Source organism: Micromonospora sp. NPDC002717 (assembly GCF_040295705.1).
GTDB lineage: Bacteria > Actinomycetota > Actinomycetes > Mycobacteriales > Micromonosporaceae > Micromonospora.
Genome location: NZ_JBEOVW010000001.1, coordinates 618,433 through 733,775 on the forward strand (window position 1 = coordinate 618,433; position 115,343 = coordinate 733,775).

Below are 115,343 nucleotides of genomic sequence, written 5' to 3' on the forward strand. Positions count from 1 at the left end.
AACGGCCCGCCGACGATGTCGCCGAGGACGTACGCCAGGTAGGCGCCGCCGAAGAAGAGCACCAGGCCGATGAGCAGCCAACTGACCCGTTCGGTGGCGATGTAGAGCGTCACCACGAACATGCCGAAGTAGAGCAGCGACGTGCCGAGGTCCTTCTCGAAGACGAGGACCAGGAGGCTGATCAGCCAGACCACGACCACCGGGCCGAGGTCCCGCCCGCGCGGGAAGTCGATGCCGAGGAACCGGCGGCTGGCCAGCGAGAGCACCTCGCGCTTGCGCACCAGGTAGTAGGCGAAGAAGACCAGCAGCGCCAGCTTGGCGAACTCGCCGGGCTGGATGGAGTAGGTGCCGATCCTGATCCACAGCTTGGCGCCGTTGATCTCGGAGAACCGGCTGGGCAGCACCGCCGGGATCATCACCAGCACGATGCCGGCCAGCCCCAGGGTGTAGGCGTAGCGTGAGACCGACCGGTGGTCGCGCATGATGGCCAGCAGCCCGGCGGCGAGGATCACCGAGAGAAGCGTCCAGGCCAGTTGCCGGCCACCGTCGCCAGCGAAGACGGCCAGGTCCGCCCGCTCCGCGGGGGCGGCGTTGCCCAGGTCGAGCCGGCGCAGGAAGCCCACCCCGATGCCGTTGAGCAGCGCGACCGCCGGCAGCAGGGCGGGGTCGGCGAAGGGCGCCAGGAACCGGATCACCAGGTGCAGGCCGAGGAAGACCGCGGTGAGCGCGGCGGCCGGCATCCAGAAGTCGGCGGTGACGGTGTCGAGCACCTTCGCCTCGACCATCGCCCCGTACGCGGCCACCAGCACCATGGCCAGCAGCAGCAGCGACAGCTCGGCGTTACGCCGGGACCGGGCCAGGCGCACGCCGGGCTGCTCGCCCGTGGTGGCGGGCGAGGGTGCCGGGGTGGCCGCTGCGGTCACGGATCGTCCTCGGATTCGAAGCCGACACTCACTCCGGCGACCGGCAGGTGGCCGGGTCGAGCGTCGGCGAGACGGTGTCGGAGGGCAGGGCGTCGGGTGTGGTGGTCGGCGAGGCCGACGTGGTCGGACGGCCGCTGGCGGCCGGGCTCGCGCTGGCCGACGGCGCCGGGGTCGCCGGGCCGGCGGTCGGCGTCGGTGTCGTGGTGACAGCCGCCGCGCTCGGGCTGGGCGGGCAGATCGGCTTCAGGTTCGGGTTCGTCGGGCTGTCGCTGGTCAGCTCGGCCAGCCGACGCTCGGCGTCCGGCTCGCTCTTGGCCGGAATGCCCTGCTTCACCTGCTCCTGGGCGGCCAGGGTCAGGTCGTCCAGGTCGGCCGGGCTGGTGGAGTGCACGGTGGAGAGGTCCATCCCGGCGATCTCGCCCTGGATGCCCCGGAACACCGCGACCTGGCCCTCCTCCGTCGCCCCGACGTAGTACTGCCGCTGGGTGTAGCTCCAGCCGCCGAAGACGGCCCCGCCGAGCAGCACCAGCAGCGCCAGCGTCGTCGCGACGGCGCGCACCGGCCGGCGCTTCGGGCGTTCCGGCTCGTCGTCGTCGCCGGCCGCGGGCTCCTCGGGGGCGGGGGGCCGGGGGGCGGAGAGCGCCGACGCGCGGGCGGCCGGGGTGGAGACGTCGGCGGAGGTCGCCATGCCCCGGTCCCGGGCCGCGGCGCCGCCGACGATCGGGCTCGCCTCGACGATGTCCTGGTCGGTGGCGTCCGCGATGATCACCGTGATGTTGTCCGGCCCGCCGCCGCGCAGGGCGAGCTGCACCAACCGCTCCACGCACTGCTGGGGGTCGGCGTACTCGCGCATGGTCTCGGCGATCGTGTCGGCGCTGACCACGCCCGAGAGGCCGTCGCTGCAGATCAGGTAGCGGTCGCCCGGCAGCACCTGGCGGACGCTGTATTCCGGGTCGATGTCGCGGCCGTCGAGCGCGCGGGTGAGCAGCGACCGCTGCGGGTGGCTGCTCGCCTCCTCGGCGCTGATCCGGCCCTCGTCGACGAGCATCTGGACGTACGTGTCGTCCTTGGTGATCTGCGCGAACTCGCCGTTGCGCAGGAGGTAGGCCCGCGAGTCGCCGATGTGGACCATGCCCAGCTTGCTGCCGGAGAAGAGGGTGGCGGTGAGCGTGGTGCCCATCCCCTCCAGCTGGGGGTTGGCGTCCACGGTGTCGCGGAGCTGCTGGTTGGCGGTGCCCACGGCCGAACGCAGCGCGTCGACGAGGGCGTCACCCGGGACGTCCTCGTCGAGCGGCGCCATGGCACCGATGACGATGTTGCTGGCGACGTCACCGGCGGCCATGCCGCCCATGCCGTCGGCGACGGCGAGTAGCCGCGGTCCGGCGTAGACGGAATCCTGGTTACCGTCTCGGATCAGACCGCGGTCGCTGTGGGCCGCATAGCGCAGGGTCAGAGTCATGGCCGTAATTCGAGAGAAGTGCGGCCGATCCGGATCGGCACGCCGAGGGGGACGGGGGTTGGTCCGGTGACCTTAGCGCGATCCAGGTAGGTGCCGTTAGTCGAGCCGAGATCCTCGACGAACCACTGCCCGTCGCGCGGCACCAGCCGGGCGTGCCGCGCCGAGGCGTAGTCGTCGGTGATGACGAGGGTGGAGTCCTCGGCCCGGCCGATGGTGATCTGCGCTTCACCAAGGGTGATCCGCGTGCCCGCCAGTTGACCGGCGGTGACCACGAGCTGGTGTGCCGCCCTGCCCCGCTTCGCCTTCGCCGGTTTCGCCGCCTGCCCGAGCGAGGCCCCGACCGCCCGCGGGGCGGCCACCAGCCGGCCCGACCGGGCCCCCGCGAACAGGTCCCGGCGGATCACGCCGACCACCGTGAACACGAAGATCCACAGCAGGATGAGGAACCCGAACCGGGCGACGGTGATGACGAGTTCCGGCAAGGCGGATCAGCCGTCCACGCGGAAGGTCAGCGTCGTGGTGCCGAGCTGGATCATGTCGCCGGGGTTGAGCGCGACGGCGGAGACCCGCTGGCCGTTGACCATCGTGCCGTTGGTCGACCCCAGGTCGGTCAGCACGACCTGGCCGCCGTCGAAGTCCAGCCGGGCGTGTCGCCGCGAGATGCCGACGTCGGGCAGGCGCAGGTTGGCCTGGTCGCCGCGGCCGATCACGGTCGAGCCCATCTGGAGGGGATAGGTGCGCCCGTCGCCGGAGACCAGCCGCACGTTGCGGCTGCCGCCGTGGCCGGGCGGGGGGCCGTAGCCGCCGCCCTGGTCGTACGCCGGGTAGGCGGGCGGGCCGGCGTCGTAGCCGGGCGCGGAGACCGGGGCGACCTCGCCGCCGGTGTAGACCTCGGCGGTGACCCGGAACATGCCCGTGTCCAGCCCCTCGCCGCGTTCGATCTCGACGATCACGTCGCCGTAGACCGTCCAGGCCTGCTCGCCGATGAACTCCGCCTGCGACTGGGCCAGCTCCTGGGCCAGCGCGGCAGCGTACGGCGCCAGCCGACTGTGGTCGTAGGGCGAGAGATCGATCACGTAGCGGTTGGGCACCAACGTGCGCCCACCGGCCAGGATCGCCTTGTGCGCCTCGGCCTCCCGCTGCATGGCGTTGAGGATCTCCACGGGGTGGACCACCCCTTTGAAGACCTTGGCGAAGGCTCCCTCGACCAGGCCTTCCAGACGCTTCTCGAAGCGTTGCAGCACGCTCACCGGCTCCTCCTCGGGTCCCGAGGACATGATGGTATCCGGCCGGAGCGTCCGCAGCTCACACGCCGCTCGGCCGGCTGGCGGCGGCCCGTTCGGTGGGGCCGTTGTCGTCGTGCTAGTCTTTCGTCCGCCGAGAACGGTACCGCCTCGACGGACGGTAACCGATCGACGCAACGATCACGGACAACGTAGGATATCCGGGGCCCGCTGGAGACAGCAGGACCGGCACAGACTACAGTGTTCGAGGTCAGGCCACGGGGAAGTGGCGGAATGGCAGACGCGCACGGTTCAGGTCCGTGTGCCCGAAAGGGCGTGGGGGTTCAACTCCCCCCTTCCCCACCAATACGCGAGGGCTCCGCAGCGATGCGGAGCCCTCGCGGCGTATCGGGGCCGTGCCGTACGTCACGCTATGCTCCGATGGATTCTGCCTCCGAGGACCAGGAGTGGCGTGTGAGTGTCGCATTCGTGACCGGGTCGGGCGGGCTGATCGGCTCCGAGGCGGTCCGGCACTTCGCCGGCCTCGGTCTCGACGTCGTCGGCATCGACAACGACATGCGGCAGGAGTTCTTCGGCGAGGAGGCTTCGACCGCCTGGAACGTGCGGCGCCTGACCGACGAGCTGGGGAGCGCGTACTCGCACCACAGCATCGACATCCGGGACCGGGCCGCGCTGGGCAAGCTCTTCAAGCGGTACGCGGGCGCCGTCGCCGTGGTGATCCACACCGCCGCCCAGCCGTCGCACGACTGGGCCGTGCGCGACCCGTTCACCGACTTCGACGTCAACGCCGCCGGCACGCTCAACGTCCTGCAGAACGTGCGCGAGCACTGCATCGAAGCGCCGGTGATCCACTGCTCCACCAACAAGGTCTACGGCGACCGGCCGAACAGCCTGCCCCTGGTCGAGCTGGAGACCCGGTGGGAGATCGAGCCGGGCCACCCGTACGAGCAGGGCATCCGCGAGGACATGTCCATCGACGGCTGCCTGCACTCGATCTTCGGCGCCTCGAAGGTCGCGGCCGACGTCATGGTGCAGGAGTACGGCCGCTACTTCGACATGCGGACGGCCTGCTTCCGGGGCGGGACGCTGACCGGGCCGGCGCACTCGGCCACCGAGCTGCACGGCTTCCTCGGGTACGTGATGCGCGCCAACATGGAGCGCCGGACGTACAAGATCTTCGGCTACCAGGGCAAGCAGGTGCGGGACGCGATCCACAGCTCGGACGTGGTCTCCGCGTTCGAGGCGTTCTTCCGCAACCCGCGTTCCGCGGCGGTCTACAACCTCGGCGGCGGCCGGCACTCCAACACCTCCAACCGGGAGGCGTTCGCGCTGGCCGAGCAGATCACCGGCCAGGAGATGGTCACCGAGTACGTCGAGGCCAACCGGATCGGCGACCACAAGTGGTGGATCGGCTCGAACGAGGCGTTCCAGGCCGACTACCCGGAATGGAAGCAGGTCTACGACGTTCCCATGATCATGCGCGAGATCTACGAGGCCAACGTGGACAAGTGGGTGCCGGCAGCATGACCGCCAGGGGCAAGCGGAACGTCCTCGGCGTCCTGGTCGACGCCACCGACTACGCCGCGGCGACCGAGCAGGTGGTGGCGGCCGCGCAGGAGCGCCGCCCGCTGGCGCTGACGGCGCTGGCCGTGCACGGGGTGATGACCGGGGTGCTGGACCCGGCGCACAACGCCCGGCTGAACTCCTTCGACGTGGTCACCCCCGACGGCCAGCCGGTGCGCTGGGCGCTCAACGTGCTGCACGGCGCGGGGCTCACCGACCGGGTCTACGGGCCCACGCTGACCCTGCACGTGCTCTCCCGGTTCGCCGACGAGGGCCTCCCGGTCTACCTCTACGGCTCGACGGAGGAGACCCTGGCAAAGCTGATCCCGGCGCTCGAGCGGATGTTCCCGGCACTCAAGATCGCCGGCGTGGAGCCGTCCAAGTTCCGGGCGGTGCAGCCGGGCGAGGACGTCGAGATCGCCGACCGGATCAAGGCCAGCGGGGCCCGGCTCGTCCTGGTCGGGCTGGGCTGCCCGCGCCAGGAGCTCTTCGCGTACGCCATGCGGCCACTGCTGGACATGCCGCTGATGGCGGTCGGGGCGGCCTTCGACTACCACGCCGGGCTGCTGCGCCAGCCGCCGCCGTGGATGCAGCGGGCCGGCCTGGAGTGGTTCTGGCGCCTCGGCCTGGAGCCGAAGCGGCTGTGGCGCCGGTACGTGATCCTCAACCCGGCCTACCTGGCCCGGCTCGCCGGGCAGAAGACCGGCCTGTGGAAGGCGGTCCCGCCGCCCCCGGCCGCCGAGCGGCCGTCCACCTTCGCCGTCTGACCCGGAACCGGCAGGCGTCAGGAAGGGCCCCTTCCCTGTCGCGCAAGGCGATGAGAAGGGGCCCTTCCTTGCACTCGGCTAGAGGGTCAGGGTCCAGGTGTTGATGTAGCCGCTGTCGCCGGCGTAGACGTCCCGCACCCGCAGCTGCCAGGTGCCGTTCGCCGCCTCGCTCGACAGGTTCGCCGTGTAGGTGGTGTTGATGTTGTCCGCGCCGTCCCAGATGTTGCTGTTCTTCAGCCGGTAGGACGAGCCGTCCGGAGCGACCAGGTCGACGACGAGGTCACCGCGGTAGGTGTGCACGATGTTCACCGCGACGGTCGAGGCCGACGAGGCGTTGCGGGCGCACCCGGAGATCGGGATCGAGCTGCTCACCGTGACACCGGTGTCCGGGATCGCGACGTCGGTGCCGTTGGTGCCGGAGCAGCCGCCGCCGGTGCCGGTCACGGTCAGCGAGTAGGTGGCGCTCTTGCTGCCGGAGGCCGCCGTGCCCGTCACCGTCACGGTGTAGGTGCCGGGCGCCGTGCTCGCCGAGGTGCTGATGGTGAGCGTCGAGGAACCGCCCGAGGTGACGGTGGCCGGGCTGAACGAGGCGGTCGCCCCGGACGGCAGCCCGCTCGCGGAGAGGCTCACCGACTGGGCCGAGCCGTTGGTGGTGGCGGTGGCCACCGTGGCGGTCACCGAGCCGCCCGGCGCGGTCGAGCCGGAGGCCGGCGAGACCGAGACGGAGAAGTCGTTGGTCGGCGGGGTGTCGTCGTTGACGACGTAGAGCAGCTTGTTCGGCGAGCCGGTGCCCGGGTTGCCCACCACGTTGTTGGTGGCGTTGTTCACCAGGTAGTCACGGACCTGCTGCGGCGTCCAGGACGGGTTGGCGCTGGCCACCAGGGCCGCCGCGCCGACCACGTGCGGCGTCGCCATCGAGGTGCCGCTGATCGTGTTGGTGGCGGAGTCACTGGTGTACCACGCCGAGGTGATCGACGAGCCGGGCGCGAAGATGTCCAGGCAGGTGCCGATGTTGGAGAACGAGGACCGGGCGTCCGTGTTGGTCGTCGAGCCGACGGTGATGCCCTCGGCGGTCCGGGCGGGCGAGGTGTTGCAGGCGTTCCCACCCGAGTCGTTGCCGGCCGCCAGGCCGTAGCTCACGCCCGAGTTGATGGAGTTCCGCACGGCGGTGTCGAGCGTGCTGTTCGCGCCGCCGCCGAGGCTCATGTTGGCCACGGCCGGCTTGACCGCGTTCTGGGTCACCCAGTCGACACCGGCGATGACGCCGGCGTTCGTGCCGCTGCCCTGGCAGTTGAGCACGCGGACGCCGACCAGCTGGACGCCCTTCGCCACCCCGTACGCCGAGCCGCCGACGGTGCCGGCGACGTGCGTGCCGTGCCCGTTGCAGTCGTCGGCCGAGCCCCCGTCGACGGCGTCGTAGCCGGAGGTGGCCCGGCCGCCGAAGTCGCTGTGGCTGAACCGGATGCCGGTGTCGATGATGTAGGCGTGCACGTTGCTCGCCGTGTTCGGGTACGTGTAGGAGCTGTCCAGCGGCAGTGCCCGCTGGTCGATCCGGTCCAGGCCCCAGGACGGTGGGTTGGTCTGGGTGCCGGCGATCGACACGGTGTGGTTCTGCTCGACGTACGCCACGGCGGGGTCCGCGGCGATCCGGGCGGCGGCCCCGGCGCCGACCCGGACCTCGAAGCCGCGCAGCGCGGCGCCGTAGGTGCGGGCCACCGTGCCGCCGTGCCGGCCGACCAGCCGTTGCGCGGTGTCACCGACGGTGGTACGGGCGACCGCGGTGTCCTTGAAGACGACGATGTAGCTGTCGGCCACGGCGGTGGCGCCGCCCGCGGCCCGGATCGTGCCGACGGGCTCGGCGGCCATGGCGGGCGTGGCGGTGGCCACCATGGCCATGGTGGCCACCCCGACGAGTAGGGACCTACGTGGAAGACCCATCTTCTACCTCCCTCCGACCGACACCCGATCATCGACGTCCGTGGCGATAATCGATGAGTGCCGATCGAGCTGAGGGTAGAGCGGTGCCATCGGGATACAAACATGTCGACTTCCCTATAACACCGGGAGGATGCCCCCTACGGGACGCCGTTACGGGAGGAACGGGGGCCGGCCCCGGATTCGCGCGCGTCGGGAACGGGCAATGCTCTCCGTCATGGAGAGTCACCTCACCGTGCTGGCGCCGCTGGCCACCGTCTGGCTCGCCGCCGGCTGGCTGGCGGACGGGATGCCCCGGCTGGACCGCGCCCGCGCCCTGCGCCGGCGTACCGGATGGGTGCTCGCCCTGACCCTGACCGGCCTGGGCCTGACGGCCGCCGTGCTGGTTGCCGGGCTCTCCAGCGCCGGCGCGACCCCGGCGGACCGGGCCGCCGCCGGCCTCACCCTCGCCGCCGCGCCCGTGCTCGTCGTCGCCGCCTGCACCGTGCGCCGGGTGCGCCGGCTGCGGGCGGGCGCGGGGGCGTTCGCCGCGGCGCCCGGGACCCCGGCCCCGCACGGCTTGCGGGCCGCCGCGGCGCACCCGCTGGTCGGGCTTCCGTTACAGGTCACGGGCCTGGCGATCCTGCCCGCGGTGGCGGCGGCGAGCGCCCCGGAACCGCTGTTCGGGCCCGGGGTGACCGGGCCGGCGATCACCGTCGGGGTGCTGGCGGTCGCCGCCATCGGCGTACGCCACGCGCTGCGGCACAGCCGCCTCGCCGAGCGGGCCGCGCCGCCCCGGTCGGCGTCACCGCGAGCGGCCGGAGCCCTGCACGTATAGCAGCTCCAGGATCGCCCGGGTCGCCTCGAACCAGCGGTCGAGCCATCCGGGCGGCGGGACGCTGCCCTTCGGCGGCAGCTCCATCAGCAGCCCGCGGAGCAACGGGTGGTCGGCCAGCGACTCGGTCGGCTCCATCGACCAGCCGCCCGGCGGGAACGACGGCTCGGTCAACGGGTTCGGATCCAGCGACGGCAGGGAGAGCGGCCCCGCCTGCTCCGGCGCGGCCGTCGTGGCCTCCCGGCCACCGACCTCCGTGTCGGTCGACACCACCTCGGTCAGGACGGTGTCCCGGCGCGCCCCGCGGTACTTGCCCCCGAAGCGCTCCGGCTTGCCCGGCCCGTTGGTGAGGTTGTCTGACCCGATCGTCGTCATCCGTCTCGCCTGCCTCGTTCGGTTGCCGATTCGTGCGGCGGGTTGTCGACCAGCGCCGTATCGAGGGGTACAACGACACGGGCCCGATGTGGCGACGGGATGTCCAGGCTTCTTCGCGGCCGGACCGGACGCGGGCACGACGATGCCCCGCCCGGCTGCCCGCCGGACGGGGACACCGCGTCACCTCCCGGTCGCGTCAGTCCCGGCCGAAGCCGCCGCCCCTGGCGCCGGCGACGAAGGCGTGCCAGTCGCCCGGGGCGAAGACCAGGGCCGGACCCGTCTTGTCCTTCGAGTCCCGCACGCCGACCGCCCCCGTCACGTACGCCACCTCCACGCAGTTGTCACAGTTCGGCCCGCTCTTCGAGCTCTTGAACCACGTTGCCTGCGTCAGGTCCACGGGGAACCCCTTGGTCGCCATTTCCACAACGGCTCCTCTGCCAGTTTCGCGATGTGTGCGATGGACTCCTCCGGACGAATGGCCGCCGCTCGGACGTGATCGAAGATGAAGCTGTACTTCTGCAGTTCGTCGCTCTTCTCCAGGAAGAGCCCACCCGTGGCGTTCTCCGCGTACACGACATCCGGATCACCGGGCTCGGGGAAGCTGAGGATCGTGAAGGTCCCGTCCATACCGGCGTGCGCCCCCACCTCGAACGGCAGGATCTGCAGCGTCACGTTCGGCAGTTCCGCCACCTCGACCAGCCGGTTGAGCTGGTCACGCATGACCGCGTCCCCACCCACCGGACGGCTCACCACCGCCTCATCGAGCACCACCCACAGATCGACCGGATCATCCTGTGTCAGCAACGACTGACGGCCGAGCCGGACACGGACACGTTGTGCGACCTGGTCAGGGGTGAAGTCCGGCCGCGCGGCGCGGATCATCGCGCTCGCGTACGCCTCGGTCTCCAGCAGGCCGGGCACCACCTGCTGCTCGTACGCGCGGATCGAGCTGGCCGCGGCCTCCAGGCCGACGTACGCGCCGACCAGCACCGTGCTGTACGGGTGCCACCAGCCCTTCTGCCGCGCCTCCCGGGCGATCTGCACCAACTCGTCGCTCTCGGCGCCCACCACCCCGTAGATCCGGAGCATGTCCCGCACGTCGCGCGGCGTCGCCGTCGTGTGACCGGTCTCGATCCGCGAGATCTTCGACGCCGAGCACTCCAACTGCTCGGCGACGACCTCGATGGTGATCCCGGCCGCCTCCCGCTGCCGCCGCAGTTCCGCGCCGAGGCGGCGGCGCCGGATGGTCGGGCTGCGCCGCTCGCTCACGGCCTCACCACCCCGTCCGCTGGTCGGAACCACCGGCTGTCGGCCTTCACCGGCCCACCTCCGCGTCGCGCGCGCCGCTGCCGTCGCCCGCCGGGGGCGCGACCGTCGAACGGCGGGCGTCGTTCGCGGCGAGGGGGTGGTGCCGGTCATCGGCCGGCCGCGACGGGCGAAACCGGATCCCAGTGTGCCGCCGATACGTGAACGGCTTCAAGCGTCGCCTGCGCGAGCCGCTCGCGTATCGGCAAAAGTCGACGTGCAACTTGCATGAAGCACGTCGCTGATGCACTCTGTGCGTATGGCACGGGTTACTCACCGTCTCCGTCCGCTCCCCCGCCGTGGTGACCCCACGGGCTACGGGACGCGCGCCGGTGGGGCCGCCCGGCCTTCGACAACCAGACCTGCCCCGGGTTGATGACCCCGCCGCTGCACGCCAGTTGGCTGTGGCGGCGGGAGCGGTACCCGGAGCAGCCGGGTGATGGTCGGGTGGCGGTTCGCCACCAGCGGGCACGGCCCGACCACCACCGCCCGCACCACCGGTCCACGAGGGCACGACCCCGTGGCCGGCCACCGAGACGTCCCCCGACCCGCTCCCGCCGGCCCGTCCGCCGGCCGACCCTCCCCAGGAGCCAATGTGCTTCCCCGCTCCGGTGACGTACTGCACGTGACTCGCGCGGCGAGTGTCCAGTTCCTCAGCCCCATCACGTTCCGGGTCATCCGGGTGCTCGACTGGCCGACCTACGACGGCTGGATCTGGCTCGACGGCTACGAGTTGAACGCTTCGGGGGACGCGGTCAACCGGCGGTCGATCTTCGTCCAGCGGGAGGGTCTGCGCCAACTGCGGGCAGCTCCCGAGCCCCGTACGCACGCCGTGCGGGCACCACGCCGGCCCGCCACCCGCACCCCGCTCCGGGTGGGCTGAGCTCCGCGATCGGCAGCCGGGGGGCGTCCCCCGCCATAGAATGAGGTACGCCCACCCCGGCAGGTTCCACCCCGCGCGTCCAGGACCCCGAACCTGGGATGGCCATGGTCAATCAGTCCGCCGCGCGGCGGCACCACCGCTCCCGCATCGCCTACGCCTTCGGAATCCTGGCGCTGATCGGCGCCGCCACGACACTGGTGGTCGTGGTCCGCGACCCCGCCCTGTCGTCCACCACCCGGCTGACCACCCCGGTCCCCGCACCGGAGATCACCGTGGCCGACGACCCGTCGGACGGCGACGACGGGCAGGACGCCTCCGACTCCCCGTACTCCCCGGACGGAGCGGGCACACTCGGCGCCGCCGACGAGCCCGGGACCGCGGTCGGGACCGACGTGCCGGTCGGATCGTCAGGCGGCACCGCCGAGGCCGCCCGACAGTCGCCGGACGACGTCCACCGTTCCCTCTTCTGGTCCGGGGTCTTCGGTCTGGCCATCTCGCTGGCCGGGCTCGGCCTGGTCGGAACCAGACGCCGGATGTGGTGATCCGGCCGGCCACCACTCGTTCGTGCACCACCCGGAGCGGTGACGGTCCCGGGCAGCCCGGTCAGCGGCGGCTCACCTGGTGGCGGTCGGCCCGGCCGTCGTCGGCGTGGGTTCGCCGCCGGACGGCGAGGGCGCGCCACGGGACACCACCAGGGTGACCTCCTCCCCGTCGGGGACGAGTTCCCCGGCCTCCGGGTCGGTGCGGATCACGGTGCCCTCGGGGCGGTCGGACTCCTGGTACTCCACCCGGTGACCCAGCCCGAGGTCGTCCAGGATCGCCTGCGCCGTCGCCAGCGGCAGGTTCACCACGGGCGGCATCGGCACCTGTGCCGCCGCCGAGGTGGTCGGCGGCGCGGAGGGCGAGGGGGTGGTCGGGACGGCCGAGGTCGGCGCGGGAGTCGTCGGCGACGCGCGGGTGACCGACGGGGAGGGCGACAGGCCCGGGACGGCCGGTTCGTCGTCGTCCGCAGACTGGAGGGCCAGCCACAGCCCGACCCCGAGCAGGCCGAGCAGCAGCAGCACGACCACCCCCCACAGGATCGGCAGCCACCAGCGCCGGCCGCCGGGCTCCTCGGCGTACCACTCGGCGGCCTCGCGGGGATCCGCCGGCCGGGGCGGCGGCACCTCCGCGCGCCCGGACCAGGCCGCCGGGCCGGACCGCTCGGGCGGCATGGCGGCCGTACGGTCCAGCGGGGCGGCGCGGTCGACGGGCATCGACCGGGTGGCGTCGCCCCCGGCGGGCGGAGGGCCCTTCGGGCCGGGCAGCCGCTGGGTGCGGTCGGCCGGCTCCGGCCCGGCGGGCGCGTCGCCGGACGGGGGCAGCGGGCGGGTCCGGTCGTCGGGTCCCCCGGCGGGCGGTTCCGGGCGGTCGTCGCTCATGCCGGCACTCCGCTCCGCTGCGTGCCGACACGAGACACCACCGCACTGCGCCGATGACTCGCTCGCTGACGCTCGCTCATGCCGGCACTCCGCTCCGCTGCGTGCCGACACGAGACACCACCGCACTGCGCCGATCATTCGCTCGCTGACGCTCGCTCATCGCGCGTCCCTTCCCCGGCCCGGGCGGGCGTCGTGGCCCCTGACCGCCAACCTAGCGGTCCGGACGGCCATCGGCCGGGATCAGCGTGCCGGACGCTCCGTCACGGCGTCGGGGTGGCGGAGCCCGAGCCCGCCGGTGCCGCACCGCACCAGATCGACACCTGGTCGTTCCACCTGCCCGTGCTGTCGCCGGGCGGGTCCTGGCGGGTGACCGTGCCGGTCCGGCCCGAACCGTACTGCGGGTAGAAGCCCTCGTCGACGAGGTCGTCCCCCGCCTCGTCGCAGTCGTCGCCCACCACGTCCGGCACCGTCGCGGCCGGGGCCGGACCGCTCACGTAGAGCGTCACGGTGCGCCCCGGCCGCACCTGCGTCCCGACCGCCGGGGAGGTGCGCTCCACCGTCCGCCCCGCGCCGCCCAGGAAGACCAGTCGCCAGCCCAGCCGCCGCTCACGCAACTCGTCACGGGCGTCGGCGAAGTCCTCCCCGACCACCTCGGGAACCGTCAGGCCGGCGGGGCGGGTCGGCGCGCTCGTCCGCGCCGGCGACGACGTCGACCGCCCCGGCGTCGGGTGGGCGGCGCTCCGGGTGCCGGTGGGCGCAGCGGCCGCCGCCGCGTCCGGCGGGGTGGGTCCGTCGTTCTCGCCGGCCAGGAGCCAGCCACCCGTCGCGCCCACGGCGGCGAGCAGCACGACGACCAGCCCGCCGCCGAGCAGCGTGGTCGTCCGGCCCGCCCCGGCGTCGTCCCGCGCGCCGGCGCCCTCGCCCGTGTACCCGTCCGTCATGCCGTCCACCGCCTCGATCACCGGCGACCGTACCCGCCCCCGCCAAGCCCGACGCGGCCGCGGTCACCCCGACGGAACCGTGACGACTCGCCGCGCCGAGCACGGGACGTTACGCTCCCCGGCATGGCCAGACGTGGCTGGGGAGGATCGATCGCGGTCGCGGTCGGCGTCGCTGCCGGCACGGGCGCGGCCCAACTGGGCTTCGGCTACGGGCTGGGCATCATCAACTGGGCACCGGCGGACGCCACCGCCGGCGCGACCGCCTGGGTGGCCGGCCTCGTCTGGGCCACCTGGATCGCGGCCACCTCGACGGTCTTCGGCGCGGTGTGCGCCCAGCGGCTGCGCGACCGCGCCCCGGTGCCCGGCGGCGCCCCCGACGCCGCGACGGCGGTCGAGCCCGACGCCGGGCCCGGCGGCAGCGTCCTCCGGCACGTCGCGCTCGCCGTGGCCGCCGGGGTGGGCGCGCTGGTCACCGTGCTGCTGGTGGCCGTGCCGGCGCGGACGGCCGTGGCGGCGGACACCGGCTCGCCCCGGAACGTCGCCGCCACGTACGCGGCGGTCGGCGTCCTGGTCGGGGTGTCGACGGCCGTCTGGGCCCTGCGCTCACGGGCCGCCGCCAACAACGTGATCGCCACCGTGGGCTGGCTCTGGCTGCTCGCCGTGGTCGCCGTGCTCGACGGGGTGCTGGCCGGACGCGGGCTGGCCAGCGCCCAACTCGGCATCTGGCAGCTCAGCTCCGACGACGGACGGTTCTGGATCCGGGACTACTTCTACTGGCCCGGGGCGCTGCTGTCGCTCGGCTCCGCGCTGGTGATCGGGGCCCTGGCCGCTCGGGGCAGCGCCCGGCACGCCGACCGGCGGGTCGGGGCGGCCGCCTCGGGCGCTGCCGGTCCCCTGTTGGTCGCGATCGCATACTTCCTGGCGGTGCCGAGGGTGACCGCGATCAGCCCGGAGCAGGTGTCGGCACACCTGACCGCCCCGTACGCGGTGATCGTCGGGGTCGGCGGTTCCGTCCTGGTCGCCGCGCTCGCCCAGCGGGCCGCCCGGCGGGCCGCGGGGCGCGGCCCGGTGGCGGTGCCCCGGCAGCGCACCGGCGAGCTGACCGTCGTGCCCGGTGACCTGGTGTCGGAGGAGCACGGCGCCCCGGCCCGTGTCGACACCGGTGCCCCTCGCCCGACGTCCGACGTTCCGGAGCGGGCCGGGGAACCGGCCGCGCCGACCGGGGAACCCGCCGCACCGGCTTCCGGGGCGGACCCGGCGGTGCCGACGTCCGACGGGCAGCCCGTCGCGTCCCTGGACCCCGACGCGGAGGATCGCGGGCCCGACGGCGGCCGTCCCCGCTCCGGCCACCGCACCCGCTGAGGGAGTGCGGGCGGACCTCACGGGTGCCGGGCAGCGGTGCCACCACCGGGCCGCCCGGGTCCCGCCACGGCGGGTCGGTCAGTCGACCGGCCAGGTGTGCACGGGCTCGTTGCCGCGTTGCAGTTCGGCGTAGCGCTGCACCATGTGGTGCAGGGCGGCGTCCCGGTCCATGCCCCGGTGCCGCTCGGCCGCCCAGACCGCCTCGGTCTGCCAGACGGCGCCGTTGCGGCCCGTCCGGCAGCGCTGCTCGATGATGCCGAGCAGCCGGTCGCGTTCGGCCGGCGCCACCCCGAACCGGTCCAGCCCGGCGGCGGCCTTGGGCAGCAGGACGTCCAGGACCAGCTTGGTCACCGGCACCTCGCCGAGGCGGGGCCAGTGCAGGACGGCGTCCATGCCGCGCCGGGCGGCGGCGTGGAAGTTCTCCTCCGCCGAGCTGAAGGTGAGCTGGCTCCAGATCGGCCGGTCCGCCTCGGCCAGCCCCCGGGCCAGGCCGAAGTAGAAGGCGGCGTTGGCCAGCATGTCGACCACGGTCGGGCCGGCCGGCAGCACCCGGTTCTCTACCCGCAGGTGCGGGCGGCCGTTCATGATGTCGTAGACCGGCCGGTTCCACCGGTAGACGGTGCCGTTGTGCAGGCGCAGCTCGCCCAGCTCCGGTACGCCGCCGCCGTGCAGCACCTCGACCGGGTCCTCGTCCTCGCAGATCGGCAGCAGCGGCGGGAAGTAGCGGACGTTCTCCTCGAACAGGTCGAAGATCGAGGTGATCCAGCGTTCCCCGAACCAGACCCGAGGGCGTACGCCCTGGGCCTTCAGCTCGTCCGGCCGGGTGTCGGTGGCCTGCTCGAACAGGGCGATCCGGGTCTCCGCCCAGAGTTGCCGGCCGTAGAGGAACGGCGAGTTCGCTCCCACGGCCACCTGCACGCCGGCGATGGCCTGGGAGGCGTTCCAGTAGTCGGCGAAGCTGTCCGGAGCGACCTGGAGGTGGAACTGGAGGCTGGTGCAGGCGGCTTCGGGGGCGATCGAGTCGGTGTGGGTCTGCAACCGCTCGACACCCCGGATGTCGAGTTCGATGTCCTCGCCGCGAGCGCCGACGATCTGGTCGTTGAGCACCCGGTAGCGCTCGTTGGTGGAGAGGTTGTCCACCACCAGGTGCCGCTCGGTGAGGGTCGGCAGGATGCCGACCAGGACGATCTTCGCGTCCGACCGGGTCGCCCGCTCGTCGGCCCGGGTGAGGCTGCTGCGCAGGTCCCGCTCGTAGTCGGCGAAGCCCGACCCCTCGATCAGCCGGGGTGGCGCGTTCAGTTCCAGGTTGAACTGCCCCAGCTCGGTCTGGAAGAGCGGGTCGGCGATGTCGGCGAGGATCTGGTCGTTGCGCATCGCCGGCTCGGCGGACGAGTCGACCAGGTTCAGCTCGATCTCCAGCCCGGTCATGGGGCGGTCGGCGTCGAAGCCGAAGTCGTCCAGCATCAGGGCGAAGACGTCCAGGCACCGCCGGACCTTCTGCCGGTAACGGACCCGGTCCTCCCGGGAGAAGGCGCCCTGCTCGACGTCCCTGCCCATGTTTCCTCCCGGCGCGAGGCGCAGTCGGGACCACGCCGGGCCCGGAATGCGCGTGGTGAACCATCACGGTAAGAGCGCCGACCTCGCCGGGACCAGAGGCGGAACCCGGCTGTCCAGCGGCCGGGACGGCCGCAACCGGCCGGCAAGCACGCTCCCGGCGGCATCTCTACCCAGCCCGTACGGGCCGCTACGCGGACCGGGCCGCGAATGAGTCGTGACAAATCGCACCGGCCGGGCTCTTGCCCGTGGACACACGTCGGGCCCGCGCCGTGGTGCGGCGCGGGCCCGGCTGCGGTACGGCGGATCAGGCCTGGCGGACGGCCTCGCCCTCGATCTCGATCTTGATCTTCTTGCCGACCAGCACGCCGCCGGTCTCCAGGGCGACGTTCCAGGTCAGGCCGAACTCCTCGCGGTCGATCTCGGTCGAGGCGGAGAAGCCGAAGATGTCCTGACCGAACGGGCTGCGGCCGACGCCCTCGAACTCGACCTCCAGGTCGACCGGGCGGGTGACGCCCTTGACCGTCAGCTCGCCCGAGAGGACGAACTCGTTGCCGTCGCGGGACTTGACGCCGGTGCTGCGGTACTCCAGCGTCGGGAACGCCTCGGCGTCCAGGAACTCCGGGCTGCGCAGGTGCGCGTCCCGGTCGGCCTGGTTGGTGTTGATGCTGGCGGCCTGGATGGTCGCGGTCACCGAGGACTGCAGCGGGTCGTCGGCGACGGTGATGGTGGCGGAGGCGTCCGCGAATTCACCGCGTACCTTGCTGACCATCATGTGCCGGGCGACGAAGCCCACGCGCTTGTGCGCCGCGTCCAGCGCGTAGGTGCCGGCGCTCGGGATGGTGAGGCCGTCCCAGTCGCGGGTAACCGGTGCGGTGCTGCTGGTCATGGAAACTGCCCTCCGTGGAAGCTTGATTGAGTTGCTCAACGACTGCTTCAGCAACTATAGAGCCAGCAATATTCCTTGTGTCAAGTACTGCTAGGATGAACAGGTGAACCAGAACGCGTTCGACGATCCCCGGATCACCGCCGTCGGCCTGCTCTACGAGGCGCACGCCGGGCTGTCGGCCCGGTTCGCCGCCCAGTTCGAGGAGCACGGCCTCTCGCCCGTCGAGTTCGAGGTGCTGACCCGGCTCGCCCGCTCGCCGGGCAACCAGCTGCGGATGACCGACCTGGCCGCGCAGACCTCCCTCTCCACGAGCGGGGTCACCCGGGTGGTCGACCGGATGGAGCGCGACGGCCTGCTCACCCGGCGCGCCTGCCCCTCCGACCGGCGCAGCTCGTACGCGGTGGTCACGGCCGCCGGCATGCAGCGGCTCGACGAGACCATGCCCGGGCACCTGCGGATCATCGAGCAGTGGTTCACCGGCCAGCTCGAGCCGGCGGCGCTGGACGCCCTGCTCGACGGCCTGCGCCGGGTGCGGGACGCCGTCCACCCGGGCGCCACCGCCGGGAGCAGCGAGTCGGCCCCGACCGGGGACGGCGCGACCGCCCCGGCCTGACCGGTCGATCAGGGCGCTACCGGGCACCGGCAGAAAGAGCGGCAGAAGTGCCGCGCCCACGGGAGATAGTCGATCAAACCGGACGGAGTCGCGAGCGCGCGGTGGCTAGTCTTCGGGCAGTGGGGACGCACCGGGGGGTGACGGCGCGGGCGACGAGCGAGGGGTAGCAAGAGGGGCTTCGTCGCCCGCGCCACCCCCGGCCCGCTCCGCGGGGCACACCCACTCCCGGCCACGGCGCGGCCAGCCGTGGCCGGTCTACGTGGTCGCGGGGCCGCCGCCGCGCCGGCCCGCCGTCAGCGCGTAGAGCAGTTCCTCCTCCTGCGGCAGCAGTCGGATGCCGCTGCGTCGGCAGGCCCGGTCGAGGCGGTCCAGCACGGTGGGGTCCGCCGTGCTCGCGGCCAGTCCCACCAACGCCTCCACCACGTCGCGCCGGTTCTGGCCCTCGGCGCCGGCCTCCGCGGCGGCGGCGTACCATTCCGCCGCCAGCTCGCGATCGCCCCGGCGCAGGGCCAGGTTCCCCTCGATCAACGCGCAGATCCCGTCCTCGGGGCGTGTCCCGCGCACCGGCGCCCGGCGGGCACCCCCGGGCCACCCGGCCTCCCCGAGACGCGGCGACACCGGGGTCGCGGTCGGGCGCAGCGCGGCCAGCACCTCGGCCGCCTCGGTGGGGCGCCCGTCCCGGGCCAGCGCCAGGCCCACGGTGCCGAGCACCCGGTGACGGTGGCCGGGGTCGCCGAGGTCGGCCAGCGCCGCCAGCACCCGCCGGCCCTGGTCGACGGCGTCGGCGTACCGGCCCTCCAGGCGGGACACCTCGGCGAGGTTGGCCCGCGCGAGCACCCGCAGCCACTGCTCCCCGCACTGGGCGGCGAGCCGGTCGACCGCTGCCAGCCGGCGGCGGGCCGCCGCGAGGTCGCCGACCCGGATGTCGTGCCAGGCGAGGTTGTTCTGCGCCACCGCCATGTCCCGGACCCGGCCGCCCCGGCCGGCCAGCGCGAGCACCGCCTCGGCCTGCTCCCGCGCCTCGTCGTGTCGGCCGACGGCGACCAGCAGCGCGCAGAGCACCGCCCGTGCCTCCACCTCCCCGGTGACGTCGCCGGCGTCCCGGAACGCGGCCAGCGCCGCCAACGCCGCCGGCACCTCCTCGGCCCCGGCGCCGTGCTCGGCGGCGAGCCGGGCCACCCCCAGGGACGCCCAGGCCCGCAGCACCGGGTCGGCGTCGGCGGTACGCGGATCCGCCAGCAGCCGGCGCAGCCACTGCCGGCCGGGGACGTCCCGCCCCCGGAAGCGCCACCACCGGGACAGCGCCGCCGCCAACCGGAGCGCCGTCAACGGGTCGTCGACGGCGGCGTGCGCCAGGGCGGAGCTGATGTCGCCGCTCACCTCGTCCAGCCGGTGCACCGCGGCCGGCAGATCGGTGCCCGCCAGCTCCGGCGCGGTCCGGGCCACCAGGCGCGCGACGACCCGGGCGTGCCGACGCCGGATCGCGGTCAGCTCGCCGGCGCCGGTGGCCTGCTCGGCGGCGAAGTCCCGTACGGCGTCGAGCAGGCGGAACCGGAACGGCCCGGTGCCCCGGACGCTCAGCAGGCCGAGTTCCAGGAACCGGTCCAGCAGCGGAACCGGGTCCACCGCGACCGTGCCGTCCCGGTCGGCGTCGTCGGCGAGCACCTCCTCGGCCAGCTCGACCGACCAGCGGTTGCCGAAGGCGGCGAGCCGGCGCAACGCGGCCCGCTCGGCGGGGGCGAGGAGGCGGTAGCTGGTGGCCACCGCGTCCCGCAGCGTCTCGGCCACCGCCGCCCGGGGGCCCTCCACGCGGCTCGGCTCCGCCGTGTCCCAGCCCGGACGCTCGGCCGCCCCCGACGAGGTGGCCAGGTCGAGGACGCGGTCCCCGTACCGGTCGAGCAGCGCGTTGAGGTCGAGGATCCGGCCCCGGGCCGCCATCAGCTCGATGGCCAGCGGCAGGCCGCCGAGGCGGCGTACCAGCGCGGCCAGGGCGGGCAGCTCGGCCGGGCCGGGCGGCTCCCGGCGGACCTGGGCGAGCCGGGCGGTGAACAGCGCCACCGCGGGGTAGTCGGCCAGCGCCGACGGGCCGGCCCGCTCGCTCCCCGGCGGGGGTACGTCGAGCGGGGAGACCGGCCACACCCGCTCCCCGGGCAGGCCCACCGGGTGCCGGCCGGTGACCAGCACCCGCAGCGACGGCACCGCGCCGGCGAGCCGGTGCACCGTCTCGGCGACGGCATCGGGCGCCCGCTCGGCCGCGTCCACGAGCAGCAGCGCCGGCCGGCCGTCGAGTCGGGCGGCCAGCTCGGGCATCCGGCCGACCCCGAAGACGGCCACGGAGGCGGCGAGCACGTCGGCGGCGTCGGAGCCCTCGCCGATGAGCACACCGGCCGCCCCGCCGGGGTACTGGTCGACGACCGCGTGGGCCACCGACAGGGCGAGCGCGGTCTTGCCGACGCCGGCCAGCCCGACCAGGCTCACCAGCCGGGGACCGCGCCCGTCGGTGAGCAGCCCGACCAGCTCGGCGAGGTCGGTGTCCCGGCCGATCAGCGCGACCGGGAGCGGGAGCGCGACCGGCGTACCGACGTGGTGGTCGGCGTCGAGGCGGGCCGGCGGCGCGCCGACCGGGGCGACCGGCGGCGCGGCCGGCGCCTGCCCCCGGGCGGCGGCGAGGAACGCCGACCGGGCGGCACCGGTCAGCTCCAGCGCGCCGACGAGCAGCTCGACGGTGGTGCGCTGCGGCCGGGACGACCGGCCCCGCTCCAGGTCACGGACGGTGCGGACACCGACGCCGGCCCGGGCCGCCAGCTCGGCCTGGGTGAGGCCGGCGGCGAGCCGGTGCCCGCGCAACAGCTCCGGCAAACCGGTAGGACCGCCCGGATGCCGCGAACGATCATGCACCGGAGTCATGGGCAGGAAGAGTACGGACGGGGTGCGACCGGCGGCAGCCGAGCGTCGCCCTGCCGACGCTGCCGTGCGGATATCCGACAGCGGGCCCGGCCGCGGGCCGGTTGACGGTGGCGCGGGACCGCGTCCGGCCGTGGGCCGGTCGACGGGGGCGCGGGGCCGGGGCCCGCCGGGGCCGGTCGCCGGAAGCGTGGGGGCCGGGCCCGACGGCGGGGGTTCGACTGCCCGACGCCGCCGGACCCGGCGACGTCACATGCCCAGGTCGCGCGCGATGATCATGCGCTGCACCTCGGACGTACCCTCGCCGATCTCCAGGATCTTGGAGTCACGCCAGAAGCGCGCCACCGGGTACTCGTTCATGAAGCCGTAGCCGCCGTGGATCTGGGTCGCCTCCCGGGCGTTGTCGACGGCGACGGTGCTGGCGTGCAGCTTGGCGATGGCGGCCTGCCGCTTGAACGGCTCGCCGGCGAGCATCCGGGCGGCGGCGTCGTAGTAGGCCAGCCGGGCCGTGTGCGCCTTCATCTCCATGTCGGCGATCTTGAACTGGATCGCCTGGTAGTTGCCGATCGGCTGGCCGAACGCCTGGCGCTCCTTCGCGTACTTGATCGACTCGTCGACGCAGCCCTGGGCGAGGCCCACGGCCAGGGCGGCGATGGCGATCCGGCCCTCGTCGAGGATGCGCAGGAACTGGGCGAAGCCCCGGCCGCGCTCGCCGAGCAGGTTGGCCGCCGGCACCCGGCAGTCGTCGAAGGTCAGCTCGTGGGTGTCCGAGGCGGTCCAGCCGACCTTGGAGTAGCCCGGCGCGACGCTGAAGCCCGGGGTGCCGGAGGGGACGATGATGGTGGACAGCTCCTTGGCGCCGTCCGGGCGGATGCCGGTGACCGCGGTGACGGTGACCAGGGCGGTGATGTCGGTGCCCGAGTTGGTGATGAACGCCTTCGAGCCGTTGATCACCCACTCGCCCGTGGCCTCGTCGAGCACCGCGCGCGTCTGCGTGCCGCCCGCGTCCGAACCGAAGCCGGGCTCCGTGAGGCCGAAGCCGGCCAGCGCCTCGCCGCTGAGCAGCTTCGGCAGCCACTGCGCCTTCTGCTCCTCGGTGCCGAAGCGGTAGATCGGCATCGCGCCCAGCGACACCGCCGCCTCCAGGGTGATCGCCACGCTGGAGTCGACCCGGGCCAGCTCCTCCAGGGCGAGGCAGAGCGCGAAGTAGTCGCCGCCCATGCCGCCGTGCTCCTCGCCGAAGGGCAGCCCGAACAGGCCCATCTTGCCCATCTGCCGGATCACCTCGTACGGGAAGGTGTGCTTCTCGTAGTGCTCCGCGATGACCGGGGCCACCACCTCGCGCGCGAATTCCCGCACGCTCTCCCGCAGCGCCTCTTGCTCCTCGGTGAGCCGGAAGTCCATGGATTCCTCCTGTGTGACGGGCCGCCGGGCGCTCGTGACGCCGGGACGGGTCGCTGGTGCGGGTCGGTCCCGCGCCGGCCGGGTGGGGCCGGCGGCGGGATCAGACCGGGGTGACGCCGTGCCGGCGCCGGGAGAAGTGCCGCTCCTTGGTACGGGCGGCGGCGAACCGGCGGGTCAGCTCGGCGCGCAGCTCGTGCGGCTCGACGATCGCGTCCACCACCAGTTCGCTGGCGAGCCGGACGATGTCGATGTCGCGCTCGTACTCCTCGCGCCTGGCGGCGACGAAGGCGGCCCGCTCGGCCTCGTCGGCGATCGCGGCGATCTTGTTGGCGTAGACCGCGTTGACCGCCGCCTCGGCGCCCATCACCGCGATCTTGGCGGTGGGCAGCGCGATCGTGGCGTCCGGCTCGAAGCCGGGCCCGGCCATCGCGTACAGGCCGGCGCCGTACGCCTTGCGGACCACCACGCAGATCTTCGGCACGGTGGCCTCGGAGATCGCGGTGATCATCTTGGCGCCGTGCCGGATGATGCCCTGCCTCTCCACCGCGCTGCCGACCATGAACCCGGGCACGTCGGAGAGGAAGAGCAGCGGCACGTTGAACGCGTCGCAGAGCTGCACGAACCGGGTCGCCTTGTCGGCCGAGTCGACGAAGAGCACCCCGCCCTTGAACATGGAGTTGTTGCCGACCACGCCGACGACCTCGCCGTTCAGCCGGCCGAAGCCGATGGTCAGCTCCTTGGCCCAGAGCGCCTGGATCTCGAAGAAGGAGCCGTCGTCGAGCAGGCCCTTGACGTACCGCCGCATGTCGAACGCCTGCCGCTCGCTCGCCGGCACCAGCGCGGCGAGGTCGGCCTTCTCCGGCGCCGGCACCGCCTCGGCGGCCGGCGGTGCCTGCGTCCAGTTGGCCGGGAGGTAGGACAGGTAGCGCTTCACCACGTCGAGCGCGTCAGCCTCGGTCTTGCAGAGGAAGTGCCCGACGCCCGACTCGGCGCAGTGGACCTTGGCCCCGCCCATCGCCTCCAGGGTGGTCTTCTCCCCGGTGACCATCTCGACCATCCGGTCGGAGCCGAGGTACATGCTGGCGTTGCCGTCGACCATCGCGACCACGTCGCAGAACGCCGGAATGTACGCCCCGCCGGCCGCGCTCGGCCCGAACAGCGCGCAGACCTGCGGGATCGAGCCGGAGGCGCGGACCTGGTTCCAGAAGATCTTCCCGGCGCCGCGTCGGCCGGGGAACAGCTCGACCTGGTCGGTGATCCGGGCACCGGCCGAGTCGACCAGGTAGACCATCGGCACGCCGGTGGAGTAGGCCCGCTCGATGATCCGGATGATCTTCTCGACGGTCCGGGCGCCCCAGCTGCCGGCCTTGACCGTGGAGTCGTTCGCCATGAGGCAGACCTGGCGGCCGTCGATGGTGGCGGTGCCGGTGACCACGCCGTCGGCCGGCAGGCCCTCGGCCATCGCGTTGGCGTAGAGGCCGTCCTCGACGAAGGAGCCCTCGTCCACCAGGAGGGCGACCCGCTCCCGGGCGAAGAGCTTGCCCTTGGCGGCGTTCGCCGCGTGGTACTTGTCCGCACCGCCGGCCCGGGCCCGCTTGCGCAGCTGCTCCAGAGCCTCACCGTCGAGCGTCACGCCGACCCCCTACCGCCGCCACCGTGGCCCGCCGCCTCGTGGGCAACCGAACCGACCTGAACGATCGTTAGGCTAGCGCATCGGCCCGCCCCCGACACCCCTCAACCCCACCCCGGCCCGTCGCGCCGCGATCTTGCACTTTTCGGCCCCGTTTTTGCGGCATTCGTGACTTATGCCAGGCGGGTGAGGGTGGGGGAGGAGGGGTGGGGTCAGGCGGGGTGGGGGGTCAGGCGGGTGCGGGGGCCGGCGCGGAGGACGCCGGAGGGGAGCTGACGGCCGACAAGGCGCTCGGCCAGCTCCGCCACCTCGATCAGGGCGGCCAGGTCGATGCCGGTGTCGATGCCCATGTCGTGCAGCATGTGCACCGCCTCCTCCGTGGCGAGGTTGCCGCTGGCGCCCGGCGCGTACGGGCAGCCGCCGAGGCCGCCGACGCTGGCGTCGAACTCGGTCACGCCCAGCTCCAGCGCGGTGAGCATGTTCGCCAGCGCGGTGCCCCGGGTGTTGTGGAAGTGCAGCAGCACGGGAATCTGGGCGTTGCGGTCGCGTACGGCGGTCAGCAGCTCCCGGACGCGGCGGGGCGTACCCATGCCGGTGGTGTCGCCGAACGCCACGCGGTCGGCGCCGTCGCGGACCACCCGGTCCACGATGGCGGCCACCCGGGTCGGGTCGGTGTCCCCCTCGTACGGGCAGCCGAAGCTGGTCGCGATGATCACCTCGGCCTGCGCGCCGGCGCCGTGCAGCAGGTCGATCAGCTCGGCGATGTCGTCCAGCGACTCCTCCGTGGAGCGGTTGACGTTGCGCCGGTTGTGCGTGTCGCTGGCGGAGACCACCACCTCGATCTCGGTGAACCCGGCGGCGAGGGCGCGCTGCGCGCCCCGGGTGTTCGGCACCAGCGCGGAGTAGCGCACCCCGTCGGCCTTCGCGGCCCGCTGCCACACCTCGTCGGCGTCGGCCATCTGCGGGATCGCCTTCGGGTGCACGAACGAGACCGCCTCGATCCGCCGCACGCCCGTGCCCGAGAGGGCGTCGAGCAGCCGCACCTTGGCGTCGGTCGGGATCGGGTCCTCGTTCTGGAGCCCGTCGCGCGGCCCGACCTCCCGGATCGACACGGAGCCTGGCAGTTCCGTCATAAGGGGTCACCTCACTGTGACGTGGTGCAGTGGTGGGTTCGTCCAGCCTCCCACCCGCACACCGCTCCCCGCGAGGGGGCGCACCGTACGCGCCGGGAGCCGCCCGATGGTCGGTCTACCGTCGTCGCCGACGGCCGTCGGAAATACTTCGGCCACCCGTGCAACCGGTCGGCCCCCCGCTGAGCACCTATCGGTGAAGGGAGCGGGATGCGCGACGAGGACGAGGAGCGGCGCCGGTTCAGCGAGTACTTCGCGGCCCGGCGTGAGCTGGTGCGGCGTACCGCCTACCTGATGTGCGGCGACTGGCACTGGGCGGAGGATCTGGCGCAGGCCGCCTTCATCCGGCTCGCCGCGAACTGGCACCGGATCCGGGACCCGCAGGCGGTGGACGCGTACGTGCGCACCTGCCTGATCCGGGCGTACCTGTCGGAGAGCCGGCGGGTGTGGCGGCGCCGCGAGCGGACCGTCGCCGAGCCGCCCGACGTGGCCGGTCCCGACGACGACGCCGAGGCGGCGGCCCGCCGGGTGGCGTTCGCCCAGGCGCTGCGGCAGGTGCCACCGCGCCAGCGGGTGACCCTGATCTGCCGGTTCTACCAGGGGCTCGACGTGGCCGAGACGGCCGCGGCGCTGAAGTGTTCCGAGGGCACGGTCAAGAGCCAGACGGCGCGCGGCCTCGCGACGCTCCGCCAACTCCTCGGCGACGCCGTTCCGAGCCTCGCCTGCGCCATGGAGGGAAGGCCATGACCGGACTGCGTGAGCTCTTCGAGGATGCCGCGGGCTCGTCGGCGCGGCCGAGCCGGCTGACGGCGGACGAGGTGTACGACGCCGGCCGACGCCGGCACCGTCGACGGCTCGCGGCGACGACCGTGGCCGGGGCCACCGCCCTCACCGTGGTCGCCGTCGCCGCCGTGAACCTGCTGGCGCCGGTACCTGCGCCGGTCGACGGGCCACCCGCCGCCGGCCGGACCGCCCCGACCGGGGACCCCGATCCGGCGTCCGGACGGCGAATCCAGTGGTCCGGTGCCGTCGACCGCAACCACCTGTACCTGTCCCTGTCGACGTGCACCGGCGGACCGTGCCAGCAGAAGCAGACCGTCGCCCTGGTGGGCTCCACGGACGGCGGCCGGACCTGGAGCGACCGGGGTACGCCGATCACCGTCAGCGCGCTGGCGGTGATCGGTCCCGACACCCTCGTCGCGGCCGTGCCCCGCAACCGGCCAGGCGCCGACCGGACCCTGCTGGCCAGCCTCGACGGCGGTCGCACCTGGGCCGCCGCCCGGTCCGCCGGTACCGCCGATGCGGTGCCGGCCGGTGGCGCACCGATCTGCTGGTCGCCGCAGGTCGGAACGCCGTGCACCCTGCACGCCGTGGATCCGGCGACCCGCACGGTGGCGCCACTGGCCGAGCAGCCGCCGCTGACGATGTGGACGGACGAGCTGCGGGTCGAGAAGTCGGCTGGTCGCCTCCGGGTCGCGGGCACCGACCCGGCGACGGGCCGTCCCGCCGTCTCGACGAGCGCGGACGCCGGCCGCAGTTGGTCCACCCACGTCTTCGCCGACGCGCCGGCCTGCCCGGAGGAGAGGTGCGAGGCGCCGCTGCTGGCGGTGACCGGGACGGCGACGACGTACGCCGCGACCACCGGCGGCGATGCCCGGGCCGTCTACCGCACCGACGGCACCGGCGAACGGTGGCAGCGGCTCACCGACGCCCACCTGCCGGACGAGCCGGCCACGAAAGGGTCGTTCGTGACCGCCGACGGCACCCACGTGCTGTTCCAGCTCGTGAACGGCCGGAACGCCGACGCCCGCCGCTACTGGGCGGCCCGGGACGGCGCGTACCAGGCGGTCGAACTCGTGGGCCTGCCGACCACCGCCGGACCGGTCCGCCGTACGCCGGACGGCTGGTTCTACGCCTCCGACGACGCCGACGGCACCCTGTACGGCTCCACCGACGGCTGGCGCTGGTCGCCGGTGACCCGCCGCTAGCACCCACACCCCCAGAGGGGCGACCCACTGCACCCCTCTTCCGCCCTGAAAGATAGGAAAACAGGTGATCCGTTCCATGCCATCCCGCCGTCGACGGTCGTGGTTCGTCGGCCTCGGGGCCACCGCGTTGGTCGTCGCGCTCGCCGCCTGCGGCGCGGAGGACCAGCCGCCGGCGGTCGCCACCGCGGGCGGCCCGGGCACCCCGCCGTCGACGTCGGCGGCCGCCACCGGAGTCGTCGCCGAGTACGTGGAGGCGCAGCGGCAGTGGGTCGCCTGCCTGCGCGAGCGGGGCTTTCAGGTGCCGGACCCGGATCCCCGGGGCAGGGTCGACCTGCGGGCGCCCGGGGTCCCGAAGAAGGGCGACCCGAAGTGGACGGAGGCCCAGAAGACCTGCGCGAAGTACAGCGTGCCGATCCCGGACGAGTTGGAGGAGAAGCCGCCGGCGCTGACCGCGGAGGAGGTCGGGCACCGGCGTGGGTACGCCAGGTGCATGCGCGAGAACGGGGTCGCGGACTTCCCCGACCCGGGCCCGGACGGCTACTGGCCGCAGGACAACGACAACGGCGGCGGCCCCACGGTCAGCGAGCAGCAGGCGGCGGCCCAGTACCGGGCCGGCCAGATCTGTGAGCCGGTGCTCCACGGTCAACCGTCGACCACGCCCGACCCGAACGCCACCGGCCGCGGGTGAGCGACCCGATGGACCCGACCGAGGTGAGCCGCCGCCGACCACGGCGGCGGCTCCGGGCCGCGGCCGGCGCCGGTCTCGTGTTGGTGACGCTCGCGCTGGCCGGCGCGGCGACCCTCGGCCTGGGTGGCCACGGCGACACCCCGACGCCGGCCCGCACCGGACCCGCCGCCACCGCCCCGATCACCCGGCAGACCCTGGTCCGGTCCGTGGCGCTGGCCGGCGAACTCGGCTACGGCGCGGCCACCCCGCTCGCCTCGCTCGCCGCCGGCACGGTGACCTGGCTACCCGAGGTGGGGGCCACGGTCCGGCGGGGCGAGGCCCTGCTGCGCGCCGACGAGCAACCGGTGGTGCTGCTGTACGGTGCCCTGCCGATGTACCGGCCGCTGACCGTCGGTGTGCGCGGCTCGGACGTGCGGCAGTTCGAACGCAACCTCGCGGCCCTCGGGTACGGCGGCTTCACCGTCGACGACACCTTCTCCGCGAGCACCACCGCCGCGGTGAAACGGTGGCAGGACGACCTCGGGATACCGGACACCGGCACGGTGGACCGGGAGCGGGTGGTCTACGCCCCCGGCGCGCTCCGCGTCTCCCAGCATCTGGTGCCCGTCGGCGCGAGCGCGACCGGCACCGTGTTGGCGTACACCGGCAGCACCCGGGTCGTGACGGTGTCCGCGGGCACCGGCGAGGCGGCCTGGGCGAAGAAGGGCACCAGGGTCACCGTGACCCTGCCGACCGGCGTCTCGATCGCCGGGAAGGTCGGGACGGTGGCCCCGCCGACCGCGCCGGCCGGCGGTCAGGGGCCGGCCGATCCGGAGCGGCCCGGCACCGGCTCGGCCACCGTCCAGGTCACCATCGCCGTCGCCGACCAGCGGGCGCTGGGCGGGCTGACCGACACACCGGTCGACGTCCGGTACGTCGCGCAGCAGCGCGAGAAGGTGCTCACCGTTCCGGTCGACGCGCTGCTCGCCCTTGCCGAGGGCGGCTACGGCGTCGAGGTCACCGGGCCCGGCGGCACCCGGATCCTGCCGGTGCGGGCGGGGCTGTTCGCCGAGGGACGGGTCGAGGTGCAGGGCGATGGCCTGGCCGAGGGGCTGCTGGTGGGGGTGCCGGGATGAGCGGGTACGTCATCGAACTGACGGGCGTCTCCCGGACCTATCCGGGCGGGGTGACCGCGCTGCGCGAGGTCGACCTGCGCATCGGGTACGGCGAACTGGTCGCCGTCGTCGGTCCGTCCGGCTCGGGCAAGTCGACCATGCTGCACCTGATCGGCACGCTCGACCGGCCGTCGTCCGGCTCGGTGCGGATCGACCGGCACGACGTCTCGACTCTCACCGACCGGCAACTGTCCGCCCTGCGCGGCACCCGGATCGGCTTCGTGTTCCAGCAGTTCCACCTGGCCGCCGGGATGCCGGTGCTGGACAACGTGGCCGACGGGTTGCTCTACGCGGGCGTACCGCTGCGGCAGCGACGGCGGCGCGCCGAGGCCGCGCTGCGGCGGGTCGGTCTCGGCCACCGGCTCCACCACCGGCCGCACGAGCTGTCCGGGGGCGAGCGGCAGCGGGTGGCCGTCGCCCGGGCGGTGGTCGGGGAACCGGCCGTGCTGCTCGCCGACGAGCCGACCGGCAACCTCGACTCCGCCTCCGGCACATCGGTGCTGGCGCTGCTGCACGGCCTGCACGAGCAGGGCACCACCGTCGTGGTCATCACCCATGACCAGCAGGTCGCGGCCGGCCTGCCGCGCCGGGTCGTGCTGCGGGACGGTCGGGTCGTGCACGATTCGGGCCGGACACCGGCGGTGCCGGCGTGACCGGGCGCGCCGGCGTCGGGACGCGCGGCACCAGCCCGCCGACCGCCGGTGCGGGTGGGCCCGGGAAGCTGCGGCCGGGTCGACTCTCCCCGGCCGACATCGCGCGGGTGGGCTCCGTCGGGCTTCGGACCCACCCGCTGCGGGTCACGCTCACCGCCCTGGGCATCGCCATCGGCATCGCCGCGATGCTGGCCGTGGTCGGCATCTCCACCTCCAGCCGGGCCGAGCTGGACCGGACCCTGGACCGGCTCGGCACCAACCTGCTCACCGTGACGCCAGGGAAGACCCGGGCCGGGGAGAAGGCCGTCCTGCCCGAGCAGTCGGTGGGCATGATCGCCCGGATCGGACCGGTGGAGTCGGTCGGCGCGACGGGTGCCCTCGACCGGGCCGTCTACCGCACCGACCGGGTGCCGCCCGGCCAGACGGGCAGCATCGCGGTGTTCGCCGCGCAGCGGGAACTGCTCGACACGGTCGGCGCGACGGTCGACTCCGGTTCCTGGTTCACCGCCGCGACCGCGGAGTACCCGACGGTCGTCCTGGGCGCCACCGCGGCGCGGCGGCTCGACGTGCCGAGGGTCGGGCTCCGGGTGTGGCTGGGCGGCGAGTGGTTCACCGTGGTCGGCGTGCTCGCGCCCGTGCCGCTGGCCGAGGAACTGGACTCGGCCGCACTGGTGGGCTGGCCGGCGGCGAGGTCCTATCTCCAGTTCGACGGCCGGCCGACCCGGGTCTACGTCCGCACCACGGAGAGCCAGGTCGCGGCGGTGCGCGCGGTGCTGGGACGGACCGCGAACCCGCCGGCACCGGAGGAGGTGGTCGTGTCCCGCCCCTCGGACGCGCTGGCCGCCCGGCAGGCCACCGACACCGCGCTGAACGGGCTGCTGCTCGGGCTGGGTGCCGTCGCGCTCCTGGTCGGCGGCGTCGGCATCGCCAACACGATGGTCATCTCCGTCCTGCAACGGCGGGCGGAGGTGGGGCTACGGCGGGCACTGGGCGCCACCCGGGGCCAGATCCGCGTCCAGTTCCTCGCCGAGGCGCTGCTGCTCTCCGTCCTCGGTGGGATCGGCGGCACCCTGCTCGGGGCGGGGATCACCGCGCTGTACGCGTACAGCCGGCAGTGGCCCACGGTGGTGCCGGCCTGGGCGATGGCCGGCGGCCTCGGCGCGACGGTGCTGGTCGGTACGGCCGCCGGTCTCTACCCGGCGATCCGCGCCAGCCGGCTCCCACCCACCACGGCCCTGGCCGGTCCCTGACGGAGCACGATCATGAGGTTGGCGGTGCGATCCGGGAGGGGACGCACCACCAACCTCACGATCGACCGGGTTCCCCGGCGCCGGACGCGGTCAGCGCATGCGGGAGACGATGCCGGTGTCGTAGTCGCCGGAGAGGAACTCGTCGTTCTCCAGCAGCTCGGCGAAGAAGGGCAGGTTGCACTTCGGGCCGGTCAGCTCGAAGGCGGCCACCGCGGCGCGGGCCCGCTCGATCGCCTCGGCGCGGGTGGCGCCGCTGACGATCAGCTTCGCCATCAGGCTGTCGTAGAACGGGGTGACCGTGTTGCCGGCGACGTAGCCCGAGTCGACGCGGACGCCGTCGCCGGTCGGCTCCGTCCACGCGGTGATCACGCCGGGGCCGGGCAGGAAGCGCTTCGGGTCCTCGGCGTTGATCCGCAGCTCGATGGCGTGCCCGCGCGGGGCGAGCGCGTCCGGGTCGAAGGTCGGCGCCAGTCCGGCGGCCACCCGCAACTGCTCCTCGACCAGGTCGACGCCGTAGACCAGCTCGGTGACCGGGTGCTCGACCTGGAGCCGCGTGTTCATCTCCAGGAAGAAGAACTCCTCGGACGCGGGGCCATCGCCCGTGAGGCCCCGCTCACGCGGGACCAGCAGGCACTCCACCGTGCCCGCGTTGCGGTAGCCGACCGCCTCGCCGGCGCGTACGGCGGCGGCCAGGAAGCGCTCCCGCAGCTCGGGCGAGACCGCCGGCGACGGCGACTCCTCGACCAGCTTCTGGTTGCGCCGCTGCACCGAGCACTCCCGCTCGCCGAGGGCCACCACCCGGCCGTCGGCCAGGCCGAGGATCTGCACCTCGACGTGGCGTACCCGGGGGAAGTAGCGCTCGATCAGCACCGAGCCGTCGCCGAACATCCGCTCGGCGAACGAGCGCACCTTGTCGTACTCCGTGCGGAGCGCGGCCTCGTCGTTCGCCACGCCCATGCCCATGCCGCCGCCGCCGGCCGCGGCCTTGACCATCACCGGGTAGCCGATCTCCGCCGCCGCGGCCACGGCCGCGTCCAGATCGGCCGCCGGGTCGGTGGTGCCGGGCGCGACCGGCACCCCGGCCGCCGCCATCAGGTTCCGGGCGTTGATCTTGTCGCCCATCGCGGTGATCGCGTCCGCGCCGGGCCCGACCCAGATCAGCCCGCTCGATTCGACCGTACGGGCGAAGTCGGCGTTCTCCGACAGGAAGCCGTAGCCGGGGTGGATGGCCTGCGCGCCGGTCGACTTGGCGGCGGCGAGGATGGCCTCAACGTTGCGGTAGCTCTGGGCCGGGTTCGCCGGGCCCACGCACACCGCCTCGTCGGCCTCGGCCACGAACGGCAGGCCGGCGTCGGCCTCGGAGTGCACCGCGATCGCGCGGACGCCGAGCCGCCTGGCGGTACGGATGATCCGGCGGGCGATCTCGCCCCGGTTGGCGACCAGCAGCGACTCGATCATGTTTCCTCCCAGCATCCGGGATCGGGACGGGTGCCAGGTAACCACGGCCGCCCGGTTACTGACGAGTCGCCCCCGGGACGCCCGGGGTCACCGTTCGAGGTGGGCCAGCAGGGCGGCCAGGGTGGCCGCGCGCAGCAGCTCGGCCCGGCGGCGCCGGTCCACCTCGCCGCCGAGGAACGGCGTCGAGTTCATCAGGCCGAACGCGGCGTGGGCCAGCACCCGCGCCTCGCCGTCGGGCATGCCCGGGTGCAGCGCGGTCAGCACGGTCACCCACTGCTCGACGTAGAGCCGCTGGAGCCGGCGGATCCGGCGGCGGGGCTCGTCGGGGAGACGGTCCAGCTCGTGCAGGTGCAGGGCGATCACCGCCGGGTTGGCCAGCGCGAACTCGACGTGGAAGTCGATCAGCGACTCCAGCGCGCCGCGCGGGTCGTCGGGGTGGCCGGCGGAGCGTTGCTGACCGCCGGCGAGCAGCTCCTCGCTGACCGGGATCAGCGCGGCGACCAGCATCGCCTCCTTGCCGGCGAAGTGGTGGTAGAGCGCCGGGCCGGTGACCCCCGCGGCCGCGCCGATGTCGTCCATCGAGACGCCATGGTAGCCACGGGAGGCGAAGAGGCCGACCGCGATCTCCAGGATCTCGTCCTTGCGGGACCGACGCCGGCCCGACCCCGCGGTGCCGCTCGCCCTGCGTGCCTGCTGCTCGACCGTCACCGGGCAAGCGTAGACCGAGTCGCGGGCGGCGTGGAGGCTCGGTTACCCACCGGTCGCCTCCGTCCGGGCCGGGGCACCTGGGGAAACCCGGCCCGGACGGCGCGACCGTCAGTGCTCGGGGTCGAGGTCGTACTCGGCCCGCAGGGCGGCGGCCTCGGCCGGGCGATCCAGCAGGTCCAACGCCCGGGCCAGCAGCCAGGCGGCCTGCTGCACCGGGCGGGATCCGGCCGGCAGGCCGCCGAGCACCTCGCGCAGCAGCCGCTCCGCCTCGGCCGGCCGTTCCAGCCGCAGCAGCAGCTCGCCGGTGAAGACCTCCACCTGCGCGGCCTCGCCGAACGCCTCGATCGACCGGAGCCGGGTGGGCACCCCGACCAGCCGGTCGTACGCCTCGGCCTCCCGTCCCTCCGCGGTCAGCACCCGCGCCCCGACCTCGGCCGCCAGGGCCAGCTCGTACGTCACCGGCGGCGGCTCGTCGGGCTGGCCGGCCAGCCCCGCCGCCATCGTGTCCAGCAGCTCGACGGTGCGCAGGGCCGTCGCCTCGTCGCCCGCCCAGAACTCCGCGTACGCCTGCCGGCGGCGGGCCCGGAGCTCGTCGAGCGGCAGGTCGGCCTGCCGGTACGCGGTCGCCGCCGCCGCGAACCGCCCCGCCGCCAGCGCGTCCCGGTCGGCGCCGTAGAGAATTCCGCCGGCCTCCTCCAGCACCTGCGCCCGGTGCGGGAGGTTGTCCGGTCCGTCCAGGTTCTCGGCGAGCTGGTCGAGCAGGGCGAGCGCCGGGTCGATCTCGCCCAGCCCCTCGTAGACGCCGGCCAGCAGGTGCCGGCACCGGTCCGCCTCGGCCTGCGCGCCGAGCCGGTCGAGCCCGAGCACCGCCTCCTCCGCGACCTCGGCCGCCTCGCCCAACCGGCCCGCGACCCGGTACGCGTTCGCCAACTCCCAGCGCAGGAAGGCGTCCCCCTCCGCGCCCCGCTCGACGCAGAGGGTCACCGCCTCGGCGAAGTCGTCCACCGCGTCGGCGGCCCGGCCGGCGGTCATCAGCGCCCGCGCCCGGGCGACCCGGACCGGCAGCCACGCCTCCGTCGGCGCCACCCGCAGCGCCTCGTCGCAGGCGTCGACCGCCTCGGCCGGATCGTCGGCCGTCCGGGCGTACGCCAGGCAGGCGGCGGTGACGACGTCGCCGAGACCGAGGTCACGGCCGAGGTCACGGGCCCGGTGCGCGGCGGCCCGGGCGTCCGCCTCCCGGCCGAGCTGTTCGAGCGTGTGGGCCCGGTGCAGCGCGATCCGGGCGGCCAGCCACGGATCGCCGCCCGCCTCGGCCGGCACCCGGTCGAGGGCGTCGAGCGCCTCCGCCCAGCGCTCCCGGTGCATGAGCGCCAGCGCGACCCGGTCCAGCCCGGCGACCCGCTGCCGGTCGTCGCCCCGCCGGTCCAGCGTGTCGGCGGACGCCCGGACCAGCTCCAGCCCCTCGTCCGCGCTCTCGTCGGCCATGGCCAGCAGCACGCCGAGCCGCCCGGCGACGACCTGCGCCCGCACCTCGTCACCCAGCTCCCGGTACGCCGTGATCGCCGCCCGGTGGGCCTCGACCGTGGCCGGCGCGTCCTCGTCGCCCAGCTCGGCGGCACGCAACTCCAACCGGTGGGCCGCCGTCCCCGCCGGGAGTTCCCCGGCGCCGAACCGGTCGTCCCAGGCGGCCAGCGCGGCCCGGAACGCCTCGCGGTCGTGGCGGCGCAGCCGCTCCTCGGCGAAGTCCAGCAACTCGTCGGCGCTGGCGCCGACCGGCACCGGGACGCTGGTGGCGGCTGCGGCACCCGGTGCCGGGGCGCGGTCGGCCGCGCCGGCCGGACCGGCCGTCGCCGGCCGGACGGGCCGACGGCGCAGGCTGGCCGAGAGCGGCAGGTGCGCACCCGTCGGCTCGGCGGCGAGCCGACGGGCCACCCACTCGGACTGGTACGAGGTGCCGTTGCGGGCGTCGAACCGGGCGGCCAGCGCGGTCGCGGTGCCGGTCAGCTCGGCGGCGAGCGCGGACGCCGTGATCTCCCCGGCCGGCCGGTCGCCGGCCGCCCGCCGGTAGACGGTCAGCTCGCCGGCCCGGCGCAGCGCGGCGGCGCCGGCCGCGGCGAAGTGCATGGCGGCGGCCGGCGAGGGCGCCCGGTCCAGCCAGTCCAGGTGCCGCTCGACGATCTCCACCGCGCGGGCGTCGTTCCCGGTCAACGTGCAGAACTCGACGTGGTTGCCGATGTCCCACAGGTCCGAGAGGTTGCCCCGCAGCCGGCGGTACGCCTCCCGGTGGGCGTCGCGCGCCTCCTCCCCGCGCTCCGTGCGCAGGTACGGCACCAGCAGCGCGGTGAGGATGGCCTGCGGCTGCTCGGTGCAGCTCAGCCGGCCGGCGAGGACCGGCTCCGCCAGCGCGACCGCCTCGGCGTGCCGGCCGGTGTCGGCGAGGTACTGCACCTGCGTCGTCGGGTCGCAGCCGGCGCAGTCGGACAGCTCGTCGCGGGGGGTGGTCTGCCAGAGCCGGTACCAGTGCGCGGCCGCGTCGGCGTCGCCCAGGTGGTCCGCGACCAGGAACCGGTGCTTGTGGACGGCCTGGAGGCTGTGGCCGCCTTCCCGGTAGCGGCGCTCCATGTCGTCGAGCACCGCGTAGGTGCGGTCCAGCGGCACCTCGGGGAACCGGAGCAGGCCGGTGACCATGTACTTGACGTGCCAGAGCAGCTGGTGGGCGTAGCGCGGGTGGTAGGGCTGCGGGTCGCGGTCGAACTCGGCCAGGCACCACGAGAAGGTGACGAAGGACTTGGCCGGCTCACCGCCGTAGACGTACGCGGTGGTGGCCTGCATCCGGGTCACGAAGGCCAGCTCCCGGTCGTCGCCGGCGTCCACCCGGCGCAGCAGCTGCTCGATGGCGGCGATCTGCCCCGCGCCGTACGGCATGTTGCCGACCTCGCGGAGCACCCGCCACAGGTCCTCGTCTTCGGTGCTCACACTCACTCCTGTCCCGGCACGGCCCGGCCGAGCAGGCCGAGGAAGGAACTGTTCAGCAGCGCGGCGTCGGCCGCGCGGATCGGATGGTGCCCGAGCAGCAGCGCCTGCCCGTAGAGCGCCTCCACGGCGAGCCCGGCCAGCTCCGGGTCGGTCAACGTGGTGACCCGGCGGACCAACGGGTTGCGGTGGTTGAGCACCAGTTGTGGCCGGTCCGGCGGCGCGGAGGCGGCGAGCGCGTCGAGCACCCCGCCCCACAGCTCGTCGGCCCGGTCCCGGGTCGCCGCGAGCTGGTCGTTGAACGCCGCCGACCGGCTCACCAGGTAGAGCGCCGGCAGCGAGACCGGGTCGTACGCCCGGACCACCACCTCGCAGCCGAGCCGTTCCAGGGCCCGCTGGGCGCCGGTGAGGAACGGCCGCAGGGCCATCTCGACCTGCGGGTCGAGGCTGTCGAAGCGGGTGGTCAGGTCGCTGGGCTCCAGCCGCTCGATCAGCACGGAACGGTCCACCGTGGGCAGCCGCTCGATCAGCTCCGTGTCGTAGGTGTATCCGGCGTTCACCACCGCCAGGTCCTGCGCGGCGGCGACGGCGGCGAGCTGACGGAACTCGTCCAGGCTGGCCGCGTAGCGGACCACCCCGTGCCGCTGCCGGAACTCGGCCAGGGTGAGCGTGCCGACGTTGGTGTCCATCGGCCACCACTGGTCGACCAGGCGGAGCATCTCGTCGTCGTGCAGGGCGAGCGCCTTCACCCCGAGGTGGTGCACCTGGAGGAACTCGGCGAGCCGCCGCGGGTCGTGCTTGGCGAGCCGGACCAGCCACCCGCGCACCTGGTCGCCGAGGGCCTCGCGGGTCGCCGCGAGCAGGCCGTCCTCGTAGAGCGCCTCCCGGCTGGCCGTCGGCCGCAGCTCGCTGGCGTCCACCACGCAGTGCGCGAAGAAGGCCCAGTCCGGCAGCAGCCCGTCGGCGTGCTCGGTGAGCAGCATCCGCTTGAGGTAGACCTTGTGACCGGCCCGGGACGCCGGGTTCACCGGGTTCGGCAGGATGAAGGCCGCCCCGGTCAGGCCGGCCTCCGGCACCGACAGCGGCAGCACGTCGAAGGGGTCGAAGCCGAGCGTCTCCCGGGCGTGGCGGACCAGCGCGGCCCGGTCGACCGGCGCGCCCGGGGTGGCCGGCCAGGGCGGCGGGCCGCCGGTGGTCACCACGTCGCCGACCCGGACGGTGACCGGCAGCAGCGAGCCGAAGAGCCGGGCCAGGTCGACCACCGTCGGGGTGCCGAACCACTGGTCGGCATCGCGGCGCGGCACCAGCGTCACCGTGGTGCCCGGCTCGGCCCGCCCGGCGCCGGGCGGGGCCAGCTCGACGGCGTACCGGCCGTCGGAGTGACCCGTCCAGTGCACCGTCGGGTGGTCGCCGTGCCGGGTGACCACCCGGATCTCGTCGGCCACCAGGAAGCAGGAGAGCAGGCCGATGCCGAACTGGCCGAGGAACTCGTGCCGGGAGAAGCCCAGCTCGTCGCGCTTGGAGCTGCGGCCGATGGTGGCGAGCAGCTCGTGCACCTGCGCCTCGGTGAGGCCGATGCCGGTGTCGTGCACCCGCAGCGTGCCGTCGCCGGTCAGCTCCGGAGGCTCGACGCGCACCAACGCGGGCGCGTCGGGGTCGGTCGCGCGACGCGCGGTGATCGCGTCGACGGCGTTCTGCAGCAGCTCGCGGACGTACACCCGCGGGCTGCCGTAGAGGTGGTGACTGAGCAGGTCGACCACGCCACGGAGGTCGACCTGGAAGGTGTGGTCCACGCTGGAGTGCTCCCCGGTCCGATGCCGGCGCCCACCGTACCGATGATCACCGACACGCGCGTCCCCCTTTCCCGGCGGCTTGACCCTCGACCCGGTCGACCCCCGAGGCTCGCCGTCATGACCGCATCCCCGCTCGGCCGCGACTACCGGCTGCTCTGGTCCGCCGCCGTGTCCTCGCGCCTCGGCGACGCCCTGCGTACGCCGGCACTGGCGCTGCTGGCCGCGACGCTGACCCGCGATCCCCGGGTGATCGCGGCGGTGACCGTGGCCGGGCAGCTCCCGCCGCTGCTGTTCGGCCTGCTCGGCGGCGTGTACGCGGACCGCTGGGACCGCCGCCGCACGATGGCGGCGGTGGACGGGCTGCGCGCCGTCGTGGTGGGCGGGCTGGCGGTCGCGGTCGCCCTCGACCGGGCCGGCGTCGCGGCGCTGGTGGCGGCGGCGTTCCTGCTCGCCGCGCTCGGCACCCTGTTCGACGCGGCCGCGTTCGCGATGCTGCCGTCGGTCGTGCCGCCGGCCGCCCTGTCCCACGCCAACGGCCGCCTCCAGGCCGGCACGGCGGTGGCCGGGGGCTTCCTCGGCGCCCCCGCCGCCGGCGTGCTCTTCGCCCTCGCCGCGCCCCTGCCGTTCGCCCTCGACGCCCTCACCTTCGCCGCCGCCGCCCTCCTCACCCTCGCCCTGCGCCCGACCCGCCCCCACTCTCCGCGGTCTTCGGACAGACCCGCCAGCGCACCGCAGAGCGACGACCACAACCGCAAGATCGCGGAGAGCGGGCGGGGGCGGGGGCGCGGCGGGGGGAAGGGGGCGGTGTGGCGGGAGGTCTTCGAGGGTGTGCGGTGGGTGCGCGGGGATGTGCTGCTGTGGCGGATCACCGTGCTGACCGCCGGGAGCAACCTGGCGATCAGCGGGTTGCTGGCGGTGCTGGTGCTCTACGCGCTCGACGTGCTGCGGGTGCCGCCCGCCGGGTACGGGCTGTTCGCCGCGGCGGCTGTCCTCGGCGGGCTCGCCGGGGGGCTGGGGGCGGGCAGGCTGGCCGCCCGACTCGGCACGGTGCCCGCGCTCCGCGCCGTGCTCGCCGCCCAGGCCGTCGCGCTGACCGGGCTCGCGCTGGCCCGGCACCCGCTGCCCGGCGGGCTGGCGCTGGCCGTCTTCGCGGCCGGCACCACGGTGTGGAACAGCCTGTGGGCCGCGTACGGGCAGGGTCACGTGCCGGCCCACCTGCTCGGCCGGGTGGGTTCCGCCCAGCGGATGGTCGGCCTGCTCACCGCACCGGTCGGGGCGGCGCTCGCCGGGCTGGCCGGGGCGGCGTACGGGGTCGGGCCGGTGGCGGCGGCGGTGGCCGGGGTCTTCGTGCTGGTCACCCTCGCGGCGTGGCGGGTGCTGCGACCGGCCGCGCCGGTGCCGGCCGCCGCCCCGCCCACCACCGCCGCGACAGCAGGCCGGCCAGGGCGGCACCCGTCGCATTGAGCAGCACGTCGTCGACCGAGGAGACCCGGCCGAGGTCGAGCGCGTACTGCACCGACTCGACCAGCACGGAGCCGGCCGCGCCGAGCAGGAACAGCCGGCCGACGCCGGCCAGCACGGCCAGCCGTACCGGGGCGAAGAAGCCCAGGGCGGCGAAGACCAGCAGGTTGCCGACCACCTGGACCACGGCGGTCGCCGGCGGCCCGGTCAGCAGGTCGACCAGGTCCCGCAGCGGCACCGCGTCGACCTGGCGGGGCGCGTCGCGCGGGGTGAGGATCATCCACACCCAGGGCAGGGTGCCGGCCACCGCGCCCACCTCGGCGACGCTGCGCCGCCACGCCTCCCGCGCGGTCGCGGCGTCCCGCCGGCGGCGGGCGAGCACGGCGGTGGCCAGGACCGGCAGGGGTAGCCCGGCGAGCACGGCGAGCAGGACGCCGCCCCAGTCCCGCCACACCTGTGCCATCGACGCAGACTAGCCGGGCCTCCGCTCCCGGTGGTGCGGCCGGAGGGGCGCATCGGAACCTGGTGCCGGGGGCGCCCAACCTTTTCCGGGGGCCCGTGCGTCTGCCAGGTGACGCCTCGCGCGACGGCCGGCCGGAGGGAGGGCGGATGGGACCGGCGACGACCGACGACGGACGGGACGGCTACGTCACCTTCGTCGAGTGCCACCAGCACCGGCTGCTACGCGCGGCCTACCTGGTCTGCGGCAACCGGCACCAGGCCGAGGACCTGCTCCAGGACGCGCTGCTCAAGCTCGCCCTGCGCTGGCCCACCGTGCGGCACGGCGACCCGGCCGCGTACGTGCGGGCCATCCTCTACCGCGACGCCGTCTCCTGGTGGCGGCGCCGCCGACGGGAGTGGCTGAGCGCGTACCCGCCGGAACGGGCGGCGCAGGAGGGCGACGGGGCGCTGCGGCTCGCCCTGCGCGACGCGCTCGACCACCTGCCGCCCCGGCAGCGGGCGGTGCTGGTGCTGCGCTACTTCGAGGACCTCACCGAGGCGGCCACCGCCGAGGCCCTCGGCGTCACCGTCGGCACCGTGAAGAGCCAGTGCCACGCGGCGCTGCGCCGGCTCCGCGAGGTCGCGCCGGAACTGGGCCGCGACGACGGCCTGGCGAGCGGGATGGAGGTGAAGTCGTGAAGGAAGAGGAACTGACCCGACTGCTGACCCTGGCCGCCGAGGACGTCCGGCCGGCACAGCCGGCGACGGCGGGCTGGGAACGGGCCCGGCGGGTCCGGCGCACCCGCCGCGCCGCCGGTGCCGGTGCGCTCGCGGTCGCGCTGCTCGCCGGCGGTACGGCGATCGCGCTGCGTCCCGCCGACCCGCCGCCACCGGCCGCCAGCGCGACACCGAGCCCGACCCGGCACCCCGCGCCCGTGCAGACGCCCCCGGCCGAGCTGGCCTATCCCGGTGACCCGCTGGGCCGGCTCGGCGACCCGGTCGGCGCGACGCTCTCGGCCAAGCCGGTCCGTCGGGCGCTGGCGCTGCACCAGCCGATCGACCCGCAGACCGGCGCCGAGGGGCGGATCCGGGTGCTCGGCGACGACGGCATCGTCCGCGACCTCGACGTCGTCACCCCGGCCCGGACCCGCGACGCCGAGGGCAACGAGGCGGTGCCGCTGAAGACCGGCAGCCTCTCCCGGGACGGGCGGACGGCCGCCTTCGCCCAGACCGACGAGGTGATCGTGGTCGACCTGACCACCGCGGCGGTCCGCCGGTTCCCGCTCAAGGGCTACCTGGAGCACGTCCTCTGGTCCGGCGACCGGCTGCTCGTCGGCGACGACGCCACGACGTACGAGGTGGACCCGCGCACCGGCGCCGCCCGGAAGCTGCCGGTGTCGCCCTGGAACGTGGTGACGCCCGACCCGGCCGCCCCGGACCTGCGCGACCCGGCCGACCCCGGTCGGGGCGACCGGCCGAACGTCCTGCTCGAGCTGGGCGGTACGCCGCCGAGCCTGACGCGGATCGAGTGGGGCGACGGCACGCCCCCGGGCAGCGGCACGCACCGGGGCAGCGGCCCGGTCGACTTCCGCGCGCTGCCCCCCGGCAACCTGGTCGAGGAGTTCTACGGGCGCGGCTGGCAGCGCGGCGACCTGGTGGCCCGGGCCGCCTGGATCACCATCGGCAACACGGGCTCGCTGGAGGGGGTCGCGGTGCTGAACGCCCGGACCGGCGTGGTGACCCACCTGCTGGTCCTGGGCCGGGACGTCTGGAAGGGCTGCTGCGAGGTGCTCGGCTGGGACCGCGACGGATCGGTGCTGCTCCGGCACAACCCCGGCGGGCTGCTGCGCTGGCGGCCGGACACCGTCGAGATCACCGGCGTGACGCGGAACCTGTACGGCGCGGTCTCCCTCACCGCCGGCTGAGCCCGCCGGACCGGCCGGCGCGTCAGCTCGGCAGGCCGCCGGGCTGGTCGCCCTTCACGACGGGGGCCCGGACCAGGTTGCCCCACTCGGTCCACGAGCCGTCGTAGTTGCGCACCTGCGGGTAGCCCAGCAGGTGCCGCAGCACGAACCAGGTGTGGCTCGACCGCTCGCCGATCCGGCAGTAGGCCACGATGTCGTCGTCCGGGGCGAGCCCGAGCTGGTCGGCGTAGATCGCCCGCAGCTCGTCGGGCGACTTGAACGTGCCGTCGTCGTTCGCGGCGGACTTCCACGGCTTGTTCACCGCGCCCGGGATGTGCCCGCCGCGCAGCGCGCCCTCCTGCGGGTAGTCCGGCATGTGCAGCATCTCGCCGGTGTACTCGCCCGGCGACCGGACGTCGACCAGCGGGCGACCCGCCGCGACGTGCGCCATCACCTGCTCCCGGTACGCCCGCAGCGGCGCGTCGTTGCGCTGCGGCACCGGGTAGTCGGCGCGCGGCCGGGACGGCTTGTCCCGGGTCAGCTCCCGACCCTCGGCGGCCCACTTCTGCCGCCCGCCGTCGAGCAGCCGCACGTCCGGGTGGCCGAAGAGCGAGAACACCCAGAGGGCGTACGCGGCCCACCAGTTGAAGTTGTCGCCGTAGAAGACGACCGTGTCGTCCCGGCCGATGCCCTTGGCGGCGCACAGCTCGGCGAAACTCCTCGCGTCGAGGTAGTCCCGGGTCACCTGGTCGTTCAGCTCGGTGTGCCAGTCCACCTTGACGGCGCCCGGAATGTGCCCGGTGTCGTAGAGCAGCACGTCCTCGTCGCACTCGATGACGACGAGGCCCTCGTCGCCCAGGTGATCGGCCAGCCACTCGGTGGTGACGAGCCGCTGCGGGTCCGCGTACGACTGGAGTCGGGGATCGGGATCGCTCGGCACAGACATGATCCCCAAGGTACGCCGGATCGCGGGCCGGCGGCCCGCCATCGGCAACCGGGTCGCCGGAGACGGGTGCGGGCAGCGATGCGGGGTGCGGTCAGGCGCGGCGGTGGGCGATCCGACCGGCGACCACGGTCACCAGGCAGGCGCCGTCGGCGTCGAACACGGCCAGGTCCGCGCGACCGCCCGGCACCAGCGCCGGCGGCACGGCCGCGGGCAGCGCCCGCAGGTCGCCCCGGTCCACGGCGGCCCGCAGCGCGGGATCGGCCACGTGTTCCGCCAGCACCGCGGTCACTCCCCGACGCAGCAGCGCGTGCACCCGCTCGCGCGGGGTGTCGGCGGCCGGCAGCGGGGCGTCGTGCAGCAGCCCCGGCCCGAGCGTGCCCGGCCACCGGCGGACCCGGGCCCCGGCGTACGTCCCGGTCAGCTCGGCCAGCGGCCCGACCGCGACGATCCGGTCGGCCCGGACCGCGACGGCGGCCCCGGCGGTCGGCGGGGCGTCGGGAGCGGTCCGCAGCAGCGGCGCGGTGTGCAGGGTGAGCACGGCTCAGTCCGTGACCGGGCCGAGCGACGGCCGCTTCGCGGTCACCGTGTCGCCGGACGAGCGGCCGGTGAGCCGGCGCTTGATCCACGGCGCCAGGTGCTGCCCGGCCCAGCGCAGGTCGGCGGCCCGGGCGGCCAGCCAGGGCGTCGGCGCCGGGTGCGGCGGCACCATCAGCCACTCCTCGTCGCAGCCCACGCCGAGCGCGGTCAGCACCTGCCCGGCGACCCGCCGGTGCCCGGCCGCCGAGAGGTGCAGCCGGTCGGTGCTCCACAACATCGGGTTGAGGTAGGTGTCGTCGGCGTACAGGTCGACCAGGATCGCGCCGTGCCGCTCGGCCGTCTCGCCGACGGCCCGGTTGAGCAGCTGCACCCGGGGCGCGACGAGCCGCTGACCGGGCAACCGGGCCATCACGTCGGCGAACCGGAAGAGGACCACGTCGGCGCCGCCGGAGCGCAGGCCCCGCACCACGTCGTCGAAGCGGGCCACCAGCGCGTCCGGGTCGAAGGTGCGGCGCAGCACGTCGTTGCCGCCGGCGGCGAAGCTGATCAGGTCGGGCTTCATCGCGAGCGCCGCCGGCACCTGCTCGGCCACCACGTTCGGGAAGAGCCGGCCCCGGATGGCCAGGTTCGCGTACCGGAAGTCGGGGCCGGCCTCGGCGGCCAGCCGGGTGGCCACGAGATCCGCCCAGCCCCGGTACGTGCCGTCCGGGTACGCGTCGTCCATGCCCTCGGTGAAGCTGTCTCCCACCGCCACGAAACTGCGCCAGCGCACCCGCGCCTCCCTCTGCCGCCCCGGTCGACCGCCGGCCAGTCTGTCACCGGGCCGGCAGACCCGTCACCGCGCCGACCGCCCGACGTGGCGGAGGTCCCACCGGACACGCCGGGGCCGTCGCGCCCCGTGTCGCGACGGCCCCGGCGAACGGTGGGCGCCGGGTCCGGCCGGCGCACGCGTCCGTGCCTCAGGCGCGGTGACCGATCGGGCGGCCCAGCGCCGCCGGCTCCGGGCGGCTGTTCACCTCGCCGGAGGCGCGGTGACGCCATCCCAGACGCCACCTCGATCGGACGGGGTTGCCGGTCGCCGGAAGAAATTCCGCGAACTTTTCGACGCGAAAGCGGGCCACCCCGGGGAGGGATGGCCCGCTTTCGGCAGGGCAGATCCGGCTCAGTCGGCGACGCCCAGGATCTGCTGCCCCTTCAGGGACGTCGGCTCCGGCGTCTCACTGATCTTCCGGCCGTCGCCGTTGAGCAGCACGAGCACGTTGTGGTCACCCGCGCCGACCCTGGCGACCAGCGTCCCGTCCGCCTGGAAGTACGCCTGGAGCAGCTTCCGGCCGCCGAGTTCCAGGTCGAGCTTCCTGCCGGTACGCGTGTCGAGCACCGCGTTCACGTCGAGTTCCCGCGCCACGTCGCCCGAGTCCTCGTCCGGCCCCCGCAGGCGCAACGCGATCCGGGAGCCGTCCGGGGAGAGGCTGGCGACGTCGAGACAGCTGTCGTCGGCGTTCCCGCCCACGTTCGGGATGGACCGCTGCTTCCGCCCGGACTCGTCCGTCAACATGACCCGCCCCGTCGACCCGTCGGGGAAGGCGAGCACCTTCCCGTCGGCGGACCAGAGCGGGTGGCATCCCCGCAGGTCGCCGATCCGGGTGAACTTCCCGGTCGACACCTCGACCACCCCGACCTCGGTGACCATGCTCGGTTCGGCCGAGACGACCCGCGACACGGTGACCCGCTGCGAGTCGGGCGCCCAGGACGGCGTCCAGCAGTCCGGGTCGACCAGGCTGGTGCGGTACGTCCGCTCGCCCGTGCCGTCGACGTTGGCGACCCGCAGATACGAGGACTCGTCGACCCAGGCCACCCGCTCGCCGTCCGGCGAGACGACCGCGTTGCCGATCGCCGCGATTCTCGGAACGGGGATGAGCCGGACGGGAACGGAGCCCGGTCGGAACGACCAGAGGCGTGCCGGGTCCGCACCCTGCCCACCGGGCTTCGGGCCGTAGAAGACCCGGCCGATGGTCGCGGCCGGCCCCGCCGGCTCGGAGGTCACCGTGGCCTCCGGGGAGGCGGTGGTCGTCGGCGTCACCGCGCTCGGGCTCGGGGCGAGGGTGGTCGAAGGGGTGGTGGCCGGCATGGGGGCCGGGCCGCCGTCGCGGGGCATCAGCGCGAACGCGGTGCCCGTGGCCGCGCCGAGCATCACCACGGCGGCGGCGGAGGTGGCGACGGCGCGCTGGACGCCGAGCCGACGGGAGGTACGCAGGGCCCGGTCGCGCAGGTCGACCGGGCTGACCTCGTCGGCGAGGTCGGCGAGGTCGAGCCGGAGGCGGTCGTCGTTCATCGGGCGCTTCCTTCCAGGACGTACAGCTCGGCGAGTTCCGGGGCGACGGTGCGCAGCTTGGCCAGGGCCTTGGAGGTCTGGCTCTTCACGGTGCCGACGGTGACGCCGAGCAGGTCGGCGGCCTCGGTCTCGGTGCGGTCCTCGAAGAACCGCAGGACCAGCACGGCGCGCTGCTTGGCGGAGAGCTTCTGCAACGCGGCCCGCAGGGTGAGCCGGAGCGTGGTCTGCTGGGCGTGGTCGGGGGCCGAGTCGCCTCCGCGCGGCTCGGGCATCTCGCCCGGCATCGACTCGGCGACCCGGCGGCGCCGCCACCAGGAGACCTGCAGGTGGTACATGGTCTTGCGGGTGTACGCCTCGGCGTTCCCGCTGTGGTGCAGCCGGTTCCACGAGCGGTGGGTCCGGGCCAACGCCGACTGGACGAGGTCCTCGGCGAGGTGCTGGTCGCCGGTGAGCAGGTACGCCGACCGCAGCAGCGCGGGGGTACGGGTCCGCACGAACGAGTCGAACTCACTCAGGAGAGGGTCCACACGAGCCGATCCTTGGGGGTCAGGTGGTGCAGGGTCGTGACGCCATCCCAGACGCCACCCCGATCCGGCAGGGTTGCCGCCGGCCGCGAAAATCTTCCTCGCTCGCGACAAATCGGATCGCCGACCCGTCGACGCCCGCCGTACGCTGCGCCAATGCTGCTACGCATGTCGACCCTGCTGCTCCGGACCCTGCGCGAGGACCCGGCCGACGCGGAGGTGCCGAGCCACCGGCTCCTGCTGCGGGCCGGCTACATCCGTCGCGCCGCACCGGGCGGCTACACGTGGCTGCCGCTGGGCAAGCTGGTGCTGGACCGGGTCACCGAGGTGGTCCGGCGGGAGATGACGGCGATCGGCGACCAGGAGGTGCACTTCCCGGCGCTGCTGCCGGCGGAGCCGTACCGCACGAGCGGCCGGTGGACGGAGTACGGCGACGACATCTTCACCTTCGCCGACCGGCGCGGTGCCGAGCACCTGCTCGCGCCCACCCACGAGGAGCTGGCCGCGCTGCTGGTCAAGGACCTGTTCACCTCGTACCGGGACTTCCCGGTGACGCTCTTCCAGATCCAGACGAAGTTCCGGGACGAGGCCCGGCCCCGGGCCGGCCTGCTGCGCGGGCGCGAGTTCCTGATGAAGGACGCCTACTCGTTCGACCTCGACGACGCGGGGCTGGCGGCGGCGTACGACCGGCACCGGGGCGCGTACCGGCGGATCTTCGACCGGCTCGGGCTGGAGCACACGATCGTGCGGGCGACGTCGGGGGCGATGGGCGGTTCGGCGTCGGAGGAGTTCCTGGCGGCGACGCCGGTCGGCGAGGACACCTTCGTCGGCTGCACCGCCTGCGACTACGCCGCGAACACCGAGGCGGTGACCACGCCCGCCCCGCCGGCCGGCGACCCGGACGCGCAGCCGGCGGCCCAGGTGCACGACACCCCCGAGACCCCGACCATCGCCAGCCTGGTCGAGTTGGCCAACGCCCGCCGGCTGGGCGGCCGGGACGACTGGACCGCCGCGGACACCCTGAAGAACGTGGTGCTCCGCCTGCGCCGGCCCGGCGCGGAGGAGGCCGAGCTGCTGGTGGTGGGGCTGCCCGGCGACCGCGAGGTGGACCTGAAGCGGCTCGGCGCGGCGGTCGCACCGGCCACCGTGGACGTCTTCGACGGCTGGGACGCCCACCCGGAGCTGGTCCGCGGCTACATCGGCCCGCAGGTGATGGCGAAGCTCGGCATCCGCTACCTGGTCGACCCGCGGGTGGTGCCGGGCACCGCCTGGCTGACCGGCGCGAACGAGCCGGGCCGGCACGCGACCGGGGTGGTCTGCGGCCGGGACTTCGTCCCGGACGGCACGATCGAGGCGGCCGAGGTGCGGGCCGGCGACCCCTGCCCGGCCTGCGGCACCGGTGAGCTGACCATGCGGCGGGGCATCGAGATCGGGCACATCTTCCAGCTCGGCCGCCGCTACACCGATGTCTTCGCCGTCGACGTGCTCGGCCCGGCCGGCAAGCCGGTCCGGCCGACCATGGGCTGCTACGGCATCGGGGTGTCCCGGGCGGTGGCCGCGATCGCCGAGCAGCACCACGACGAGCGGGGACTGGTCTGGCCGGCGGCGGTCGCGCCGTGCGACGTACACCTGATCGCCGCCGGGAAGGGACCGCAGCTGGAGGCGGCGCTGGAGCTCGGCGGGCGGCTCGCCGACGCCGGCCTGCGGGTGCTGGTCGACGACCGGACGCACGTCTCGGCCGGGGTGAAGTTCACCGACGCGGAGCTGGTCGGCATCCCCCGCGCCGTCGTGGTCGGTCGCCGCCTCGCCGAGGGGTACGTCGAGCTGCGCGACCGGGCCTCCGGCAAGCGCGTCGAACTGCCGGTGGACGGTCTGGCGGGGCGACTCGTCGCGGAGGTGCACCGGGAGCGCGGCGACGTGTAGCGGGCGCGCCACGGGGTACCGCAGTCCGATCGGCCGGAAGTTCTCTGGAGGCTCTCATGACCGGTTACCGGGTCAGCGACGTGATGACGAAGCAGGTCATCTACCTGCCCGCCGAGACCACCCTGGACGAGGCGGCCCGGGTGATGAAGGAGGCGGACATCGGCGACGTGGTGGTCACCGACGGTGCCACCCTCGCCGGCATGCTCACCGACCGGGACATCGTGGTGCGGGCGGTGGCCGAACGCAGCGATCCGGCCGCCACCACGATCGGCTCGATCATCACCCGGGAGGTGGTGATGATCGAGCAGCACTCGACCGCGGCCGAGGCGGCGGCCCTGATGCGGGAGCGGGGCATCCGGCGGGTGCTGGTCTGCGACGCCGATCGCAAGCTGGTCGGCATCGTCTCCCTCGGCGACCTCGCGATGCAGCTCGACCCCCAATCGGCGCTGAGCGAGATCAGCGAGCAGGCCCCGACCGTGTGAGGTGCGCGGAAGGACCCGTCGCACGCGCCGGTAGCGGACGGGGTCCTTCCGCTACCGGCGGTAGCCTCGAAGACATGTCTGCCATGCCGTCCCGGCTGTCCGAGATCGTCGACGAGTTCGCCACCGCGCCCCGCGACGTGGTGCTGGAGATGCTGCTGGAGTACGCCGACGTCGTCCCGCCGCTGCCCGCCGGCTCCACCGACCGGGAGGGCATGGAGCAGGTGCCGGAGTGCCAGACGGCGTTCTTCCTGCGCGCCCGGGTGACGCCGGAGAAGACGGTGGAGACCCTCTTCGACTGCCCGCCCGAGGCGCCCACCACGCGGGCGTTCGCCGGCATCCTCGCCGAGGGGCTGGCCGGGGCGAGCCCGGACGAGGTGCTCGCCGTCCCCGACGACCTCTACCAGCGGATGGGGCTGGCGCAGGCGATCAGTCCGCTGCGGGTGCGCGGCGGCACGGCGATCCTGGCCCGGCTGAAGCGGCAGGTCCGGGAACAGATCGGCTGACCTGGGGGTTGTCAACCGGCATGGAGATCGAGATCTACGCCGACGTGGTCTGCCCCTGGTGCTACATCGGCAAGCGTCGGCTGGAGCAGGCCCTGGAGTCGTACGACGGCGAGGTGACCGTCCGCTACCGGCCGTACCAGCTCGACCCGTCGCCGGTGACCGAGCCGCGCCCGCTGGTCGAGGCGATGGCCGCCAAGTTCGGCGGGCAGGACCGCGCCCGGCAGATGTTCGGACACGTCACCGAGGTGGCGGCGGGCGCCGGGCTGAAGCTCGACTTCGACCGCGCCGTCGCGGCGAACACCTTCGACGCGCACCGGCTGGTCTCCTGGGCCACCGACCGCGGCCGTGCCGCCGAGACGGTCGACGCGCTCTACCGCGCCCACTTCACCGACGGGGTCGACGTCGGCTCCCGGGACGCGCTGGCCGCGCTCGCGGGCGAGGTCGGCCTGGACGCGGCGGAGGCGCGCCGCTTCCTCGACTCCGACGAGCGGGTGGCCGAGGTCTCCGCCGAGCTGGCCACCGCCCGCCAGATCGGGGTGACCAGCGTGCCGACCTTCGTCCTGGCCGGCAAGTACGCGATCACCGGCGCCCAGGAACCGGAGACGCTGCTCGCCGCGCTGGCCGAGGTGGAGCGCCGCGAGTCCGCCGACTGAACCGACCCGCCCGACCGGACGCCGATGTTTCACGTGCAACGGTATCGACGCCGGTCAGCGGCTAGGCCGGCCGGGCCAGGTCCTCCACCACGCGGGCGCCGGGCAGCGCGCCGAGCGCCGGCCCCGGCAGCGCGATCTTGCTGTGCCGTACGCCGGACCCGATGATCACGTGCGGCGTGGCGACCACCCGGGAGTCGACCAGGATCGGCCACTGCTCCGGCAGGCCGATCGGGGTGATGCCGCCGTACTCCATGCCGGTCAGCTCCACCGCGTCGGCCATCGGCGCGAAACTGGCCTTGCGGACGTCGAGCGCCCGGCGGGCCACCCCGTTCACGTCGGCGCGGGTGGTGGCGAGCACGACGCAGGCCGCGTAGCGGACGACCCCCTCGCGCTTGCCGGCCACCACCACGCAGTTGGCCGACACGTCCAACCCCACCTCGTACGCGGCGCAGAAGGCGGCGGTGTCGGCCAGCTCGGCGTCGATCGGCGCCACCAGCACGTCGTCGACGTCCACCGGAGCGTCGGCGGGCCACTGCCCGATGGCGGCGGCGACCGGCGGGGCGAGCAGGTCGAGCCGGGTGCGGGCGGGTTCGGTCTTCAGCGTCCCCATCACGCCTGCGATCCTCGCACCGCTCCGCCCGCCCGCCCACCGGAGCCCGGCCCGTCCCGGGGACCGGTCACCCGGCCCGGGGACTGCCCGCCCGGCGAACGGTCACCGGGCGGTCGGACGTCGATCAACTGCCGGTGAGGAAGCCGTTCTCGCGGAGCAGCGTCCGGTCCCGCGCGGCGGCCAACTCCTCCGCCCGCTCGGCCTGGATCCGGCGCACCTCCATCTCCTCAAGGGCGTGGCGGATGGCGAGTCGGATGACGCCGTACAGGAAGACGAACCCGGCGACGTAGAGGATGACGGTGGCGACCATGGCGAACATGGCGTCACGGTAGGCCGGACGTGAACGCGCAGGCCGTTCATCTTGCGCCGGTTCCCCCGTACGTGTCGGCAAGGTGATCGGCCCAGGTCCGGGCACCCTTCGGGGTCGCCTCGGTGACCAGGCCGCCGGAACGCAGGGCGCGGCCGACCTTCCCCGGGATCCGCACCGGCAGCAGCGGGCGGCGGGACCGCCGGGCGGCGTTCCAGGCCCGGACCGCCTCGTCGAAGCGGATCACCTCCGGCCCGCCGTACTCCTCGACGCCGTGCAGCGGACCGGCCGTGAGCCGCTGGACCAGCCGGCCCGCGACCTCGCCGGGGTCGACCGGCTGGGCGAGCACCGCCGGGTCGCCGATCACCGGGCCGAGCCGGCTCGCGCCGCGCAGCATGCCGTCGAGGAACTCGGGGAACTGGGTGGCCCGCAGCACCGTCCAGGGCACCGGCCCGGCCGCCACGACCTGCTCGGCGGCGAGCTTGTGCCGGTAGTAGGGGATCGGGACCCGGTCCACCCCGACGATCGAGACGTAGCCGAGGTGCCGTACGCCCGCCCGACCGGCGGCGACGACCAGCCGGCGGGTGCCGAGCACGTCGACCCGGTGGGTCTGCCGCCCCCGGTTCGGCGACGAGGCCAGGTGCAGCACGGCGTCCACGCCGACCACCGCCTCGGACAGCCCTTCCCCGGTGGCCAGGTCGACCACCACCCACTCCACCGACGGATCGGTACGCGGCCGCCGGCTCGTCGCCCGCACGCTCCAGCCCTCGTCGCGCAGCCGCGGCAGCACCACCCGCCCGAGCCGACCGCCCGCCCCGGTGACCAGCACCCGCATGGTTTCCCCCTTCTCCGGCGTCCCGCGCCCGCCGCGCGGCCACGGTGCTGACGGCGCCACCCCGACGGGCGTGACCGGCTGTGCGCCGGCTCACCCGAACAGATCGGCCACCGTCACGGCGTGACCGGCCGTGCCCCGCTCACCGGAGCAGGTCGGCCGCCGTCATCAGCACGAAGAACCCGATCACGATCTCGCTGACCACCCAGGAGTGCTGCCGGGTCCAGTCCCGGATCCGGGGCAGCACCGTCGCGGCCCGGTGCCCGAGCAGCAGCAGCGCCAGCAGGGGCAGGGCCAGCAGCGCGAGGGTGAGCAGGACGAACGGCAGCAGGTGCCACCAGGGCAGGTCGTGCCGGGCGGCGCTCGCCCCCACGGTGACCATCGTGAGGTCGTCCGACGGCATGGCCAGGAAGAGCAGCACGCCGAGCCGCAGCGCGTAGCCGGGGCCGGCCCGCTGGAGCCCACCCATCCACTTCGGCGTGCCCGCGGTGTGCCGACGCAGGAAGACGGCCGCCGCCAGGACGACCAGCAGCGCCAGCACCACCACGTCGATCCGGCTCTCGACCGCGCGACGCCCGCCCCCACCGGCCCCGACGTTGACCTTCACGGCCCGGGTGACCAGCCAGCTCGCCGTCACCCCGCCCGAGACCACGAGTCCCGCGCCGGCCAGGTAGCCCAGGGAGGCGGCACGCGGCCGGTCGGCCGAGGCGAGGAAGACCGCCGCGACCAGCTGGGTCCCGGCGACCATCACCACGGCCATCGGCAGGACGGTCAGGAAGTTCATCGCCCGCCCATCCTCCCGGCCGCGCCGTCCGTCCCGGGCCGATACGCCACATCCCCGGCCCGGACGGCGGCAAGCCGGAGCCGACGCATCCCACCGCGCATCCGGCCGGGCACCGGGCCCGGCCGGATGCGCGGTCAGCAGGACGCGGTTCAGCCGGACGCGCGAACTCCGGACGCCCCGGGCACCACCCTGCCGGCGAGCAGGACGCCCACCAGGGCCAGCCCGCTCGCCACCGCGAGCGTGCCGGCGTAGCTGCCCGGTCCCGGGGCCGCGCCGGCGGCGAGCACCGCGCCGGTGAGCGCCAGCACGGTCGCCGCGAAGAGCGAGTCGCCCAGTTGCAGGGACGAGCTGTTGCGGCCCTGCTCGCCCGGGGCGGACAGCTCCAGGGTGAGCACCGACAGCGAGGGGTAGAGCAGCCCCATGCCGAGCCCCGCGCCGGCCCAGCCGAGCACTCCGACCCACACCGGCACCGCCGGCGCGACGGCGATCGTCACCACGGCGATGCCGGCCGTGATGCAGGCCAGCCCCGCTCTCGGCAGGGTGGCCCGGGAGCGCGGCGCGGGCATCCGCCCCTGCGCCCAGGAGCCCACCGACCAGGCGAGCGCGCCGGTGGTGAGGACCAGGCCGGCCGCCGTCGGCGACAGCCCACGCTCCCGGGAGAGCATCAGCGGGATCACCACCTCGGCGCCGACGAACGCCGCCGAGGCCAGCCCACGCAGCCCGATCACCGTCGGCAGGCCCCGGCCGGCCCGCAGGAACCCGGCCGGCAGCAGCCGCGGCGCGCAGACCAGCAGACCGACCAGCGCCAGGGCCACCAGGCCGGCGGCGGTGGCGCCGCGCTGCTGGCCCCCGATGTGCAGCAGCGCGGCGCTCACCCCCGCCCCGCAGGCCCAGCCGATCCGGGCCGCCGCGCCGGCCGGCGGTCCCGTCGTCGTCGTGGCCGCGCCGATCGCGCGCAGCCCGGGGTGGACCAGCAGCACCGCCGGCACCGCCACCACCGGCACCGCCAGGAAGACCCACCGCCAGCCGAGGTGCTCCACGATCAGCCCGGCCAGCGCCGGCCCGACCAGCGACGGTACGACCCACGCGGCGGCGAACGCCGCGAAGATCCGCCGGTGCAGCGTCTCCGGGTACGCCTGCCCGACGATGACGTAGAGCGCCACCGAGAGCAGGCCGGAACCGAACCCCTGCACGATCCGGCCGGCCACCAGGGCCCCCATGGCCGTGGCACTGCCGGCGACGACCAGCCCCACCACGAACCAGACGAGCCCGTGCCACATCGGCGCCCTGGGACCCCGGGCGTCGCACCAGATGCCGGAGGCGACCATCGCGAGCACGCCGGCCGCGAACGGACCCCCGAAGGCGATCCCGTAGAGGGCCAGCCCGTCGAGGCTGCGGGCGACGGTCGGCATCGCGGTGCCCACCGCGAGCGCCTCGAACGCGAGCAGCGAGACCAGCGCGACGCTGCCGACCGTCATCGCGCGCAGCCGGGGCGCGAAGAGGCCGGCCGCGGGCGGAACCGGGACGGGCGGAGCCGCCGTGGCGGTCACCGCCGGCCTCCCGGGCGGGGCAGCCGGAGCGGCCGGTGGCGGGCGCGGACCCGGGGATCCGCCGAGCCCGCCTCGGAACGGAGCGGTTCGTTCAGCATGGGATCAGCCTCGGACCTCAACCCGTATTGAGGTCAAGGGTGACCCGGCTCTCAGGCCGCCTCCAGCGCCTCCCCGAGCCCCTTCGCCAGCCCGGACAGGTGCTGGTCGGCCAGCAGGTGGCCGGCGGTGATCACCAGCGCCAGCGGCCACTCGATGACCTGGAGCGCGGCGAGCACCCCGAGGCCCGCGTAGTAGGCGAGCTTGTCCGGCGGCGGGACGGCGACCTCCCCGAGCCCCGGGACATCCACCCGCCGGGTGAACGCCCGGATCGTCTCGTGCGCCCCGCTGAGCGGTCGCGTCAGTGTGCTCATCCCGGCCTCCCCGATGACGGTGACAGTGGATCCGGGGTTCCACCGGCGCAGCCGTCCATGCACCGCCGGTGGGGAGAAATTCCCCTGCTCGAAGGGCATAACGGACGGCCCGCCGGGAAGCCAGGGCGCCGGAGCGGAGGCGTGGGAGGCGAGATGGCGTACGGCGGGAGCAGCAGCAGCGGGGGGCCTGGCCGGCGCCTGTCCGGTCGTACGCCTCGATGACCTCGCTGGGCCGCGCCGCCGGCCGGCTCCTGCCGTCCGTCGCCGTGCCGCAGGTCGTCGGCGAGGCGTCCCGGACCGTCGGCGCCGCCGCCACCCGGCTGGCCCGCGTGGCCGGGCTGACCAAGCGTCGGGTCTGGTCCCGCCCCGGGCGGCACCACATCGAGGTGCACGGCGTCTGCCAGGACGGCGGCGACACCCTCGCCCGGCAGGTCGAGGCGGCGCTGGAGCGGATGCCGGGGGTGGAATGGGCCCGGGTCAACGCCCCGTCGGGCCGGGTGGTCGTGGCCGTCGGTACGCCGGAGCCGAGCCTGCGCGACCTCGTCGCGACCGTCGCCCGCGCGGAACGCACCTGCCCGCACGAGCCGGACCCGGAGATCCCGCCGCCGCACCCTCCCGAGGAGGGGCCGCGCACGCCGCGCACCCTCGGCGGGCTGGCCTCCGACGCCCTCGGCCTGACCATCTCCGCCGCCACGAGGATCCTGCCGTTCACGCCGGTGCCCGGGGAGGTCGCCGGGCTGCTCGGCGCGGTCGACCTGCACCCGAGGCTGCACGCGCTGGCCGACCGGGGCCTGCGCGCCGATCCGCGCGCCGACCTGCTGTTCCCGCTGGCCGAGGCGGTCGTGCAGGGACTGACCGGCGGCTGGGCCGGGATCGTGCTCGACGGCGCGCAGCGGGTGGTGCAGTGGGGTGAGGCGCGGGCCCAGCTCCGGGCCTGGGCGCAGGCGGAGCCACGGCTGACCGGGGACCCGGAGCGGGCCGTCGCCCGGACGCCGAAGGTCGAGCGTCCCCGCCCGAAGCCGGACGGCCCGGCCGAGAAGTACGTCGTCCGGATGCTCACCGCCGGCGCCGCCGCCGCGGCCGCCGCCACGCCGGTGGTGGGCCGGAAGCGGGGCGCCGCGCTGGGGCTCTCCGCGCTGCCGAAGGCTCCCGGCAGCGGCCGCGAGGGCTACGCCGCGCAGCTCGGCCGGATCCTCGCCCGGCGCGGGGTGATCGCGATGGACCGCAGCGTGCTGCGCGAGCTCGACCGGATCGACACGCTGGTGCTGGACGCGGCCGTGCTCGGCTCCGACCGGGGCGTGCTGGCGGACCTGGCGCCGCTGGACGGGGCGGACGTCGGACAGGTGGCGACACGCGCGTTCACGCTGTTCGACCCGGCCGCCCCGTGGGAGCTGCGGCGCGCCGACGGCTGGCGGCTCGGGCCGCTGGACGCGCTGGACGCCGAGGACCCGGGTGACACCACCGACAGCCGCCGGCTGCGCGAGGGCGGCGGATCCCTGCTCGGCCTGGCCGACGGCGACACCCTCGCCGCCGTGCTGCGGGTCGACCCGGAGCCCGCGCCGGGCGTGGACGCCCTGCCCACCGCCGCCCGCCAGGCCGGCCTGCGGGTGGTCGTGGCCGGCGACGACGAGCGGCGGTACGGCTTCGCCGACGCCCACCTGCCCGGCGGCGACCGGTTGGCCGAGTCGGTGCGGACGCTGCAGTTCGCCGGGGCGGTGGTGATGGTGGCCTCCGGCGACCGGGCCGCGCTCGGCGTCGCCGACTGCGGCCTGGGGATCTCCGCCCCGGAGGACCTGCCGCCCTGGGGCGCGCACCTGCTGGTCGGCACCGACCTGCGGGTGGTGGCGCTGCTGATCGAGGCGACCGGGGTGGCCCGCCGGATGACCCGGCAGAACCTCGGCGTGGCCCTGGCGGGCACGGGCCTCGGCGCGCTGGGGGCGTTCACCGCCGCACCCGAGCAGCTGCCCGGCCGCACCCTCGCCGCCGTGAACGGCGCGGCCGCGCTGGCCTTCGCGCACGGCGTCGTACGGGCGCGCCGCCTGCCCGACCGGGCGGACACCCCGGCACCGGCGGTCACCGCCTGGCACCTGATGCCGTCCTCGGCCGTCCTCGACCAGCTCGGCACCGCGCCGGGCGGGCTGGCCACAACCGAGGCCGAGCGCCGCCGGAGCGGCGGGACCGGGCAGCCCGCCGGGCCGACCGGGCTGCTGCGCGCCTTCGTCGACGAGCTGGCCAACCCACTGACGCCGGTGCTCGCCGCCGGGGCGGTGCTCTCCGCCACCTTCGGCTCGCTGGTCGACGCCGCCCTGGTCGGCGGGGTGGTCGGCGGGTCCGCGCTGCTCGGCGCGGTGCACCAGCGCAACACCGAGCGGTCGCTGGCCGAGCTGCTGTCCCGCTCGGCGGTGACCGCCCGGGTGCGCCGGGACGGCGCGGAACGGGTGCTGCCCGCCGAGGACCTGGTGCCGGGGGACGTCATCCTCCTCGAATCGGGGGACGCCGTCCCGGCCGACTGCCGGGTGCTGGAGTCGGCCGGCCTGGAGACCGACGAGTCCTCGCTCACCGGCGAGTCGCTGCCCGTCGGCAAGACCGACCAGCCGGTCGTCGCCGCGGCGGTCGCCGACCGGCGGTCGATGCTCTACGAGGGCACGACCGTCGCCGCCGGCCAGGGCACGGCGGTGGTGGTGGCGACGGGCGCGGACACCGAGGCCGGGCGGAGCCTGGCGATGGCCCGGCAGGCGCCTCCGGCGAGCGGCGTGGAGGCCCGGCTGGGCAGGCTGACCCGGGCGGCGGTCCCGCTGGCCGCCAGCTCGGCGGTGGCGGTGGCCGGCGCGGGTCTGCTGCGGGGCGTGCCGCTGGCGCAGACCGCCGCGACCGCCGCGAACCTGGCCGTCGCCTCCGTGCCGGAGGGGCTGCCGTTCCTGGTCAGCGCCGCCCAGTTGGCCGCCGCGCGGCGGCTGGCGGAGCACGGCGCGCTGGTCCGCAACCCACGCACCATCGAGGCGCTCGGCCGGGTGGACGTGCTCTGCTTCGACAAGACCGGCACGCTCACCGAGGGGCAACTGATGCTCGCCGGGGTCGGCGACGACAGCCGGTACGCCCCGGTCGACCGACTCGACGACGGTCAGCGCGCCACCCTCGCCGCCGCCCTGCGGGCCACCCCGGCCGCCGCCGACCCGCACGAGCTGGCCCAGCAGACCGACCGCGCCGTCCGCTACGGCGCCCAGGCCGCAGGGGTGGTCGAGCAGACCGGCGCGGACGGGTGGGAGGCGGTCGGCGGCCTGCCGTTCGAGCCGTCCCGCGGCTACCACGCCACGGTGGGGCGCAGCGGGGGCCTGCTGCTGCTCAGCGTGAAGGGGGCACCGGAGTCGGTGCTGCCCCGATGCTCCGCCTGGCGTACGCCGGGGGGACGCGACGAGCCGCTCGACGACAAGGGACGCGACGGGCTGCACGCGACGCTCGCCGACCGGGCCGGGGCGGGGCACCGGATCCTCGCCGTGGCCGAGTGCCGGGTCTCGTCGCCGGGCGTCACCGACGAGCAGGTGCGCGACCTGACCTTCCTCGGCTACCTGGCTCTCGCCGACGGGGTGCGGGAGAGCGCCGCCCCGGCCGTGCGCCGGATCCGCCAGGCCGGCGTGCACACCATCATGATCACCGGAGACCACCCGGCGACCGCCGAGGCGATCGCGACCACCATCAGCCATCACGACGAGCAGCGGGTGGTCACCGCGACGGAACTCGACCAGCTCGACGACGAGGCCCTCGCGGCCCGGCTGGCCGCCACGGACGTGGTGGCCCGGTGCACCCCCGCGCACAAGGTGCGCATCATCCAGGCGTTGCAGAAGTGCGGGCGTACGGTCGCGATGACCGGGGACGGCGCCAACGACGCGCCGGCGATCCGGCTGGCCGACGTGGGCATCGCGCTCGGCCAGCGGGGCACCCCGGCGGCCCGCGCGGCCGCCGACCTGGTGGTCACCGACGACCGGTTGGAGACCATCATCGCCACCCTGGTCGAGGGCCGGGCGATGTGGTCCTCGGTACGCCACGCGCTCAGCATCCTGGTCGGCGGCAACCTCGGCGAGATCGCGTTCAGCGTGCTCACCGCCGCCGCCACCGGCCGGTCGGCGCTCACCGGGCGACAGCTCCTCCTGGTCAACCTGCTCACCGACCTGGCCCCGGCGCTGGCGATCGCGATCCGGCCCCCGGCTGCGGACCACGCCGACGGCCTGCTGCGGGAGGGCCCGGACACCTCCCTCGGCGAGACGATGACCAGGGAGATCGGTTTGCGCGCGGCCGCCACCACGCTGGGCGCCACCGCCGGCTGGACGCTGGCCCGCTACACCGGGCGGCCCCGGCGGGCGGGCACGGTCGCGCTGGTGTCGCTGGTCGGCACCCAGCTCGGGCAGACCGTGCTGGCCGGCGGCACCAGCCCGGCAGTGCTCGCCTCCACCGCCGTGTCGCTCGGGGCGCTGGCGGCGGTCGTGCAGACGCCCGGGGTAAGCCAGTTCTTCGGCTGCACGCCGCTCGGCCCGGTCGGCTGGACCATCGCCACGGGCTCGGCGCTCGGCGCGACCTTCGCCAACGGCGCGCTCACCCGCCTGGTGGAACGCCTGCCGCAGTCCGGCCCGCACGGCGCGGAGCAACCCGACAGCGGCGCGGGCGACACCAGCGACGCGGGCGACGCCGGCGATACTGGTGACGCGGTGTCGTAGCGGTGACCGCCGCTTGATCCGTCGTCGGCCCTTCCCTGTCGACGCTGTCGAGCTGCCCCACCAACGGGGCTGGCCGGTCCGCCTCAGCCCGTCGGCGTCAGCCGTGGGCCCCGACCCCCGTGGGCCTCACCGGTGAACTTCACCTGAACCCGGCCGCCCGGCCCGTGGCGTCACCTGGCCGCCCCGCCCACCGGTCTCATGGACGGGGCAGCTCGACAGGACCCCGGCCGGCCGGTCAGGAGCCGTCCGGGCGCGTCGGGCAACAACCTGCGACAGGCCGATTCCCCGTACAGAGATCGCCGCCTCCCGGCCGGGGCCGGAGGCCGGCGGCGACCGGTCGTGTCGTGCGGTCGACCGCGCTCGGAGATGGCCTCGATGAGGTCACCCACGGGACGCTCGGGCAGGGAGCGGGCCACGTCGGCGACGGCCACGATGCCGACGAGCTCGTGCCCGTCGATCACCGGCAGCCGGCGTACGTCAGTCCGCCGGCTGCCAGGTGGCGGCGGCGCGGCGCAGCCGGTCGTTGATCGCGCGGCCGACGCCGACCTCCGGAACCGGCTCGACCACGATCTCGCCGACCCCGGTGGCGTCCAGTTCGTGCAGCGCGTCGAAAAGCCGCGCGGCGGCCTCGGTCAGGTCACCGGCGGCGGAGAGCACCTCCACCGCCGCCCAGTCGCCCGCCGGCGGCTCGCGGAAGGCCAGGAAGCCGCGCCGGACCCCGTCGGCTGCCGGCGGCTCCCCGCCCGACGCCAACCGCAACGGCGTACGCGGGGCGTAGTGCGCCGCCAGCGTGCCGGGCGCGACCGGCTGCCCCGAGCTGCCGGGGCGTACGGTCACCTGGCCGACGGCCTCCTCCAGCGCCTCCAGCGGCAGCGCGCCGAGCCGCAGCACCACCGGCCGCTCGCCCCGGGCGTCCACGATGGTCGACTCGATCCCGCACCGCGTCGGCCCGCCGTCGAGCACCACGTCCACGGCCGCGCCCAGGCCCCGCACCACGTGCTCGGCCCGGGTCGGGCTGAGCTGACCGAACCGGTTCGCGCTCGGCGCCGCCACCGGCACCCCGGCCTCGGCGATCAGCGCCCGCGCGTACGTGTTGTCCGGCACCCGGACCGCCATCGTCGCCAGCCCGGAGGTGACGATCGGCGGGATCGCCGCCGGCCGGTCCACGATCAGCGTGAGCGGCCCCGGCCAGAAGCGCTCGGCCAGCGTCGCCACCGCCGGCGGCACCGCCCCGACCAGCTTCTCCAGCTCGGCCGCGTCGGCGAGGTGCGTGATCAGCGGGTCGAAGCTGGGCCGCGCCTTGGCCTCGAAGATCCGGGCGGCCGCACGGGGGTCCAGCGCGTTCGCGCCGAGCCCGTAGACGGTCTCGGTGGGAAAGGCCACCAACCCGCCGGTACGCAGGACGGAGGCGGCCTCGGCAATGCCGCTGCCGGCCGAGAGCACGCGCGGGGATCCGGTCACGATCCGACGCTAACGTGCCGGGGCAGGCGGAGCGCAGGCGGCCGCCGATGTGGCTCGTTCGGTCCCGCGGCGGCACATGCCCGGTTGGATCCCTGCCCGCAGGCCGCAACCGCGCATCGCAGTTCGCACTCTGCCTATCACGGCTGTCCGGCCCGTGGGGGAAGAGTTCGAATCAGCCGGTACGCCCGGGTCGTCCGTGGTTACCTGACGACGGGTCGCGCCCCACTTCAACAGGTGTTCACGGAGATTCCATACTTGGGGTGATTTTGTTGTCAATACGGACATTGGCCCGTATCGGGGCAGCCACCATCCTGGCCGCCGCGATCGGCCTCGGATCGGCCGCACCGGCCTGGGCCGACACCACCATCAACATCGATCCGGCGGACGTCGGCACGACAGCGGCCGCGTTCGGCACCCAGAAATGCGATCCGAACCTCGGCGGCGGCCCCTTCCCGGGCGAGGACGTCTGGGTCTTCGCCCTGCCGTCTCCCAAGCAGCAGGGCACCTTCACCTCGCTGACCATCGAGTTCGCCACGGAGGGCGGCCCCGTCACGGAGACCATCACGACCACGCCCGCCGGCGACCGGGCGATCGTCGGCGACAAGGCGTGGATCAGGACGCCCGCCGGCCTGTCCTCGACCGGGGAACTGGTGAATCCGTTCGCCCTCACCAACGCGACGGCGGTGATCACGGGCACCGACGGCACCTTCGACCTGGCGCAGACCTGCCCGGCGACCGGCGGGACAGCCCGCCCGAGCCTGCCCGTGACCGACACGGGGATCTCCGGCCCGGCGCTCGGCAGGCTCGCCGCGATGGGTGGCAGCCTCGTCGCGGCCGGCCTCGTACTCCTGCTTCTCATGCGGGTGCGCCGCCGCAACGAGGCATGAGTTGAGCGTGAAACAGACCTGACCCGCGGGACCGGAACCAGGGGCATGGCCCACGACGCGATGTCGTGGGCCATGCTGGTCAGAACGCGAGCTTCTCGGTGGCCGTACCGAGCGATGATCCGACATGCACCCGCTGCGCGGTGTCCGATCCCTCCGCGAGCTGCACCGTCTTCGTCACCTTGCCGGTCAGGTCGACGACCTTCAGGCTCGGTCGTTCGGTGAGGTCCCGATCGCCGTAGTCCTTCACGATCAGGTGCCTGCTGTCGTACCAGCCCACCACCGTTCCGGCGGTCGGTACGGAGAACTCCTCTTCGACGGTGCCCGTGGCGGCGTCCACGATCTGGATCCGGTCGCTCCCGAACCGGTTGTCCAGCGCGATCCGGCTGCCATCGGGTGAGAACCCGCTGCCCTCGTCGAGCGAGCCGCCAGTGACGCGAAGAACACGGGTCCGCTTGCCCGACAGGTCGTAGAAGCCGATACCAGTCACCCGGCCCGGCTCGCTCTCGCTATCAGAGACCGAGTGGGTCAGGGCGACCCCTGTTCCGTCGGGTGTCCAAACGAAGGCCAGCCCGTTGGTGTTCTGCGTGCTGACGTCGGGCACCTCGACCTGGCGGGTGGCCAGCGTCGCGGCGTCGACGAGCAGGAAGCCAGGGCCGGGGTCGTCTTCCGCCTTCGGCCGATTGGTGATCAGGATCTGCCGACCGTCAGGCGACCAGCTGGCACCCGAGGTGTAGCCGGCGCTGCCCGGCAGCCACCGGACCTTCCCGCTCTCCCGGTTCAGCACCCCTCTCCTCGACGGATGAGCCAGGCTGTTGTCGCCCTCGTGCACCAGCACCTGGCTGCCGTCCGGGGACGGCACCACCTCGTTGAACGGGACCTTGTCGTACTCACCGGTGTCCGGGTCGAGCAACAGCGAATAGTCGTCCGCCGGCCCCGGATCTCCCGGGTTGTTGACCCCGCTGTACGCCGTCACGACGAACGGCTTGGCGGCCGGTCCCGGGCCCGTCCCGGCGGGCGACAGATCGTCGTCGGGGGCGGTCAGGACGCCGACAGCCAGCGGTACAGCGGCCAGTGCCACGGCAAACGCGGCCACGCCGGCCACCGCCAGGCGCGCGGTTCGCTGCCGGCCGGCCGTACGAATCGCGGCCTGAGCCAGGTCCGCCGGCGGGGGCGCGTCGGCGAGCTGGTCGAGCGCTTCGCGAACGGCGTTCTCGAGCTGGGTGGTCACTGGTGAACCTCCTGCGCCAGACGATGGTCAAGTTCAGGGCAGAGTGAGCGGATCCGGTCGAGGGCGCGGACAGCCTGGCTGCGTACCGTCGCCGGCTTGCAGCGCAGAATGTCGGCGATCTCCTCGTCGGGCAGGTCCTCGAGATATCGCAGCACGAGTACCGCCCGCTGTTTCGGCGCCAGGCGGTCCAGGGACGCCCGCAACGCCAGGCTCAGGTCGACTCGGCCGGTGAGGTCCGTGTCGGCCACGTCCGGAAGCTGATCGGTGAAGACCTCTCGGCCCCGCATCGGCCGGCGCCACCAGCTCACCTGCTCCCGGTACAACGCTCGGCGCAGATACGCCTCGGGGTGACCATGACGGACCTTCCCCCAGTGCCGGTACGCCCTGGCCAGCACCGTCTGCAACAGATCCTCGGCCTGCTGCCGATGACCGGTCAACGCCAGCGCGGTCCGGAACAGCGCATGCGACCGTGCCGCGACAAAGGCGGTGAAGTCCTGCCGCGTCTCAAGATCCATGGAAGCTCCCGCGTCTCATGCTCTTAACAACGCGAGATCAGCATGGCCTGCTGCTTCACCGCACCCGCAATCCTGGCCCGCTCCCTGACAGCGGTGCCGGGACCTTGGCAGCGGGCGCCGCACTAACCGTCCGTGGACCTCGTGCGGACTGTCCCCGCTACGCGGACGGGGACGGGGCCTCCGGTGGGCTGCCGGCCGCGTGTAGCGCGTCCGCGACGGCGACACCGAGCAGCACGACGGCAGCGGCGACGGCGGCGAGCAGCGGCGGGCCGAAGACCAGCGGCGGAGCCAGCAGAGCAAGAGCGGCGATACCGATGACCCGGCGCAGGGCGAGCCGGTTGAAGACGATCCGTTCCAGCCGAATGCGGCCCAACAGGAAGACCGCCGGCCCACCGAGGATGATCGCCAGCCAGGCCAACTGGGACCGCCCACCAGGATGCGCCAGCACGATTTCCGAGCCAGTCGCGGCGGCGACGATGCCGAGCACCATGAGCACATGGGCAGCGCCAGCCGTCCGGCCGGCAACCTCCCGGTTCGACGACATCGCGACGGCCTCCGCCAGCACCTGGCCGGCGCGATAGAAGTAGATCCGCCACATCAGCACGGACGAGACGAATGTGATCACCAGGGCCGCCGCCGTAGCGAGCGTGGCGGGGTGGTTGGCGTAGGTGACACCTATCGACACCACCGTCTCGCCGAGTGCGATCAGCAGCAGTTGCTGGTAGCGCTCGGGGAGGTGTCGGGTGCTGGCCATCCCCCAGCCGCTGATAGTTGGTCGGCGCATGCCGGGTACCGGCCAGCCGAGCTGCGCCACCACCAGGTCCACCGTGATGGCGATCAACCACAGGGCGACCCGGTGGTTTCCGTGCATCACCGCCCCGGCGAGCCAGATTACGCCGGAGACGCTCGCCCAGATGGCCAGGCGGGTGTAGAGCGCCCGTATCTCCTCGTGCTCCCGCAACAGCGGCCGGAGCAGCAAGGGGCGTCCAACATGCAGCAACACGTACACAACGGCGAACAAGGCGCCGCGTGCCTCGAACTCGTACGGCAGGGATGTCGCCATGATCAGCAGGCCGAACGCGCTGACCAGGACCAGCAACTGGATCCAGCGGTTGCGGCAGTCGAACCGGCTCGTGATGTACGCGGTGGTCGTCCACAGCCAGAGCAGCGGCAGGGCCAGAACCATCGTGTACGGCAGCGACAGCCACTGCTGGCGCACGTTGTTGGAGAGAAGGTCCGGCACCATCCGGCTGACGACCCCGAGCAGGGCGAAGACCAGCACCAGGTCGAAGAACAGTTCCAGGAAGTTGGCCTGCCGAGCGTCCTCTTCGCCGCGCAGGATGTCCTCAAACTGCGCCGGCTCCGATGACTGCCCCATCCGCCCATGGTCGCCGGAGGATTGTCTTGTGCGCGCCGATTTAGCCCGCTTCATCACCTGGCCGACCTCACGGCGCAGCCGTGGACCCTCGAAGCCTGGCTGACCGGGTGCCCACTATCCGGATGGTGGCAGACACCTACGGGCACGTCCTGCCCGCGCGGCCTCGGCCATCGACCGGGTCCTAGGTTAGGAGGGACGGCGTGACCGCTTGGCTGCACTCGGAACCGAGATCAACCGATGGAAGTGCTGGTGGAGCCCAGGGGACTCGAACCCCTAACCCCTGCCTTGCAAAGGCAGTGCTCTGCCAGTTGAGCTAGGGCCCCGGGGCGGACGTGCCGCCGGTGCTGGCAGTGGTCGGTGCGCTCAGCGCAGGTCGGGCGCGGTGGTCGCCTCGTGCCAGAGGGCGCGCTCGTCGCTGGAAGCCTTGATCTTCTTGGCGACCACGGCCGCCACCGCGACGACGCCGGCAAGGACCAGAAGCTTCTTGAACATTTGGGGCCTACCCTCGCGCTCGACTGCCGTCGGACGAATGTGCGGTGGGGCTAGCTGGAATCGAACCAGCGACCTCAGAGTTATCAGCTCTGCGCTCTAACCGACTGAGCTATAGCCCCGCGTAGCGACGAGCGCAACATTAACCCATCCGCCCGCCCGGCCCCAAATCGGGGGCCGCCCGGACATCGGGTGTCGCCGTCGCCCCTGAACCTACCGGAGGCGCCGCGCCCGGCCCAGGCGATTTCGCCGGCCACGCGACACCTTGCCCGGCGCCTGCTCCCCGACGCACGGAAGCCGGGGCTCCGCGCATCGGCGGTGCCCCGGCTACCCGAGGTGGATCAGTCGCGCTCGGCGAGGGTCAGCTCGATGCCCCCGACCAGGTCGGCGCAGACGTTGTAGACGAACGCCCCGAGCGTGGCGAGCGCCGTGAACAGCACGACGTTGACCAGGCCGATCAGCGCCGAGCTGAGGATCACGCCCTTGGCGGTGATCTGGAAGCCGCTGGTGCTCTGACCGCCGCCCGCGCTGACCAGGTCGGTCAGGCTGTCGTTGACGCTGGCGAACACGCCCATCGCGTCAAGGGCCAGGTAGAGCACCGAGGTGGCCACCACCACGACGATGAAGAGCACCACCGAGACGGCGAAGGCGAACTTCATCACGGACCAGGGGTCGATCCGCTTGAGGTTCAGCCGGGCCCGGCGTGGTCCGCGCGACGCGGCCGAGCTGACCGACGTACGTGCTGCGCGTACCGCCTCGCCCACACGCGCGGCCCCGACGGCGGCCGCGCCGCTGATGCCCGGCGGCAGGCCGCCGCCGCTGGCCGGCCGGCCGGCGCCGGTCGGACGGCCACCGTCCGGCTGCGGCTTGGCCGTGCCGGTGACGCGGGGCTGGGTGCCCGTGGCAGTGCCCGTGACCCGCGGCTGTGTGCCGGTGGCGCCGGTCGGCTGGCCGGCGCCGACCGTGAGCGGCTGGGTCGTCGTCGGCTTGGCGGCGGTCGCCGTGGCGGCGGGGGCCGGCTTGTCGACCCCCACCGTCTCGGTCCTGTCCGCCGCGTCCGCGTCCTCGGAGGGCTTGTCCGGCGGCGGTGTCATGCCGGGAGCCCGGGTGAATTTCGGGGCAGGCGCGTCGGCGGGGACCGTCGCCCGGCCCACGGCCGCGCGGCCGGTCGCTGGTGTGCCGCTCTTGGCGGCCTCCTCGTCGACCGGGTTGGTCGAGGTCCCCGTGTTCCCCGACTTCGCCTGTGTCTCCGTCATTCAACTAGTCCTGTTCGTCAGGCTCGTCGGCATTGCGAGCAATCGCCACGATAGTCACGCCGTCCGGAAGGTCCATCAGCTTGACCCCCATTGTGTTCCGATCACGCGTACGGCGTACAGGCTTCACCGGAGTCCGAATGACACCACCGTTACTGGTGATCGCGAACAGCTCGTCGTCCGGGTCGATCACCACCGCGCCGACCAGACCACCACGTCGCTCCGTGATCTTCGCAGTCAGCACGCCCTTACCTCCCCGGCCCTGGACCGGGTATTCCTCGATCGGGGTACGTTTCGCGTAACCACCGTTCGTGGCCACCAGGACGTCCAGCCCCTCGCGGACCACCTCCATGGCCAGCAGGACGTCGTCCTCGCTGAAGCGCATGCCGATCACGCCCGAGGTGGCCCGACCCATCGGGCGCAGCGCCTCGTCGCTCGCGTTGAACCGGATCGCCTGCGCGTTCTTGGAGACCAGCAGCAGGTCCTCCTCCGGGGCGACCAGCGCCGCCCCGACCAGCTCGTCCTCGTCGCGCAGGTTGATCGCGATGATGCCGCCGGACCGGGGGGAGTCGAACTCCTCGAGCCTCGTCTTCTTCACCAGGCCGTTCTTCGTGGCGAGCACCAGGTAGGGAGCCACCTGGTAGTTCGGGATCTCGATGATCTGTGCGATCTGCTCGTCGGCCTGGAACGCGAGCAGGTTCGCCACGTGCTGGCCCTTGGCCACCCTACTGGCCTCGGGCAGCTCGTACGCCTTGGCCCGGTAGACCCGACCCTTGTTGGTGAAGAACAGGATCCAGTCGTGGGTCGAGCAGACGAAGAAGTGGCTGACGATGTCGTCCTGCCGCAGCGTCGCCCCGCTGACGCCCTTGCCGCCGCGCCGCTGGGAGCGGTAGAGGTCGACCTTGGTCCGCTTGGCGTAGCCGGTGCGGGTGATGGTGACGACCACGTCCTCGCGGGCGATGAGGTCCTCCATCGAGACCTCGCCCTCGAACGGCACGATCTTCGTCCGCCGGTCGTCGCCCCACTTGGCGACGATCTCGCCGAGTTCCTCGGAGACGATCTTCCGCTGCCGCTCGGGCTTGGCGAGGATGTCCTTGAGGTCGGCGATCTCCAGCTCCAGCTTGGCCAGGTCGTCCAGGATCCGCTGGCGTTCCAGCGCGGCGAGCCGGCGCAGCTGCATGTCCAGGATCGCGGTCGCCTGGATCTCGTCGATCTCCAGCAGCCGGATCAGGCCCTGCCGGGCGTCCTCCACCGTGGGCGAGCGCCGGATCAGGGCGATCACCTCGTCGAGGGCGTCCAGCGCCTTGGCCAGACCGCGCAGGATGTGCGCCCGCTCCTCGGCCTTGCGCAGCCGGAACGCCGTCCGCCGGCGGATCACGTCGATCTGGTGGTCGACGTAGTAGCGGATGAACTGGGCGAGGTTGAGCGTGCGCGGCACACCGTCGACCAGCGCCAGCATGTTGGCGCCGAAGGTCTCCTGGAGCTGGGTGTGCTTGTAGAGGTTGTTCAACACCACCTTGGCGACGGCGTCGCGCTTGAGCACGAGCACGATCCGCATGCCCGTACGCCCGGAGGACTCGTCGCGGATGTCGGCGATGCCGCCGAGCTTGCCCTCCTTGATCAGCTCGGCGATCCGCTCGGCCAGGTTGTCGGGGTTGACCTGGTAGGGCAACTCGCTGACCACCAGGCAGGGGCGGCCACGCTTGTCCTCCTCGACCTCCACCACGGCGCGCATCCGGATCGACCCGCGCCCGGTGCGGTACGCGTCCTGGATCGCCTGGGTGCCGACGATGAGGCCGTGGGTGGGGAAGTCGGGGCCCTTGACGATCTCGATCAGCGCGTCGAGGGTGGTGGCCTCGTCCTCGTCCGGGTGCTCCAGGCACCACTGCACCGCCGCGCCGATCTCGCGCAGGTTGTGCGGCGGGATCTTGGTGGCCATGCCGACCGCGATGCCCTCGGAGCCGTTGACCAGCAGGTTGGGGATCCGCGACGGCAGGATGGTGGGCTCCTTGGCCCGGCCGTCGTAGTTGTCCTGCAGGTCGACGGTGTCCTCGTCGATGTCCCGCAGCATCTCCATCGCCAGCGGGTCGAGCTTGCACTCCGTGTACCGCATCGCGGCGGCCGGGTCGTTGCCGGGCGAGCCGAAGTTGCCGTTGCCGTCGACCAGCGGGTAGCGCAGCGACCAGGGCTGCGCCATGCGGACCAGCGCGTCGTAGATCGCCGAGTCGCCGTGCGGGTGGAACTGACCCATCACGTCGCCGACGACGCGGGAGCACTTCACGTAGCCGCGGTCCGGGCGGTAGCCGGAGTCGAACATGGCGTAGAGGATCTTGCGGTGGACCGGCTTGAGCCCGTCCCGGACGTCCGGCAACGCCCGCCCGACGATGACGCTCATCGCGTAGTCGAGGTAGGAGCGCTGCATCTCCACCTCGAGCCCGACCGGTTCGATGCGGTCGTGCGCGACGACGGCGCCGACCGTCTCGGGAACCTCGGGCTCGTTCGGTGTGGACTCGGGGATATCGGTCACTGTTAACCCTTATCAGACTCAGAGTCGTTTTCGTGCTGTGGATAACGGCTGTGGAAACCGGCCATGCTGTGGATAACTCTGTGGATTGCCGGGCCGACCGGTGGATGACCGGTCGGCCCGCCGAGCCCCGTCAGATGTCCAGGAACCGGACGTCCTTGGCGTTGCGCTGGATGAACGAGCGGCGAGCCTCGACGTCCTCACCCATCAGCACGCTGAACAACTCGTCGGCGGTTGCCGCGTCGTCGAGCGTGACCTGACGCAGCGTACGCGTCGCCGGGTTCATCGTGGTCTCCCACAGCTCCGGGTAGTTCATCTCGCCGAGACCCTTGAACCGCTGGATGTCGTCCGGCTTCGCGTTCGGCTTCTTCTGCTGGCGCAGCGCGATCAGCCCGTCCCGCTCCCGGTCCGAGTACGCGTACTGCGCGTCGTCGCCCCGCTTGTTCCACTTGATCTTGTAGAGCGGCGGGGCGGCCAGGTAGACGTGCCCCAGCTCGACCAGCGGGCGCATGAAGCGGAAGAGCAGGGTGAGCAGCAGCGTCTGGATGTGCTGGCCGTCGACGTCCGCGTCGGCCATCAGCACGATCTTGTGGTAGCGCAGCTTCTCGATGTCGAAGTCGTCGTGGATACCGGTGCCCAGCGCGGTGATCAGCGCCTGGACCTCGTTGTTCTTCAGCACCCGGTCGATCCGGGCCTTCTCCACGTTGAGGATCTTGCCGCGGATCGGCAGGATCGCCTGGGTCCGCGGGTCGCGGCCCTGCTTGGCCGAGCCGCCGGCCGAGTCACCCTCGACGATGAAGACCTCGGACTCGCGCGGATCGGTGGACTGGCAGTCGGCCAGCTTGCCGGGCATCGAGCCGGACTCCAGCAGCGACTTGCGCCGGGCCAGCTTGCGCGCCTGCTGGGCAGCGATCCGGGCCCGGGCGGCCTGGGACGCCTTCTGGATGATGATCTTCGCCTCGGCCGGGTTCCGGTCGAACCAGTCCACCAGCCACTCGTTGCAGACCCGCTGCACGAAGCTCTTCACCGGGGTGTTGCCGAGCTTGGTCTTGGTCTGGCCCTCGAACTGCGGGTTGGTGAGCTTGACCGAGATGATCGCGGCCAGGCCCTCGCGGATGTCCTCGCCGGAGAGCTTCTCGTCGCCCTTGAGCAGCTTCTTCTCCGCGCCGTACCGGTTGACGACGCTGGTCAGCGCGGCCCGGAAGCCCTCCTCGTGGGTGCCGCCCTCGTGCGTGTTGATGTTGTTGGCGAAGGTGTAGACCGACTCGCCGTACGACTCGTTCCACTGCATGGCGATCTCGACCGACATGCCCTCCTCCTCGGCGCCGAACTCGACCACCGTCCGGTGGATCGGGTTCTTCGAGGCGTTGAGGTGCCGGACGAAGTCCGCGATGCCGCCCTCGTAGCGGAAGGTGACCTCGCGGATCTTGCCTTCCTCGCCCTCCGGAACCCGCTCGTCGAGCAGGTGGATGGTGAGGCCGCGGGTGAGGAAGGCCATCTCCTGGAGCCGCCGGTAGATGGTCTGGAAGTCGAAGCCGACCGTCTCGAACACGTCCGCGTCGGGCCAGAAGGCGACCGCGGAGCCCGTCCGGTCCGTCGTCTCGCCCTTCTCCAGCGGGGTCGGCTTGGAGTTGTGGTACTGCTGCCGCCAGACGAAACCGGACTTGTGGATCTCCACCGCCATCTTCGTGGAGAGGGCGTTCACCACGGAGACGCCCACGCCGTGCAGACCGCCGGAGACCGCGTACGCCTTGCCGTCGAACTTGCCGCCCGCGTGCAGCACCGTCAGCGCCACCTCGACACCCGGCTTCTTCAGCTTCGGGTGCAGGTCCACCGGGAAGCCCCGGCCGTTGTCGGTGACCCGGACCCCGCCGTCGGCGAGCAGCACCACGTCGATGGTGTCGCAGTGCCCGGCGAGCGCCTCGTCCACCGCGTTGTCGACGACCTCCCACACCAGGTGGTGCAGACCACGCTCGCCGGTCGACCCGATGTACATACCGGGCCGCTTGCGGACCGCCTCCAGACCCTCGAGAACGGTGATCGACTCTGCGCCGTACTCCTGCTTGTCCTGCGCTGCCACCCTCGGCCACTTTCTCGCGCCGTGCGCGCCTGGTGGCGCGTCGGGCGCGGGTTCGGCGGACAGGACGCGACGTCGGCACGCGGACCGGCACCGGGGACAATTCCGGGGTACGGGTCGAACGTGCCGGTCGCCGCGGTTGCCCGCGGATCGCGATCGGCTCGACCTGGCATGGAGAATGATCACGGGCCCCGCACCGGGCCCGTGTCTCGTCGCTCCGCACCGGGTCTTCGTCTCGGGGTCAATCTTACTGTGCGGCAGCGACAGAACCACCACTCGGCACCCCTGCGAGGCGTCTCAGACCGACGTAGCCGGCCGAACCGCGCCGCCCGCGACTCCCCCTACACGCAAGGGCCCGATCGAGGGCGCGACCGGCCGACGATCGGTGTCGGCCGGCGGCCAGGAGAGACCCGCCCCGCCGCGCCGACAGCCCGGCCTTGATCTTTTCCGGCCGGAACCGGACGATCGACCCGATCGAACCGACACACGCTCATTAAGAGGTGACACCAGATGGGGCTGGACAACGTCGCGGTGCAGTGGCCGCGGACCGGCCGCTTCTACGATCCGGTCGCGCCGGCGGAGTTCGTCGACTTCGGCGACATCGTCGACATGCCGCGTATCTCCGCGCCGACCGCGGCGCTCGCCGAGCTGATCGCCAAGACCGGCACCGTCCGGGCCACCGCGTACACCGAGCTGGTGGACCTGCTGCTCGGGCTCGAAGGTGTGCTCTACGCCACCGACGCCGCGGCCGAGGACGAGGACCCGGTGATCGACCCGGACGGCTGCGCCTGGATCGCCGGCGGCGTCGAGCGGTTCGTGGCGGGCCACCGCCCGCACGGCGAGGCGGTGACCTTCGACTCGGTGAGCCAGGTGCTGCGGTCGCTGCTCGCCGACGGGCGGCTGGCCGAGCAGCAGTTGCGCTGGCTCGACAGCCGGCTGGACGCGCTACGCGACGAGAGCGGCGCGCCGCCGCAGTGGAACTTCACTTGTGCCGAGCTGAGTGTGCTGGCCGCCTTCTACCGGCGCTGCGCCGACCGCGGCTTCGCCGTCTACGCCGACGCCTGACCCGGCGCCCCGCCCGATCCGCGCGGGTCGGGCGGGGCCGCGGCGCCGGCGCGGTTGGCGGCGGTGATGACCCGGGTCAGCACGGTGTGCAGGTGACGCAGGTCCGCGATCGGCAGGCCCAGCCGCTCGACGATCGCGGGCGGGATCTGCTCCGCGCGCTCCCGCAGGGCCTCACCGGCCGGGGTCAGCGTCACCGCGAGGCTGCGCTCGTCGGCGGGGTCGCGCTCCCGCCGGACGTAGCCGTTCGCCTCCAGGCGCTTGAGCAGGGGCGACAGCGTGCCCGGGTCGAGCTGCAACAGGCGGCTGAGCTCGCGTACGGACAGTGGCGCGTACTGCCACAGGGCGAGCATCACCAGATATTGCGGGTGGGTCAGCCCCATCGGCTCCAGCAGCGGCCGGTAGACCGCGACCACGCCGCGCGCGGCGACGGAGAGCGCGAAGCACACCTGCTGCTCCAGTGCCAGGGGATTCCCGTCGAAATCGTCGGGCACGGGCTGGACCTCCTCGTCGTCGTTGCTATCGTACCAATGGTTGGGGTACTAATCATTTGCACGCTAACGGAAGGGTCAGTCGATGAGCGAGGAGAAGCCGGCTCCGAAGGGCTCTGGCGAGGGTGGCTGGCTGATGGCGTGGGCCTTCCGGCGCTGGGCCGGCCCGCCGGAGGTGCAGGGTGCCGTGCAGGGTGGCTCCAACGAGGCCCGTGAGGCCTGGAAGCAGGACCTGGAACGCCGCAAGCAGTGGAGCCGCGAGCAGCGGGAGCGCAAGCGCGCCGAACGGGAGGCCCGGCGCGGCGGTCACTGACCGTCAGCCGTAGGTGTCCCGGGGGCCGCGTCCGCGTACCCGGCGGGGGCCCTTCGACCAGGAGGGCGCGGCGGGGCCGTGGATGTGCAGCTTGCGCACCACGTTGTGGCCGACCTCGCGGGCGATCTGCTGGAGCAGCGAGCCGGCCAGCAGCCGTAGCTGGGTGGCCCAGGCGGTCGACCGGGCCTCCACGGTCAGCTCGCCGTCCTCCAGCTTGACCGGTCGGCTGTGCTGGGCCACCTCCGGGCCCACCACCCGCTCCCAGGCGCCGAACACGGTCGCCTCCGCCGCCGGCTGCTGCCAGCCGCGCGCCTTCACCAGCCGGTTGAGCACCGCGCCGAGGGGCTGCGGGTCCCGCGGGTCCGGCCCCGGGCCCGAGTAGCCGCGCAGGCGGCGCTGCGGGCCGCCGTCGCCGTCGCCACCCGCGCCACCGCCGGGGGCACGCCGGCGGGTGCGCGCCGCCGCCTCCCGCCGGGCCCTGGCGGCGTCGAGCACCGCCCGGGCCAGCTCCGGCCCGCTGGCGCCGGCCGGGGCGTCCCCGCCGCCCGCCGCGCCGCCGGAATCACCTGTCGTCCTGCCGGAGTCGTTGCCGGCCGGCCCGCCGCGCCCCGGACCCAGGCGGGCGGGGGGCAACTGCTCATCCGACACGGCGCACCGTCCCCTCGCCGACGGCGTACCGGGTGCCGCGCAGGGACGCCGGCACGTCGTCGTCGACCGCGCAGGTCACCAGCAGCTGGCTCGCCCCGCCGACCAGCCCGGCCAGCCGCTCCCGCCGCCCGGCGTCCAACTCGGCGAAGACGTCGTCGAGCACCAGCACCGGCTCGATGCCGTCGGAGCGGAGCAGGTCGTACCCGGCCAGCCGCAGCGCCAGCGCGTACGACCACGACTCGCCGTGGCTGGCGTACCCCTTGGCGGGCAACGGACCGAGGGTCAGCGCCAGCTCGTCGCGGTGCGGGCCGACCAACGTGGTGCCCCGCTCGACCTCGGCGGTGCGGGCCTCGGCGAGCGCGGCGGTCAGCGCCGCCGCCAGCGCCGCCCGGTCGGTGGTCGGCTCCGCCAGCTCCACCGAGGGCCGGTACGTAATCCCGGCCGCCCCCCGGCCCGCCGCCACCGCGTCGTACGCCTTGGCCACGTGCGGGGCGAGCGCGGCGACCAGCTCCAGCCGGCCGGCGAGCAGTTCCGCGCCGTGCCGGGCCAGGTGGGTGTCCCAGACCGCCAGGGTCGACAGGTCCCCGCCCCGCGACCCGCCCGTCTTGCGGGCGAGGTACGCCGTGCGCAGCAGGGCGTTGCGCTGCTTGACCACCCGCTCGTAGTCGGCGCGCACCCCGGCGTAGCGGGGCTGGCGGCTGACCAACAGGTCGTCGAGGTAGCGGCGGCGCTCCGCCGGGTCGCCCCGGACGAGCTCCAGGTCCTCCGGGGCGAACAGCACGAGCCGCAGCGCGCCGAGCACGTCCCGCGCCCGGCGGGCCGGGGAGCGACCCAGCCGCGCCCGGTTGGCCTTGCCCGGCACGATCTCCAGCTCGACCAGCAGCTCGCGCCCCTCGTGCACCACGGCGCAGCGGATCACCGCCGAGGCGGCGCCCATCCGGACGAGGGGGGCGTCCGTGGCGACCCGGTGCGAATCCAGGGTCGCCACGTAGCCCAGCGCCTCGACGAGATTCGTCTTGCCGACGCCGTTGGCGCCGATCAGGACGTTCGCCCCCGGCTCCAGGTCCACGCCGACCCGCTCGTACGAGCGGAAGTCGACCAGTTCGAGCCGGCGGACGTACACAGCCTGTGGATACCGGTCAGCGCTTGCGGACGGCGTGCCCGCCGAACTGCTGACGCAGCGCGGCGACGGCCTTCATGGCCGGCGAGTCGTCCTGCCGGGAGGCGAACCGGGCGAAGAGCGAGGCGGTGATCACGTTCAGCGGTACGGCGAGCCGGACCGCCTCGTCGACCGTCCACCGGCCCTCGCCGGTGTCCTCCGTGTAGCCGCTCAGCTCGGCCAGCTCCGGGTCCTCGTCGAGGGCCCGGTCGAGCAGGTCGAGCAGCCAGGAGCGCACCACGGTGCCCTCGCGCCAGGACTTGAACACCCCTGGCACGTTGGTGACCAGCTCGGACTTCGCCAGCAGCTCGTAGCCCTCGGCGTAGGCGTGCATCAGGCCGTACTCGATGCCGTTGTGCACCATCTTGGCGTAGTGCCCGGCGCCGACCGGCCCGGCGTGCACGAAGCCGAACTCGCCCTCCGGCTTCAGCGACTCGAAGATCGGCATGAGCCGGTCGACGTGCTCCCGGGCGCCGCCGACCATCAGCGCGTAGCCGTTCTGCCGGCCCCAGACGCCGCCGGAGACACCGACGTCGAGGTAACCGATGCCCTGCTCGTTGAGCCGCTCGGCGCGCGGCGCGTCGTCGCTGAACCGCGAGTTGCCGCCGTCGATGATGATGTCGCCCTCGCCGAGGACGCCGGCGAGCTCGTCGATGGTCGCGTCGGTGACACCGGCCGGGACCATGACCCAGACCGCGCGCGGAGACTCCAGCTTCTCCGCCAGCTCCGCCAGGGTCGCGACGTCGCTCAGCTCCGCGTTGTGGTCGAAGCCGACCACCTCGTGCCCGGCGGCGCGCAACCGCTCGCGCATGTTGCCGCCCATCCGGCCGAGCCCTACCAGGCCGAGCTGCATGTGTTCCTACCTCCGTGCGTCGGGGTCTTCTCGGGCGCGATCAGCGGGAGACGCGGATCGGCATGATGAGGTAGCGGTACCCCGGGACGACCTCGCCATCCTCGCCGGCGGGCGAAATCACCGCGGGCTTGAAGGCGTCGACGAACGAGAGCACGGCGAACTGGGCCCCCAGGTTGGCGAGGCCGTCGATCAGATACTGCGGGTTGAAGCCGATGGTGAGCGGGTCGCCGGTGAAGGTGGCCTCCATGGCCTCGCTGGCCCGCGCCTCCTCGGTGCCGCCGGCCTCGACCACCAGGCCGTCGGCGCTGAAGCTGAGCAGCACCGGGGTCGCCCGCTCGGCCACCAGGGCGACCCGCTTGACGACCTCGATCAGGGTGCTGACGGGCACCCGGGCCTCGGCGTTGTGGGTGGCCGGGAAGAGCGAGCGCACCGGCGGGTAGTTCGCGCCGTCGAGCAGCCGGCTGGTGGTGCGCCGGGTGCCGCCGGCGAAGCCGATCATCCCCTCGCCGGCCGCGCCCTGGGAGAGCGCCATGGTGACCTGGCCGCCGAGCGGGCCGAGGGCCTTGGCGGTGTCGTGCAGCGTCCGGGCCGGCACGAGGGCGTTGATGCTGACCTCGGGGTCGTCCGGGTTCCACTCCATCTCGCGCAGGGCCAGCCGGTAGCGGTCGGTGGCGAGCATGGCCAGCGTGCTGCCGGAGAGTTCGATGCGTACGCCGGTCATCATCGGCAGCGTCTCGTCGCGGCCGGCGGCGACGGCGACCTGGGCGACGGCGGCGGCGAAGGCGGCCGCGTCGACGGTGCCGGCGCTCTCCGGCATCTCCGGCAGGGACGGGTAGTCCTCGACCGGCATGGTGGGCAGGGTGAACCGGGCGCTGCCGCAGACCAGTTCGAGGTGCGCCCCGACGGCGGCGATGTCCACCGGCTTGGCGGGCAGCGCCTTGGTGATCTCGGCAAGCAGCCGGCCGGAGACCAGGGCGGCCCCGTCGGCGTCCCCCTGCACCTCGACGGTCACCTGGCTGGAGACCTCGTAGTCGAAGCCGGAGACCTGCAGGTTCCCGTCCGTGACGCGCAGCATCACGCCCGCGAGCACCGGTACGGACGGCCGGTTGGGCAGGCTCTTCGCGGTCCAGGCCACGGCCTCGGCGAGCGCGTCGCGCTCTACTCGGAACTTCATCAATGCCTCCGCGTCGACGTCAGCGACAACTCTCTCATGCCGACCGCTGCCTACCGACCCGCCTGTCCGTGCGGGTACCCATCGCACCTTAGGGCGCGCGGGCATCGGCTGTGCGCCCGACCCCGTGGACTTCCCGGTGCCGGAGGCCCGCCCACGGCGGATCCGGCCAATCCACAGGAAGTCCAACGGTGGTGATTGGTTTTTGTTGTCTTAGAAGAGATAACCCGTCATCTTCATCGCACCTGTGCAAACTGTGGAGAACTGCCGTCTGCCCAGGTCAGACACGTTATCCACCGGTGGTTTGGCTGTGGAGAACCAGGGGTACAACCCGTGTCGCGATCCACAGCCGGCGACTTCCCCCAGGTTTTCCACCGTTGTCCACCGGTTGTCCACCGGTAATCCACGGACTTTCTCCCCAGTCCTGTGGACAGGCGGAACCGGCTCGACGGGCGTCATCCCCAGAACCTTCAACAGCTCGCCCACAGGCGGACCGTCGTCGGTGGACAACGACGACGTTGTCCCCAGGCGTCCACAGCGTCGTCCCCAGGGTTTCTCCACAATCTGTGGGTAACCGAGGACTGTGCGGACGGTAGTTATCCACAGGCGGTGGACGACGAGCTGTGGACAACGATCCGGGCGGTGGACGGACACGGCTTCGATGGTGTGGTCTCCACCATGTCGAGGGTCAAGCCCGGGCCGGCTGTGGAGAAGGAAGAAGCGCCCGGCCGGTGGTCCGGCCGGGCGCTTCCGTCACTCCTCGCCCCACCGCGTGCGACGGTGGGCGTACGCGTCAGGTGTTCTGCTTGATCCGGTTCGTCAGCTCGGCGATCTGGTTGTAGAGCGAGCGGCGCTCGGCCATCTGCTGGCGGATCTTGCGGTCGGCGTGCATGACGGTGGTGTGGTCCCGCCCGCCGAACGCCTGCCCGATCCGGGGCAGCGACAGGTCGGTCAGTTCCCGGCACAGGTACATGGCCACCTGGCGGGCGTTCACCAGCACCCGGGAGCGGGAGTGCCCCCGCAGGTCCTCCAGGCTGACGCCGAAGTACTCGGAGGTGGAGACCATGATCTGGTCGGCGGTGATCTCCGGCCCGGCGCCGTCGGGGATGAAGTCCCGCAGCACCTCCTCGGCGAGCGACAGCTCGACCGTGGACCGGGTCAGGCTGGCGAACGCCGTTACCCGGATCAGCGCGCCCTCCAGCTCCCGGATCGAGTTCGACACCCGCGAGGCGATGAACTCCAGCACGTCCGGCGGGGCGTAGAGGCGCTCCTGCGCCGCCTTCTTCTGCAGGATCGCGATCCGGGTCTCCAGGTCCGGCGGCTGGATGTCGGCGAGCAGCCCCCACTCGAACCGGGTACGCAGCCGGTCCTCCAGGGTGGCGAGCTGCTTCGGCGACCGGTCGGAGGTGATCACGATCTGCTTGTTGGCGTTGTGCAGCGTGTTGAAGGTGTGGAAGAACTCCTCCTGGGTGCGCTCGCGGGTCTCCAGGAACTGGATGTCGTCGATCAGCAGGATGTCGACGTCGCGGTAGCGCCGCTGGAACGCGCTGGTCTTGTCGTCCCGGAGCGAGTTGATGAAGTCGTTGGTGAACTCCTCGGTCGAGACGTACCGGACCGAGCGGGCGTTGCCCAGCGTCGTGGCGTAGTGCCCGATGGCGTGCAGCAGGTGCGTCTTGCCCAGCCCCGAGCTGCCGTAGATGAACAGCGGGTTGTACGCCTTCGCCGGCGACTCCGCCACCGCGACGCTCGCCGCGTGGGCGAAGCGGTTCGACGAGCCGATGACGAACGTCTCGAACATGTACTTCGGGTTGAGCCGGTTGCCGCCGCTCTCGACGCCGCCGGGCAGCCGCCGGTCGTCCCGGCCGCCGGGCCGGTGATCCACGCCACCCCGACCCGGCCCGCTGTCGGTGCCGGTGTCCCGGGGCAGCGCCCGGATCACGTGCTGGTCCCGGGGGGAGACGGCGTCCTCGCGGTAACGCGGCTCGAACCCCCGGGTGTCCGCGGTCGGCGGGTCCAGCCGGGCGGCCTGCTCGTCGAAGCCGCGTCGGTCGGGCGCGCGCCGGTCGGGCCGCGGCGGCTCGGCGAACGCCGTGCTGAACAGGGCCTCCTGGCCGTCCCGGTCGCCCGGGCCGGACCGGAGCCCGTCGTCGACCGGCAGCGCGGCCGGGACCGGCCCGTCCGACCGCCGCTCCGGGTGCGCCTGCTCGGGGATGTGCGGCGGTTGCTGCCCGGGGTCGAGGGCCGTGCCGTCCAGCAGGCCCACCGCCGCGCCGTCGAACGTCGCCGGCCCGTCGCCGAAGTCGCGCGGCCCGCCGTCGTGGTCCACCAGCCCCGGCTCCGGGGCGCTGCGGTAGACGGTGCCCGCCGGGCGGCCGGAGCTGTCGTCGGCCACGCGCACGGTCACCGCGACCTGGATCGGCCGGCCCAGCCGGCGGGTGAGCGCCTCGGTGATCGCCGGGCGCAGCCGGGACTCGATCACGTCCCGGGTGAAGGCGTCCGGGACGGAGAGCAGCGCGGTGTCCTCGACGATGGCCCGCAGCCGGGTCAGCCGCAGGTACGCCCGCTGCTGCGCGGAGATGATCTCGTCGGCGAGTTCGTCGGTCGTCGCCGTCCACACTGCGGCAAGGTCGGTCGTGCCGGTCACCGTCGTGCCACCCCCTCGCCTCTGCTCCGCCGACGCCGCCGTCTTCTCCGGTCGGTCGCCCCGGGCCCGCCGCGTTCACGGGCGGAACGACACCCACCCGGACGGCCGACCGGTCCTCGTCCACAAGTTATCCACAGCCTGTGTACGTACCGATTGTGGCCGCCCGCCGGATGCGGGTCGGACCTGCCCCCTGCCTGAACGGGCGCTGAAGCGGGTTCACCGTGCCGAACGATTCACTGCCTTGTCCGGTCTTGCCCGCCAGCGACGACCGGACCTTTCGACGCTGACCGCAATCGGGCACGGTAACAGCGTTGTCCGCGCGCCATCAACCGCCGACGCGCGGCGACCCTTGGCAACATCAGCGAAAACCGCCGCTTCGGTCGTCGGCGGAGCACGGTGTCCGCCCTGGTGGGGGTGTTTGACGGTGGTTGCCCGCCTGCGTAGGCTGGATCGGCTGCTCTCTCGCCCTCTGCTAGGGTGATGGGTGCTTGCTGTCCGCGGTCGCTTCCCCGCATCGCCGAGGTCCCGCATCGCCGGGCAGCACCGATCGGGGGCCACCGCCGAGGTGGCCTGGACCACCACACGACCCCGGCGACCCCTTGCCCGGGGCGTACGAAAACGGAGAGCCTGACGTGAGCAAGCGCACCTACCAGCCGAACACCCGCCGGCGCGCGAAGACCCACGGCTTCCGGCTGCGCATGCGCACCCGTGCCGGCCGCGCCATCATCTCGACCCGTCGCTCCAAGGGCCGCGCCCGCCTGTCGGCCTGAGGCCGACCGGGTCAGGTCCGGGGGGACGTGGGCAGTCGTGCTGGCGGCCGCACAGCGACTGCGGCGCAGCACTGACTTCGCCGCAGCGGTCCGGGGTGGCCGCCGCGCCGGCCGTGGCGCGATCGTCGTCCACCTGAGCCTGCCGTCGACCCCCGACGCCGCGACAGCGACCTCGCCGGAGCCGGCGCGGAGCAGCGGTGCGGAGCAACCCTCCGCGCCGCCCCGCGCCGGCTTCGTCGTGTCCAAGGCAGTGGGGAACGCGGTCGTCCGCAACCGGGTCCGCCGCCGCCTGCGGCACCTGGTCCGCGAGCGGCTGACGGAGCTGCCCCCTGGGAGCACCCTGGTCGTCCGCGCGCTGCCGGCCGCGGCCGAGGCGGCGTACCCGCGACTGGGCGCCGACCTGGACGCGGCGATCGCCGCCGCGCGGGCGCCCCGCGGACGGCGGTCGCGGTGACCGCCGGGCCGGCCGCGCCACGGCCTGCGACGATCGGTGCCCGGGTGCTGAGCGGGCCGATCATCGCGTACCGTCGGTGGATAAGTCCGGCTCTGCCGGCCCGCTGTCGGTTCTACCCGTCGTGCAGCGCCTACGCCCTCGAGGCGGTGGCCCGGCACGGCGCTGTCCGGGGAGCTGGCCTGACGGTCCGGCGGCTGTTGCGCTGCCACCCCTTCCACCCAGGTGGACACGACCCGGTGCCGGAGCCGGGCGGACGCCGCCGTGCCGATGTGACTGGAGCCTGAGAATTGAGTCTCGACTGGATCTACTACGCGATTTCGTGGATCCTGCTGGCCTGGCATGGGGCCTGGGAGGCCATCGGGGTGCCGGACACGGCGGTGCTCGGCACCAACTGGGCCTGGATCCTCGCCATCGTCTTCCTGGTGGTCACCGTCCGGGTGATCCTCTTCCCCGTCTTCGTCAAGCAGATCAAGTCGCAGCGGGCGATGCAGGCGCTCCAGCCGCAGGTGAAGGCGCTGCAGGAGAAGCACAAGGGTGACCGGGAGACGCTCCAGAAGGAGATGATGGAGCTCTACCGGAAGGAAAAGGCCAACCCGCTCATGGGCTGCCTTCCGATGGTCCTCCAGATCCCGGTCTTCCTCGGCCTGTTCCACGTGCTCCGCCGGCTCGACCCGGCCAACCAGGGCAAGACCCTCTACGGCTGGACGGTCGGCCAGTTCGAGAGCGCCTCGGCCGCGAAGCTCTTCACCGCGCCGATCGCTGGCAAGTTCGGCTCGACCGCCGACGAGCTGGCCCGCCTCGGCGGCAACGGCACCACCGTCAAGGTCATCGCCGGCATCCTGGTCTTGTTGATGATGGGCACGACCTACCTCACCAGCCGCCAGATGATCCTCAAGACCGGCTGGGCCGAGGATCCGCAGCAGCGGATGATTCAGAAGTTGATGCTCTACGGCATCCCGCTGTCGCTGCTTGTCTCCGGCGCCATCTTCCCCATCGGTGTGATCATCTACTGGGTCACCAACAACCTCTCCACCCTGGCGCAGCAGCAGTGGGTGCTGCGCAAGTTCCCGCCGCCGCCGACCGCCGCCACCGGCAAGCCGGGCACCTCGGCCCGCAACCCGGTGCAGCCGGCCAAGACCGGCCTGCTGGGCCGCGCCAAGCCGGCCCCCCAGGCCCCGGCCAAGCCGGCCGCGCCGAAGGTCGCCGGCCCCAAGCCGGGCGCCAAGCCGGCCAACCCCAAGAAGGGCCGCCCCGCCAAGCGGCAGGGCTGAGGACCTCCGGGCCGCCGTCGGGAGACCGGCGGCGGCCCGTTCCGCACCGTGCAGCCGCCGTACGGCCGGCGCCGGGCGGAACCCGCCGCGCGTGGCGCGGTCACGGGCGAGACTGCCCGTACGACAGACGTGCCCGTGGGCACCGGCGACCTCCCGCCGGCCCCGGGAAACCAGCGGACCCGACGGTCCGGCCGAGCGAGTACGGAGATGAGACCGTGACCGACACCAGCACCCCCCGCGCTGAGCAGTCCCTGGACTCCGAGGGGACCGAGCCGACCGCGGTGAACGGCGAGACCGAGGAGACCGACGAGGAGTCGGCCACCAAGGAGAAGAAGCCCGCCGGCGAGAGCGAACTGTTCCGGCAGAGCGAGATCGCGGCCGACTACGTCGAGGGCCTGCTCGACATCCTCGACTACGACGGCGACATCGACGAGCTGGTCTCCGGTGGCCGTCCGGTCGTCGAGGTGGTCGGCGGCCGGCTGCAGAACCTGGTCGGCCAGCGCGGTGCCACCCTGGAGGCGCTCCAGGAGCTCGCCCGGCTCGCCGTCTTCCGGCAGACCGGCACGCCGAGCCGGCTGCTGCTCGACGTCGGCGGCTACCGGGCGAACCGCCGTAAGGAGCTCGCCGCCGTCGCCAAGAACGCCGTCGAGAAGGTCAAGGAGTACGGCGAGCCCGTGCGCCTGGAGGCGATGTCCGCGTTCGAGCGCAAGTGCGTGCACGACGTGGTCAACGCGATGAGCGGCGTGGAGAGCGAGTCCGAGGGTGTCGAGCCGAACCGGCGCATCATCGTCCGGCCGGCGGACTGACCGGGTGGTCCACGACGACACCGCGGCCGGTGCCGCGGCCGGCCCGGGTGGCACGCCGCCCGGGCCGTCGCCTGTCCGGCCCGACCCACCCATGCCCTCCGACGCCGCCGGGTCGGCGGCCGACGGCCGTGCCCCGTCGCCGGCCGACGCGGTGCTGCCGCCCGAGCTGGCCGGCGCGGCACGCACCCTCTTCGGCGACCGGATCGACCTGGCCGCCGCGTACGCCGAGCTGCTGGTCACCGACGGCGTGGTCCGCGGCCTGATCGGGCCGCGCGAGGCCCCCCGGATCTGGGACCGGCACCTGCTCAACTGCGCGGCGGTGGCCGAGCGGATCCCGGAGGGCTCGACGGTGCTCGACGTCGGCTCCGGGGCGGGACTGCCCGGTCTGGTGCTCGCGATCGCGCGGCCGGACCTGACGGTGACCCTGATCGAGCCCCTCGCCCGGCGCACCTCCTTCCTCATCGAGGCGGTGCAGCAACTCGGATTGGCGAAGACGGTCCGGGTGTTCCGGGGCCGGGCCGACGAGGCGGCGACCGGGTCGACCGGGGTGGGCCCGCTGAGCGGGGACGTGGTCACCGCGCGCGCCGTCGCCCCGCTGGACCGGTTGTCGACGTGGTGCCTGCCGCTGGCCGTTCCCGGCGGTCGGCTCATCGCCCTCAAGGGCGCGTCGGCGGCCGACGAGATCGCCGAGCACGCGGAGACGGTGGCGCGGCTCGGCGGCGGGGAGCCCGAGATGCACCGCTGCGGCGAAGGAATCATCGACCCGCCGACGACCGTGGTGGAGATCGTGCGGGAGCGGGTGGTGGGACCGGTCCGGCCCAAGGCGCCGAAGAGGTCGCGCGGCGGTCGGTCCCGTCGACGCTGACTCCACGTGGGAGGCGACGCCCGAGCGGGTGCCCGCCGGCGTCCCGGGCGGCGGTTGCTTCGTTGAACCGGTACGGGTGGACGGAAGGGATGAGAACCCGACGTGGACCGGCTGCGCCCGTGAGCCGTAGGCTGGCCGCGCGTCGATAGTGTGGAGCGGGCGGCATACGGACGTTCACCGGGCCCGACCGCTCCCGCCGGCCGTGCGCTCCGCGGTGCGAGCACCACGTGCGGCCGGTTGACGGGGTGCGGACCGACCATCCGAAGCGGGCAGGGATGACAGGTGCATGACGACGGCAGGTACGACGATCCACGCGTGACCGGATCAGCGGGCGATCCGGTTTCACGTGAAACCGACTATCCGAGCTGGTCGCCCGACGGGCCGTCCCACGGTTCGTCGACCCGACCGCCGGACTGCGATCCGATTGTCCAACGGGACACCGTCGATCCGGCCAGGCCGGAGTTGCCGGCCGCCCGCCCGGCCTCCGACGGGCTGCCGCGCCCGGGCAACTCCGCCGGCGGTCGGGTGATCCCCATCCGCCGCAACCCCTCGGCCTCGGCGCGGTTCGAGGCGGCCGTGCCACAGCAGCCGACCCCGGACGCGGTGCCGGACGCCGCCCCGGAACCCGTACCCGTCACGGACACGCCCGCGTCCCCGGCCGCCGCCTACGGGCCCGCCGCGACCGAGGCCGCGTACGTTTCACGTGAAACCCCGACGCGCGAAGAGGATGACCCACCGTTGGCTATGGAGGCGATGCGCGCCGTGCAGATCCTGAATCCGAGTGGCGAGGTGACGATGCCTCGCCCGGAACGGACCCGGGTCATGTGCGTCGCGAACCAGAAGGGCGGCGTGGGGAAGACCACGACCACGGTGAACCTGGCGGTGGCGCTCGCCCTGCACGGCAACCGGGTGCTGGTGGTCGACCTGGACCCGCAGGGCAACGCCTCCACCGGGCTCAACGTCCCGCACCACACCGGGGTGCCGGACGTCTACGACTGCCTCATCAACAGCGTGCCGCTTGAGGAGGTCGCCCAGGGGGTCGAGGGCATCCCCAACCTCTGGTGCGTACCGGCCACGATCGACCTGGCCGGCGCGGAGATCGAGCTGGTGTCGGTGGTCGCCCGCGAGTCCCGGTTGGCCCGGGCCATCGCCGCCTACCCGGGCCACTTCGACTACGTCTTCATCGACTGCCCGCCGTCGCTCGGCCTGCTCACGGTCAACGCGCTCGTCGCCGCGCAGGAGGTGCTCATCCCGATCCAGTGCGAGTACTACGCGCTGGAGGGGCTGAACCAGCTGATCAACAACATCAACCTGGTTCGGCAGCACCTCAATCCGAAGCTCGAGGTCTCCACGATCCTGCTCACCATGTACGACCGGCGTACGCGGCTGGCCGACGCGGTAGAGCAGGACGTCCGGAACCACTTCGGCGACAAGGTGCTCCAGGCGGTCATCCCGCGCAACGTCCGCGTCTCCGAGGCACCGAGCTACGGCCAGTCCGTGATGACCTACGATCCGGGATCGCGGGGGGCAACGAGCTACTTCGAGGCCGCCCAGGAGATCGCCGAGCGTGGCGTCAAGGAGCCGGTGAGCCGGAATGCGTAGTGCGGAACAGTCGCTGGGAGGCGTGGCATGAAGAACCGTCCTCGGGGCGGTCTCGGTCGGGGCCTGGGGGCCCTCATCCCGACCGGACCGGCGCCGACCGCCGACGCCGCCCCGGCTGAGCCGGCGGCACCCACGACCGCCGTCGTCGGCACGCCCGCCGAGCCGGTGCCAACGCCGGTCAGCCCGCCTGTCGCGGCGCAGCCCGAGCCCACGCTCAGCCCGGTCCCGGGCGCCCGGTTCGCCGAGATCCCGGTCGACGCGATCGTGCCGAACCCGAAGCAGCCCCGACACATCTTCGACGAGGAGGCTCTGGAGGAGCTGAAGACCTCGATCCAGGAGGTCGGCTTCCTCCAGCCGATCGTCGTACGGCAGCTCGACGACGAGAAGTACGAACTCGTCATGGGCGAGCGGCGCTGGCGGGCCGCGCAGGCGGTCGGGCGGGAGAGCATCCCCGCCATCGTCCGGGACACCCGGGACGACGCCATGCTCCGGGACGCGCTGCTGGAGAACATCCACCGCGCCAACCTGAACCCGCTGGAGGAGGCCGCCGCGTACCAGCAGTTGCTGGACGAGTTCGGCGCCACCCACGAGGAACTCGCCCGCCGGATCGGCCGGAGCCGCCCGCAGATCTCGAACACCATCCGGCTGCTCAACCTCCCGGCGCCAGTGCAGAAGCGGGTCGCCGCCGGCGTGCTCTCCGCCGGCCACGCCCGGGCGCTGCTGAGCCTCGACGAGTCGGAGGCGCAGGAGCAGCTGGCGGCACGGATCGTCGCAGAAGGGCTCTCGGTCCGGGCGACTGAGGAGATCGTGATGCTGGCGGTCAGCGATGGCAGCGCCGGTAAGAAGGAGACGGCCAAGCGCCGGCCCAAGCCACACGCGCCCGCGCTGACGGATCTGGCCGACCGACTCTCGGACCGGTTCGACACCCGAGTCAAGGTGGACATCGGCCGGAGCAAGGGCAAGATCACCATCGAGTTCGCGACGGTCGACGACCTGGAGCGGATCGTCGGCCTCATCGGCGTCGGCGAGGAGGAGGAGTCGGAGGGCTGATCCTTCGACCGCCGGCCGCGTGACCCCACCGGGCCACGCGGCCGTTCCATGTACGACGGTGGCGGCCACCCTCGGCGGTACGCCTACCGCGCCGGCGCCTCGGGCAGCTCGGCGTAACCACCGCCGCCGACCGTGCCGGGGCCCTCATTCGAGCGCCACGGGCCTGAGGCGGCCTTGCCCTACCCCGACTCCTGCTCGCTCGCACTTCTGGCGCTGTGGGGCAGCAGGAGGCGTTTCCGTCCCGCCCCCGAAGTAGTCCGCTGCCGGGAACCGGGGTGTGGGTGCGCGGCAGCGGTGGCTCCCCGGTTTCACGTGGAACCGGCAGAACGCCAGGCGTTTCGCGGTCGTGGACGCGGGTCGCTGGGCGGGCGGGTTCCTTCGGTCACCGACACGGGCGGTGTTGGTGGTTGTGGCTCGTGAACCTGCGCGCACCGGCTCCACGAACCTTGAACCTGGAGCCGGGAGTTGCGCTGGCACCGATGTGCCGAATCTCGGGCTGCGCGGTTTCACGTGAAACGGTGCAGCGAACAGGCCGCCGTGCCCGCGCCTCCCTTTCCGAGGAGGTTGGCCGGCGAGGCTGAGCCACGCCCGTCTGCCGCCGTCCTTCGGAAGCTGCCCTATGACACCGACGCCCCCTTGCCGGTCCGGGTCTCGGCAACTTGGCCCCGGCCCCGGCTCCCGGCCGTCGGTTCCGCCCCGCGCCTCCGGCGGGTGTCCCGCCCGCCACCGCGCCCCTTGATTCCCGCCCCGCGCCCGGCTGCCGGCCTCCGACCCTGTACGGCCCTGTGTAGCCCGGCCCTGCACAGCCCTACCCTTCGGCCTTCGGCCCCTGCCGTGGTGCCTGGCATCGGCCTGTGCGGCCCCCGGCCTTCGATACCCGGCATCGGCCTGTACGACGGCCTCCGCCTCCGGCGCCTGACGCGGCCTCTGGGAGCCCGACACCTGCCCTCCCGACCGGCTTCGGCAGCGAATTGGTGGAGTCCAGCTTTCTGACCGGATCCCGGCCCGGGGCGACCCGACCGCGGCTCCCGGCTTCTGGCTTGTGACCCGCTCCCAGCTCCCCGCTCCCAGCTCCCGGCTTCTGGCTTCTGGCTGTGACCCTTGTCCGGCCTGTGGCTCCGACACTGGCCGCCCGGCTTCCCGCTCCCGCTCGGCGCTCTGACCCCGTCGACGAGCCGATGAACCGAGCGGGGCAGCGCCGGGCGGGATGTCGACGGGAACGGCGCCAACAGGAAACGGCGTCGACCGGAACGGCGTCGACCGGAGGGCCGCCGGTGTTGACGGCCCGGAGAGCCTCCACGACCGAGTGTGCGAAGGCCCGCGCGACGACTCCGCGCGGCCGGTGTTGACGGCGCGGAGAGCGGCCCCCGGGCGGCCGGTGGTTTCACGTGAAACGGCTGCCCTCCCGCGACGCCGGGACGCTGCGGGTCGGGCCCGGAAGTTATCCACACCAGTTATCCACAGCCGCGCCTCGTTTCACGTGAAACCCCGCGTGAAACCCGTTGCTGGCCTGTGGATGACGGGGTGTGTTCCGGGTCTCAGCACCCTGTGGATATCTGTGGACAAGCCCTCTGGTCGGCCGCCTCGCGGCGGCCGACACAGAGCCGCCGCCGGCTCTTCGGGGTAGGGACACCGGTGACGGAAGCGGTTAGTGTCAGCGTCGTGCACGACACCCCTCCCGGAGTCCCGGACTTCGCCCAGTGGCCGTCCTTCCCCTTCGAGGGCGACCTTCGCGTCAAGCAACTCGACGATCCGGTCCCGGTCGAACCGCCCCGCAAGGGTGAGGGGCACCGGGAATGCACGGCCTGCGCCGCCCCCGACGACGCCTACATCTGGGTGGGCGAGCGCTGGCGGGTACGCGCCATGGACCGTCCCACGGGGCTGCCGATGGTGCTGATCCTGGAATCCCGCTCGCATCTGGACCTCGGCGACCTGCCGAACCTGCTCGCCGCCGAACTGGGGGTGATGACCGTACGCCTGGAACGAGCGATCCGGTCTCTGGACGGGGTCGCGAGGGTGCACGTCAACCGCTGGGGCGACGGCTCGGCGCACCTGCACATATGGTTCCTCGCCCGGCCCTACGGTCGACTTCAGCTCCGCGGGACCTTCCTCTCCCTGTGGGACTCGATCCTGCCGCCCATCTCCGAGGCGCAATGGCGAGAGAATCTCGCCCTGGTTGCGGCCTGGCTCGCGGAGTTCGGGGGGCGGCCCCTGGCCGAGCCGTCGCGCATCCAGTGGCAGGCCCCGTCCAGCTTCACCGGGCAGCCCTCGCTGGGGACGACGCCACCACGGACGAGGCGGTATCCGTGATCGAGTCCGCCGAGGAGGCGCACGTCCCGGCAGCCGACAGCCGAGAGGCCGACGCCGCCGCTCCGGAGGGCAGGCAGTTCGACGACTGACGCGGCACGGGCGGCCACCCGACGTCGCGGGGTGGCCGCCCGTGCCGGCGGAAGGGACGGACGGTTAGGCCCGGCGCGTCGCGGCGCGTGCCACCAGCGTCCCGATCATCTTGCCGAAGTCCAGACCGGCGGCCTGCACGGCGAGCGGCAGCAGGGAGGTCTCGGTCATCCCGGGCGAGACGTTGACCTCCAGCACGTGCGGCTGCCCCGCCGAGTCCACGATCAGGTCGACGCGGCTGAGGTCGCGCAGGCCGAGCGCGGTGTGGGCGGCCAGCGCGACGTCGGCGACCGCGCCGGCCACCTCCGGGGCCAGTCGAGCCGGCGTGTGCCACGTCGTCCGGCCGGCGGTGTAGCGGGCGGCGTAGTCGTACACCCCGTTGCGGGGCACGATCTCCACCGCCGGCAGGGCCTGCGGCCCGTCGCCCAGGTCGACCACGGAGACCGCCACGTCCATGCCGGGCACGTACCGCTCGACCAGCGCCGTCTGGTCGTACGCGAAGCAGCCGACCATCGCGGCCGGGAGGGACGCGGCGTCCCGGACCACGGCGGCGCCCAGCCCCGAACCGCCCTGGGCGGGCTTCACCATGAGCGGCAGCCCCAGCCGATCGACGATGCGGTCCAGCACCGCCACCGCGCCCAGCTCGGAGAAGCGGTCGTGCGGGAGGGCCACCCAGTCCGGGGTGGGGATGTCCGCCTCGCGGAGCACCGCCTTGGCCGACGGCTTGTCCCAGGCGAGCCGGGACGCGCGGGCGTCGCACCCCACGTACGGGACACCGCAGAGGTCGAGCACGCCGCGCAGCGAGCCGTCCTCGCCGGTCGCGCCGTGCAGGGCGATGACGACGGCGTCCGGCGGGTCGACGGTCAGGGCCGGCAGCAGGGTCACGTCGGCGTCCCGCAGTTCGGCGTCCATCCCGACGGCGCGCAGCGCGTCGAGCACCCGGCGGCCGGACCGGAGCGAGACGTCACGTTCGTAGGAGAGCCCGCCGGCGAGCACCAGCACCCGCAGGTCGGCGGTGACGGCGGAGTCGGTCACGACGGAACGGTCGGCAGCGGTGGGAGCCATGCCGGAATCATGCCAAGTCGGGACCCGGCGTGTCCGAGCCGGCCTGCCCCCGCCGTGATCCGGGGCGGCCGACCGCGCCGAACACCCGCCGCATGGCGATGTCCTGCTCCATGACGCCGGCCAGCCGGCGTACGCCCTCGCGGATCCGCTCCGGGGGCGGGAAGGAGAAGTTGAGCCGCATGTTGCCGCTACCCGTGCCGTCGGCGTAGAAGCCGGTGCCCGGCACGTACGCCACGCGCGCGGCGATGGCCCGCGGCATCATCGCCTTCGAGTCGAGGCCGTCGGGGAGGGTCGCCCAGACGAAGAGGCCGCCGCCCGGCGTCGTCCAGGTGGTGCCCGCCGGCATCAGGTCCTCCAGCGCGGCGAGCATCGCGTCGCGCCGTTCCCGGTAGACCTCGCGGTAGACCTTGAGCTGCTCCCGCCAGGGCATGGTGCCGAGGTAGGTGGAGACGGCGGCCTGCGCGTAGCCGCTGGGGCAGAGGATCTGCGCCTCGCTGGCGATGACCAGCTTGTCGCGGACGGCGTGCGGCGCCAGGATCCAGCCCACCCGCAGGCCCGGGGCGAAGGTCTTGGAGAAGGTGCTGAGGTAGAAGACCCCGTCGCGGCGCCGCGCGCGCAGCGGCGCGGGCGCGTCCCCCTCGAAGCCCAACTGACCGTACGGATCGTCCTCGACCACCAGGAGGCCGGCGCGCTCGCAGATGTCGAGCACCCGTTCCCGCCGCTCCTCGGTGAGCGTCACGCCGGTGGGGTTCTGGTAGGTGGGGATGGTGTAGAGGAACTTGACCCGCCGTCCGGCGCGCGCCTGCTCGGCGATGGCCGCCTCCAGCGCCTCCGGGATCAGCCCGTCGTCGTCCATTGGCACGTGCACCACCTGCGCCTGGGCGGCCTGGAACACCCCGAGCGCGCCGACGTAGGTCGGGCCCTCGGCGAGCACCACGTCACCCGGGTCGAGGAAGAGCCGGGCCACCAGGTCGAGCGCCTGCTGCCCGCCGACGGTGACGACCACGTCCTCCGGGGAGGCGCCGCAGGCGGCGTCGATGCCGGAGAGCGCCATCACCTCGCAGATCCGCTCGCGCAGCTCCAGGGTGCCCTGGCCGATGCCGTACTGGAGGGTGGTGACGCCGTGCTCGGTGCCGAGCCGGCCGAGCATCTCACCGACGGCGTCGAGCGGCAGCGCCGCGATGTAGGGAGCGCCGCCGGCGAGCGAGACCACCTCCGGCCGGCTGGCCACCGCGAAGAGCGCGCGGATCTCCGAGGCGGTCATGCCCCGCACACGGCGGGCGTACCGGTCGGTGTAGTCGTCGAGCGTCGTGCCGGTCATGACATCACCTCGATGGCTGCTCGGGTGGATCCCGCCCCGGCGTACCCGGGACACCGGCGACCATGGGCGACGCGGGACGCCGGGTGTCGATCGTAGTCGCCCCTACCAGGAACGCCGCCACGACGTGACCAGCGTCCACATCGCGGACCACCGGTGGCCCTCTCGGAGGCGGGCATTCGCGCGTCCCCTCCCGTGGCGTCCCGAACCGGCGTACGATCGCTCGTCGGGGGCAGGAAGGCGGCGTTGTCGTTCCGTGCCGGTCTCACCTCCGAGCCTAAGGTGGGGATGCGCCAATGTCGCGACGTCTGGTCAGCTTGACCCTCGACACCCTGGAGGACGTGCCCCGTCCGTGCCGGCAGTGCGTCTACTGGGAGCTCGACCCGGTTTCGGCGGACCGGGCCTGCGCCGCGGGCGACCCGGGGCTGGAGAAGGAGGCCTGGGTCTCGCAGACGCTGCTGGAGTGGGGGTCCTGCGGCAAGCTCGTCTACGTCGACGGCATGCCGGCCGGCTACGTCCTGTACGCCCCGCCGGCCTACGTGCCCCGCTCGATGGCGTTCCCCACCTCCCCGGTCTCGGCCGACGCGGCGCTGCTGATGACGGCCAACGTGGTGCCGGCCTTCGCTGGTGGCGGGCTGGGCCGGATGCTGGTCCAGGGGGTCGCCCGGGATCTCACCAAGCGCGGCATCAAGGCGATCGAGGCGTTCGGCGACGCGAAGTTCGGTGACGCCGCCGACCCCGCCGGCACCTGCGTCGCCCCGGCCGACTTCTTCCTCTCCGTGGGCTTCAAGACGGTCCGTCCGCACCCGCGCTTCCCCCGCCTCCGGCTGGAGCTGCGCACGGCCCTGAGCTGGAAGTCCGACGTCGAGTACGCGCTGGAGAAGCTGCTCGGCTCGATGAGCCCCGAGACGCTGCTCCGCCCGGTCCGCCCGGCCCCGGCCACCCGCTCCACCTCCGGCTGACCGCGCCGACCGCCCACCCGGTCCACGGCAGCACGGGCCGCTGCCCGGCCCACGCCCGCCCGGCCCACGACCGCGCCGACCGCCGTTCAGTCCACCACCGTGCCGGCGGCCACGACCGCCCGCAGCTCGCTCACGTCGATCGAGCCGGTCGGCACGTCCCGCTCCACGGGGAAGTACATCCGCTGCACCGCGGCCACGACGGCCTCGGCCACCAGGTCCCGGAACCGGGGGTCGACCAGCCGGGCCCGGTCGCCGGGCGAGGTGAGGTAGCCGACCTCGACGCGTACGGCCGGCATCCGGGTCAGCCGGAGCAGGTCCCACGCCTTCGCGTGCGTACGGCAGTCGCGCAGCCCGGTACGGGCGACGATCTCCCGCTGCACGAGCCCGGCGAGCCGTTCCCCGGTCGCCGAGGTGACCCCGTTGTCGGTGCCGTAGTGGTAGGTCGCGACGCCCTCGGCCGCCGGGTTGGCGTGCCCGTCGAGGTGCAGCGAGATGAACACGTCGGCGCCGAGCGAGTTGGCCAGCTCGGCCCGGTCGACGTCCGGCAGGCAGTCCTCCGGGGCCGGCCCGCGGGTGAGCTGCACCCGGACGCCGGAGGCGGCGAGCCGGCCCTCCAGCCGGCTGGCCAGGTCGTGCACCAGGTCCGCCTCGGTCCACCGCAGCCGCCCGTCCGGCACCACCACGCCCAGGTCGGTGCCTCCGTGACCGGGGTCGACGACCACGGTCCGCCCCACCAACGTCGGGCCGGACTGCCGGATGGCGTCGGACTCGCGCAGCCACTGCGGCCGCCCGCCGACGACCTTGCGCCCGAGCCGGCGCAGCGCGTTCATGGTGTGCGGCCCGCACGAGCCGTCGGGCGTCAGCCCGACCTCGCGCTGGAACTGGGCGACCGCCCGCGAGGTCCGTACGCCGTAGATCGCGTCCGCGCGTCCCACGTCGTACCCCATCTCCAGCAGTCGTTCCTGGAGCGACCGGACGTCCTCGCCGGTGAGCGGCTCGGGGACCGCGTGGTAGAGGGTGCGGGCGCCGAGCCGCCAGCGGGCGGCGTCCAGGGCCCGCCAGGTCTCCGCGCCGACCCGGCCGTCCACGCTGAGGCCCCGGGACTGCTGGAAGGCCCGCACGGCCCGTTCGGTGTGGGCGTCGAACTCGTCGGCGTCCGGTGCCATCGGTGCGAGCAGGTCGAGGCCGGTCAGCACCGTACGGATCTCGGTGACCGCGGGTCCACGGTCACCGGGTCGGATCGGACGCACGCACGACCCCCTCTGCACGGACGCTGGCTGGCCGGGCGGCCCCGGGGTTGAGGTTATGCGTTCCGGGGAGCTCAGGTGGGCGCGCCGGGAAAAGACGTCGACCCCGTCCCCCGGGCGGGCCGGGTACGGGGTCGACGTGCGTACGTGCAGCTCAGAGCGCCGATTCGATGAGCTTGACCAGCTCACCCTTCGGCTTGGCGCCGGCGATCGACTGCACCGGCTCGCCGTTCTTGAACACGGTGAGGGTCGGGACGGACATCACCCGGTACGCGCGGGCGGTCTCCGGGTTCTCGTCGATGTTGAGCTTGACGATGGTGACCTGGTCGCCCATCTCGCCGGCGATCTCCTCCAGCAGCGGCGACACCTTGCGGCACGGCCCGCACCACTCGGCCCAGAAGTCCACCAGAACCGGCTTGTCGGACTTCAGCACGTCGGCGGCAAAACTCGCGTCGGTGACCGACTTCGTTGCTCCCACTATGACCCTCCTCCGGAGTTTTCGGTTGTTCAGCCCTGCAGCGTGGCGATGAAGCGCTCGGCGTCCAGCGCGGCGGCGCAGCCCGTACCGGCGGCGGTGATGGCCTGCCGGTAGGTGTGGTCCACCAGGTCGCCGGCGGCGAAGACACCGGGCACGCTGGTCCGGGTGCTCGGCGACTGGACCTTCACGTAGCCCTCGTCGTCCAACTCCACCTGACCCCGGAAGAGCTCGCTGCGCGGGTCGTGACCGATGGCCACGAAGACGCCGGTGACGTCGAGGACCTTGGACTCGCCGGTGTGCGTGTTGCGCACCCGTACGCCCGAGACCTTGCCGTCGTCGCCGAGGATCTCCTCGACCACGGTGTTCCACTCGACCTTGATCTTGTCGTTGCCCAGCGCCCGCTCGGCCATGATCTTGCTGGCCCGGAAGGAGTCCCGGCGGTGGATGATGGTGACCGACTCGGCGAACCGGGTGAGGAAGCTGGCCTCCTCCATCGCCGAGTCACCGCCGCCGACGACCACGATGTGCTGGTTGCGGAAGAAGAATCCGTCGCAGGTGGCGCAGGACGAGACACCGTGGCCCAGGTACTCCTGCTCGCCGGGGACGCCCAGCGGACGCCACGCCGAGCCGGTGCTGAGGATGACGGCCCTGGCCCGGTAGGCGGTCTGACCCACCCAGACGGTGCTGACCGCGTCGGAGCCGATGCTGCCCGTGTCCTTCAGCTCCACCCGCGTCACGTCGTCGGTGAGGAACTCCGCGCCGAACCGCTCGGCCTGCTTGCGCATGTTGTCCATCAGCTCGGGGCCGAGGATGCCGTCGGCGAAACCGGGGAAGTTCTCCACCTCGGTCGTCGTCATCAGCGCGCCGCCAGACTGCACGCCCTCGATGATGAGCGGCTTGAGGTTGGCGCGCGCCGCGTAGACCGCCGCCGTGTAACCGGCCGGCCCGGAGCCGATGATGATCAGGTTGCGGACCTCGTCCACTGCCGTCTCCCGATAGTGTTGTTCGTCATCGGCGCGCGCACCGATGCCGATCCGATGCCGACGCCCCTCGCGGTGCCGGCAGTCTGATGTGCAGAACGTCATCGTACGAACCGGGGATTCCCGAGCCGGTCATCCGGTGGGTCAGGTCACGTGGACGGTCAAACGTCCGGTGGCCGCGAATTCACCCTACCCGCGTGCGGTAGCGGCTGTCCGAGCCGGATCCGGGCACCCCGCATTCCGGTCCGCTCACCCAGGCCCAGTGGGCGCCGCTGTTGTCGGTGAACCGGACGACCAGCGCCGGCTGGCCCTGGAACCGGGCGTAGTCGACCACGTCGACCACCAGCGGCCCGCCGCCGTGCTCGGCGCCGATCTCGTGGATGCAGTCGCTCAGCGCGGCAGGGTCGGTGAGCCGGTCGAGGCCGACCGCGTCGCCGGGCAGCCGCCCACCCTCCGCCTCGACGCCGGGCCGGGGGCCGGCGCTGAACGGCTGCGCCCGCATCGTCGGCGAGACGTCAGCCAGGGACTCGGGCGTGTAGTTCCTCCCACTGCGCAGTGTGGGCTCGCTCGCCAGGAACGGCGTGCCGGCGGGGGCGGCGACCTCCGGTTTGGACGGCCGGGACAACGCCGTGTCCGCGGCTCCGTCCCCCTGCTCCCCGGTGAACTGGCTGACGCCCAGCCCGACCGCCGCGATCGACGCCGCGGCGAGCGCGACCGGGCCGGCCAGCCGGGACCAGCGACGGCGCCGTCGGCCCGGCCCCGTGGTCGCGCCCCGGCCGGGCTCCGATCGGGGCACGCCGGCAGGGCGCCGCGCGGACCCGCCGAGCGGCTGTGCCGGCACGACCCCGCCCGACCTGCCCGTCCCCGGCTCGTCGGCCGGCAGCGCGTCGCCGCCCCCCGCGCGGGAGCGAACATCCTCGGAGCGGGCCGGCTCGGAGTCGCGCGGCTCGGGATGCACCAGGTCGGAGCGGGCCGGCGTCGGATCGAGCGGGCCGGAGTCGGGCGCGGGGGCGTTGGCCAGGGCCGCGACGAGCCGGTCGGTGACGTCCGTGGGCATCTCGGGGGCGGGGCCGGCCCAGGCGGCGGCCAGGTCGGCCCGGACGCTTGCCAGGGCCGGGGCCAGCAGCGCGTACGCCTCCGCCCAGGCCGCGTCCTCGTCGACCAGCCGGGCGACGCGCGCCTCGTCCGGGGTGCCGTCCAGCGCCCCGCCGACGTAGTCGGCGAGCAGGTCGTGGTCGACCTCTCCGAACCCCCCGGCCGTCACACGTCCTCCTGGTGGGCATCCTGCCGGGACCGTCCCGACCCCGATCGGACGCCGTCGGGCGGTCGCGGGTTCCCTCCGGTGACGGCCGGCACGTTGGGGCCCGCCGCCGGGGCGGGCTGCGGCGACTCCTGCCGCTGCGGGGTGGGGCCCGGCGGCCCGGACTGCTGTGGGGCGGGCCGGGGGCGCAGGTGCCCGAGTTGGGTCGCGAGGCGGGCCCGGCCCCGGGCGCACCTGCTCTTGACCGTGCCCTCGGCGACGCCGAGGATCCTGGCCACCTCGGCCACCGGGTAGCCCTGCACGTCAACCAGGATCAGCGCCGATCGTTGCTCGGCCGGCAGCCCGGCGAGCGCCTGGCGGACCACCAGCGCCGTGTCGTGGTCGTGGACGGGAGCCGCCAGCTCGACGCCGCCCGTGGCGGAGTCGGAGTCGCCGTCCCGGATGCCGTCCGGCAGCGGGACGGTGGGATGTGCCTGCCGGCGCCGGATCCGGTCCAGGCAGGCGTTCACGACGATCCGGTGCAGCCAGGTGGTGACCGCCGAGTCGCCCCGGAACCGGCCGGCGGCGCGGTGGGCGGAGAGCAGCGCGTCCTGGAGGGCGTCGGCGGCCTCCTCGCGGTCGCCGAGCGTCCGCAGCGCCACCGCCCAGAGGCGGTCGCGGTGCCGGTGGAACAGCTCGGTGAAGGCGTCCCGGTCACCCGCCACGTGGGCGTGCAGGAGGTCGAGGTCCGTCGGCCCGGCCGGCGGCACCGACGACGCGACCGGTGGGCCGCTCGCTCCGCCCACCGGTCCACCGCTCGTCCGCTCCCCGCGTACGCCCATCACCACGTCCGGCGGGTGCGGTGCCCTGGGCGCGGCGGCCGGCTCACGATCCCTGGACCGTGATCTCCTGGACGCCGAGCTTGTAGCCGCCGTCGCTCGGGGGCAGCTCGGTGATCCAGAGCAGCAGGTAGCGGTACTTCTGGTCGGCGTTGAAGCCGTTGAAGGTCATCTTGGTGCCGTCGTGCTCCTCGAACGGCTGCCCGATCGGCTTCCCCTTGTATTCGGCGTAGAGCTGCCCGTCGCCCGTCGACGACGAGGGCGGGTTGGATGCTCCGGTGAGCAGTTGCGCGGAGGCGCCCCGGGCGGAGAGGAGCACCTGCACCGACTTGACGGTGTGCTCGCCGCCGAGGTCGATCCAGACCCCCATGCCCTTCTTCAGGTTGCCGAAGTTGGACCGGTTGTAGGTGTCGGTCTCCCAGCCCTTGTCCTCGTTGTTGTCGAAGACCTTCTCGGCTCCACCGAGCTCGTCCCGGGACTTGCTGTCCGGGTCGATGATCCGCGCCGCGCTGATCTTCAGCGGTCCGGTCGTGGTGGCGGCCGGAGTGGCTTCGCCGGCGGGCGGGGCCGACGAGGGGGCGGCGACCGGGCTGGGCCGTGGATCGTCACCGCCACGCAGCGCGCTGATGCCGACCAGTAGGCCGACCAGGGCGACCGCCAGCAGGCCGGCGATGCCGATGGCGACCTTGCGGCCGCCGGCCGCGGCCAGCGGGGACGGCTCGTCGCCGGTGTCGGCGGCGAAGCGCAGCGGGCCCGTGCTGTCCAGGAACTGCTCGTCGGCCGGCACGTCAAGGCGGGCCAGTTCGGCGGCGAGCACGTCCGACGAGGGCGGCGCGATCTCGGCGTCGAGCAGGTCCATGGTGAGGTCGTCGAGGTACGCCGGCACGCCCGCCCGGACCTGCCGGGGCGCGGCGATCGCGCCGGCGGCGTCGCGGACGGCGTCGGGGATGGCGGCCCGGCCGTGGCCGGCGGTGGCGCCGCGCAGCGGGGCCTCGGCGTGCGGCCAGTGCCCGGTCAGGGCGAAGTAGAGGACCCCGCCGATCGCGCGGACGTCGCTCTGCTGGCTGTCGTCGCCGTCGGTACGCGCGTCGGCCAGCACCACCCGGCCGTCGTCACTGATCATCACCGTGCCGGGGTGGACGTTGCCGTGCACCATGCCGGTGGCGTGCACGGCGGCGAGGGCGCTGGCGACGGCGTTGCCGATGGTGGTGGCCCGGGCCGGGTCCAGCGGGCCGTCGGAGACCAGCTCGCGCAGGGACCGCCCGTCGACCCACTCGCGCACCACGTACGCCCGCTCGGCCTCGTCGATCGCGTCGTAGACGCCGACCAGGTTGGGGTGGATGACCCGGCTCGCCGCGACGGCGCCCTGGAGCATCTCGGTGGCGGAGTCGCCACCCGGGTAGCGCAGCACGACCGCGACGGGACGGCGGAGGATGACGTCGACGCCCCGCCAGACCAGCCGACCCGCGCTGTCGTTGTTGATGTGCTCGACCAGCTCGTAACGCTCGGCGAGGATCTCACCGGCCGTGGGAGCACCGAAGGTCATGACGTGCGGAGCGCTCTCCTCCGCCTCCTGACCCTCGCCGACCTGGGTCACCCGTCCTCCCTCGGTGATCGTGTCGATCGATGGACCCGCGCTGCTGGGCATGTGGCTTCCCGCTCTGCCTTCGAAGGAACCGGCCGACCGGTGTCGACGCGGAGCGTCGGCGCCTGCCGTACCCGTCGAGAGCGACCTTACCCGGGTTGGCGGTCTCCCCGACATGTCATCTTCGCGCCGCTCCCGGGTCGGGCTGCCGGCCGGCGATCAACTTGTCCGGTTGCGACCGTTGTCAGCCACGTTGCTGGCACATGTACTAACCAATCTAGACGTTGACCGCAAGTGCTCGCCGGAGGGGTTGACCTATGTGGCGGCGACGCCGACGCCGCCGGGTTCCCTCCGACCGTGCCGGCATGCTCAGCCGTACGGCTGGTTATCCACAGGCCCGTCCGGCGGCTGAGCGGTCAATCGCGAAGTTATCCACAGGCGCATCCCCAGGCTGGTGATCCTCGTTCACAGAGCGTGCAGACCATCCGAGGGCCGTCGGCCCGCACCCGAGCGCGGCGCGTCAGCGGCCCAGCCGGCGGCGGACCATGCCGACGACCTCGGTGATCTCACCGATCCGCAGCGCCATCGCCAGCCCGAGGTAGGTCCCGCCGATCACCGCGCCGCCGATCACGAGCTGGATGATCGCCTCCAGGCGTGTCGGCGTGTCGTCGCCCGGCAGCAGCTTGACCACGATCAGACCGACCACCGCCGCGCCGAGCGCCGCGACCAGGACCCGGCCACCTGTGCGCATGATCTCGCCGAGGCCGATCCGGCCGACCCGGGGACGGAGCAGCCAGGCGGAGGCGATCGCGGCGGCCAGATAGGAGACCGCGTTACCGATCATCATCCCGGCGCCGGCGAAGCTCGCCGAGAAGGCGGCGAACAGCATGATCTGCACCCCGACGCGGAGCGCCACCACCGGGATGTTGATCAGCGCCGGGGTGCGGGTGTCCGGCAGCGCGTAGAAGGCGAACGTGAACAGCTGGCTCACCGCGAACGGCACCAGCGCCAGCGCAGCGGCGAGCAGCACCACGGAGGTGGCGGTGGCGTTTTCCGCGTCGAAGGCGCCCCATCGGAACAGGGTGAACGCGATCGGCGTGGCGAGGACGGCGTAGCAGACGGCGATCGGGGCGAGCACCGCGGTGACCGTGCGGGTGCCCCGGGCCAGGTCGGCGGCGACATCGGCGTACCGGCCGTCGGCGGCGGCCGCGCTCATCCGGGGCATCAGCGCGGTGATGATCGAGACGGCGATGATTCCGTGCGCGGTCATCAGCAGCAGGAAGACGTTGTTGTAGATCAGCGGGCCGGCGGCGTTCTCCTTGCCCGCCCGGTTCAGCAGGTTGAACAGCACGATCAGGCCGATCTGGCTGACCGCGACGTAGCAGAACATCCACGCCCCGAGCCGGCCCAGCTCACGCAGGCCCAGCTCGCGGAAGTCGAAACGCAGCTTCCAGCGGAAACCGACCTTGCGCAGCGCCGGCAGCAGGCCCGCCGCCTGGATGGCCACACCTAGCAGGGTGCCGCCGCCGATCAGCAGGATCCGCCCGGTGGTCATGTCGTCCGGCTGGACGGTGTCCGTCCCGAAGACGGCGATGTAGAGGCCGGCGGCGCCGATCACCACCAGGTTGTTGAGGATCGGCGCCCACATCGGGGCGGCGAAGTGCCCCCGCGTGTTGAGCACCGCGCTGATTAGCGCGCTGACGCCGGTGAAGAAGATCATCGGCAGCATCAGGTACGACAGCTTCTCGACCAGCCCCGAGTATCCGGGAGCCGATTCGTCACCGCCGTATAGCCAGGTCAGCGGCGAGGCGAACGCGAGCGCCAGCAGGGCCGCCGCGCCGAGCGCCAGCACCGCCAGGGTGAGCAGCCGCTGGGCGTACGCCTGGCCGCCGTCGGAGTCGACCTTGCGTCGGCGCACCAGCACCGGGATCAGCACGCTGGTGAGGACGCCGCCGAGCAGGAACTCGTAGACCATCCCGGGCAGGATCTGCGCGGTGGTGTACGCGTCGCCGACCAGCGCCCCGCCGAGCGCCGCCCCGATCACCAGGTTGCGCAGGAAGCCCGTACCCCGGCTGACGAGGCTGCCGATCGCCATCACCGCGCTGTTGGTCGCGGCGCTGGCCTCGCCGACCTGCTCCTGCGGCGGCGCGGTCGACTCCATGGCCGGCTGGTTGAGCGGCTCGGCGGAGATGAACGTCGCGCCGTCCGACGGCCGGCCGGGCGCGGCGCCGCCCTGGGCGGCGTTCGCGCTGCGGTAGAGACCGCCGCTCATCTTGTCGCCTCCAAGGCAGAGGGGGTAAGTCCGAGCCGGGCACGGGCCCGCACGTCACAGACGATAGTCAACAGTCGCCCGATACCCGCGCCCGGCGGACCGCATCCCCGCCGGGACCGATAGTCTGGCGCTCCCATGTCCGAAGCCTCCGCTCCCCACGCCGCCGACCGCCGCGAACTCACCGCCGCGCAGCGCAACGCCGTCGCCGAACTGCTCCGGGTCTCCCCGGTCGCCGACGAGCTGGGCCGCCGGTTCGCGCGGGCCGGCCACGAGTTGCACCTGGTGGGCGGTTCGGTCCGCGACGCCCTGCTCGGCCGCCTCGGCGACGACCTCGACTTCTGCACCGACGCGCACCCGGACGAGACCCTGCGCATCGTGCGCGGCTGGGCCGAGTCGATCTGGGAGACCGGCCGGGAGTTCGGCACCATCGGCTGCCAGCGCGACGGGCTGCGGCTGGAGATCACCACGTTCCGGGCCGAGTCGTACGACCAGGTCACCCGCAACCCGGTGGTCGAGTACGGCACCGACCTCGCGGAGGACCTGCGGCGGCGCGACTTCACCATCAACGCGATGGCGGTCAGCCTGCCCGAACACCGCTTCACCGACCCGCACGGCGGGCTGGACGACCTCGCCGCCAAGGTGATCCGCACCCCGGGCACGCCCGGGGAGTCCTTCGGCGACGACCCGCTGCGGATGCTGCGCGCGGCCCGGTTCGCCGCCCAGCTGCGCTTCGCGGTGCACCCCGACGTCCACGCGGCGATGACCCTGATGGCCGCCGACCTGGACCGGATCACCGCCGAGCGGATCCGCGACGAGTTCACCAAGCTGCTCTGCGGCGCAGACCCGCTCTCCGGGCTGCGGCTGCTGGTCGACACCGGGCTCGCCGAGCGCTTCCTGCCCGAGCTGACCGGGCTGAAGCTCACGATCGACGAGCACGCCCAGCACAAGGACGTCTACGAGCACACCCTCACGGTGGTGAGCAACGCCGTCTCGTACGAGACCGACGGGCCGGACTTCATCCTGCGGATGGCCGCGCTGATGCACGACGTCGGCAAGCCGGCGACCAAGGCGGTGGGCCCGGACGGCCGGGTCAGCTTCCACCACCACGAGGTGGTCGGGGCCCGGCTGACGAAGGCCCGGATGAAGGCGCTGCGCTACCCCAAGGAGATCACCTCCAAGGTCACCGCGCTGGTCGCGCTGCACCTGCGGTTCTACGGCTACGGCCGGGGCGAGTGGACCGACTCGGCGGTGCGCCGCTACGTCGCCGACGCCGGCGACCTGCTGCCGCGCCTGCACAAGCTGACCCGGTCGGACTGCACCACCCGCAACCGGCGCAAGGCCGCCCAGCTCGCCGCGGACTACGACGCGCTGGAGGAGCGGATCGCCCGGATCGCCGCCGAGGAGGACCTGGCGAGGGTCCGGCCCGACCTGGACGGCAACGCGATCATGGAGTTGCTGGGCGTGCCGCCGGGGCCGGTCGTCGGGCGGGCCTGGAAACACCTCAAGGAGCAGCGCCTGGAGCGCGGCCCGCTGGACCGCGACGAGGCCGAGGCGGAGCTGCTGCGCTGGGCCCGGGACGAGGGCATCGTCGAGTAGTCGGCCACACGACCAGGGCGCCGCCCCCGGGCCGGGGACGGCGCCCTGTCGCGGCAGCGGCCACACCGCTGCCCGGTGGCGTCAGCGGGTCTCGACCGCCGTGGCGTCGACCGACGGCTTGCCGTTGCCGGGTGCGGACGACGCCGAGCCGAGCTTCGCCAGCAGGCCGGCCAGATCGATTCCGGTCAGGTCGCTGCCGAGCTGGAGCCCCTGGGCCACGTTGCCCGCCACCGACTTCGTCAACGACGAGGCGCCGTCGGTGGAGATGACGGTCATCTTGTCGATCGCGCCGATCGGGGCGCTGGCCGCCTCGACCACCTGCGGCAGCACCTTGACCAGCAGGTCCAGCACGGCGGCCTCGCCGTACGCCGCGAACGCCTCGGCCTTGCGTGCCATGGCGTCGGCCTCGGCCTGGCCCTTGGCCAGGATGGCAGCGGCCTCGGCCTGGCCCTCCCGCTCGACCGCCTCGGCGATGGCGGAGCGGCGGCGCTGCTCGGCCTCACCCTCCTTGGCGCCCTCGATCGCGTTGGCCTCGGCCAGCGCGGCCCGGCGGGCCCGCTCGCCCTCACCGGTGAGCCGGGCCTGCTCGGCGGCGGCCTGCGCGGCGGCGATGACGGCCTGCCGCTGCGCGTCGGCGTTCAGCACGGCCGCGTTGCGGGCCGCCTCGGCCTCCTGCTCCACCTTGTACCGGGCCGCGTCCGCCGGCTTGCGCACCTCGGTGTCGAGCTGGCGCTGCTTGAGCTCGGCGTTGCGCTCGGCAACCTTCTGCTGCTCGGAGAGGATCGCCTGGTCCCGCTCGGCCTGGGCGAGCGGCCCGGCCGCGGCGGACTTGGCCTTGGCCGCGTCGATCTCCGCCTGGATGGCGGCCTGCTTGAGCGACAGGTTCCGGTTGGCCTCGGCGATGGCCTCCTCGGCGAGCAGCCGCTCCTGCTCGGCCTGCTGGCGGGCGCGCGCCTCGGCGATCGCCGCGTCCTTGAGCACCCGGGCCGCCTCCGGCCGGCCCAGGTCCTGGAGGTAGGAACCCTCGGCCAGGATGTCCTGGAGCTGGAAGGTGTCCAGCACCAGGCCCTGGTTGGTCATCGAGTGCTCGGCCTCCTCGGCGACCGCGCTGGCGAACGCCGCCCGGTCCCGGATGACCTCCTCGACGGTGAGCCGGCCGACGATCGAGCGCAGCGCGCCGGCGAGCACCTCCCGCGTGAAGTCCTCGATCTCGTCCTGCTGGTGCAGGAATCGCTGGGCGGCGGCGCGGATGGCGTCCTCGGTGCCGCCGACCTTGACGATCGCGACGCCGTGCAGCTCGGTGCGGATGCCCTGCTTGCTGACCGCGCCCTTGATGCCGACGTCGATCCGCCGGCTGGAAAGGTCGAGCGACTGGAGCTTCTGCACCACCGGCAGGACGAAGACGGACGCGCCGAGCACGACCTTCTGCCCGGACATGTCGGTGGACCGGCCGCCGTCGGCGGTCTGGGTGGTGCGGCCCTTGCGGCCGGTGACGATGAAGGCCTCGTTCGGCCCGGCGACCTTGATCCGGGAGAGGACGAAGAGCACGAGCACGATGACGAGGAGGACCGCGCCGCCGATGGCGATGAGAAGGGGCATGTGACCGTCCTGATCTGCTATGAGGGGGTTCAGTAGGTTTCGACGTGCACGCTGGTCTCGCTGAGCGCCTCGACCACGAAGATCTGGGCACCGACCGGGATCGGTCGGTCGGCCCGGGCGTTGAGCTTGACCGGCTGGCCGGCCACCCGGACCCGGACCTCGCCGTAGCCGTCGGCGGGCACCGGGGTGACCACCAGGCCGAGCGCGCCGACCAGGTGGTGGCGGGTGGGGGTGGGGTCGGTGCGCATGTCGCGGGCCGCCCGGCTCAGCCGGGACGCCGCCCACGCGGTGGGCACGGCCGCGACGACGCCGCCGGTCAGCGCCACCGCGATCATCGCGGGGGTACGCCCGCCGAGCAGCTCGTTGGCGATCGCGGCGCCGAAGCCGAGCGCCCCGGTGAACCCGGCGACCGCCTCGACCGACACGGGACCGTCGAAGTCCGGGTTGCCGAAGTGCAGCAGCTCGGTGCCGAGCAGGGCGAGCGCCAGCACCGCGACGCCCGCTCCGCCGATGATGAGGAAGATCAGTGTCCCCGTGGCCACGACCTGCACCGTATCGATCTGGCGCAACGTGCCACCGAACCCGCCCGACACGCAATCTAGCTGTTGACAAGATTCCGGCGAGCAGTCAATCTTGACAACGACAAGACGGAGGTGTCCATGTCCTCGGCAACCCTGACCACCGCAGGCATCCTGCTGATCACCGTCGTCACGGTGGCGTACGGCGGGCTGACCCTGCTCATGCACCTGACCCGGCGTAAGGCCGGCTACCTCGACAACCCGGTCCGCCGGGGCCTGTGGACCGCCGGCCACGCGCACGCCGGGGTGCTGGTCCTCTTCGCGCTGGCCGTGCTGCCCTACGTCGACCAGGCCGACGCGTCCGACGGCACCCGCACGCTCATCCGCACCCTGCTCGTGGCGGCGCCGATCCTGATGCCGCTCGGCTTCTTCCTCTCGGTGGCCCGGCCGCAGGACACCAGGCCCAACAAACTGATCTGGTTGACCGTCGCGGGCGGCGCCAGCCTCAGCGCCGGCTCCCTGCTGCTCGGCTTCACCCTGCTCTGAGCGGCCGTCCGGGGCGGGATGCCGGCGGCCACCCGACGGCGTCGCCGGGGCGCACCAGCGAGGCCGGGCGCGACCGGGACAATGGGGAGATGCGTTGGACCGTGCTCGACTCCCCGATCGGCGAGTTCTCCGTCGCCACCGACGGGACACACGTGTGCCGGGCCCACTTCGGCCGGGTCGGCACGGCCGATGAAGAGCCGGGCGACGAGACGGCCCGGCAGGCCGTGACGGAGCTGCGGGCGTACTTCGCCGGCGAGCTGACCGAGTTCGCGGTGCCGCTGGCGGTGCCGGGCGGCTCCGACTTCGAGCGCGGCGTCTGGCGGGAGATGACCCGCATCCCGTACGGGGAGACGCTCACCTACGGCGAGGTGGCCCGGCGGCTCGGCGACCAGGGCGCCGCCCGCGCGGTCGGGGTGGCCTGCAACCGCAACCCGATCCCGGTGCTCGTGCCGTGCCACCGGATCGTCGGGGCGGGCGGCAAGCTGGTCGGCTTCGGCGGCGGCCTGGACCGCAAGGTGACGCTGCTCGAACTGGAGGCCGGGGTCGCCCTGCGACGCGCCTGGTCCTGACGCGGGGTCGCCCTGCGCCCGGCTGGTGCCGATCTGGGGCGGAGCCGTCCCGCCGGCACCCGGCGAGGTCAGTCCGGGGCGGGCAGGCAGCCGCCGTCGGCGATGCGGGTGCCGATCTCCACGGCGACGTCGCCCGCGCGGACGCTGCCGAAGACGCACGCCCGGCCGGTCCATCCCGCGAAGAGCAGGCCGTCACCGGGGCCGAGGTCGAGCCGGCCCGGCGGCCGGACGGTGACCTCGGTCAGCCCGGTCGCGGCGACGGCCCGTCGGACGGATTCCTCCCCGGGGTCCTCCCGCCCACCGACGGTCAGGAGGTTGAGGCTCCGCATGACTTCCGCCGCGCAGGCTCGGGCACCGCTGGCCGCCTCCGCATCGAGCGTGCCGCGCTGCCGGAAGGCGTCGTTGGCCGCCTGCTGACGGCGGAACTCCTCCGCGCGCTGCTGCTCGTCGGTCAGTGGCTGGCCGCCGCCCGGTCGGCTCGGCACGGCGGTCGGGGCGCCGTCGGCGGTCCGGGTGACCCCTCCTGGGCGCGCGACGGGGGTTCTCGCGCCGGCGCAGCGGGCCGCGGCGACCGTCGCGGAGGTGGTCGGCAGGGTCGGTGCGATGCTGCCGCTCGGTGCGGAGGCCGGAGCGGTGCCTGGACCGGTGCTTGGACTGGTGCCCGGAGCCGCGCAGCCGGCGAGGACCGGAAGAAGCACGGTGCCAGCGACCGCGCCGATCGCCCATCGTGCCGTTCGGCGGCCGGGACGTGGGACGGACGTCACGGCGATCAGCCTAACCGCGCGTTGCCGATCGCTCGACCCCGTGTGACGTCGGTGGTTGTCGCGCGTACGACGGTGGGAGAGCCGGACACGGCGAAGGCCGGGTCCGTGTGGACCCGGCCTTCGGTGGTGCTGGTGGTCGGCGCGTCAGCGCTCGACCTCACCGGCGATGAACGCCTCTACGGCGGCGTGCGCGTCGTGGTCGGCGTACTGCACCGGCGGGGACTTCATGAAGTACGACGAGGCCGACAGGATCGGGCCGCCGATCTTCCGGTCCAGCGCGATCTTCGCGGCGCGGACGGCGTCGATGATCACGCCGGCCGAGTTCGGCGAGTCCCACACCTCGAGCTTGAGCTCGGCGTTGAGCGGGGTGTCGCCGAAGGAACGACCCTCCAGACGGATGTACGCCCACTTGCGGTCGTCCAGCCACGGCACGTGGTCCGACGGGCCGATGTGCACGTCGCTCTTGCTCATCTCGTGCGGGATCTGGGACGTGACCGACTGGGTCTTCGAGATCTTCTTCGAGACCAGCCGGTTGCGCTCCAGCATGTTCATGAAGTCCATGTTGCCGCCGAAGTTGAGCTGGTACGTGCGCAGCAGCTCGACCCCGCGGTCCTCGAAGAGCTTCGCCAGCGCGCGGTGCACGATGGTGGCGCCGACCTGGCTCTTGATGTCGTCACCGACGATCGGCAGGCCCGCGTCCTCGAACTTCTTCGCCCACTCGGGGTCGGAGGCGATGAAGACCGGCAGGGCGTTCACGAACGCGCAGCCGGCGTCGATCGCGGCCTGCGCGTAGAACTTGTCGGCCTGCTCGGAGCCGACCGGCAGGTAGGAGACGACGACGTCGACCTGCGCGTCGCGCAGCGCCTGCGCCACGTCGACCGGCTCGGCGTCGGACTCCTCAACGATCTCGCGGTAGTACTGGCCCAGACCGTCGAAGGTCGGGCCGCGCTGCACGGTCACGCCGGTCGGCGGCACGTCGCAGAGCTTGATGGTGTTGTTCTCGCTGGCGACGATCGCCTCGGCGAGGTCCATGCCCACCTTCTTGGCGTCCACGTCGAACGCCGCGACGAACTGCACGTCCGAGACGTGGTAGTCGCCGAAGGTGACGTGCATGAGACCCGGGACGCGGTCGTTCGGGTCGGCGTTCCGGTAGTACTCCACGCCCTGCACGAGGGACGAGGCGCAGTTACCCACACCGACGATGGCGACGCGGACGGAGCCCATAGCGTCTGCCTCCTTCTTCTTCATCACGGCCGCTCTTTCCTGGACTCTCCAGGCGGAGGCGGGCTGTTGTCTTCTCGTCGGCCGCCGGCCGTCCCGGTTTCCGGGACCGTCGGGGCACGGCCGGAGCGCTCGTTGGCGATGAGCTCCTCCAGCCAGCGGACCTCGCGCTCACAGGCGTCCAAGCCATGGCGCTGCAGTTCCAGCGTGTACGCGTCGAGGCGTTCGGCCGCGCGGCCGAGCACGTCGCGAAGCCCCTCGCGACGCTCCTCGATCTTTCGCCGGCGACCCTCCAGGATGCGGAGTCGGGTCGCCTGGTCGGTCCGGGCGAAGAACGCGAAGTGCACGCCGAAGCCCGTGTCGTCGTACGTCTCGGGCCCGGCCTGTGCGATCAGTTGGGCGAAGCGTTCCTTGCCCTCCGCGGTGATTTTGTAGACCACCCGACCTCGTCGGCTGGTCAGCGCGGGAACCTCCTCGGCGGTGGCGGGTGTCTCGGCGGCCTCGGTGATCCACCCCGCCGCCTGCAACCGACGCAGGGTCGGGTAGAGCGAGCCGTAGCTGATCGCCGCCCGGATCGCCCCAAGCTTGGCGGTCAGCTCCTTGCGCAGCTCGTACCCGTGCATCGGAGACTCCTGCAGGAGGCCGAGGATGGCGAGCTCGAGCACGGGCCATCCTCTCTGTACCCTCTACGCGGAGTGGTAACCGCCGCGATGTATCGGACCGATACATCGCACGCTAGCGGATCACCGTGATCAGGGCAAACCCCCGTTTGCGGGGTTCTGTGGTCACGCATCGTCACCGTGGTCGCCCCGTCCGGCCGGACCGCGTACCCTCTTCCGCATGCGTACGCAGCGCCAGGTGGTGGATTACTCGCTCCGGAAGCGAGCGGTGCTGCGTGAGCTCCTCGCCGGTCGGGTCGGCACGTACGACGTCTGCGACGCGTCGCCGTACCTGAAGAACGCCGCCCGCTACCACGGCGAACCGACGGACGAGCGGTGCCCGATCTGCCGGAGCGAGAACCTGACGCGCGTCCACTACATTTACGGCGACGAACTCAAGCAGTCCGCCGGCCAGGCCCGGACGCTGGCCGAGTTGCCCGTGCTGGCGATGACGCTGCGTGAGTTCCAGGTCTTCGTGGTGGAGGTGTGCCTCGGCTGTGACTGGAACCATCTCGTCGAGCAGTACCTGCTCGGCCGGGACGGGCTGGCCGAGGGCGCGGAGGGCGGGCCGGAGCAGGACGCGGTGGGCGGCGCGGCCGCCTCGGGCACCGGTGCGGTCGGTCGACGGAGGCGAGAGGCGCAACGGTGATCCTGGCTCGATCGGCCGACCCCGGCCAGCACGCGCGCGCCCGGGGTAACCGACGACTCGTTGGTCTGATTGGCCCGATTGATTCACAACTGACACCGGTCGACCGGCACGTGTGTGCCACACCGGCGGGTGTCCCATCTCACGGCAAACCGGTGGCGGCGCGGTCGCGCCCCACCGCGACGGCAGGGTGTGAGGAATGAACTCGTACGGCGATCCCAGTTCCCCGCGCGGGCGGGCCCATATTCCGGGCCGGCACGGCGACCTCGGCGGTGACGCCCGCGGGGGCGGTTGGTCGGCTGCACAGGAGGGTACGGCACCCGGTCGCGCCTCGGTCGCGCCCCGGGGTGCCGCCGGTGGGCGGGCCTCGGTCGGCGGCTCGGCGTCCGTGCCGCCGCGCGGTCCGGCCGCCGGCTCGGCTTCGGTGGGCTCCGCCTCCGCCGGTCGTGCCGGCGCCGGCCGGGCCTCCGTCCCGGTCTCCCCGGCGCCGGCCGCCGGCCGGGCGGGCGCGGGCCGCGCATCGGTGCCGGTCTCCCCGGCGGCCGGCGGATCGGCCGGCCGCGCCACGGTCGGTGCCGCCTCGGCCGGGCGGGCCAGCGTCGGATCGGCGGCCGTCGGCGGCGTCGCCGGCCGGGCGTCGGCGCGGGCGAGCGTCTCCCCGGCCTCGGGTGGCCCGGGTGGCCCCGGCGGGCCGACCGGCCCCGGCCGCGGCGGCCGCGGCTCGGGAGACCCGGCCAGAGCGGCCAGGGGGAAGAAGCGCAAGCGGGCGAACATGCTGATCGCCGCCTTCGCGGTCTTCATCATGCTCGCCGGCCTCGGCGTGGTTGGCTTCACCTACTACTCGACCAACGTGGTCCTTCCCAACGAGGTTCCGCTGCCGCTCTCCACCACGATCTACGCCAACGACATGAAGACCCAGGTGGCGCGGCTGGGGAACGAGAACCGCACCTTCGTCACTATCAAGGACATCCCCGAGCACGTCCAGCACGCCGTGGCGGCGGCCGAGGACCGGAACTTCTACAAGCACTCGGGCGTGGACTACAAGGGCATCGCGCGGGCGGCCTGGAACAACATCAGCGGCGGCGACAAGCAGGGCGCGTCGACGATCACCCAGCAGTACGCCCGTAACGCGATCGAAAACCTGAAGGACGACACCTACGCCCGAAAGGTCAAGGAGGCGATCTTCGCCTCCAAGCTGAACGAGAAGTACACCAAGCCAGAGATCATGCAGCACTACCTCAACGTGATTTACTTCGGGCGCGGTGCGTACGGCATCGAGGCTGCCGCGCAGACCTATTTCGGTAAGTCGGCGAAGAGCCTCTCGGTCGCCGAGGGCGCGGTGCTTGCCTCGCTGATCAAGCAGCCGCAGGCCAGCGAGACCCACAAGGGCTACGACCCGGCGGTCAACCCCACCGATGCCCAGAAGCGGTGGAACTACGTGCTCGGGGGCATGGTCGAGGAGGGCTGGCTGAACGCGGCGGAGCGCCCTACCGAGTACCCGAAGGTGCTGAAGCCGAAGAAGGACGGCAACGGGTTCGGCGTGAAGAGCCCCCGAGGCAACGTCGTCAACTACGTCCGTCAGGAGTTGGAGCAGTGGGGGATCTGCTCCGATTCGGGCGCGCCGGGCAAGCCGAGTTGCGTGGACGAGCTTCGTGACGGCGGTTACCGGATCAAGACCACCATCGACCCGAAGATGCAGACGGCGCTGGAGGAGGCCGCCCAGCCCGACCGGAAGGGGTCGGTGCTCTACGGGCAGCCGAAGAACCTGATGGCGGCGGCGGTCTCCATCGATCCGAAGTCCGGCCGGGTGCTCGCCTACTACGGTGGCGACAGCGGTGCCGACTTCGACTACGCGGGCAAGAACACCAACGCCAACGGCGACATCGTCGGTGGTCATCCACCGGGCTCGTCGTTCAAGGTCTACACCTTGGCGGCCGCCATCGACGCCGGCATCTCGGTCAAGTCGCGCTGGGACGCCACCCCGTTCAAGCCAGAAGGCTTCAAGGACGAGGTGCAGAACGCCGGCCGCGACGTCACGAGGACCTGCAACAAGTCCTGCACGCTGGAGGAATCGACCATTCGGTCGTACAACGTGCCGTTCTTCCACCTCACCGAGAAGATCGGTGCCGACAAGGTGGTCGGCATGGCACGACAGGCCGGCGTAAGCACGATGTGGACGGTCGATCCGCCTCAGCCGTACGACTTGGTCAAGGAGAAGCCGGAGAACCTCGCGCCGAGCAAGTTCGACCGAGTCGTCGGCTATGGCCAGTACCCGATCACCGTGCTCGACCATGCCAACGGGCTCGCCACGCTGGCCAACGACGGTAAGTACAACAAGGCGCATTTTGTCCTCACGGTGGAAAAGCAGGACAAGGGGACCGGCAAGTGGGTGAAGGTGCCGGGGACCGGCGAGAAGCTCAAGCCGCAGCAGCGCATCAAGCCGGAGGTCGCCAACGAGGTGACCGCCGTGCTGAAGGAGATCCCGGAGAAGAACAACGCCAACCTGGACGACGGGAAGGACGCCGCCGGCAAGACCGGCACCTGGGAGTACAACGGGACCCCGCGTAACGCCCACGCCTGGATGGTCGGCTATGACGACAACATCGCCACCGCGGTGTGGATCGGCAGCCGGGACCCCAAAAGGCCAGCGATCGTGGACAAGAACAAGGACGATATTGGCGGTAGCAGCTTCCCTGCCAAGCTCTGGAAGCGGTACATGGACGACGCGCTGAAGGGCAAGGACAGGTCGGATCTGCCGAGCATCACCGGCATCGGTGACGACACGGCCGGCAACGGCGAGGCGCCCCCGCCGATCCAGCCGACCCAGCCGCCCTGCGATCCGACCGGCCTGTTCCCCTGCCCGGGCGGCAACAACGGCGGCAACAACGGCGGCAACAACGGCGGTGGCAACAACGGCGGTGGCAACAACCCCACGCCGACCGAACCCACCGACCCGACCGGTCCGCGGCCGGGTGGCGGGGGCGGCGGTGACGGGCTGCTCCCGAGCCTCACACCCCGACCCGACGACGACTGAGCCCACGAACGCCGCCGGCGGCCGGACGACCTGTCCGGCCGCCGGCGGCGTTTCCGCGTACCGACGACGTGTCGGGTGCTGAAGGGGACGTGGAGGCCGGTCGTACGGCAGGATGCACCCTCATGAGCACGCAGCCGACGCGAGGCATCGACGACGCCGGTGCCGCCGACCACCCGTCCCGGTCCGACGGCTTCGTCCGGGGCGTCTCCGGCGTCATCGGCGGCCCGTTGGGCGACCACGCCGTCGCGCTCGACCGACCCGCCGGGCGGGAGAGCCGGTTCTGGACGGCGGCGAGGATCGTCCTGGCCTTGGTCTGCCTGACCCTGGCGCTGCACTGGGTGCAAAAGTCGCCCTGCCAGGACGGCGCCTGGCAGAACAACGTGCAGTACACCCGGTTCTGCTACACCGACGTGCTGGCGCTCTACTACGCCGAGCGGCTCAACGAGGGCGCGGTCCCCTACCGGGATCACCCCGTCGAGTACCCGGTGCTCACCGGCTACTTCATGGGCGCGCTCGGCCTGCCCGTGCACGCCCTCGGCGAGAACGACCCGGGGATCAACCAGGGCCAGTGGTTCTACAACCTGAACGCGCTGGTGCTCGGTGCGCTGGCGGTCGCCACGGTGGCGGTGATCCTTGCTTTGCGCCGGCGACGACCCTGGGACGCCGCGCTCTTCGCGCTCGCCCCCGCGCTGATGCTCACCGCCACGGTCAACTGGGACCTGCTCGCCATCGGGCTGGCCGCGTTCGGCCTGTTCGCCTGGGCCCGCAGCCGGCCCCTGCTCGCCGGCGTCCTGCTCGGCCTCGCCGGGGCGGCCAAGATGTGGCCGCTGTTCGTCCTCGGCCCGATCCTGGTGCTGGCGCTGCGCGCCGGGCGTCTCCGCGCCGCCCTCACCGCCTTCGGCGCGGCCCTGGTGTCCCTGGTCGCCGTGAACCTGCCGGTCGCCGTCCCGTACCGGGAGAACTGGGACCGCTTCTTCGAGCTGAACTCGACCCGGCCGATCGACTGGGGCACGCTCTGGTACATCGGGCGCTACCTGGACGGAAAGGTCGGCAGCGCCAACCCCGCCGATCTCGGGCCCTTCGAGTGGCTGAACGTCAACATCCCGGCGCTGAACGCCCTGTCGTACGCCCTCTTCGGGCTGGCCTGCCTCGGGGTGGCCGCGCTGGGGCTGCTGGCGCCGCGCCGCCCCCGGCTCGCCCAGCTCGCGTTCCTGGTGGTCGCCGCGTTCCTGATCTTCAGCAAGGTGTGGTCGCAGCAGTTCGTGCTCTGGCTGCTGCCGCTGGTGGTGCTGGCCCGCCCCAGGTGGGGCGCCTTCCTGGCCTGGCAGGTGGCCGAGGTCTGCTACTTCGCGGCCTTCTACGGGGAACTGCTCGGCGCGTCGACCGGCAAGCCGGTCTTCCCGGAGGGCGTCTTCGTGCTGGCGGCCACGCTGCGCCTGACCACCGTGGTGGTGCTCTGCGTGCTGGTCGTGCGGGAGATCCTGCGGCCGGAACTCGACCCGGTGCGCGCCACGTACGTCGACGACCCGGACGGTGGTCTCCTCGACGGCGCGCCGGACGCACCCTGGCTCGACCGCTGGCGGCGCCGGCCCACCGCCCCCGCCGAGCCGGCACCCCTCCCGGCGTGACCCGTCCCGCCGGCCGCCCCGAAGCGACACTCGGGGCGGCCGGCGGGACGCGGGTCAGAGCCGGTAGACCACCACCTGGCCGATCTCCTCGCGGGTGATGCCCAGGCCGTCGACCGGCACGTCGACCGTGACCTCCCACGGCGTGCCGGCGATCTGGTCGCGCATCAGCAGCACGTTGCGGACGCCGAGGATGCGCAGGTAGTCGACGCTGGTCTGATCCGGGAAGGAGAGCGTCACCCGGCGCACCTCGTCGAGCTGGTGCGGAGTGAAGCCGCTGCCTCCGTTTACCACGTCCTGGAACCTGGTCGTGGACCAGAGCATCACGGGCTGGTCGAGGTTCTGGCTGCTCGGCAGCACCAGCAGCGGGCCGTCCACGGTCCGCATCGCGGCGGGCTGCTGCGGCACGACCGGGTGCGGCGTGACGTTCAGGCCCTCGGCGATCACCAGCACCAGCGGCAGCAGGGTGGCCAGTCGCAGCCACGGGCCCGGCCAGGAGGGGATCCGCTCGGCGCAGATCTCCCGCACCCGCGTGGCGAACGCGCTGACCGCGCCCGCCGCGAGCAGCCCGAGCAGCAGCGTGGTCCAGAGCATCAGCCGGCCGGGGGTGCGCAGGCCGCTCCACCCGGGCAGGTGCTCGAAGAGCGGCACGTAGGTGTACGTGCCGTCGAAGAACCGGGTGCCCATGGCGAGCACCATGGTCACCACCACCCCGGCGAGCAGCAGCAGCCGGTGGCGCAGCTTCCAGACGGAGAAGAAGAGCCCGCCGGCGGCGAGCGCGTAGAGCACGAACCCGGGCAGCAGGGTCATCTCCGGGTGCCAGGGCAGCGCCGCCCGCGCGCCCTCGTGCAGCTCGCCCCAGATACGCGACTCGGCAGGTGCGGTGAAGAAGCCGCTCGCCGGCGGGGAGAAGATGCCGATGTCGCCGACCGTCCGCTCCGCCTGCGGGTGCTGCTCCTTCACGGTGAAGTACGGAACCGCCAGCAGCGCGCCGACACCGGCGAAGAGCAGCCCGCCGACCAGGTCCGCGGCCAGCAGCCGGCGCCCGAACGGGCGCTTCACAGCCCAGAACCAGGTTCGCCGGACGTACCAGGTCACGGTGGCGACGACCACCGTGCCGCCGAGGAAGTACGCGAACGGCAGCCCGATGCCGAAGCCCAGGCTGAGCTGCCAGGCGGCCACCAGCCAGCCGGTGTAGACCCAGCCGTCGTGCCGGCGCTCCGGGCGGTAGCCGTGGCGGAACGAGTAGCCGTGCCCTCGCGCCAGCATGGCCAGCGCCAGCGGGATGCCGCCGTTGGAGATCACGTGCAGGTGCCCGGCCTGCGCGAGCAGCCAGGGCGCGTAGGCGTAGCCGACCCCGGCCACCGCCCCGCCGATCCGGCCCGCGCCGAGCTGGCGGGCCAGCGCGTACGCCCCGAGCGTGGCGAGCGCGTGGGCCAGCACGAACATGATGTTGTAGCGCAGCACGGCGGCCTCGGGGCCGGTGCCGATCATGCCCGCCGGGGCGTAGCCGAGCAGCGTGTCCGAGAAGGCGAAGCTCCAGTCCTCCGGGAAGAAGGTGTTCGACTGCCAGAGCTGCGCCGGGTTGGTCAGCAGGATGTGCCCGGACCAGGCCATCTGCCATGCCTGCAGGCTCGGGTCCCAGTAGTCCTGCGGGAGGGTGTGCAACGGGTAGCGCAGGGTCGGCCAGGTCATCAGGACGGCCAGCGCCAGCGAGCCGAGCGTTGCGAGCGTCCACTCGTGGATCAGCACGCGACCGACCGCCCGGGCGGCACGCCGTACCCAACTCGGCCGGGGTTCCGGGGCGGACGCGAAGGCGGCCCACCGGTCCGGCTTCCCCGCCTCCTTGCCGCCCTCCTCGGCCTTGCCGCTCTCCTTGCTGTCGCCGGCCTTGTCCGTGCCGGCCTTGTCCGTGCCGGCCTTGGCGGCACCGTCCTCGGCGGCACCATCCTTGCGGTCCCTGCCGTCGGCGTTTTCGGCCCTGCCGTCACCGGCGGCGGCCTTGACGTCGCCGTCGGTTGTGACGTCGTCGCTGGTGCCGGCGTCACCGGGCTTGGTTCCGGCGTCGCCGAGCCTGGTCCTGGCGTCTCCGCTGTTCGGGGCGTCGCCGGCCTTGGCGTCGCCGGTGCCGCTGACCGTGCCCGGCCGGTCGTTGTCTCTGCCGCTCGTGCCGCGGGCGTCCCCGGTGGCCGGGTCCTTGTCGCTGGAGCGGGCCGCGGCGGCAGCACCGGCCGTCGGCGCGGTGCCGCCACCCGTGTCGCTGGCCGGGCCGGCCGGGTCGGAAACGTTCCCGCGCGCGGCGTCGGTGGAGTTGGTCGGGCCCGAGGATGGGCTGGCCGGCGCGTCGCTGCCGGAAGCCGCCGACCGGTCGGCGGCGGGATGGGGGCCGCCGGTGGCGGACTGGTCGGTCGTCATGCGGCGGGGCGCTCCGCGCCGAGCCGGTCACGCAGGAAGGTGATGTCGGCGCCCTGACCCTCGACGCCGCCCGGGGTTTCGACGATCACCGGCGCGTCGGCCGCGCGG

At 73.4% G+C, this 115,343-nt stretch carries 100 protein-coding genes, 3 tRNA genes and 2 pseudogenes (2 of these 105 only partly in view); 41 read left to right on the plus strand and 64 right to left on the minus strand.

The annotated features are described in order from the left end of the window. The 4 genes in view from ABT006_RS03050 to ABT006_RS03065 are tightly spaced (at most 28 nt apart) and all read right to left on the minus strand, a layout consistent with a single transcriptional unit that may run on beyond the window. Positions 1–923: the 5' portion of an FtsW/RodA/SpoVE family cell cycle protein gene (locus ABT006_RS03050; RefSeq protein WP_466022536.1), read on the minus strand. It extends 568 nt beyond the left edge of the window; the window shows 923 of its 1,491 coding nt (coding positions 1–923); the start codon lies at positions 921–923; the stop codon falls past the left edge of the window. Positions 924–951: 28 nt separating this feature from the next. Next, positions 952–2,382 (minus strand): PP2C family protein-serine/threonine phosphatase, encoded by a 1,431-nt coding sequence (locus ABT006_RS03055; protein WP_350702323.1) that lies wholly within the window; start codon positions 2,380–2,382, stop codon positions 952–954. Further along, on the minus strand, positions 2,379–2,864 hold the full coding sequence (locus tag ABT006_RS03060) for an FHA domain-containing protein FhaB/FipA (protein WP_111134465.1): 486 nt from the start codon (positions 2,862–2,864) through the stop codon (positions 2,379–2,381). Before ABT006_RS03060 ends, ABT006_RS03055 begins: the two co-directional genes overlap by 4 nt. A 6-nt stretch (positions 2,865–2,870) precedes the next feature. After that, a complete protein-coding gene (locus ABT006_RS03065) occupies positions 2,871–3,659 on the minus strand; it encodes an FHA domain-containing protein (protein WP_091100240.1) in 789 nt (262 codons plus the stop codon). A gap of 226 nt (positions 3,660–3,885) precedes the next feature. Between ABT006_RS03065 and ABT006_RS03070 the strand changes: the two genes are divergently transcribed. The 3 genes from ABT006_RS03070 (at position 3,886) to ABT006_RS03080 (ending at position 5,956) form a co-directional block, all read left to right on the plus strand. Further along, positions 3,886–3,971, plus strand: a tRNA-Leu gene (locus ABT006_RS03070). A gap of 108 nt (positions 3,972–4,079) precedes the next feature. Continuing rightward, positions 4,080–5,153 carry an NAD-dependent epimerase/dehydratase family protein gene (locus ABT006_RS03075; protein WP_350702325.1) on the plus strand — a complete coding sequence of 358 codons (1,074 nt, stop codon included), beginning with the start codon at positions 4,080–4,082 and terminating at the stop codon, positions 5,151–5,153. Further along, positions 5,150–5,956, plus strand: a complete 807-nt coding sequence (locus ABT006_RS03080; protein WP_350702327.1) for a WecB/TagA/CpsF family glycosyltransferase — start codon at positions 5,150–5,152, stop codon at positions 5,954–5,956. Before ABT006_RS03075 ends, ABT006_RS03080 begins: the two co-directional genes overlap by 4 nt. Before the next feature lie 78 nt (positions 5,957–6,034). Here ABT006_RS03080 and ABT006_RS03085 read toward each other — a convergent pair whose 3' ends face one another. Then, positions 6,035–7,894 carry a S8 family peptidase gene (locus ABT006_RS03085; RefSeq protein WP_350702329.1) on the minus strand — a complete coding sequence of 620 codons (1,860 nt, stop codon included), beginning with the start codon at positions 7,892–7,894 and terminating at the stop codon, positions 6,035–6,037. Between the two features lie 214 nt (positions 7,895–8,108). On the opposite strand from ABT006_RS03085, the gene ABT006_RS03090 reads away from it, so the two are divergent. Continuing rightward, positions 8,109–8,708 (plus strand): hypothetical protein, encoded by a 600-nt coding sequence (locus tag ABT006_RS03090; RefSeq protein ID WP_350702331.1) that lies wholly within the window; start codon positions 8,109–8,111, stop codon positions 8,706–8,708. On the opposite strand, the gene ABT006_RS03095 is transcribed toward ABT006_RS03090, so the two are convergent. The 3 genes from ABT006_RS03095 to ABT006_RS03105 form a co-directional block, all read right to left on the minus strand. Then, on the minus strand, positions 8,676–9,080 hold the full coding sequence (locus tag ABT006_RS03095) for a hypothetical protein (protein ID WP_350702333.1): 405 nt from the start codon (positions 9,078–9,080) through the stop codon (positions 8,676–8,678). The two genes, ABT006_RS03090 and ABT006_RS03095, sit on opposite strands and share 33 nt — an antisense overlap. A gap of 196 nt (positions 9,081–9,276) precedes the next feature. After that, the gene (locus tag ABT006_RS03100; RefSeq protein WP_350702335.1) at positions 9,277–9,498 is read right to left on the minus strand and encodes a DUF397 domain-containing protein; all 222 of its coding nucleotides are present in this window, start codon (positions 9,496–9,498) and stop codon (positions 9,277–9,279) included. After that, positions 9,468–10,349: a helix-turn-helix domain-containing protein gene (locus ABT006_RS03105; protein WP_350702337.1), complete on the minus strand. Its 882-nt coding sequence runs from the start codon at positions 10,347–10,349 to the stop codon at positions 9,468–9,470. The genes ABT006_RS03100 and ABT006_RS03105 overlap by 31 nt, the downstream gene beginning before the upstream one ends. A gap of 631 nt (positions 10,350–10,980) precedes the next feature. Between ABT006_RS03105 and ABT006_RS03110 the strand changes: the two genes are divergently transcribed. Further along, entirely contained in the window at positions 10,981–11,268 is a 288-nt protein-coding gene (locus ABT006_RS03110) for a hypothetical protein (protein ID WP_350702338.1), read from the plus strand. Between the two features lie 98 nt (positions 11,269–11,366). Continuing rightward, positions 11,367–11,810, plus strand: a complete 444-nt coding sequence (locus ABT006_RS03115; RefSeq protein ID WP_350702340.1) for a hypothetical protein — start codon at positions 11,367–11,369, stop codon at positions 11,808–11,810. 72 nt (positions 11,811–11,882) lie between these two features. On the opposite strand, the gene ABT006_RS03120 is transcribed toward ABT006_RS03115, so the two are convergent. Both ABT006_RS03120 and ABT006_RS03125 read right to left on the minus strand, forming a co-directional pair. Further along, positions 11,883–12,689 carry a PASTA domain-containing protein gene (locus ABT006_RS03120; protein ID WP_350702342.1) on the minus strand — a complete coding sequence of 269 codons (807 nt, stop codon included), beginning with the start codon at positions 12,687–12,689 and terminating at the stop codon, positions 11,883–11,885. A gap of 260 nt (positions 12,690–12,949) precedes the next feature. Continuing rightward, entirely contained in the window at positions 12,950–13,630 is a 681-nt protein-coding gene (locus ABT006_RS03125) for a PASTA domain-containing protein (RefSeq protein ID WP_350702344.1), read from the minus strand. A gap of 123 nt (positions 13,631–13,753) precedes the next feature. Here ABT006_RS03125 and ABT006_RS03130 point away from each other — a divergent pair, with 123 nt between their 5' ends. After that, positions 13,754–14,992 carry a hypothetical protein gene (locus ABT006_RS03130; RefSeq protein ID WP_350702346.1) on the plus strand — a complete coding sequence of 413 codons (1,239 nt, stop codon included), beginning with the start codon at positions 13,754–13,756 and terminating at the stop codon, positions 14,990–14,992. Positions 14,993–15,070: 78 nt separating this feature from the next. On the opposite strand, the gene ABT006_RS03135 is transcribed toward ABT006_RS03130, so the two are convergent. Both ABT006_RS03135 and ABT006_RS03140 read right to left on the minus strand, forming a co-directional pair. Then, positions 15,071–16,549 (minus strand): glutamate-cysteine ligase family protein, encoded by a 1,479-nt coding sequence (locus ABT006_RS03135; RefSeq protein WP_350702348.1) that lies wholly within the window; start codon positions 16,547–16,549, stop codon positions 15,071–15,073. A gap of 304 nt (positions 16,550–16,853) precedes the next feature. Next, positions 16,854–17,435 (minus strand): YceI family protein, encoded by a 582-nt coding sequence (locus ABT006_RS03140; protein WP_350702350.1) that lies wholly within the window; start codon positions 17,433–17,435, stop codon positions 16,854–16,856. Between the two features lie 103 nt (positions 17,436–17,538). On the opposite strand from ABT006_RS03140, the gene ABT006_RS03145 reads away from it, so the two are divergent. Further along, the gene (locus ABT006_RS03145; RefSeq protein WP_350702351.1) at positions 17,539–18,048 is read left to right on the plus strand and encodes a MarR family winged helix-turn-helix transcriptional regulator; all 510 of its coding nucleotides are present in this window, start codon (positions 17,539–17,541) and stop codon (positions 18,046–18,048) included. 623 nt (positions 18,049–18,671) lie between these two features. On the opposite strand, the pseudogene ABT006_RS03150 reads toward ABT006_RS03145, so the two are convergent. The 4 genes and pseudogenes from ABT006_RS03150 to ABT006_RS03165 all read right to left on the minus strand — a co-directional run. Continuing rightward, a pseudogene (locus tag ABT006_RS03150) lies at positions 18,672–20,955 on the minus strand (ATP-binding protein); the annotation flags it as partial. Between the two features lie 246 nt (positions 20,956–21,201). Then, on the minus strand, positions 21,202–22,356 hold the full coding sequence (locus ABT006_RS03155) for an acyl-CoA dehydrogenase family protein (protein WP_350702355.1): 1,155 nt from the start codon (positions 22,354–22,356) through the stop codon (positions 21,202–21,204). A gap of 100 nt (positions 22,357–22,456) precedes the next feature. Then, positions 22,457–23,989, minus strand: a complete 1,533-nt coding sequence (locus tag ABT006_RS03160) for an acyl-CoA carboxylase subunit beta (protein WP_350702357.1) — start codon at positions 23,987–23,989, stop codon at positions 22,457–22,459. Between the two features lie 209 nt (positions 23,990–24,198). Then, positions 24,199–25,119 carry a hydroxymethylglutaryl-CoA lyase gene (locus ABT006_RS03165; protein WP_350702359.1) on the minus strand — a complete coding sequence of 307 codons (921 nt, stop codon included), beginning with the start codon at positions 25,117–25,119 and terminating at the stop codon, positions 24,199–24,201. A gap of 207 nt (positions 25,120–25,326) precedes the next feature. On the opposite strand from ABT006_RS03165, the gene ABT006_RS03170 reads away from it, so the two are divergent. From ABT006_RS03170 to ABT006_RS03195, 6 genes are all read left to right on the plus strand, one after another. Further along, on the plus strand, positions 25,327–25,863 hold the full coding sequence (locus tag ABT006_RS03170; protein ID WP_350702361.1) for a SigE family RNA polymerase sigma factor: 537 nt from the start codon (positions 25,327–25,329) through the stop codon (positions 25,861–25,863). Next, positions 25,860–27,104, plus strand: a complete 1,245-nt coding sequence (locus tag ABT006_RS03175; RefSeq protein WP_350702362.1) for a hypothetical protein — start codon at positions 25,860–25,862, stop codon at positions 27,102–27,104. The genes ABT006_RS03170 and ABT006_RS03175 overlap by 4 nt, the downstream gene beginning before the upstream one ends. 64 nt (positions 27,105–27,168) lie before the next feature. Next, the gene (locus ABT006_RS03180) at positions 27,169–27,792 is read left to right on the plus strand and encodes a hypothetical protein (RefSeq protein WP_350702364.1); all 624 of its coding nucleotides are present in this window, start codon (positions 27,169–27,171) and stop codon (positions 27,790–27,792) included. Continuing rightward, complete coding sequence (locus tag ABT006_RS03185; protein ID WP_350702366.1) at positions 27,789–28,907, plus strand: peptidoglycan-binding protein; 1,119 nt, start codon at positions 27,789–27,791, stop codon at positions 28,905–28,907. The genes ABT006_RS03180 and ABT006_RS03185 overlap by 4 nt, the downstream gene beginning before the upstream one ends. Next, positions 28,904–29,599, plus strand: a complete 696-nt coding sequence (locus tag ABT006_RS03190) for an ABC transporter ATP-binding protein (RefSeq protein ID WP_350702368.1) — start codon at positions 28,904–28,906, stop codon at positions 29,597–29,599. The genes ABT006_RS03185 and ABT006_RS03190 overlap by 4 nt, the downstream gene beginning before the upstream one ends. A gap of 68 nt (positions 29,600–29,667) precedes the next feature. Further along, positions 29,668–30,849: an ABC transporter permease gene (locus ABT006_RS03195; RefSeq protein ID WP_350702716.1), complete on the plus strand. Its 1,182-nt coding sequence runs from the start codon at positions 29,668–29,670 to the stop codon at positions 30,847–30,849. Positions 30,850–30,939: 90 nt separating this feature from the next. Here the strand turns inward: ABT006_RS03195 and ABT006_RS03200 are convergent, their stop codons facing one another. The 4 genes from ABT006_RS03200 to ABT006_RS03215 form a co-directional block, all read right to left on the minus strand. Further along, entirely contained in the window at positions 30,940–32,307 is a 1,368-nt protein-coding gene (locus ABT006_RS03200) for an acetyl-CoA carboxylase biotin carboxylase subunit (RefSeq protein ID WP_350702370.1), read from the minus strand. A gap of 87 nt (positions 32,308–32,394) precedes the next feature. Beyond that, entirely contained in the window at positions 32,395–33,015 is a 621-nt protein-coding gene (locus ABT006_RS03205) for a TetR/AcrR family transcriptional regulator (protein WP_350702372.1), read from the minus strand. A 108-nt stretch (positions 33,016–33,123) separates the two neighbouring features. Next, the gene (locus ABT006_RS03210) at positions 33,124–35,991 is read right to left on the minus strand and encodes a hypothetical protein (protein ID WP_350702374.1); all 2,868 of its coding nucleotides are present in this window, start codon (positions 35,989–35,991) and stop codon (positions 33,124–33,126) included. Positions 35,992–35,993: 2 nt separating this feature from the next. Then, entirely contained in the window at positions 35,994–37,781 is a 1,788-nt protein-coding gene (locus ABT006_RS03215; RefSeq protein WP_350702376.1) for an HSP90 family protein, read from the minus strand. 117 nt (positions 37,782–37,898) lie between these two features. Between ABT006_RS03215 and ABT006_RS03220 the strand changes: the two genes are divergently transcribed. Beyond that, entirely contained in the window at positions 37,899–39,245 is a 1,347-nt protein-coding gene (locus ABT006_RS03220) for an MFS transporter (protein WP_350702378.1), read from the plus strand. Here the strand turns inward: ABT006_RS03220 and ABT006_RS03225 are convergent. After that, complete coding sequence (locus ABT006_RS03225) at positions 39,136–39,705, minus strand: VanZ family protein (RefSeq protein WP_350702380.1); 570 nt, start codon at positions 39,703–39,705, stop codon at positions 39,136–39,138. The genes ABT006_RS03220 and ABT006_RS03225 overlap by 110 nt on opposite strands. 146 nt (positions 39,706–39,851) lie before the next feature. On the opposite strand from ABT006_RS03225, the gene ABT006_RS03230 reads away from it, so the two are divergent. Both ABT006_RS03230 and ABT006_RS03235 read left to right on the plus strand, forming a co-directional pair. Next, positions 39,852–40,382, plus strand: coding sequence for a SigE family RNA polymerase sigma factor (locus ABT006_RS03230; protein WP_350702382.1), 531 nt, complete (start codon positions 39,852–39,854; stop codon positions 40,380–40,382). Next, positions 40,379–41,608, plus strand: coding sequence for a hypothetical protein (locus tag ABT006_RS03235; protein ID WP_350702384.1), 1,230 nt, complete (start codon positions 40,379–40,381; stop codon positions 41,606–41,608). Before ABT006_RS03230 ends, ABT006_RS03235 begins: the two co-directional genes overlap by 4 nt. 22 nt (positions 41,609–41,630) lie before the next feature. Here ABT006_RS03235 and ABT006_RS03240 read toward each other — a convergent pair whose 3' ends face one another. The 5 genes from ABT006_RS03240 to ABT006_RS03260 all read right to left on the minus strand — a co-directional run bounded on the left by ABT006_RS03240 (position 41,631) and on the right by ABT006_RS03260 (position 45,929). Beyond that, positions 41,631–42,533, minus strand: coding sequence for a sulfurtransferase (locus tag ABT006_RS03240; protein WP_350702386.1), 903 nt, complete (start codon positions 42,531–42,533; stop codon positions 41,631–41,633). Positions 42,534–42,624: 91 nt separating this feature from the next. Next, complete coding sequence (locus tag ABT006_RS03245) at positions 42,625–43,071, minus strand: imidazolonepropionase-like domain-containing protein (protein ID WP_350702388.1); 447 nt, start codon at positions 43,069–43,071, stop codon at positions 42,625–42,627. 3 nt (positions 43,072–43,074) lie between these two features. Then, entirely contained in the window at positions 43,075–43,842 is a 768-nt protein-coding gene (locus ABT006_RS03250; protein WP_350702390.1) for an SGNH/GDSL hydrolase family protein, read from the minus strand. 390 nt (positions 43,843–44,232) lie between these two features. Beyond that, entirely contained in the window at positions 44,233–45,402 is a 1,170-nt protein-coding gene (locus ABT006_RS03255; RefSeq protein WP_350702392.1) for a TolB family protein, read from the minus strand. Continuing rightward, the gene (locus ABT006_RS03260; RefSeq protein WP_350702394.1) at positions 45,399–45,929 is read right to left on the minus strand and encodes a SigE family RNA polymerase sigma factor; all 531 of its coding nucleotides are present in this window, start codon (positions 45,927–45,929) and stop codon (positions 45,399–45,401) included. The genes ABT006_RS03255 and ABT006_RS03260 overlap by 4 nt, the downstream gene beginning before the upstream one ends. 153 nt (positions 45,930–46,082) lie before the next feature. Here ABT006_RS03260 and ABT006_RS03265 point away from each other — a divergent pair, with 153 nt between their 5' ends. From ABT006_RS03265 to ABT006_RS03280, 4 genes are all read left to right on the plus strand, one after another. Further along, positions 46,083–47,849 (plus strand): proline--tRNA ligase, encoded by a 1,767-nt coding sequence (locus ABT006_RS03265; protein ID WP_350702396.1) that lies wholly within the window; start codon positions 46,083–46,085, stop codon positions 47,847–47,849. Positions 47,850–47,905: 56 nt separating this feature from the next. Continuing rightward, complete coding sequence (locus ABT006_RS03270; protein WP_350702398.1) at positions 47,906–48,331, plus strand: CBS domain-containing protein; 426 nt, start codon at positions 47,906–47,908, stop codon at positions 48,329–48,331. Positions 48,332–48,405: 74 nt separating this feature from the next. Beyond that, a complete protein-coding gene (locus ABT006_RS03275; RefSeq protein ID WP_350702399.1) occupies positions 48,406–48,834 on the plus strand; it encodes a SufE family protein in 429 nt (142 codons plus the stop codon). A 20-nt stretch (positions 48,835–48,854) separates the two neighbouring features. After that, positions 48,855–49,487 carry a DsbA family oxidoreductase gene (locus ABT006_RS03280; RefSeq protein WP_350702401.1) on the plus strand — a complete coding sequence of 211 codons (633 nt, stop codon included), beginning with the start codon at positions 48,855–48,857 and terminating at the stop codon, positions 49,485–49,487. Between the two features lie 61 nt (positions 49,488–49,548). Here the strand turns inward: ABT006_RS03280 and ABT006_RS03285 are convergent, their stop codons facing one another. From ABT006_RS03285 to ABT006_RS03310, 6 genes are all read right to left on the minus strand, one after another. Then, positions 49,549–50,097, minus strand: a complete 549-nt coding sequence (locus ABT006_RS03285; protein WP_350702718.1) for a YbaK/EbsC family protein — start codon at positions 50,095–50,097, stop codon at positions 49,549–49,551. 124 nt (positions 50,098–50,221) lie between these two features. After that, positions 50,222–50,416, minus strand: a complete 195-nt coding sequence (locus tag ABT006_RS03290) for a hypothetical protein (RefSeq protein WP_350702403.1) — start codon at positions 50,414–50,416, stop codon at positions 50,222–50,224. 37 nt (positions 50,417–50,453) lie between these two features. Beyond that, positions 50,454–51,239, minus strand: a complete 786-nt coding sequence (locus ABT006_RS03295) for an SDR family oxidoreductase (RefSeq protein WP_350702405.1) — start codon at positions 51,237–51,239, stop codon at positions 50,454–50,456. Between the two features lie 139 nt (positions 51,240–51,378). Then, positions 51,379–52,020 (minus strand): GAP family protein, encoded by a 642-nt coding sequence (locus tag ABT006_RS03300; protein ID WP_350702407.1) that lies wholly within the window; start codon positions 52,018–52,020, stop codon positions 51,379–51,381. A gap of 149 nt (positions 52,021–52,169) precedes the next feature. Continuing rightward, positions 52,170–53,570 carry an MFS transporter gene (locus ABT006_RS03305; protein WP_350702409.1) on the minus strand — a complete coding sequence of 467 codons (1,401 nt, stop codon included), beginning with the start codon at positions 53,568–53,570 and terminating at the stop codon, positions 52,170–52,172. Positions 53,571–53,719: 149 nt separating this feature from the next. Next, complete coding sequence (locus ABT006_RS03310) at positions 53,720–53,980, minus strand: hypothetical protein (RefSeq protein ID WP_466022984.1); 261 nt, start codon at positions 53,978–53,980, stop codon at positions 53,720–53,722. A 218-nt stretch (positions 53,981–54,198) separates the two neighbouring features. Between ABT006_RS03310 and ABT006_RS03315 the strand changes: the two genes are divergently transcribed. Beyond that, positions 54,199–58,689 (plus strand): cation-translocating P-type ATPase, encoded by a 4,491-nt coding sequence (locus ABT006_RS03315; RefSeq protein ID WP_350702411.1) that lies wholly within the window; start codon positions 54,199–54,201, stop codon positions 58,687–58,689. A 477-nt stretch (positions 58,690–59,166) separates the two neighbouring features. Here the strand turns inward: ABT006_RS03315 and ABT006_RS03320 are convergent, their stop codons facing one another. Next, positions 59,167–60,153 carry an L-threonylcarbamoyladenylate synthase gene (locus ABT006_RS03320; RefSeq protein WP_350702720.1) on the minus strand — a complete coding sequence of 329 codons (987 nt, stop codon included), beginning with the start codon at positions 60,151–60,153 and terminating at the stop codon, positions 59,167–59,169. A 266-nt stretch (positions 60,154–60,419) separates the two neighbouring features. Between ABT006_RS03320 and ABT006_RS03325 the strand changes: the two genes are divergently transcribed. Further along, positions 60,420–61,037, plus strand: a complete 618-nt coding sequence (locus ABT006_RS03325) for a hypothetical protein (protein ID WP_350702413.1) — start codon at positions 60,420–60,422, stop codon at positions 61,035–61,037. Positions 61,038–61,116: 79 nt separating this feature from the next. On the opposite strand, the gene ABT006_RS03330 is transcribed toward ABT006_RS03325, so the two are convergent. The 9 genes from ABT006_RS03330 to gyrB all read right to left on the minus strand — a co-directional run bounded on the left by ABT006_RS03330 (position 61,117) and on the right by gyrB (position 70,504). Next, complete coding sequence (locus ABT006_RS03330) at positions 61,117–62,265, minus strand: hypothetical protein (RefSeq protein ID WP_350702415.1); 1,149 nt, start codon at positions 62,263–62,265, stop codon at positions 61,117–61,119. After that, a complete protein-coding gene (locus tag ABT006_RS03335; protein ID WP_350702416.1) occupies positions 62,262–62,780 on the minus strand; it encodes a SigE family RNA polymerase sigma factor in 519 nt (172 codons plus the stop codon). Before ABT006_RS03335 ends, ABT006_RS03330 begins: the two co-directional genes overlap by 4 nt. Before the next feature lie 157 nt (positions 62,781–62,937). Beyond that, positions 62,938–64,158 (minus strand): low temperature requirement protein A, encoded by a 1,221-nt coding sequence (locus ABT006_RS03340; protein ID WP_350702418.1) that lies wholly within the window; start codon positions 64,156–64,158, stop codon positions 62,938–62,940. 247 nt (positions 64,159–64,405) lie between these two features. Beyond that, a tRNA-Ala gene (locus ABT006_RS03345) sits at positions 64,406–64,481 on the minus strand. Between the two features lie 40 nt (positions 64,482–64,521). Further along, a complete protein-coding gene (locus ABT006_RS03350; RefSeq protein ID WP_350702420.1) occupies positions 64,522–64,650 on the minus strand; it encodes a DLW-39 family protein in 129 nt (42 codons plus the stop codon). Positions 64,651–64,695: 45 nt separating this feature from the next. Next, a tRNA-Ile gene (locus ABT006_RS03355) sits at positions 64,696–64,769 on the minus strand. A 219-nt stretch (positions 64,770–64,988) separates the two neighbouring features. After that, positions 64,989–65,903: a DUF3566 domain-containing protein gene (locus tag ABT006_RS03360; protein ID WP_350702422.1), complete on the minus strand. Its 915-nt coding sequence runs from the start codon at positions 65,901–65,903 to the stop codon at positions 64,989–64,991. 4 nt (positions 65,904–65,907) lie between these two features. Then, the gene (gene gyrA / locus ABT006_RS03365) at positions 65,908–68,427 is read right to left on the minus strand and encodes a DNA gyrase subunit A (RefSeq protein WP_350702424.1); all 2,520 of its coding nucleotides are present in this window, start codon (positions 68,425–68,427) and stop codon (positions 65,908–65,910) included. A 130-nt stretch (positions 68,428–68,557) separates the two neighbouring features. After that, positions 68,558–70,504, minus strand: coding sequence for a DNA topoisomerase (ATP-hydrolyzing) subunit B (gyrB, locus tag ABT006_RS03370; protein ID WP_350702426.1), 1,947 nt, complete (start codon positions 70,502–70,504; stop codon positions 68,558–68,560). Positions 70,505–71,011: 507 nt separating this feature from the next. Between gyrB and ABT006_RS03375 the strand changes: the two genes are divergently transcribed. After that, positions 71,012–71,566, plus strand: a complete 555-nt coding sequence (locus ABT006_RS03375) for a hypothetical protein (protein WP_350702428.1) — start codon at positions 71,012–71,014, stop codon at positions 71,564–71,566. Here the strand turns inward: ABT006_RS03375 and ABT006_RS03380 are convergent. Next, on the minus strand, positions 71,551–72,057 hold the full coding sequence (locus tag ABT006_RS03380; protein WP_350702430.1) for a MarR family winged helix-turn-helix transcriptional regulator: 507 nt from the start codon (positions 72,055–72,057) through the stop codon (positions 71,551–71,553). The genes ABT006_RS03375 and ABT006_RS03380 overlap by 16 nt on opposite strands. An 82-nt stretch (positions 72,058–72,139) precedes the next feature. Here ABT006_RS03380 and ABT006_RS03385 point away from each other — a divergent pair, with 82 nt between their 5' ends. Further along, positions 72,140–72,367 (plus strand): hypothetical protein, encoded by a 228-nt coding sequence (locus tag ABT006_RS03385; RefSeq protein ID WP_350702432.1) that lies wholly within the window; start codon positions 72,140–72,142, stop codon positions 72,365–72,367. 3 nt (positions 72,368–72,370) lie between these two features. Here the strand turns inward: ABT006_RS03385 and ABT006_RS03390 are convergent, their stop codons facing one another. The 5 genes from ABT006_RS03390 to dnaA form a co-directional block, all read right to left on the minus strand. Next, positions 72,371–73,015 carry a DciA family protein gene (locus tag ABT006_RS03390; protein ID WP_350702434.1) on the minus strand — a complete coding sequence of 215 codons (645 nt, stop codon included), beginning with the start codon at positions 73,013–73,015 and terminating at the stop codon, positions 72,371–72,373. Further along, positions 73,005–74,138, minus strand: a complete 1,134-nt coding sequence (gene recF / locus ABT006_RS03395) for a DNA replication/repair protein RecF (protein ID WP_350702436.1) — start codon at positions 74,136–74,138, stop codon at positions 73,005–73,007. Before recF ends, ABT006_RS03390 begins: the two co-directional genes overlap by 11 nt. A gap of 16 nt (positions 74,139–74,154) precedes the next feature. After that, entirely contained in the window at positions 74,155–75,027 is an 873-nt protein-coding gene (gene gnd, locus ABT006_RS03400) for a phosphogluconate dehydrogenase (NAD(+)-dependent, decarboxylating) (protein ID WP_350702438.1), read from the minus strand. A gap of 40 nt (positions 75,028–75,067) precedes the next feature. Next, a complete protein-coding gene (dnaN, locus tag ABT006_RS03405) occupies positions 75,068–76,201 on the minus strand; it encodes a DNA polymerase III subunit beta (RefSeq protein ID WP_350702440.1) in 1,134 nt (377 codons plus the stop codon). A 790-nt stretch (positions 76,202–76,991) separates the two neighbouring features. Further along, complete coding sequence (gene dnaA / locus ABT006_RS03410) at positions 76,992–78,842, minus strand: chromosomal replication initiator protein DnaA (protein WP_350702442.1); 1,851 nt, start codon at positions 78,840–78,842, stop codon at positions 76,992–76,994. A gap of 632 nt (positions 78,843–79,474) precedes the next feature. On the opposite strand from dnaA, the gene rpmH reads away from it, so the two are divergent. The 9 genes and pseudogenes from rpmH to ABT006_RS03455 all read left to right on the plus strand — a co-directional run. Further along, positions 79,475–79,612, plus strand: coding sequence for a 50S ribosomal protein L34 (gene rpmH / locus ABT006_RS03415; protein WP_091100492.1), 138 nt, complete (start codon positions 79,475–79,477; stop codon positions 79,610–79,612). A gap of 37 nt (positions 79,613–79,649) precedes the next feature. Further along, entirely contained in the window at positions 79,650–80,066 is a 417-nt protein-coding gene (gene rnpA, locus ABT006_RS03420) for a ribonuclease P protein component (RefSeq protein WP_350702444.1), read from the plus strand. A 44-nt stretch (positions 80,067–80,110) separates the two neighbouring features. Continuing rightward, a complete protein-coding gene (gene yidD, locus ABT006_RS03425) occupies positions 80,111–80,350 on the plus strand; it encodes a membrane protein insertion efficiency factor YidD (protein ID WP_350677800.1) in 240 nt (79 codons plus the stop codon). A 3-nt stretch (positions 80,351–80,353) separates the two neighbouring features. Then, positions 80,354–81,337, plus strand: coding sequence for a membrane protein insertase YidC (gene yidC, locus ABT006_RS03430; protein WP_350702446.1), 984 nt, complete (start codon positions 80,354–80,356; stop codon positions 81,335–81,337). A gap of 215 nt (positions 81,338–81,552) precedes the next feature. Further along, positions 81,553–82,143, plus strand: coding sequence for a Jag family protein (locus tag ABT006_RS03435; protein WP_350702448.1), 591 nt, complete (start codon positions 81,553–81,555; stop codon positions 82,141–82,143). Between the two features lie 91 nt (positions 82,144–82,234). Then, positions 82,235–83,008 (plus strand): 16S rRNA (guanine(527)-N(7))-methyltransferase RsmG, encoded by a 774-nt coding sequence (gene rsmG / locus ABT006_RS03440; RefSeq protein ID WP_350702450.1) that lies wholly within the window; start codon positions 82,235–82,237, stop codon positions 83,006–83,008. Positions 83,009–83,533: 525 nt separating this feature from the next. Beyond that, positions 83,534–84,610 (plus strand): ParA family protein, encoded by a 1,077-nt coding sequence (locus tag ABT006_RS03445; protein WP_502890835.1) that lies wholly within the window; start codon positions 83,534–83,536, stop codon positions 84,608–84,610. A 27-nt stretch (positions 84,611–84,637) separates the two neighbouring features. Next, complete coding sequence (locus tag ABT006_RS03450) at positions 84,638–85,660, plus strand: ParB/RepB/Spo0J family partition protein (protein ID WP_350702454.1); 1,023 nt, start codon at positions 84,638–84,640, stop codon at positions 85,658–85,660. Positions 85,661–87,322: 1,662 nt separating this feature from the next. After that, positions 87,323–87,931: pseudogene (locus ABT006_RS03455) on the plus strand (hypothetical protein); the annotation flags it as partial. Between the two features lie 192 nt (positions 87,932–88,123). Here ABT006_RS03455 and ABT006_RS03460 read toward each other — a convergent pair. Together ABT006_RS03460 and ABT006_RS03465 are read right to left on the minus strand one after the other, a co-directional pair. Further along, positions 88,124–89,122, minus strand: coding sequence for a D-alanine--D-alanine ligase family protein (locus ABT006_RS03460; protein ID WP_350702456.1), 999 nt, complete (start codon positions 89,120–89,122; stop codon positions 88,124–88,126). Between the two features lie 7 nt (positions 89,123–89,129). After that, entirely contained in the window at positions 89,130–90,443 is a 1,314-nt protein-coding gene (locus tag ABT006_RS03465; RefSeq protein ID WP_350702458.1) for an aminotransferase-like domain-containing protein, read from the minus strand. Between the two features lie 293 nt (positions 90,444–90,736). On the opposite strand from ABT006_RS03465, the gene ABT006_RS03470 reads away from it, so the two are divergent. Continuing rightward, positions 90,737–91,402, plus strand: coding sequence for a GNAT family N-acetyltransferase (locus ABT006_RS03470; RefSeq protein WP_350702460.1), 666 nt, complete (start codon positions 90,737–90,739; stop codon positions 91,400–91,402). A gap of 86 nt (positions 91,403–91,488) precedes the next feature. Here ABT006_RS03470 and ABT006_RS03475 read toward each other — a convergent pair whose 3' ends face one another. From ABT006_RS03475 to murJ, 7 genes are all read right to left on the minus strand, one after another. Next, entirely contained in the window at positions 91,489–92,652 is a 1,164-nt protein-coding gene (locus ABT006_RS03475) for an N-acetylmuramoyl-L-alanine amidase (RefSeq protein WP_350702462.1), read from the minus strand. Positions 92,653–92,803: 151 nt separating this feature from the next. Continuing rightward, complete coding sequence (gene trxA / locus ABT006_RS03480) at positions 92,804–93,127, minus strand: thioredoxin (protein ID WP_250793747.1); 324 nt, start codon at positions 93,125–93,127, stop codon at positions 92,804–92,806. 29 nt (positions 93,128–93,156) lie between these two features. Continuing rightward, positions 93,157–94,110, minus strand: a complete 954-nt coding sequence (trxB, locus tag ABT006_RS03485; protein WP_350702464.1) for a thioredoxin-disulfide reductase — start codon at positions 94,108–94,110, stop codon at positions 93,157–93,159. 181 nt (positions 94,111–94,291) lie between these two features. Further along, positions 94,292–95,371, minus strand: a complete 1,080-nt coding sequence (locus ABT006_RS03490; protein WP_350702466.1) for an RsmA family anti-sigma factor — start codon at positions 95,369–95,371, stop codon at positions 94,292–94,294. Further along, complete coding sequence (gene sigM, locus ABT006_RS03495; protein WP_350702468.1) at positions 95,368–96,189, minus strand: RNA polymerase sigma factor SigM; 822 nt, start codon at positions 96,187–96,189, stop codon at positions 95,368–95,370. The genes ABT006_RS03490 and sigM overlap by 4 nt, the downstream gene beginning before the upstream one ends. Positions 96,190–96,232: 43 nt before the next feature. Next, positions 96,233–97,834: a protein kinase family protein gene (locus ABT006_RS03500; RefSeq protein WP_350702470.1), complete on the minus strand. Its 1,602-nt coding sequence runs from the start codon at positions 97,832–97,834 to the stop codon at positions 96,233–96,235. A 457-nt stretch (positions 97,835–98,291) separates the two neighbouring features. After that, positions 98,292–100,043 carry a murein biosynthesis integral membrane protein MurJ gene (gene murJ, locus ABT006_RS03505; RefSeq protein ID WP_350702472.1) on the minus strand — a complete coding sequence of 584 codons (1,752 nt, stop codon included), beginning with the start codon at positions 100,041–100,043 and terminating at the stop codon, positions 98,292–98,294. 135 nt (positions 100,044–100,178) lie between these two features. On the opposite strand from murJ, the gene ABT006_RS03510 reads away from it, so the two are divergent. Then, positions 100,179–101,639, plus strand: coding sequence for a CCA tRNA nucleotidyltransferase (locus ABT006_RS03510; RefSeq protein WP_350702474.1), 1,461 nt, complete (start codon positions 100,179–100,181; stop codon positions 101,637–101,639). Between the two features lie 81 nt (positions 101,640–101,720). On the opposite strand, the gene ABT006_RS03515 is transcribed toward ABT006_RS03510, so the two are convergent. Further along, entirely contained in the window at positions 101,721–103,238 is a 1,518-nt protein-coding gene (locus ABT006_RS03515; protein WP_350702476.1) for a flotillin family protein, read from the minus strand. Between the two features lie 29 nt (positions 103,239–103,267). Further along, positions 103,268–103,789, minus strand: coding sequence for an NfeD C-terminal domain-containing protein (locus ABT006_RS03520; protein WP_350702722.1), 522 nt, complete (start codon positions 103,787–103,789; stop codon positions 103,268–103,270). A gap of 108 nt (positions 103,790–103,897) precedes the next feature. Here ABT006_RS03520 and ABT006_RS03525 point away from each other — a divergent pair, with 108 nt between their 5' ends. Both ABT006_RS03525 and ABT006_RS03530 read left to right on the plus strand, forming a co-directional pair. Then, positions 103,898–104,302, plus strand: a complete 405-nt coding sequence (locus ABT006_RS03525; RefSeq protein WP_350702478.1) for a hypothetical protein — start codon at positions 103,898–103,900, stop codon at positions 104,300–104,302. Positions 104,303–104,391: 89 nt separating this feature from the next. Continuing rightward, positions 104,392–104,871, plus strand: coding sequence for a methylated-DNA--[protein]-cysteine S-methyltransferase (locus ABT006_RS03530; RefSeq protein ID WP_350702479.1), 480 nt, complete (start codon positions 104,392–104,394; stop codon positions 104,869–104,871). Between the two features lie 68 nt (positions 104,872–104,939). Here ABT006_RS03530 and ABT006_RS03535 read toward each other — a convergent pair whose 3' ends face one another. From ABT006_RS03535 to ABT006_RS03545, 3 genes are all read right to left on the minus strand, one after another. Beyond that, the gene (locus tag ABT006_RS03535; protein ID WP_350702481.1) at positions 104,940–105,356 is read right to left on the minus strand and encodes a hypothetical protein; all 417 of its coding nucleotides are present in this window, start codon (positions 105,354–105,356) and stop codon (positions 104,940–104,942) included. A 423-nt stretch (positions 105,357–105,779) separates the two neighbouring features. Further along, positions 105,780–106,859: an inositol-3-phosphate synthase gene (locus ABT006_RS03540; protein ID WP_350677805.1), complete on the minus strand. Its 1,080-nt coding sequence runs from the start codon at positions 106,857–106,859 to the stop codon at positions 105,780–105,782. A 23-nt stretch (positions 106,860–106,882) separates the two neighbouring features. Beyond that, positions 106,883–107,521 (minus strand): PadR family transcriptional regulator, encoded by a 639-nt coding sequence (locus tag ABT006_RS03545; RefSeq protein ID WP_350677787.1) that lies wholly within the window; start codon positions 107,519–107,521, stop codon positions 106,883–106,885. 175 nt (positions 107,522–107,696) lie between these two features. Here ABT006_RS03545 and ABT006_RS03550 point away from each other — a divergent pair, with 175 nt between their 5' ends. The 3 genes from ABT006_RS03550 (at position 107,697) to ABT006_RS03560 (ending at position 112,823) form a co-directional block, all read left to right on the plus strand. Then, positions 107,697–108,164 carry a DUF5318 domain-containing protein gene (locus ABT006_RS03550; protein WP_350702483.1) on the plus strand — a complete coding sequence of 156 codons (468 nt, stop codon included), beginning with the start codon at positions 107,697–107,699 and terminating at the stop codon, positions 108,162–108,164. Between the two features lie 196 nt (positions 108,165–108,360). Further along, entirely contained in the window at positions 108,361–111,195 is a 2,835-nt protein-coding gene (locus tag ABT006_RS03555) for a transglycosylase domain-containing protein (protein ID WP_350702484.1), read from the plus strand. Between the two features lie 122 nt (positions 111,196–111,317). Next, on the plus strand, positions 111,318–112,823 hold the full coding sequence (locus ABT006_RS03560) for a glycosyltransferase family 87 protein (protein WP_350702486.1): 1,506 nt from the start codon (positions 111,318–111,320) through the stop codon (positions 112,821–112,823). A 54-nt stretch (positions 112,824–112,877) separates the two neighbouring features. Here ABT006_RS03560 and ABT006_RS03565 read toward each other — a convergent pair whose 3' ends face one another. Beyond that, positions 112,878–115,235: a hypothetical protein gene (locus ABT006_RS03565; protein ID WP_350702487.1), complete on the minus strand. Its 2,358-nt coding sequence runs from the start codon at positions 115,233–115,235 to the stop codon at positions 112,878–112,880. Continuing rightward, a protein-coding gene (locus ABT006_RS03570; RefSeq protein WP_350702489.1) for a deoxyribonuclease IV crosses the window boundary here: on the minus strand, positions 115,232–115,343 show its end. 680 nt of this gene lie beyond the right edge of the window; 112 of the gene's 792 nt are visible here — the last part of the coding sequence; the start codon falls outside the window, past its right edge; its stop codon occupies positions 115,232–115,234. The genes ABT006_RS03565 and ABT006_RS03570 overlap by 4 nt, the downstream gene beginning before the upstream one ends.

Coding starts and splice junctions, on each gene's coding strand:
- ABT006_RS03055 (WP_350702323.1), bottom strand. CDS start 2,382: ATGACTCTGACCCTGCGCTATGCGGCCCACAGCGACCGCGGTCTGATC.
- ABT006_RS03065 (WP_091100240.1), bottom strand. CDS start 3,659: ATGTCCTCGGGACCCGAGGAGGAGCCGGTGAGCGTGCTGCAACGCTTC.
- ABT006_RS03080 (WP_350702327.1), top strand. CDS start 5,150: ATGACCGCCAGGGGCAAGCGGAACGTCCTCGGCGTCCTGGTCGACGCC.
- ABT006_RS03085 (WP_350702329.1), bottom strand. CDS start 7,894: ATGGGTCTTCCACGTAGGTCCCTACTCGTCGGGGTGGCCACCATGGCC.
- ABT006_RS03090 (WP_350702331.1), top strand. CDS start 8,109: ATGGAGAGTCACCTCACCGTGCTGGCGCCGCTGGCCACCGTCTGGCTC.
- ABT006_RS03095 (WP_350702333.1), bottom strand. CDS start 9,080: ATGACGACGATCGGGTCAGACAACCTCACCAACGGGCCGGGCAAGCCG.
- ABT006_RS03100 (WP_350702335.1), bottom strand. CDS start 9,498: ATGGCGACCAAGGGGTTCCCCGTGGACCTGACGCAGGCAACGTGGTTC.
- ABT006_RS03115 (WP_350702340.1), top strand. CDS start 11,367: ATGGCCATGGTCAATCAGTCCGCCGCGCGGCGGCACCACCGCTCCCGC.
- ABT006_RS03120 (WP_350702342.1), bottom strand. CDS start 12,689: ATGAGCGACGACCGCCCGGAACCGCCCGCCGGGGGACCCGACGACCGG.
- ABT006_RS03125 (WP_350702344.1), bottom strand. CDS start 13,630: ATGACGGACGGGTACACGGGCGAGGGCGCCGGCGCGCGGGACGACGCC.
- ABT006_RS03130 (WP_350702346.1), top strand. CDS start 13,754: ATGGCCAGACGTGGCTGGGGAGGATCGATCGCGGTCGCGGTCGGCGTC.
- ABT006_RS03135 (WP_350702348.1), bottom strand. CDS start 16,549: ATGGGCAGGGACGTCGAGCAGGGCGCCTTCTCCCGGGAGGACCGGGTC.
- ABT006_RS03140 (WP_350702350.1), bottom strand. CDS start 17,435: ATGACCAGCAGCACCGCACCGGTTACCCGCGACTGGGACGGCCTCACC.
- ABT006_RS03155 (WP_350702355.1), bottom strand. CDS start 22,356: ATGGACTTCCGGCTCACCGAGGAGCAAGAGGCGCTGCGGGAGAGCGTG.
- ABT006_RS03165 (WP_350702359.1), bottom strand. CDS start 25,119: ATGACGGAACTGCCAGGCTCCGTGTCGATCCGGGAGGTCGGGCCGCGC.
- ABT006_RS03170 (WP_350702361.1), top strand. CDS start 25,327: ATGCGCGACGAGGACGAGGAGCGGCGCCGGTTCAGCGAGTACTTCGCG.
- ABT006_RS03175 (WP_350702362.1), top strand. CDS start 25,860: ATGACCGGACTGCGTGAGCTCTTCGAGGATGCCGCGGGCTCGTCGGCG.
- ABT006_RS03190 (WP_350702368.1), top strand. CDS start 28,904: ATGAGCGGGTACGTCATCGAACTGACGGGCGTCTCCCGGACCTATCCG.
- ABT006_RS03200 (WP_350702370.1), bottom strand. CDS start 32,307: ATGATCGAGTCGCTGCTGGTCGCCAACCGGGGCGAGATCGCCCGCCGG.
- ABT006_RS03220 (WP_350702378.1), top strand. CDS start 37,899: ATGACCGCATCCCCGCTCGGCCGCGACTACCGGCTGCTCTGGTCCGCC.
- ABT006_RS03225 (WP_350702380.1), bottom strand. CDS start 39,705: ATGGCACAGGTGTGGCGGGACTGGGGCGGCGTCCTGCTCGCCGTGCTC.
- ABT006_RS03230 (WP_350702382.1), top strand. CDS start 39,852: ATGGGACCGGCGACGACCGACGACGGACGGGACGGCTACGTCACCTTC.
- ABT006_RS03240 (WP_350702386.1), bottom strand. CDS start 42,533: ATGTCTGTGCCGAGCGATCCCGATCCCCGACTCCAGTCGTACGCGGAC.
- ABT006_RS03255 (WP_350702392.1), bottom strand. CDS start 45,402: ATGAACGACGACCGCCTCCGGCTCGACCTCGCCGACCTCGCCGACGAG.
- ABT006_RS03265 (WP_350702396.1), top strand. CDS start 46,083: ATGCTGCTACGCATGTCGACCCTGCTGCTCCGGACCCTGCGCGAGGAC.
- ABT006_RS03270 (WP_350702398.1), top strand. CDS start 47,906: ATGACCGGTTACCGGGTCAGCGACGTGATGACGAAGCAGGTCATCTAC.
- ABT006_RS03275 (WP_350702399.1), top strand. CDS start 48,406: ATGTCTGCCATGCCGTCCCGGCTGTCCGAGATCGTCGACGAGTTCGCC.
- ABT006_RS03280 (WP_350702401.1), top strand. CDS start 48,855: ATGGAGATCGAGATCTACGCCGACGTGGTCTGCCCCTGGTGCTACATC.
- ABT006_RS03285 (WP_350702718.1), bottom strand. CDS start 50,097: ATGGGGACGCTGAAGACCGAACCCGCCCGCACCCGGCTCGACCTGCTC.
- ABT006_RS03290 (WP_350702403.1), bottom strand. CDS start 50,416: ATGTTCGCCATGGTCGCCACCGTCATCCTCTACGTCGCCGGGTTCGTC.
- ABT006_RS03295 (WP_350702405.1), bottom strand. CDS start 51,239: ATGCGGGTGCTGGTCACCGGGGCGGGCGGTCGGCTCGGGCGGGTGGTG.
- ABT006_RS03300 (WP_350702407.1), bottom strand. CDS start 52,020: ATGAACTTCCTGACCGTCCTGCCGATGGCCGTGGTGATGGTCGCCGGG.
- ABT006_RS03310 (WP_466022984.1), bottom strand. CDS start 53,980: ATGAGCACACTGACGCGACCGCTCAGCGGGGCGCACGAGACGATCCGG.
- ABT006_RS03315 (WP_350702411.1), top strand. CDS start 54,199: ATGACCTCGCTGGGCCGCGCCGCCGGCCGGCTCCTGCCGTCCGTCGCC.
- ABT006_RS03335 (WP_350702416.1), bottom strand. CDS start 62,780: ATGGATCTTGAGACGCGGCAGGACTTCACCGCCTTTGTCGCGGCACGG.
- ABT006_RS03340 (WP_350702418.1), bottom strand. CDS start 64,158: ATGGGGCAGTCATCGGAGCCGGCGCAGTTTGAGGACATCCTGCGCGGC.
- ABT006_RS03350 (WP_350702420.1), bottom strand. CDS start 64,650: ATGTTCAAGAAGCTTCTGGTCCTTGCCGGCGTCGTCGCGGTGGCGGCC.
- ABT006_RS03360 (WP_350702422.1), bottom strand. CDS start 65,903: ATGACGGAGACACAGGCGAAGTCGGGGAACACGGGGACCTCGACCAAC.
- ABT006_RS03375 (WP_350702428.1), top strand. CDS start 71,012: ATGGGGCTGGACAACGTCGCGGTGCAGTGGCCGCGGACCGGCCGCTTC.
- ABT006_RS03385 (WP_350702432.1), top strand. CDS start 72,140: ATGAGCGAGGAGAAGCCGGCTCCGAAGGGCTCTGGCGAGGGTGGCTGG.
- gnd (WP_350702438.1), bottom strand. CDS start 75,027: ATGCAGCTCGGCCTGGTAGGGCTCGGCCGGATGGGCGGCAACATGCGC.
- dnaN (WP_350702440.1), bottom strand. CDS start 76,201: ATGAAGTTCCGAGTAGAGCGCGACGCGCTCGCCGAGGCCGTGGCCTGG.
- rsmG (WP_350702450.1), top strand. CDS start 82,235: ATGCCCTCCGACGCCGCCGGGTCGGCGGCCGACGGCCGTGCCCCGTCG.
- ABT006_RS03450 (WP_350702454.1), top strand. CDS start 84,638: ATGAAGAACCGTCCTCGGGGCGGTCTCGGTCGGGGCCTGGGGGCCCTC.
- ABT006_RS03460 (WP_350702456.1), bottom strand. CDS start 89,122: ATGGCTCCCACCGCTGCCGACCGTTCCGTCGTGACCGACTCCGCCGTC.
- ABT006_RS03465 (WP_350702458.1), bottom strand. CDS start 90,443: ATGACCGGCACGACGCTCGACGACTACACCGACCGGTACGCCCGCCGT.
- ABT006_RS03470 (WP_350702460.1), top strand. CDS start 90,737: ATGTCGCGACGTCTGGTCAGCTTGACCCTCGACACCCTGGAGGACGTG.
- sigM (WP_350702468.1), bottom strand. CDS start 96,189: ATGGGCGTACGCGGGGAGCGGACGAGCGGTGGACCGGTGGGCGGAGCG.
- ABT006_RS03500 (WP_350702470.1), bottom strand. CDS start 97,834: ATGCCCAGCAGCGCGGGTCCATCGATCGACACGATCACCGAGGGAGGA.
- murJ (WP_350702472.1), bottom strand. CDS start 100,043: ATGAGCGGCGGTCTCTACCGCAGCGCGAACGCCGCCCAGGGCGGCGCC.
- ABT006_RS03510 (WP_350702474.1), top strand. CDS start 100,179: ATGTCCGAAGCCTCCGCTCCCCACGCCGCCGACCGCCGCGAACTCACC.
- ABT006_RS03515 (WP_350702476.1), bottom strand. CDS start 103,238: ATGCCCCTTCTCATCGCCATCGGCGGCGCGGTCCTCCTCGTCATCGTG.
- ABT006_RS03525 (WP_350702478.1), top strand. CDS start 103,898: ATGTCCTCGGCAACCCTGACCACCGCAGGCATCCTGCTGATCACCGTC.
- ABT006_RS03530 (WP_350702479.1), top strand. CDS start 104,392: ATGCGTTGGACCGTGCTCGACTCCCCGATCGGCGAGTTCTCCGTCGCC.
- ABT006_RS03540 (WP_350677805.1), bottom strand. CDS start 106,859: ATGGGCTCCGTCCGCGTCGCCATCGTCGGTGTGGGTAACTGCGCCTCG.
- ABT006_RS03550 (WP_350702483.1), top strand. CDS start 107,697: ATGCGTACGCAGCGCCAGGTGGTGGATTACTCGCTCCGGAAGCGAGCG.
- ABT006_RS03555 (WP_350702484.1), top strand. CDS start 108,361: ATGAACTCGTACGGCGATCCCAGTTCCCCGCGCGGGCGGGCCCATATT.
- ABT006_RS03560 (WP_350702486.1), top strand. CDS start 111,318: ATGAGCACGCAGCCGACGCGAGGCATCGACGACGCCGGTGCCGCCGAC.
- ABT006_RS03565 (WP_350702487.1), bottom strand. CDS start 115,235: ATGACGACCGACCAGTCCGCCACCGGCGGCCCCCATCCCGCCGCCGAC.